This window comes from Pseudomonas sp. MF6747 (genome assembly GCF_963890955.1).
GTDB lineage: Bacteria > Pseudomonadota > Gammaproteobacteria > Pseudomonadales > Pseudomonadaceae > Aquipseudomonas.
This window is the reverse complement of sequence record NZ_CAWPSZ010000052.1, coordinates 229821-319404: the sequence shown is the minus strand read 5'-3', so window position 1 is coordinate 319404 and position 89584 is coordinate 229821. Positions and strand designations below refer to the sequence as shown.

72 protein-coding genes and 1 pseudogene (1 of these 73 running past the window's edge) are annotated in these 89584 nt (G+C 62.5%); 47 read left to right on the top strand and 26 right to left on the bottom strand.

What is annotated here, in order from left to right; translation table 11 throughout:
* Positions 1–45 precede the first annotated feature (45 nt).
* Genes AACW30_RS30020 through AACW30_RS30010 form a run of 3 tightly spaced genes read right to left on the bottom strand, consistent with a single transcriptional unit; the run spans position 46 to position 956 of the window.
* Positions 46–453: a response regulator gene (locus tag AACW30_RS30020; protein ID WP_200624071.1), complete on the bottom strand. Its 408-nt coding sequence runs from the start codon at positions 451–453 to the stop codon at positions 46–48.
* A gap of 59 nt (positions 454–512) precedes the next feature.
* Positions 513–707 (bottom strand): Flp family type IVb pilin, encoded by a 195-nt coding sequence (locus AACW30_RS30015; RefSeq protein ID WP_106577726.1) that lies wholly within the window; start codon positions 705–707, stop codon positions 513–515.
* 54 nt (positions 708–761) lie between these two features.
* Entirely contained in the window at positions 762–956 is a 195-nt protein-coding gene (locus AACW30_RS30010) for a Flp family type IVb pilin (protein ID WP_106577725.1), read from the bottom strand.
* A gap of 332 nt (positions 957–1288) precedes the next feature.
* On the opposite strand from AACW30_RS30010, the gene cpaB reads away from it, so the two are divergent.
* Genes cpaB through AACW30_RS29970 form a run of 8 tightly spaced genes read left to right on the top strand, consistent with a single transcriptional unit; the run spans position 1289 to position 8701 of the window.
* Complete coding sequence (gene cpaB / locus AACW30_RS30005; protein WP_106577724.1) at positions 1289–2215, top strand: Flp pilus assembly protein CpaB; 927 nt, start codon at positions 1289–1291, stop codon at positions 2213–2215.
* Positions 2216–2230: 15 nt separating this feature from the next.
* Positions 2231–3451 (top strand): type II and III secretion system protein family protein, encoded by a 1221-nt coding sequence (locus tag AACW30_RS30000; protein ID WP_106577723.1) that lies wholly within the window; start codon positions 2231–2233, stop codon positions 3449–3451.
* Positions 3448–4641 carry an AAA family ATPase gene (locus AACW30_RS29995; RefSeq protein ID WP_200624070.1) on the top strand — a complete coding sequence of 398 codons (1194 nt, stop codon included), beginning with the start codon at positions 3448–3450 and terminating at the stop codon, positions 4639–4641. The genes AACW30_RS30000 and AACW30_RS29995 overlap by 4 nt, the downstream gene beginning before the upstream one ends.
* A complete protein-coding gene (locus tag AACW30_RS29990; RefSeq protein WP_106577721.1) occupies positions 4638–5906 on the top strand; it encodes a CpaF family protein in 1269 nt (422 codons plus the stop codon). Before AACW30_RS29995 ends, AACW30_RS29990 begins: the two co-directional genes overlap by 4 nt.
* A gap of 13 nt (positions 5907–5919) precedes the next feature.
* Positions 5920–6801, top strand: coding sequence for a type II secretion system F family protein (locus AACW30_RS29985; RefSeq protein ID WP_106577720.1), 882 nt, complete (start codon positions 5920–5922; stop codon positions 6799–6801).
* A gap of 1 nt (position 6802) precedes the next feature.
* Positions 6803–7696 (top strand): type II secretion system F family protein, encoded by an 894-nt coding sequence (locus tag AACW30_RS29980; RefSeq protein WP_106577719.1) that lies wholly within the window; start codon positions 6803–6805, stop codon positions 7694–7696.
* Positions 7697–7706: 10 nt separating this feature from the next.
* On the top strand, positions 7707–8429 hold the full coding sequence (locus AACW30_RS29975; RefSeq protein ID WP_124416332.1) for a tetratricopeptide repeat protein: 723 nt from the start codon (positions 7707–7709) through the stop codon (positions 8427–8429).
* A gap of 2 nt (positions 8430–8431) precedes the next feature.
* Positions 8432–8701, top strand: coding sequence for a DUF3613 domain-containing protein (locus tag AACW30_RS29970; RefSeq protein ID WP_119737773.1), 270 nt, complete (start codon positions 8432–8434; stop codon positions 8699–8701).
* 142 nt (positions 8702–8843) lie between these two features.
* Here AACW30_RS29970 and AACW30_RS29965 read toward each other — a convergent pair whose 3' ends face one another.
* Both AACW30_RS29965 and AACW30_RS29960 read right to left on the bottom strand, forming a co-directional pair.
* Positions 8844–9626, bottom strand: coding sequence for a response regulator transcription factor (locus AACW30_RS29965; protein WP_200624069.1), 783 nt, complete (start codon positions 9624–9626; stop codon positions 8844–8846).
* Between the two features lie 126 nt (positions 9627–9752).
* Positions 9753–10226 carry a prepilin peptidase gene (locus AACW30_RS29960; RefSeq protein WP_119737778.1) on the bottom strand — a complete coding sequence of 158 codons (474 nt, stop codon included), beginning with the start codon at positions 10224–10226 and terminating at the stop codon, positions 9753–9755.
* A 72-nt stretch (positions 10227–10298) separates the two neighbouring features.
* Between AACW30_RS29960 and AACW30_RS29955 the strand changes: the two genes are divergently transcribed.
* Positions 10299–10739 carry a TadE/TadG family type IV pilus assembly protein gene (locus tag AACW30_RS29955; protein ID WP_106577714.1) on the top strand — a complete coding sequence of 147 codons (441 nt, stop codon included), beginning with the start codon at positions 10299–10301 and terminating at the stop codon, positions 10737–10739.
* Complete coding sequence (locus AACW30_RS29950) at positions 10736–13468, top strand: PAS domain-containing sensor histidine kinase (RefSeq protein WP_200624068.1); 2733 nt, start codon at positions 10736–10738, stop codon at positions 13466–13468. Before AACW30_RS29955 ends, AACW30_RS29950 begins: the two co-directional genes overlap by 4 nt.
* On the opposite strand, the gene AACW30_RS29945 is transcribed toward AACW30_RS29950, so the two are convergent.
* From AACW30_RS29945 to pbpC, 6 genes are all read right to left on the bottom strand, one after another.
* Positions 13465–15441, bottom strand: coding sequence for a pilus assembly protein TadG-related protein (locus tag AACW30_RS29945; protein WP_200624067.1), 1977 nt, complete (start codon positions 15439–15441; stop codon positions 13465–13467). The genes AACW30_RS29950 and AACW30_RS29945 overlap by 4 nt on opposite strands.
* 213 nt (positions 15442–15654) lie before the next feature.
* Positions 15655–16212 (bottom strand): DUF4136 domain-containing protein, encoded by a 558-nt coding sequence (locus tag AACW30_RS29940; RefSeq protein WP_119737784.1) that lies wholly within the window; start codon positions 16210–16212, stop codon positions 15655–15657.
* 44 nt (positions 16213–16256) lie between these two features.
* Positions 16257–16859 carry a DUF4136 domain-containing protein gene (locus AACW30_RS29935; RefSeq protein WP_106577710.1) on the bottom strand — a complete coding sequence of 201 codons (603 nt, stop codon included), beginning with the start codon at positions 16857–16859 and terminating at the stop codon, positions 16257–16259.
* Between the two features lie 24 nt (positions 16860–16883).
* The gene (locus tag AACW30_RS29930) at positions 16884–17633 is read right to left on the bottom strand and encodes a methyltransferase (RefSeq protein ID WP_124416327.1); all 750 of its coding nucleotides are present in this window, start codon (positions 17631–17633) and stop codon (positions 16884–16886) included.
* Entirely contained in the window at positions 17626–17934 is a 309-nt protein-coding gene (locus AACW30_RS29925; protein ID WP_119737788.1) for a MazG-like family protein, read from the bottom strand. Before AACW30_RS29925 ends, AACW30_RS29930 begins: the two co-directional genes overlap by 8 nt.
* A gap of 619 nt (positions 17935–18553) precedes the next feature.
* The gene (gene pbpC, locus AACW30_RS29920; RefSeq protein WP_179610140.1) at positions 18554–20845 is read right to left on the bottom strand and encodes a peptidoglycan glycosyltransferase PbpC; all 2292 of its coding nucleotides are present in this window, start codon (positions 20843–20845) and stop codon (positions 18554–18556) included.
* 209 nt (positions 20846–21054) lie between these two features.
* On the opposite strand from pbpC, the gene AACW30_RS29915 reads away from it, so the two are divergent.
* Complete coding sequence (locus AACW30_RS29915; RefSeq protein WP_200624066.1) at positions 21055–21345, top strand: hypothetical protein; 291 nt, start codon at positions 21055–21057, stop codon at positions 21343–21345.
* A 139-nt stretch (positions 21346–21484) separates the two neighbouring features.
* Here the strand turns inward: AACW30_RS29915 and AACW30_RS29910 are convergent, their stop codons facing one another.
* The gene (locus AACW30_RS29910; protein WP_200624065.1) at positions 21485–26386 is read right to left on the bottom strand and encodes an alpha-2-macroglobulin family protein; all 4902 of its coding nucleotides are present in this window, start codon (positions 26384–26386) and stop codon (positions 21485–21487) included.
* A gap of 299 nt (positions 26387–26685) precedes the next feature.
* Here AACW30_RS29910 and AACW30_RS29905 point away from each other — a divergent pair, with 299 nt between their 5' ends.
* Positions 26686–28023, top strand: a complete 1338-nt coding sequence (locus tag AACW30_RS29905; RefSeq protein WP_200624064.1) for an MATE family efflux transporter — start codon at positions 26686–26688, stop codon at positions 28021–28023.
* On the opposite strand, the gene AACW30_RS29900 is transcribed toward AACW30_RS29905, so the two are convergent.
* The 5 genes from AACW30_RS29900 to AACW30_RS29880 form a co-directional block, all read right to left on the bottom strand.
* The gene (locus AACW30_RS29900; RefSeq protein ID WP_200624063.1) at positions 27968–28861 is read right to left on the bottom strand and encodes an alpha/beta hydrolase; all 894 of its coding nucleotides are present in this window, start codon (positions 28859–28861) and stop codon (positions 27968–27970) included. The two genes, AACW30_RS29905 and AACW30_RS29900, sit on opposite strands and share 56 nt — an antisense overlap.
* A 154-nt stretch (positions 28862–29015) precedes the next feature.
* The gene (speA, locus tag AACW30_RS29895; RefSeq protein ID WP_106577702.1) at positions 29016–30929 is read right to left on the bottom strand and encodes an arginine decarboxylase; all 1914 of its coding nucleotides are present in this window, start codon (positions 30927–30929) and stop codon (positions 29016–29018) included.
* A gap of 213 nt (positions 30930–31142) precedes the next feature.
* Positions 31143–31514 (bottom strand): translation initiation factor Sui1, encoded by a 372-nt coding sequence (locus AACW30_RS29890; protein WP_005784408.1) that lies wholly within the window; start codon positions 31512–31514, stop codon positions 31143–31145.
* 182 nt (positions 31515–31696) lie between these two features.
* Entirely contained in the window at positions 31697–32233 is a 537-nt protein-coding gene (locus AACW30_RS29885; protein ID WP_119737800.1) for an NUDIX hydrolase, read from the bottom strand.
* Positions 32234–32235: 2 nt separating this feature from the next.
* A complete protein-coding gene (locus AACW30_RS29880; RefSeq protein WP_106577700.1) occupies positions 32236–33303 on the bottom strand; it encodes a DUF2333 family protein in 1068 nt (355 codons plus the stop codon).
* 298 nt (positions 33304–33601) lie between these two features.
* Between AACW30_RS29880 and AACW30_RS29875 the strand changes: the two genes are divergently transcribed.
* The 13 genes from AACW30_RS29875 to AACW30_RS29815 all read left to right on the top strand — a co-directional run bounded on the left by AACW30_RS29875 (position 33602) and on the right by AACW30_RS29815 (position 50663).
* Positions 33602–35272, top strand: coding sequence for a response regulator (locus AACW30_RS29875; protein WP_200624062.1), 1671 nt, complete (start codon positions 33602–33604; stop codon positions 35270–35272).
* Positions 35273–36738: 1466 nt separating this feature from the next.
* Complete coding sequence (locus tag AACW30_RS31695; protein WP_371924133.1) at positions 36739–37287, top strand: methyl-accepting chemotaxis protein; 549 nt, start codon at positions 36739–36741, stop codon at positions 37285–37287.
* Between the two features lie 296 nt (positions 37288–37583).
* Positions 37584–38039: a type II 3-dehydroquinate dehydratase gene (gene aroQ, locus AACW30_RS29865; RefSeq protein WP_016972516.1), complete on the top strand. Its 456-nt coding sequence runs from the start codon at positions 37584–37586 to the stop codon at positions 38037–38039.
* A gap of 24 nt (positions 38040–38063) precedes the next feature.
* Positions 38064–38525, top strand: a complete 462-nt coding sequence (gene accB, locus AACW30_RS29860; RefSeq protein WP_017738537.1) for an acetyl-CoA carboxylase biotin carboxyl carrier protein — start codon at positions 38064–38066, stop codon at positions 38523–38525.
* Between the two features lie 17 nt (positions 38526–38542).
* Entirely contained in the window at positions 38543–39904 is a 1362-nt protein-coding gene (accC, locus tag AACW30_RS29855; RefSeq protein WP_017136745.1) for an acetyl-CoA carboxylase biotin carboxylase subunit, read from the top strand.
* A 275-nt stretch (positions 39905–40179) separates the two neighbouring features.
* Entirely contained in the window at positions 40180–41058 is an 879-nt protein-coding gene (gene prmA, locus AACW30_RS29850; protein ID WP_106577697.1) for a 50S ribosomal protein L11 methyltransferase, read from the top strand.
* Between the two features lie 30 nt (positions 41059–41088).
* On the top strand, positions 41089–42348 hold the full coding sequence (locus tag AACW30_RS29845) for a DUF3426 domain-containing protein (protein WP_200624060.1): 1260 nt from the start codon (positions 41089–41091) through the stop codon (positions 42346–42348).
* Between the two features lie 185 nt (positions 42349–42533).
* Entirely contained in the window at positions 42534–43547 is a 1014-nt protein-coding gene (gene dusB, locus AACW30_RS29840; protein ID WP_119737806.1) for a tRNA dihydrouridine synthase DusB, read from the top strand.
* On the top strand, positions 43544–43864 hold the full coding sequence (gene fis / locus AACW30_RS29835) for a DNA-binding transcriptional regulator Fis (RefSeq protein WP_002555375.1): 321 nt from the start codon (positions 43544–43546) through the stop codon (positions 43862–43864). Before dusB ends, fis begins: the two co-directional genes overlap by 4 nt.
* 82 nt (positions 43865–43946) lie before the next feature.
* On the top strand, positions 43947–45554 hold the full coding sequence (purH, locus tag AACW30_RS29830; protein ID WP_119737808.1) for a bifunctional phosphoribosylaminoimidazolecarboxamide formyltransferase/IMP cyclohydrolase: 1608 nt from the start codon (positions 43947–43949) through the stop codon (positions 45552–45554).
* A 168-nt stretch (positions 45555–45722) separates the two neighbouring features.
* Positions 45723–47015: a phosphoribosylamine--glycine ligase gene (gene purD / locus AACW30_RS29825; RefSeq protein WP_106577691.1), complete on the top strand. Its 1293-nt coding sequence runs from the start codon at positions 45723–45725 to the stop codon at positions 47013–47015.
* Positions 47016–47131: 116 nt separating this feature from the next.
* Positions 47132–49903, top strand: a complete 2772-nt coding sequence (locus tag AACW30_RS29820) for a hybrid sensor histidine kinase/response regulator (protein ID WP_124416319.1) — start codon at positions 47132–47134, stop codon at positions 49901–49903.
* Positions 49904–50066: 163 nt separating this feature from the next.
* Positions 50067–50663 carry a MarC family protein gene (locus tag AACW30_RS29815; RefSeq protein ID WP_017253590.1) on the top strand — a complete coding sequence of 199 codons (597 nt, stop codon included), beginning with the start codon at positions 50067–50069 and terminating at the stop codon, positions 50661–50663.
* Here the strand turns inward: AACW30_RS29815 and AACW30_RS29810 are convergent.
* The 5 genes from AACW30_RS29810 to cobG all read right to left on the bottom strand — a co-directional run bounded on the left by AACW30_RS29810 (position 50660) and on the right by cobG (position 56011).
* Entirely contained in the window at positions 50660–51466 is an 807-nt protein-coding gene (locus AACW30_RS29810) for a hypothetical protein (RefSeq protein WP_200624075.1), read from the bottom strand. The genes AACW30_RS29815 and AACW30_RS29810 overlap by 4 nt on opposite strands.
* A 211-nt stretch (positions 51467–51677) precedes the next feature.
* The gene (gene cobJ / locus AACW30_RS29805; protein WP_200624059.1) at positions 51678–53315 is read right to left on the bottom strand and encodes a precorrin-3B C(17)-methyltransferase; all 1638 of its coding nucleotides are present in this window, start codon (positions 53313–53315) and stop codon (positions 51678–51680) included.
* A complete protein-coding gene (locus AACW30_RS29800; protein WP_177410092.1) occupies positions 53315–54049 on the bottom strand; it encodes a precorrin-2 C(20)-methyltransferase in 735 nt (244 codons plus the stop codon). Before AACW30_RS29800 ends, cobJ begins: the two co-directional genes overlap by 1 nt.
* On the bottom strand, positions 54046–54672 hold the full coding sequence (locus AACW30_RS29795) for a precorrin-8X methylmutase (protein ID WP_119737817.1): 627 nt from the start codon (positions 54670–54672) through the stop codon (positions 54046–54048). The genes AACW30_RS29800 and AACW30_RS29795 overlap by 4 nt, the downstream gene beginning before the upstream one ends.
* Positions 54665–56011: a precorrin-3B synthase gene (gene cobG / locus AACW30_RS29790; protein ID WP_200624058.1), complete on the bottom strand. Its 1347-nt coding sequence runs from the start codon at positions 56009–56011 to the stop codon at positions 54665–54667. Before cobG ends, AACW30_RS29795 begins: the two co-directional genes overlap by 8 nt.
* Positions 56012–56049: 38 nt before the next feature.
* Here cobG and cbiE point away from each other — a divergent pair, with 38 nt between their 5' ends.
* Positions 56050–57255, top strand: a complete 1206-nt coding sequence (cbiE, locus tag AACW30_RS29785) for a precorrin-6y C5,15-methyltransferase (decarboxylating) subunit CbiE (RefSeq protein WP_200624057.1) — start codon at positions 56050–56052, stop codon at positions 57253–57255.
* Positions 57252–57971 (top strand): cobalt-precorrin-6A reductase, encoded by a 720-nt coding sequence (locus AACW30_RS29780; protein WP_200624056.1) that lies wholly within the window; start codon positions 57252–57254, stop codon positions 57969–57971. Before cbiE ends, AACW30_RS29780 begins: the two co-directional genes overlap by 4 nt.
* A 253-nt stretch (positions 57972–58224) precedes the next feature.
* On the opposite strand, the pseudogene AACW30_RS31690 reads toward AACW30_RS29780, so the two are convergent.
* Positions 58225–58389, bottom strand: a pseudogene (locus AACW30_RS31690) (DUF6124 family protein); the annotation flags it as partial.
* A gap of 287 nt (positions 58390–58676) precedes the next feature.
* Here AACW30_RS31690 and AACW30_RS29770 point away from each other — a divergent pair.
* The 9 genes from AACW30_RS29770 to AACW30_RS29730 all read left to right on the top strand — a co-directional run bounded on the left by AACW30_RS29770 (position 58677) and on the right by AACW30_RS29730 (position 68834).
* Positions 58677–59072 carry a DUF2946 domain-containing protein gene (locus AACW30_RS29770; protein WP_106577683.1) on the top strand — a complete coding sequence of 132 codons (396 nt, stop codon included), beginning with the start codon at positions 58677–58679 and terminating at the stop codon, positions 59070–59072.
* Positions 59073–59118: 46 nt separating this feature from the next.
* Positions 59119–59601 (top strand): copper chaperone PCu(A)C, encoded by a 483-nt coding sequence (locus AACW30_RS29765; RefSeq protein WP_106577682.1) that lies wholly within the window; start codon positions 59119–59121, stop codon positions 59599–59601.
* A gap of 64 nt (positions 59602–59665) precedes the next feature.
* The gene (locus tag AACW30_RS29760; protein ID WP_200624074.1) at positions 59666–60040 is read left to right on the top strand and encodes a DUF2946 domain-containing protein; all 375 of its coding nucleotides are present in this window, start codon (positions 59666–59668) and stop codon (positions 60038–60040) included.
* A gap of 93 nt (positions 60041–60133) precedes the next feature.
* A complete protein-coding gene (locus tag AACW30_RS29755; protein ID WP_200624054.1) occupies positions 60134–62194 on the top strand; it encodes a TonB-dependent copper receptor in 2061 nt (686 codons plus the stop codon).
* Between the two features lie 117 nt (positions 62195–62311).
* Positions 62312–63694 carry a PepSY-associated TM helix domain-containing protein gene (locus AACW30_RS29750; protein WP_200624053.1) on the top strand — a complete coding sequence of 461 codons (1383 nt, stop codon included), beginning with the start codon at positions 62312–62314 and terminating at the stop codon, positions 63692–63694.
* 151 nt (positions 63695–63845) lie between these two features.
* A complete protein-coding gene (locus AACW30_RS29745; protein WP_200624052.1) occupies positions 63846–65954 on the top strand; it encodes a TonB-dependent receptor in 2109 nt (702 codons plus the stop codon).
* A 140-nt stretch (positions 65955–66094) separates the two neighbouring features.
* Positions 66095–66883 carry an ABC transporter ATP-binding protein gene (locus AACW30_RS29740; RefSeq protein ID WP_119737830.1) on the top strand — a complete coding sequence of 263 codons (789 nt, stop codon included), beginning with the start codon at positions 66095–66097 and terminating at the stop codon, positions 66881–66883.
* Positions 66880–67827: an ABC transporter substrate-binding protein gene (locus AACW30_RS29735; protein WP_169368105.1), complete on the top strand. Its 948-nt coding sequence runs from the start codon at positions 66880–66882 to the stop codon at positions 67825–67827. Before AACW30_RS29740 ends, AACW30_RS29735 begins: the two co-directional genes overlap by 4 nt.
* The gene (locus AACW30_RS29730) at positions 67824–68834 is read left to right on the top strand and encodes a FecCD family ABC transporter permease (RefSeq protein ID WP_169368104.1); all 1011 of its coding nucleotides are present in this window, start codon (positions 67824–67826) and stop codon (positions 68832–68834) included. Before AACW30_RS29735 ends, AACW30_RS29730 begins: the two co-directional genes overlap by 4 nt.
* A 7-nt stretch (positions 68835–68841) precedes the next feature.
* Here the strand turns inward: AACW30_RS29730 and AACW30_RS29725 are convergent, their stop codons facing one another.
* Positions 68842–73416 (bottom strand): hypothetical protein, encoded by a 4575-nt coding sequence (locus tag AACW30_RS29725; RefSeq protein ID WP_200624051.1) that lies wholly within the window; start codon positions 73414–73416, stop codon positions 68842–68844.
* Between the two features lie 259 nt (positions 73417–73675).
* On the opposite strand from AACW30_RS29725, the gene urtA reads away from it, so the two are divergent.
* The 11 genes from urtA (at position 73676) to ureC (ending at position 83903) form a co-directional block, all read left to right on the top strand.
* Positions 73676–74941 (top strand): urea ABC transporter substrate-binding protein, encoded by a 1266-nt coding sequence (urtA, locus tag AACW30_RS29720; RefSeq protein WP_106577675.1) that lies wholly within the window; start codon positions 73676–73678, stop codon positions 74939–74941.
* Positions 74942–75083: 142 nt separating this feature from the next.
* Positions 75084–76586, top strand: a complete 1503-nt coding sequence (gene urtB, locus AACW30_RS29715; protein ID WP_200624050.1) for an urea ABC transporter permease subunit UrtB — start codon at positions 75084–75086, stop codon at positions 76584–76586.
* Positions 76586–77665 carry an urea ABC transporter permease subunit UrtC gene (gene urtC / locus AACW30_RS29710; protein WP_106577673.1) on the top strand — a complete coding sequence of 360 codons (1080 nt, stop codon included), beginning with the start codon at positions 76586–76588 and terminating at the stop codon, positions 77663–77665. Before urtB ends, urtC begins: the two co-directional genes overlap by 1 nt.
* Positions 77662–78522 carry an urea ABC transporter ATP-binding protein UrtD gene (urtD, locus tag AACW30_RS29705; RefSeq protein ID WP_106577672.1) on the top strand — a complete coding sequence of 287 codons (861 nt, stop codon included), beginning with the start codon at positions 77662–77664 and terminating at the stop codon, positions 78520–78522. The genes urtC and urtD overlap by 4 nt, the downstream gene beginning before the upstream one ends.
* Positions 78523–78686: 164 nt before the next feature.
* Positions 78687–79385 (top strand): urea ABC transporter ATP-binding subunit UrtE, encoded by a 699-nt coding sequence (gene urtE / locus AACW30_RS29700; RefSeq protein ID WP_106577671.1) that lies wholly within the window; start codon positions 78687–78689, stop codon positions 79383–79385.
* 31 nt (positions 79386–79416) lie between these two features.
* A complete protein-coding gene (locus tag AACW30_RS29695; protein WP_106577670.1) occupies positions 79417–80256 on the top strand; it encodes an urease accessory protein UreD in 840 nt (279 codons plus the stop codon).
* Positions 80257–80417: 161 nt separating this feature from the next.
* On the top strand, positions 80418–80720 hold the full coding sequence (gene ureA, locus AACW30_RS29690) for an urease subunit gamma (RefSeq protein WP_003171437.1): 303 nt from the start codon (positions 80418–80420) through the stop codon (positions 80718–80720).
* Positions 80721–80729: 9 nt separating this feature from the next.
* Positions 80730–81242, top strand: a complete 513-nt coding sequence (locus AACW30_RS29685) for a GNAT family N-acetyltransferase (protein WP_169368100.1) — start codon at positions 80730–80732, stop codon at positions 81240–81242.
* A 5-nt stretch (positions 81243–81247) separates the two neighbouring features.
* Positions 81248–81781, top strand: a complete 534-nt coding sequence (locus tag AACW30_RS29680; protein WP_106577668.1) for a GNAT family N-acetyltransferase — start codon at positions 81248–81250, stop codon at positions 81779–81781.
* On the top strand, positions 81778–82083 hold the full coding sequence (locus AACW30_RS29675) for an urease subunit beta (protein WP_106577667.1): 306 nt from the start codon (positions 81778–81780) through the stop codon (positions 82081–82083). Before AACW30_RS29680 ends, AACW30_RS29675 begins: the two co-directional genes overlap by 4 nt.
* 119 nt (positions 82084–82202) lie before the next feature.
* On the top strand, positions 82203–83903 hold the full coding sequence (ureC, locus tag AACW30_RS29670) for an urease subunit alpha (protein ID WP_106577666.1): 1701 nt from the start codon (positions 82203–82205) through the stop codon (positions 83901–83903).
* Between the two features lie 16 nt (positions 83904–83919).
* Here the strand turns inward: ureC and AACW30_RS29665 are convergent, their stop codons facing one another.
* Positions 83920–89082, bottom strand: a complete 5163-nt coding sequence (locus AACW30_RS29665; RefSeq protein WP_200624049.1) for a dermonecrotic toxin domain-containing protein — start codon at positions 89080–89082, stop codon at positions 83920–83922.
* Between the two features lie 119 nt (positions 89083–89201).
* Positions 89202–89584 carry the end of a DnaJ C-terminal domain-containing protein gene (locus AACW30_RS29660; RefSeq protein WP_200624048.1) on the bottom strand. Its footprint extends 562 nt past the window's final position, so the window shows 383 of its 945 coding nt (coding positions 563–945); its start codon lies off the right edge, out of view; it ends in the stop codon at positions 89202–89204.

Here is an 89584-nt window from a genome sequence, read left to right as displayed (position 1 = left end):
AGCCCGCTCGCCACGGACACGCCTCTCGCCGCAGAAAGCCCGCGCCTACAGTTTGTGTTTGATCAGCGGAAACAGGCTGTTGAGGGTATCGATCAACCGCACCAGATAGATGGGTTTGCGAAACAGGTCCAGCACCTGCAAGCGCAGCATGTCGCTCACGTCATCCATCTCGGCATGACCGGACATCACGATCACCGGCAAGTGTTGGCGATCGGTGTGTTCGCGCAGGCGCTTTATCAAGGAGATGCCACTTTCCTCAGGCATGCGCAGGTCAGTGATGACCAGCGCGATGTCGGGGTTCAGGGTCAGCTCCTGCAGCGCGTAGGTGACGGAGGTGGCGGTAAAACAAACGAAGCCCTCGTTCTCCAGCGACTCCGCCAGTTCTACGAGGGCATCTTCTTCGTCGTCCACCAACAGGATTTGTTGGCGAAAAGGTGCGGATGCAGCATTCATGGGTACTACCTAGCATTGCCAATCAATAACGAGCGTACTCACAGGATGCTGCCTGCAACTTACGTCGTGGTAATGGCGCTCTGAATTTTACCGAAGAAGATCGTGATCTGAGGCCCCAGTGTCGTGCCTGCGGCGAGTACAACCAGCGCCACAATGGCCACGAGGATGAGGTATTCAATCGCCGTCGCTCCCTCTTTATTGTGCAAGAGCAACTGAAGCTGAACATGCAGTTTCATCAACAGATCAAGCACCATCGTACTTCTCCTCTGGCGACTGAACGCCATAGCAAGGGATTGCACAGTCATTGTTTACGTTGTGGTAATCGCGGTCTGGATTTTGCCAAAGAACAACGTGATCTTCGGTCCTAGCGTAGTACCGGCTGCCAGTATCACCAACGCTACAATTGCCACGAGAATAAGGTATTCAATCGCCGTGGCGCCTTCCTTGCGATGAAAAAGCAGCTGGAGTTGAACGTGAAGTTTAATCAACAGATCAAGGATCATTGTACTGCTCCTTTGGCGACCAGGCGCCCTATCACGGTGTCCTGCACAGTAATTGCGATGTGCCACCTGAGCATTGTCAACAAACCCCGCGCTCACAACTGTAAGAACGGATTAATTACAAAGTAGAGGTCGCCTTACTGACGCCTTAAATCCGTGATTTAAAAGGCTACTTATGGCGGGGCGAAGAAATCTTTCTGTCAGTAATGGCATTTCGTCCTAGCTGAACTACCTTCAAATAGCGAAATAGTTAGTCAGCTGTTCATAGCAGCCGGTTGCGTGATTGGCCTGTTCGGATAGACGGGCTGTGGTGCAACAGGAAAAGGAGAGCCGTCGTGAACACACGTCTGAGTATGATACTGGCTGGCGTGCTTTTGGTCGGCGCACTGTTTGCCGGTTATTGGGGATTGGTGCTCAGTCGTGAACCTGCCCCGGCGCCGCCACCGCCGCCCCAGACCGCGCCGGTCGAAAAGGCCGTCGCCGTGGTGGAAGACCAGACCCGCCAGCCGGTGGTCGTGCTGGCCCACGATGTCCCCCCCTTTGTCGCCCTGAATGCCGCCGACCTCAGTGTAGAAAAACTGCGCACGGTGCCAGCTGGCAGCATGACCAGTGTCGACCAGGCCATTGGCCGCACGCCCTGGCGCGCGTTGCAGGCCGGTACCTGGCTCAACGAAGAAAGCTTCACGCCTGGCGGGCCTTTGGCGCGCATGATCCGTCCCGACGAACGCGCCCTGGCGGTGGCCGTGGATGAAGTGATCGGCGCAGCCGGCCAGTTGAGTCCCGGCGACTACGTGGATGTGTTGCTCTATCTGCGCCAGGACACCGCCAACCTTGAACAGTCTGCCCAAGTGGTCGTCCCCGCCATGCGCTTGCTCAGCGTCGGCGACCAAATGGGCCTGACCAACGACGGCACTCCCGCCTCCCCGCCTGCGATGACCGCCGAAGAAAAAGCCCAACGCCGCGCGCCCTCACGCACGGTTGTGCTGGCGGTGCCCGAGCAACTGTTGAGCCGGCTGATGCTCGCCTCCCAGGCCGGCACGTTGCGCCTGGCCGTGCGCAGTGCCGACGAACGCTTGCTAAGCCAGTACTGGGCCGGCGAAAGCGACGCACCGGGCAAGCTGCAAAGCGCCAACCGCGACCTCTATCAGTTCACGCAACTGGCCTTTGCCCAAGCCCCGAAAAAAGTCGCCCAGAGCGCTCCGCACCGCACCGGTGTGGAGGTGATTCGCGGCAACCAAGCAACCCAACAAACGCCTGATTGAACAAGGATGCTGTGCATGAGCCGACGTTTCGCACCGGTGTTCACGCTGAAAATTGCCTGTGCCCTGCTGCTGTCGAACCTGTCGGTGGGCGGGGCCGTGGCCGCCACCGGCAACTGCAGTAGCTTGGGCCAATTACCCGCAGCCCTTTCGGTGGGCGAAGGCCTGCAACAGGAGCTGCAATCACCGGTGGCGATCACGCGCCTGGCCATCGGCGATCCGAAAATCGCCGACGTGCACCTCAACGGCGATCGCGGTTTCCTGCTGACCGGCATCGCCTCCGGCACCACCAGCCTGATGGTCTGGACCGCCTGCTCCAACACGCCGCGCCAGAGCATGGTGTTCGTCAAAGGCAAGGCCACAGCGGCGCTGACCAGCCTGTCACTGGCACCCGCGGATGACCCCTCGCTGCCCAGCCAGGTGCAGACCGACATCCGCTTTGTCGAGGTCAGCCGCACCAAACTCAAGGAAGCCAGCACCAAGATCCTGGGCATGGGCAAGAACTTCTTCCTCGGCAGCCCCAACCTGTTATTTCCCACGCCCAGCACCTTCAAGCTGCCGGTGAGCGCTGACCAGTTCAACATCGGCTTTGGCGGCGGGCGTGTCTCGGCGATGATCAACGCCCTGGAAAGCAGCGGTTTTGCCTACACCCTGGCACGCCCAAGCCTGGTGGCCATGAGCGGGCAAAGCGCGACCTTCCTCGCCGGGGGCGAGATCCCGATCCCGGTGCCCAGCAGTGGCAGTGACACCATCTCGATCGAGTACAAAGAGTTCGGCATTCGCCTGACCCTGACCCCCACCGTCATCGACCGCAACCGGATTTCCCTCAAGGTGGCACCGGAAGTCAGCGAGCTGGACTACACCAACGCCGTGGTCATTCAAAACATCCAGGTACCGGCGCTGACCATCCGCCGCACCGACACCAGCGTGTCCCTGGCCGATGGCGAAAGCTTCGTGATCAGCGGCCTGATCAGCAGCAACAACACCACCAACATCAGCAAGTTTCCGGGCCTGGGTGACATCCCGATCCTGGGCGCGTTCTTTCGCGATTCCTCGGTCAACCGCCAGGACAAAGAGCTGCTGATGATCGTCACGCCGCACCTGGTTCAGCCGCTGGCCGCCAACGCTCAACTGCCGTCGTTGCCTGGCGAGAACCTGCGTAACTACGACCCGAACTGGTACCGCCTGTACTTCCTGGAAAACGGTAATTTCGACCGCAACAATGGGTTGTCACAATGAGCGATAGCCTGAGCCAGACCTTTCTGGCAATCACCCGCAACACCACTGATCTTGAGTGGCTGCAGGGCGCGCTGGCACCGCTTGGCCAAGTGGTCAGTGCCGGCAGCGGTACGCTGGACGAGTTACTGGCGCTGGTCGATGTGACCTTCGCCAACCTGGTGTTTGTCGGCCTCGACCGCGAGCATGTGGTGGCCCAGAGCGCGCTGATCGAAGGCGCGCTGGAAGCCAAGCCGATGCTGGCCATCGTCGCCCTCGGTGACGGCATGGACAACCAGTTGGTGCTCAATGCGATGCGCGCCGGGGCGCGGGATTTTGTCGCCTATGGTTCACGCTCCAGCGAGGTGGCCGGGCTGGTGCGCCGCCTGAGTAAACGCCTGCCGCCCGTGACCACCAACGCCCAACTGGGCGGCCTCACGGTGCTGTACGGCACTCAAAGCAATGCCGACGGCGCCCTGCTCGCAGGTCACTTGGCGCTGGTTGTACAAAAGAGCGGCCAGCAAACCCTGCTGCTGGACCTGGGCCTGCCACGCGGTGACAGCCTGGCGCTGCTGGGGCTGGAAAGCTCGTTCAATTTTGGCGATGCCCTGCGCCACCTGCGGCGGCTGGACGCGACCTTGATCAACAGCGCCTTCACCTCTGCCGAGGACGGCCTGCGCATCCTCGCCTACGCCCCCAACGATGAGCCCCTGGAGCAGACCAGCGCTGCCGAGCTGTACATGCTGCTCAGCGCCCTGCGCCAGCACTTCCAGCACATCGTGGTCAACCTCGCCGGCCAGCAGGACAGTGAAGCGCTGCGCACCTTTGTCAGCCACTGCGACAAGCTGCTGTGGTGCACCGATCAAAGCGTACTCGACTGCCGTCGCAACCTCGCGATACTCAACCAGTGGCGCGAAAAAGGCATGAAACTGGAGCACGCCAAGCTGCTGGTCGATCGCTATATCAAAAGCTGCGCGCCCGATTCCGAGGCGCTGGGAAAGAGCTTCGGGCTGGAGGTAATCGCCGTGTTGCCATTGAGCCCGGAAGTACGCCTGAATGCGAAAAACCAGGGCCAGACCTTATTCGCCCTGGCCCCGCGAGAACCGCTGACCCTTGGCCTGAAAACCCTGGGCGAACGCCTGGCAAAACGCTCCGAAGGCATGAAAAAACAATCTCATAACTGGCTTGACCGCCTGCTGGGCACCGGCAAATGAACGGCGAAAAACTCTTCGGCGCCCCCGCTCGCGGCATCGGTGGCAACACCGACCACGATGGGCTCAAGTTGGTGCTGCATCGGTACATCATCGATGCCATCGAAGAGTCGGGCAAGAATCTGCTGGAAGGCTCACGCCCGCTGCTGGCGCAATTTGTCATCGACAAAGTGGCCGAATACATCAACCGCATGCACCTGGCGATCTCGCGCTATGAAATGGAGCGCCTGGCCGAAGAAATCGTCGATGAACTGACCGGTTTCGGCCCACTGGAAGTGCTGCTGCGCGACCCGTCGGTGACGGAAATCCTGGTCAACGGCCCCCACCGAGTGTTTATCGAGCGTGACGGTTTGCTGCATCAAAGTGACCTGCGCTTTATCGACTCGCACCACGTGGAGCGCGTCATGCAGCGCATCCTCGCGCCTCTGGGCCGGCGTCTGGACGAGTCCTCGCCCATGGTGGATGCGCGCCTGCCCGATGGCAGCCGGGTCAACGCGATCATCCCGCCGATTGCCCTGGACGGGCCGTGCCTGTCGATTCGGAAATTTCGCAAGGACATGCTCAAGAGCAGCGACCTGGTGGCCATGCAGACCATCGACCAGAATATCTTCGACTTCTTCCAGGAAGCGGTGGGCAAGCGCTGCAACATCCTCATCAGCGGCGGCACCGGCACCGGTAAAACCACGCTGCTGAATATTCTCAGTCAGCTGATCAACCCGCATGAGCGGCTCGTCACCATCGAAGATGTGGCCGAACTGCAACTGGGTCACCCTCACGTCGTGCGCCTGGAAACCCGCCCGCCGAACGCCGAGGGCCATGGTGAGGTGAAAGCCAGCGACCTGATCCGCAACGCCCTGCGGATGCGCCCCGACCGCATCATTCTGGGTGAGATTCGCGGCGTGGAAGTGCTTGATGTACTGACCGCCATGAACACCGGCCACGACGGTTCCATGAGTACCGTGCACGCCAACAACGCGGCAGACGCTTTGCTGCGCCTGGAAACCCTGGTGGGCTTGACCGGCCGTGTGGTGGCGGAGAAAACCCTGCGACAAATGATCTGTGCGGCGCTGGACGTGGTGATTCAACTGACCCGCCTGCCGGACGGCCGCCGTTGCGTCAGCGAAGTGGTCGAGGTGGTGGGCATCCGTGAAGACGTGTACGTGACCAACACCCTGTTCCGCCATGACCGGCGCACCGGCTTCGGCTTCCTGCGCGAGGCGGTCAACCCGGCCGGTGAAAAACTGCGCCGCGAACCGTTACTGCCTTGAAGAGGACGCAAGCATGACCGGGGCCATCCTGCTGCTCATCTGCCTGATTCTGATCGGCCTGTCGATTCGCTCCTTCCAGATCGGTTTGCGCCGCGCCCAGACCGAACGCGTGCTCGGCCGCCTCGCCGAAGGCCAGCCGCAGCTCGTCGAAGAGAACAGCCAGTGGAGCGGCGTGGAGCGCATGTTCCTGCGCGCAGGCCTGGGCAAACCCAGTGACAACCTCGGCCTGTGGCTGGCGATCTGGGCGCTGGGCGCAGTCCTGGGCCTGCTGGTTGCCGGCTGGATCGGTCTGTTGGTGATGTTGGTGTTGCCGCTGCTGTTACTGCGCCTGTACATCGCCTGGCGCTATCAACGGCGGATCAAGCGCATGATCGAACAACTGCCGCAATTGCTCGACCACACCGTGCGCAGCCTCAAGGCCGGGCGAACCCTGGCCGACGCGGTGCTGGGCGGCATCGAGATTACCGAAGACCCGCTGCAACAAGCCATGGGCCGTATCCGGCGCAACGTGCAACTGGGCGTGAGCCTGCCGGAATCGGCCCACGACTTTGCCGAATTCTACGAGCGCGATGAGTTTCGCCTGTTCGCGCTGGGTTTGAAGGTCAACCACCGCTATGGCGGCAACGCCAGCGAGCTGTTGGAAAACCTGATCAAGATGATCCGCGAACGTGAGCAAGCTGCCCGCCAGCTGCGCGCGTTGACCGGCGAAACGCGGGTCACGGCCTATGTGCTCACCGCCCTGCCGATCTCGATGATCGGCTACTTCCTGGCGGTAAATCCCGCGTACCTGATGACCATGTGGAACGACGGCACCGGGCGCATTCTGTTGTTCGTGGCGCTGGTGATGCAGTTGTTGGGCTGCTTCACCTTGTGGCGCATGTTGCGGAGCGTATGAGATGGCGATTGCACTGCTGATCAGCGCTGTACTGTTCATCGCCGCCCTCGGGTTGGTGCTGGCCAACCTGATAAAACACCGGCGCGGCCAGCGCCTGGTTGCCCAACGTTTGCAGGGCCAGATGGCGCGCGAACACACGTTCGGCACGCTGATGCGCCAGCTGGGTAGCAGCCCGCTCGCGCAACGCTCGGTGAGCCTGGACAACGAAACCCAGATCCTGCTCAACCGTGTCGGTTGGCGCAAAGCCAACCAGCGCTCGATGTTCGCCGCCTTCCAGGTCGGTACGCCGTTGCTGCTGTTGATCATTACCCTGGTGGTCCAGGAGGTGATGTACCCCGCGACCGGCTCGCCGTGGCTGGCGCCGTTGCTGGCGCTCGGCATCGGTTATCTGTTGCCCAAGCGCATTCTGGCCAGGGCCGCCAAGGCGCGCCAGCAACGCATCTCCCGCGAGGTATCGACCTTCATTCCGCTGCTGCGCATCCTGTTCGAATCCGGCATGGCGGTTGAACAAGCGCTGCGCGTGCTGAGCATTGAAGCGCAACGTCTGTTGCCGGCGCTGACCCATGAGTTGCGCTTGATCCTCACACGGGTCGACTCGGGCCTTGAGCTGAGCGAGGAACTGGGCAAGACCGCTCGGCTGCTGGCCGTGGATGAATTCACCGACACCTGCACCATCCTCCAGCAACTGGTTCAGCAAGGCGGCGGCGCGATGAAATCGCTGCTGTCGCTCAAGCAATTGCTCGACGACCGACGCCTCACGCGGATTCAGGAATTCGTCTCGAAGATGTCGGCAAAAATGTCCGTGGTAATGATGGTGTTTTTGTTTCCCGCCTTGCTGATCGTGCTCGGGGGGCCCGCCTTTATTGGCATCACCCGGGCCTTGAGTAACTTATGAGGAGCGCCCGATGAAAGCCTTGATAGCCGGTTTGAGCCTGTTGCTGCTGAGTGGCTGCGCCACCAATGGCCAAACCCCGTGGGGCGCGTTTACCGGCACCGGCAGTTGCCCCAAGCCCAGTTCCGATCAGGAGCTGTCGCTGAACCTGGCCGATGAAATGGCCGGCGACGGCAAGCTGCACGCCAGCCTCGCCAACCTGCAAAGCTTGCCGGCCAATCTGCCCCAGGTGCGCCTGCGCCAGGCCAAGGCCTATCGCCTGCTCGGGCGCAGCGAAGCCGAGCCGTTGTACCGCAGCCTGATCGGCACCTGCATGGCCGCCGAAGGCGAACACGGCCTGGGGCAGATCGCTTCGGCCAAGGGCGATAACGGGCAAGCAATGGCCCACTTGCAACGCGCCGCCCGGCTGGCGCCTACCGACGAGAAAATCCGCAATGACCTGGGCGTGGTGTACCTCAACCAACTGCGCCTGGAAGACGCACGCTTTGAATTCATGACCGCCATGGAACTCAAGCAAAGCGACCCGCTGGCGGCGGTCAACCTGGTGACGCTGTTGATTTATCAGGACAACTGGAAGCAGGCCGCGCAACTGGTCAGCCAGATGGGCCTGAGCCCCGAGCAAGTCACTGAGGCCCAGGCCCGCGCCGAGAAACTCAAAGGCTCAGGCACGCCCGTCGCCAAAGCCAAGGATCAAGTCGCCGCCGTCAGTGATGCCGCAAGCACCCCGAGGAATTGATGATGAAAACACCTTATCTCGCCAGCCTGGCCATGCTCGTGTTGCCCTTCAGCGCCATGGCCATTGAGCCCGGCCCGTCGTCGCCGCAGCAGGCCTTGACCGAGCAATGGCTGACGCTGCAGGTCACGGGCAGCGCGGCGTCGCAAACGCCTCAGAAGGCCTCTGCGGCCGAACGTGACAAGGCGCACCAGCGTTTACTGGACAGCTACAAGTATCCGATTCCGGAATATTTCGATCAGAAGGTGGGGGGCAAAACTCAAGGGAGTAATTGAGAAAAAACCTGCCAGGTCTCCATCAACAGGTGGGAGCGGGCTTGCCCGCGATGACGGTGTGTCAGCTAATACAGCCGTGACTGATCCACCGCCATCGCGGGCAAGCCCGCTCCCACATTTTGACCGAGTTTAAACGGGCAGATCAGTGCGCCGTCACTCGCTGGCGCAGCGCTGAATTATTTGGCGATAACGCCAATGCCAATTGCGTGCGGTTGTGCATGTGCGTCAGGCGCAGTACTTGGGACACGTACAGCTTCACCGTGTTTTCAGTGATGCCCAATTCGCAGGCAATCTGATAGTTGGTCTGCCCCTTCCCCACCAGCCGTGCGACATCCAATTGGCGTGGCGACAACTGGTTGAAGATCGCCGGGATTTCCACCGGCCCGGCGTCCTCGGCCGACACCTCGTCGCTTTCCCCCCCAGGCCGGCTGCTGCGCACTTTATCGAGGTCCTGATACAGGTCGTTGATGGACTCGGAAAGAAACTGCAGTTTCTGGTTCAAGTTACCCAGCTGCAGGTCCTTTTTGCGCTCTTGCAGCGCGGCTTCCTGGCGCTGCAAGCCTTCGAGCAACTCGTGCAGGTTGATCGGTTTCTGGTAGTAGTCCGCGATGCCTGCGCGCAGGGCCTTGATCACGTCCTGCTTGTCGGCACGACCGGTCAACATAATGGCTTCGAACGCGCGCTGCTTACCGGCGATTTTTTGCAGGGCCTGCACTAACTCGATACCATCCATCTCCGGCATATGCAGGTCGCACAGCACCAGGCCGATGTCGGCATCTTCGCTGAAACGCTTCAGGGCCTGTTGGCTGGATTCACATGGGACGCAGCGGTAACCGCTGCTTTCAAGAAATTCACAGAGCTCTTCCACGATCAGCGGCTGATCATCGACAACGAGCACTTTTACCGCAGAGGTAAGCTTGTTCACGCGCTACTCCATGCATTTCAAGCCAAAAGATTGACCATCCCTTTACGACACATATTCCCGTATATCTACTCATTAAACGTAGACGTACTTTCTGACTATGTACATAGCGTTAATCCCCCCTGACGACTAATGGATCCAAAACCACGCAACACTAAAACCCACCAGTAAAAACGGGGCGAATGGCTGCTTTTTTGACACACCGGGCGCCAGATAGCCCATGTGCTTTTTAAGATGTTGATTCATATGCGGCCAAAGCGTTGGCGCAACGATCAGCCAGACTAAGTTGGCGACTGCCGCCCCTACAAACGACCACAGCAAGTACTTCGCATCCGACACCAACGCCAATGCTGCAAGCAGCTTTACGTCCCCCGCGCCCAGACGACCGACGGCGTAGCCAGGCAAGGTCAGCAGCAGCGCCAGAAAAAACGCCAACAGCCCCTGCCCGGTCGACGCCCCCAGCCACGTGGTGCCCGTCCAGAACAGATAGATCATCGCCAACAAGGCAACGCCCAGCGTCAGACGATTGGCGAGTAACCGCTGCCGAACATCCTGCGCTGCACACAGCACCAACCACACCATCACCACTGCGCCATGGATCACGTAAAAAACATCCCTTTTTGCCGATTGATTCTATGCTGATATCAAGTAGTAGCCGTCAGGGTAGACGCGGTGATGAAAACAAGCCTCCCGGATAAGCAAAAAGGCGCGGCAGCAATCGAATTCATTGCTGTGTTCGTGATTTTTTTTGCCGTGTTCTACGGCATGGTCAGCTATAGCCTGCCGCTGCTGTTGTTGCAGTCGTTCAACCAGGCGACGGCAGAAGCCGTGCGGCTGAGCGTGGCGCTGGACCCCAACATGCAGGGCTACGCCGCCGCCGTGCAAAACACCGCCAAAACCGCAGTCGCCAACCGTTTGCTGTGGATCCCGCCCGCCTACAAATTCGACGCCGCCACGCAAGTTACCACCACCTTCAACAGCGGCTTGTTGTTAGTGAAGATCAACTACCCCACAGCCAACCTGCAGGCGGTAATGCCGTTTATTGTCCTGCCCGGCATCGGCACGGTACCGCAGCTGCCGACGACGCTGCAGGCCACCTCGAGCCTGCAGTTTTGACCTCGGGGGACAAATTCTTCGGGCGCCTGCTCGGCCGAAGCAGCGCGCTGGCCCTGGACACGCCTGCGCCGCATGCCGCCGGGCTGCACCTGTGGTTGGACGCGCACGGCCGCGTGCTCGAAATCAGCGGTGCACTGCGTCCACATCTGGCGCAGTACACGGGTTCACCGCCCCTCCTGGACCTGTTGTGTGCCCACAGCGCGAGGGTGGTAGAAGGCGTTCCTGCCGATTGGCAGCGCCACAGCCTCGACCTGGATTTTCGCGGCGTCGCCGGGCAAGTCCTGCAAACGCGAGGCACGATTGAAGCCCAGGATAACGGCTGGCTGCTGCATGCCGTGGACATCGGCGATTTGCTCAATGGCCGGCACCTGGCAGAGCAGCGCGAACAGAATCAGCAATTGGCCAGCCTTGTGAGTGAACACCTGAGTGTGTGCAGCCTCAGCCGGCTGCCCGACGTGTTCAACGAACAGTTGGCCAGCGTGGCGCAGCGTTGGCGCATCCCGTGCGTGGCCCTCGCGCTGCTCGATCAAGAGGACCAGGACTGGGTGATCTACAGCCAGTATGCCAACCATGATGCGCCGCTGTTCTGGCACGACGGGCAGCGCCTCGGCACCTGCCTGGACAGCCTCAACGGCACTGCCCCGCTGAGTTTGCAGGCACCTTATGGACGCGGAGAACACCCGCGGTTGCACAGCGTATTCGGCAATGCCGACGGGTTTCTGGTGCCGTATCGCGATGGCCAGGGCGTGGCCGCGTGGTTACTGTGCGGCGCGTACAACGGCCAGCCGCACATGCGCGACCGCGATTGGCTGAACCTCGCCGCCGCCCTCGCCGCGCCGTTGCTCGGCCGCCTGCGCGAGCAACGCCACCACCAACAATTGGAGCGCCTGGAAGCCCTGCAAGGCCTGCTGGGCACCGGCTGGTTCGAGTTGCTGCCGGCCAGTTCTGAAATCCAACTCGCGCCGCAATTGATGCGCAACATCGGCTCAGAGCAAGCCCAAACCCGGCAAGCCCTCGACACCTGGCTGGCGTTCATCCACCCCGCCGACCGGGAGGAACTGCACAGCCGCCTGCGCGACCTGCAGACCCTGGGCAAGCCGTTGCTCGCCAGCGTACGCCTCAACCGTGGCGACAGCGCCCAACCGCCCACCTGGTATCGCGTGCAGGGCCAAGTGCTGGGCGTGGGTGAGCAACGCCGCTGGGTCGGGTTCATGCTCGACATCAGCGACATCAAGAACCAGCAGGTGCAAGCCGATGCCGCCCATGCTCGCCTGGATAACCTGATTGCCAGCTCACCGGCGGTGATCTACGTGCAGCGCTACGTGAACGGCGCTCTGCTGCCGGTGTTTTTCAGTGACAGCCTGCTGCCGTTGCTGGGCCGCACCCTGGCCGAGTGCAGCCACGACAGCCTGGTGCAATGGGTGCATCCCGACGACCGCGACCTGTACTTTCAGCGCACGCGCCAACTGCTGCGCGAAGGCAGCGTGCGCAGTCGTTACCGTGTGCAGGACACACACGGCGATTACCACTGGCTGCTCGACGAAGCCAAATTGCTGCGCGACGACCTGGGCCTGCCGGTGGAAGCAATTGGCCTGTGGCTGGACGTCACCGACGCGACCTTGGCCGCGCAACAGGTCAAGGACAGCGAGGAGCGTTACCGAATTCTGGTGGAAGACTCCCCGGCGATGATCTGCCGCTACCGCCCGGACCTGACCCTGACCTTCGGCAACACGCCATTGGCCAACTACCTCGAATGCCGGCCCGCACAGTTGCGCGGGCTGAACCTGGGCAACTGGCTCTCAGCCGAACAGCGCGAGGCGTTTGTGCAGCGTATCGGGCAGTTGACCCCGGAGTTTCCAGTCAGCACCGCCGAAATCAGCCTGCAACTGCCCGGGCGCGAACACGCCTGGTGGGTCTGGTCGGACCGCGGCGTGTTCGATGAGCACGGTGCCCTGGTCGAGGTGCAGGCCGTGGGCCGCGACAACACCGAAGTGCGTCGCTCGCAGCAGCAACTGACGCAAAGCGCAAAAATGGCCACCCTCGGTGAAATGGCCACCGGCCTGGCCCATGAGATCAACCAGCCGCTGAACGTGATGCGCATGGCCGTCGTCAATGTGCTCAAGCGCCTGGGCAATGGCGACGTGCAGGTCGATTACCTCACCGAAAAACTCCAGCGCATCGACGCCCAGGTTCAACGCGCAGCCCGGGTGGTGGACCATATGCGCGTGTTTGGCCGCCGCTCGGAGGTCGAGCAGCAACCGTTCGACCCGGCGCAGGCGGTTGAGGGCACCCTGTCGCTGCTCAGTGAAGGCCTGCGCGGCAAAGGCGTGGAAGTTCGCCTGACCCAGGCGGACGTTCCCGTGCAGGTCAAAGGTTACGTCGACCAGCTTGAACAGGTGCTGATCAACCTGATGGTCAACGCCCGCGATGCCCTGCTGGGCCAGCGCGAAAAAAACCCTGAGCTGCGCCCGTGGATTGCCGTGCACACCGAACACGATAGCCGCCACGTGCGCATCTGGGTCGAGGACAACGGCGGGGGCATTGACCCGCGCTTGCTCGAGCGGATCTTCGAACCGTTCTTCACCACCAAGCCGATTGGCGTGGGCACCGGGTTGGGCCTGTCGGTGAGCTACGGCATCGTTGAAAACATGGGCGGACGCCTCAGCGTCAGCAATGGCGAACACGGCGCGCGGTTTTGTGTGGAACTGCCCAGGGCCACCGACGTTTAGATCACCAGGTAGGCCTCGCCGGTCTGGCCGCAGGTCAGGTTGGCGCCCACGTTCACATTCGTCAGGCTGATGCCCAACATGTTCAACAGGTTGTTGAGGATCGGGTTGAGCAGCGGCCCCAGCAGGCTGTCCACCACCGGGGTGACGATGGCGCTGACGCCGCCGAGCAGCGACACGACGCTTGCCGCCAGCGCGCCCAACGGGTTACTGCCGACCGGCTGGTACGCCGTAATGCCTACGCCATTAAGCGTGGTCGACAGGCTGCTGACCACATTGGTTGCCGGCGCGGCAGCCTGATAGGTCGGGGTGAGGCCCACGTTAGGTGGCGTGGCGAACGGCGCAGTACTGGAGAACACCAGGGTCTGATTGCTCGCCGCAATCGGGCTTAGCACCTTGATCGCGACGCCACCGCCGGCGAACGGTACACGCGTACCGCAAGTGCCGATTCCGAGGATTTCATGGCAGGTCTTGGTGCCGATATCGATCAGCGCCAAAGGCGCCACGGTCATCGGCAAGGTGCTGGAAAACGCATTGGTGATAGCGCCCACATTCAGCGACGCCAGCGAGGTGGTGGTGTAGGCCGTCAGGCTCTTGGTGCCAGCGCTGCCCGTCGGGCAACTGTAGGCGGTGACATAGCTGCTGGCGCCGCCGGCATCCAGCACGATATTGAGCGGCAGGTTGCCCGGCAACGCCAGCAGGTCCAGTTGTTGGCAGCCGGCCCCCAGCAAACACAGCGCCGAGTTGATCGTGCTCACCAGGTTCAGGCTCAACAGGCTGTTGATCACCGGCGTCAGCGGCCCCACCAGGTTATTCACAGCCGTGGTGAGCCCCGACAAACTACTCAGCACCGGCAGGCTGACCGTCACCTCGGTGCGCACCTGGGCAGTGCGCACATAAATCGCATTCGGCCCCTGGGGGTTGGCCGCGGCCAACGCCGGGTCGCCAATCGCCGAGAGTTGCGGCGGCTCGATCACTTTGACCTGCGTGGTGATATTGGCCAGCCCCAGCAGGCTGACGGGTAAGGTCGCGGCAGCCGCACTCTGGCTGTTGGACAGCTGCACCACGCCCTGAATCAGCTGGAACACCTGCAGGTTGGCATTCAGCGCGGCGGCGGTAGTGCCCGTCTGCAACTGCAGGATCTGCCCGAGGGTCAGCGGGGCCTGGTTGATGGCGGCGATTTTCAAGCTGCCCAGGGCCGTCAGTACATCCGCCGTCGCGCCGTTGGCGGTGAGCACCGTGATTGCGGCCTGGATCAACTGCGAGGCGGTGACATTGGTGTTGAGCAGTTGGGTGTAGTTACCTGCGGTCACGCCCAGGTTGATCGCCAGTTGGTCGAGGTAACTGAGCAGGCTGATATTGGTATTGAGCAAGCCATTCCAGCCGGCGAGTGTCAGGTTGAGGTTGCCGCCGAGCAAGCCGCTGAACAAGGGGTTCAACAGGCTTGCGCTGGCGGTGTTGACGCTGGCCAACGTGCTGTTGATGGTCAGTTGGGCCAAGGATGGCGTGGGCTTGGCCGCCACCGCCGTGGCTGACAGGACCGTGTTGAGGCTGACCGGGTTGCCGGAAAACAGCGCCCACACGCCGCCGGCCACGCTGGTCGTGACGGTTTTGCTGGCCACTACCTGAATGGCTGACGACAGCGCGGGGTTTGCGCTGAACGTGCGCTGGCCCGAGGCGCCAGTGGTGACGGAGCCACAGCTGGTCACCAGGGTGTTGCCGTTGCCCACCACGAAATAATTGCGCGCCACGCTTTGCCCGGCGTAGGCCGCCGCACTCAACCCTGCCAGGCAGGTGCCATTGCGGCTGACAGCTTCCAGCGCTGCCGTGTCCGCCACGCCTTGCAACTTGCGCTTTTCCAGGTACAAACGGCCGCTGTCGATCACCAGCAAGGTAAACGCCAACACCACCGCCAATACGCCGGCGGCCATCAAGCCAATGGCGCCGCGCTGCTTGCAATGAAATCGGGGAGACATCGAGCACTCCTGTGCCGGCGAGTCGCCGAGCGCTTACTCTCCTGGGGTGTCTTTGAGTGTAGACAAGGGCTGAGGGATGCGCTGACTCAAGGCTGCAGGAGATCCAATGTGGGAGCGGGCTTGCCCGCGATGGCGGTGGGTCGGTCACAGCATTATTGACTGACACTGCGCTATCGGGGGCAAGCCCCCTCCCACAGGGAATTGGGGAAAGGTTTAGTGCGGCGGGTAGTTGGAGAGGATTTTGCTGACGGTGGTGCGGATGGCGTTGTTGCGGTCCTGTGGATTTGGGCTGCTGGCCATCATCTGCTCGTCACTGCCGCGCCACACCAGCTTGCCGTCCTTGCCGTCCAGCAAGTCGATCTGGATGGTTGCGACTTTGTAGGTGATGTTGCGCGTTTCGTTGTACATCGGCGCGCCCCAATAGCCATTCCATGGACCACCCCACGCGCCGCCGTAGTTGGTGGTGACTTGTTGCTGGCGGTCTTCGACGATCAAGTAAGCCTGCACGTTCAGGTCAGCCTTGGTGCCGGCTGCGGCGGGACGCAGGCCGCGTTGGTCAAGTTGTTCGCCCACGGCCTGGCGGATGCGCTGCTCGGTGAGGTCGCTCTTGATCCGCGGATCATCCGGGCGATATTGCAGCGCCGGGTCTTTCCAGGCCCAGTTGCGGTAGGCGCCGAAGTCGCGGCTGGCGTCAAAGTCGTGGTTGACCTGGTTGGACTGGCAACCGCCCAGCAACACGACAACAGCAAGTGCAGCAATGCGACGAAACATGGTTTATCTCCAAAAGACAATTCAGCCTGAGATGAGAATAGCTGCTAACTGGGTGGATAGGCGCTCATTGCCTTCTGCATCGCTTCGCGCAAGGCATCGGCCCGTTGGCTCAGGCTGCCCTGGCTGGCGGTTTCGGCGCTGGTGCTCCACACCGGCTGGCGTGTGCGGGCATCGAACAGGCTGATGCGCGCCACGGCGACCGTCACTTCATACGTGCGCACCACCGGCACGGTGTTGTACATGCCGTAGCCATTGCCATAGCGGTTATAGCCGCCGTAGCCGTAGCCATAGTCGTCCTGGACCTGGCGCAGCCGTTTTTCCAGACGCACATCGGCGCTCACCAGCAGGTCGGGCGCACGGTTGTCATGCAAGGGTCGCAGGCCTCGCTGGTCGAGCGCGCCACTGACCGCCTCGGCAATCTGCGCCGAGTCGGCCCAGGCTGTGCCCGCCGGCAGTTGGCCGTTGAGCCAGCCCCAGCTGCGGTAGGCGCCATAGTCGCGCACCGGCGCCGGGTAGGCGCTGGCATCAAAGGTGTTGGCCGCCTGGGCCGGTGCCGGGGGCATCGGCGCGGAAGCGGCCACGTAGGGATTGGGGCTGGAGCAGGCGCTCAAGCCCACCGACAACAGGATCAAACAGAGACGACGCATTTCGACCTCCGCAGACTGGGCCGCTTAAACCGGACGGCAAATCCAGTGCAAATAACGCCCAAGTCCGGCAAAGCTTGGGTGACGACGGTGAGCGAGTTCCATCTCCAACAAATCCTGCACATCGGCGCGGGCCTGAAATTCCACCGGCATATAGTCGTGGAACACCCGCACGCCACTTTGGCTTTCGACCTGCCAAAGCCCCTCGAGTTGCGCCGCCAACTCCCGCGGGTCGAGCGGCTGCTGCGGGGTGAGGCTCTGCTTCTCGCCGGCCATGTCGTTCTTGCGCATTTTGCGAAAGTGGCCTTTGAGCAGGTTGCGGTAAATCAGCGCATCGCGGTTGTAGAACGCCAGCGACAGCCAGCCGCCCGGCACGGTGAGCTGGTGCAGCACCGGCAGGATCGCATGGGGTTCGGCCAGCCATTCCAGCACGGCGTGGCACAGCACCAAATCGTAGGGCTGGGTGAGTTGGCCGAGCAGTTCTTGCCAGGGTGCGTGGATAAAGGTTGCGCTTTGGCCGGCGTCGGCGAAGCGTTGGCGCGCGCCTTCGAGCATCGGCTCGGCGGGCTCGGCCAGGGTCACTTGGTGGCCGCGCTCGGCCAGCCACAGCGACATATGCCCCAGGCCTGCGCCGATATCCAACACCCGCAATGGACGGTCCGGCAGCGCTTCGATCAGGTCGGCCTGGAGCACCGCCAGGCGAATTGCGCCTTTGGCACCGCCGTAGATTTTCTCGGCAAAGCGCGTGGCCAACTGGTCGAAATGACGATCACTCATGGGCAAACCGCCGTTCGCTGTCGGCCAGCTTGGCGCGTACCACCTCGTTCATGTCCAGGCCCAACTCGCTGCACAGCAACAGCAGGTACAACACGATATCGCCGACTTCCTGCCCGGCGTGGGCGAGTGTGTCGGCGGGTAGCTGGCGCGATTGGTCTTCGCTCAGCCATTGGAAGATTTCCACCAGCTCAGCCATTTCCACACTGGCGGCCATGGCCAGGTTTTTCGGGCTGTGGAACTGCTTCCAGTCGTTGTTATCGCGGATGCGGTGCAGGCGTTCGGTGAGGTGTTCGAGGTTCATGCGGGGGCTCCTGAAGGTGTATAGCTTCGGGGGGATCAGGGATGAAGGCAAGTGAATCCCGGTGGTGTGTTTGAGGGCGCCATTGCGGGTAAGCCAGCTCCCACAGTTGAATCGGGTGTAGATCAAACTTGGGAGGGGTTGCTGGGGGCGCTATCGCGGATAAGCCAGCTCCTACATTTGAATCGGGTGTAGATCAAACTTGGGGGGTTGCTGAGGGCGCCATCGCGGGCAAGCCCGCTCCCACATTTGAATCGGGTGTAGATCAAACTTGGGAGGGGTTGCTGAGAGCGCTATCGCGGGCAAGCCCGCTCCCACATTTGAATCGGGTGTAGATCAAACTTGGGGGGGGGTGCTGAGGGCGCATCGCAGGCCAGCCAGCTCCTACATTTGAATCGGGTGTAGATCAAACTTGGGAGGGGTTGCTGGGAGCGCTATCGCGGGTGAGGCTGCGCCTGCATTTGATAGGTGTTTGCGGGCTTGTTGTGGCGAGCGGGCTTGCCCCGCGTTGGAGCGCGAAGCGGCCCTGAAATCTGACGACGCGAGACATGAGTCTTCTGGGGCTGCTGCGCAGCCCAACGCGGGGCAAGCCCGCTCGCCACAATGGGGTGGGGTGGGTTGGCTAATCGACGACGCTGAATTCGAGGCGGGCGGTTTGGCCGGCTTCGTCGAGGACGCTGAGCTGGTAGCGGCCCAGCTGTTCGAAGCTGGCGTTGATGCTGTCCTGATTGGCGCTGTCGCCCAGTGGCGCGCCGTTGAGGAACCACCAGCGCCGGCCACTGCCGCCCAGGGCGGAGATTTTCAAGTGCAGGGCCTGCTGGCTGGCGGCGGGCAGGCGCAGTTGGTCGCCTTCGCGTACGCCGACGATGGACAGCGGCGACGAGGCGGCCAGCGCTGGCGGCGGGCAATCGGGGTCGGCAGCCGGGATGCGCGCCTCGCGGCGCTCCCCCCTGGGCAGCCAGGGCTCCAGCGGAGCCGGCCACAAGGCGATATTTTTTGACACTGCGCCAGGGCAATGCGCGTCCACCCGCAAGCCTTTGGCATTGACCCACACGCTTTCCATCAATCCCACGCTCAACGGCTGATCCAAGGCCTGCAAGGTCGGCGGCGTGGTGTTGTCCAGCGTCCAGGCAAAGCGCTGACGGCGGCAATTGGGGTCGCTGCGGCTCATGGGCTGGCCCAGCGGCCAACAGATCGCGGCCACGCCAACATTGGCAGGCACCGGCCTGACGGGCGCGCTGATCCCGCGCTGGCTGTCGCGGTTGGTCAGCACGTCATGCACCTGCAACATCAACGGCGCCGCCGACGCCAGACCGAACTGCCCCGGTACGGGCGTGCCGTCGGGCCGGCCAATCCACACGCCGATCAGGTAGCGCGGCCCCACACCCAGCGCCCAGGCATCGCGAAAGCCATAGCTGGTGCCGGTTTTCCAGGCCAGCACCGGGCGCTGCACCAGCTCGGCACGCGGGTCACGGTCGGGCCGCGCCTGGCCGCTGAGGATGCGCCGCACAATCCAGGCGGACCCTGGCGACAGTAACGGCCGTTCTTTAAGCGTATCGTCCGGCTGTAATCGGATAGCAGCACTCCTGCCGTCGCGGGCAAAGGCGCTATAACCGCTGACCAAGTCCTCCAGACGGCTGCCCGCCCCGCCCAGAATCAGCGCCAGGTTCGGTTCGGCCAACGCCGGCAATGCCAGCGGCACGCCGCCGATGCGCATCTGCGCAGCAAACCGTTTCGGCCCATAGGCCTCCAGCAACTGCACCGCCGGCAAATTCAATGAACTGGACAGCGCCGTACTCGCCGGCACTGCGCCGCTGAAACCCATGGAGAAGTTGCCTGGCCGGTAATCGCCATAACGCCGGGGCACGTCCTGCAGCAGCGACTCGGAGTGGATCAACCCCTCGTCCAGCGCCATGCCATACAGAAAGGGTTTCAAGGTCGAGCCGGGCGAGCGCAGCGCGCTGATCATGTCGACATGGCCAAAGCGCTTGGCATCATTGATATCCACCGAGCCGAGGTAGGCGCGCACGGCCATGGTTTCTTCCTCCACCACCAGGATGGCGGCGGAGGTGTGTTCCGGCAGCCGCGCGCGCCAGCCCAGCAGCAGGTCTTCGAGGCGGCGTTGCAGTGTGGCGTCGAGGGTGGTGCGGATCAGCGGCGGGCTGTCCGGACGGTTGAGGCGGCGGGCCAGCAACGGCGCGAGGCTGGGTTCGAGCCGAGGGGCGAGCAGCAGCGGCTCTTGCAGGGCTTCATCAACGGCCGACTGCGGCCACACCTGGAATTCGGCAAGGCGGCGCAGCACTTTGTCGCGGGCCTGCTGGGCACGTTGCGGGTGGCGATCCGGACGCAGACGGCTCGGCGCCTGGGGCAATACGGCGAGCAACGCGGCTTCGGCATGGGTCAGCTGCGCCGGGGACTTGCCCAAATACGCCCAACTGGCCGCCGCCACGCCCTGCAACGTCCCGCCAAAGGGCGCGCGGTTCAGGTACAGATTGAGGATTTCGTCCTTGGACAAATGCCATTCCAACTGCGCAGTGCGCCACAGCTGACGCAGCTTGCCGTGGAAAGTGCGCGAATGCGGGTCGAGCAACCTCGCCACCTGCATCGACAAGGTGCTGCCGCCCGACACCACGCGCGCGCCGGTCAGGTTCTGCCACGTCGCCCGCAGCAGCGCCAGCGGGTTCACGCCGGGGTGCTCGTAAAACCAGCGATCTTCGTAGGTGAGCAGCGCGTCCAGGTAATACGGCGACACCTCACGGGTCTGCACCGGATACCGCCACACGCCATTGGCATCGGCAAAGCGCCACAACGGCGTGCCATCCTCGGCCAGCACCACGCGCGCCAAATCATCCTTGGGCAAAGGCAGCGGCCACATACGATCCGCCAGCCACAACAGCGCAATCACCAACAACACCAAACCCACGCCCACGCGCAGTAAATGTGGGAGCTGGCCTGCCTGCGATGACGGTCTATCAGTCGCCTCACTCACAACGGCCCCACCCCGCCCACAACAAATCGCAAATTCAACCCCGCAAACCTCTATGCTTCACGGAACTAGCCGCGATCCTTCGACCAAAGGCCCAGTGCTGGCAATTTCGTCCACTTATTCATCGAGACACACCTATGCAAGCAGACTTTTTCGGATGGTTGGGTAACACGATTGGCCTGATCATCCACTACATCGTCGAATTCTTCAGTGGGCTGTTCAATATGCTCACCCATGCCGGTGGCGACTTCGTCGGTGGCATGTCCCGCGCACTGGGCATGGACACCTCGATCATCAGCATCATCACCCTGATCATCGGCCTGCTCTTCCTGTATTCGGCCGTTCGCGCCTTCATGCGCGCTTCGATCATCCTGGGCGTCATCTGGCTAATGCTCGGCCTCTGGCTACTCAGCTGGGTCGTCCACTAACCTCACAACCCCCCACTCCCCTGTAGGGGCTGGATTGCCTGCGATAGCGATCTATCAGCCACCAAAATGTGCCGGCTGACCCGCCGCCATCGCGGATAAGCCAGCTCTCACATTTGAACCGAGTGCCTACCGCCAGGTATCAGCGCCCCTTGATCACCAGATCCGCCGGCGTCTCCCCCACCGCTTGCCAGTTCGGCCGATACATCGACTCCACCTGCGGCGGCGGCACGCGATAAGTCCCCGGCGTCACCGCACGCGCCAGGTACAACAAGTGCGTGGTGGCGCCATAACCCTCCAGGTTCATCGCCGCCACATAGCGGTCATCGCGGAACTCCTGGTGCTTGAGCGACGCGTTCTGCATCGACTCGCGCCACTCCTTCACCTGGCTGCTGGCGTTTTCCAGGCTGGCTGCACTTTGTGCCAGGTTCTGGTTCTCCAGCTCCAGGCCAGCCGGCAACAGGTCAACCACCAACGCGTCCGGTACACGCTGCTTGGCGCTGACCGCCACATGCACCAGCACCAAATCACCGCTGTTGACGTTATGCAGGTTCAACGGCTGGCCATTCATGCCCAGGTATTCGCGGCGGATACTCAGGTTGTCGCCGCCCGGTGCCGGTGGCACTTGGGGGTAACCCGAGATCGTCAGTTGCTGGTAAACCGGCGCCTCGCCCTGATTGCTCAGGGTCAGGTCGCTGGACAGCTGCTTGCCATCCAGCGCCAGCGTCGATTGTTGGTTATTCAACGTTTGCACACCGCCACTGCCGGTCAGCGACACCTGCCAGTTCGACTCCGGCTGGGAAAACCCGAGGCGCCCGGCAAGGAACAGTGAATTACGCTCCTGGGTCGAGAGATATGGGCTGGCGGCCAACTGGTCCGAGAGCGTAAACAAACGCTCCTCGCGTTTGCCCTTGGCCAAGTCGTTTTCTTCAAGCAATGCCAGGATCATCGCCTGATCACGCAGCGGGCTGCCGTAGTCGGCCAGCCACTCGTTGGCATTGCGTTGCGCCGCCAGGCCGGCAAGCAAGGCTTGATCGGCACGTGGCTGGTCGCCCATTTTTTGCAGGGCAATGGACAACTGCACCAACGGCAACCCGGAGCGCGCCTCGCTGCGGCGCTCGAAGATACTGCGCAACGCGCCCAATGGCGCTTGCTGACTGCGCGCCAGCACCATGCCGGCATAGGCCTGCACGGCAAAACGGGTGTGGTCGGCGTTGTCGCTGTAATCCACTTCGATCAGGTTGCGTTCCTGCACGTAGCGCAACAGGCGTTCGCTGGCTTTCTTCAGTGCTTCAGGCGGCACGGCAAAGCCCTGGTCGCGGGCGCGCAGCAGGAAGTCGGTGACATAAGCAGTCAGCCAATACTCCTCTTCGCCGTCGGCGCCCCACAAACCAAAGCTGCCGTTGTAGCGCTGCATGCCCAGCAGGCGCTCGATGCCGAGCTCGATCTTGCGTTTGCGTTCGCTGTCCGACTCGCCCTTGACGCCCAGGCGCTTGAGCAGGGCGGCGTCGGCATACAGCGACGGATACAGGCCGCTGGCGGTCTGCTCGAGGCAGCCATAAGGGTAAGCCTTGAGTGCACTGATCTGCGCGCCGAGGTTCAGCGGCGGCCGGCTCGACAGGCTCAACAGTGCCTCGCGCCCCGAGGCATCGAACAGGTCCAGGCTGCCGACCGGCAAGCTCCACGGCTGATCCTTGAGCACTGCGCGGTAATGCTTGAGCAGCGCCGGGTAGGCCGGGCGCACACCCAGGGTCCACTCGCGGCTGAACGGCGGCAGGTTTTCGCCCGGCAGGTCGAGGCCATTTACGGTGACCTTGACCTTGCCCTGCCCTAAGCCGCCCCAGGCTTTGACCGGGATGCGCAAGGTGGTGCGCTGGCCTTGCTTGAGTTCAACAGACTGCGCGCCGCTGTTGACCAGTTCCAGTTGCCCTTCAGTGCTCAACTGCACATCGAGCTTCTGCGCTGTGCCCGACAGGTTGGACAGGTCCAGCGCTAACGTGGTCTGGTCACCACCGGCGAGAAAGCGCGGCGCCGACAGCTCGGCAATCAGCGGCGCGGCAATCACCGTCTTGCCTTCGGCCATGCCATAACGATCATCGCTCCAGGCTTGGGCCATCAGGCGCAATTGGCCATTGAAGTCGGGGATATTGACGCTGACTTCGCCCTCGCCCTGTTCATTCAACGTCACGGGCGCGCTCTGCAACGCCACAATGGTCACGCTGGTGTCCGGGCGCTTGCCGCCCTTGGCCAGCGCCGCATCACCACCGAAGGCCAGGCTGGCCAAACGGCCCTGGCCGGCCTCGATCAACTGGCCGTAGATATCGAACTGGTCCACGCCATAGGCCTTGCGACCAAACAGGCTGGAGTATGGGTCCGGTGTCGGGTATTCGGTGATATTGAGGATGCCCACGTCCACGGCCGCCAGCAGCACATGCACCTGCTTGGGCACGCTGCCGTCAGCGTTCCTGGCGGCGATCTTCACCGTCAGCGGTTGTTTGGGGCGCATTTTTTCCGGCGCGGTGAGGGTCAGGCCGAGTTTGCGCTGGGTGCGATCCAGTGGCAGGTGCAGCAAACCCACGGCCCGTTTAGGCGTGATATTGGCCTTGCGCTCACCCGGACGAATCACCAGCGCGCTGACGTACAGGTCATGGCGCGACCATTTCGGGTCGAGCTTCACGGCGAAGCTTTTGCCTTCGGCCGGCACATCGATTTCCTGCCACCACAGCGGCCCTTCACTGGATTCCACCAGCAGGTAGCCTTTACCGGCTGCCGGTGGCGTGACGGTGACATTGGCGGTATCGCCATCGCCATACGCCGGTTTATCCAACGCCAATTTGACTTGGTCGGGGCGCACGGCACCGCCTTCGGTGTTGTCCTGGGCCTGGTAACCGGCCCAGAAACGCAGGCTGCTGACCAGCCCGGTTTGCGGGTCTTCGACCTCGACACGGTACGGGCCCCACTCGACCTGGAAGCTGACCTTGGCGGTGTCGCCAGCCTTGATATTCAGGGTCTGCTCGTCGAGGTTGAGGAATTTCTCGTTGAAGTGGTAACTCCAGCCGTCGCTTTCCGAGTAGTTCCAGTAGTAGTCGCGGCGCTCACGCACCAGGCGCACCTTGAGGTTTTGCGCGGCGAGTTTCTGCCCGTCCTGGTTGGCCAGCAGCACTTCGAATTCCGCTGGGCCATCGCCGTTGGTTTCCTTGCCATCAAACAAACCACGCAGGCCCGGCAGTTGCTCGGCCGGCCAGATCGGCTGCACCAGGCGCCGAGTGATCGGGCGCCCACCTGACTCTTGCAGGCTGGCTTGCACGATCAGTTGCAGGGGTGACTTGGCCTCGGCCCATTTGCTTTCCAGCGTCAGGTCTTCCTGGCCCTTGGCGTCGAGCACGCTTTCGTCCAGCTCGAAATCCTGACTCAGTTCTTCTTCGGTGACGGAGCCGAACTGGTAGCCCGGCAGCGATTTGACGGCCTCGCGCAACGGGCGCACATACACTTGCCCGCTGACGCGGTTGCCCGATGCCGGTGCGCCGTAGAGGTAGCGACCATTGACGTGAATCACCGGGTTATCCGCCGGGCTCAAGGCTGTGTCACTGCCCTTGAGTTCCAGCGCCAGGCGCTCGGGCAGGAAGTCTTCGACAAGAAACTCATACAGCTGCGGCTTGCCGTCGCCCAGGTCGAACACCAGTTGCCAGCGCCCGGTCGGCGCTTCACCGGCCAACTGCAATTGATACTGATAGAGGCCCGACGCATCGGCATCCCACACGAACTTGCGGCTGACCTGCTCATCCGGCCGGCGCACCTCCACGCTCACCGGTTGCGGCTTGACGGCATTGCCATCCTTGTCGCGCAACAAAGCGTTGAGCAGCACGGTTTCACCGGGGCGATACAGGTCACGTGGGCCGAACACAAAAAACTGCAGTGGGTGCGCCGGCTGGCCGCCGATATCGAACTCGGCCAGGTCCAGCGCAGCGCTGTCCAGACGCAGCAGGCTGGTCTGTTCGCCAAGCTTGGCCAGCAACACCTGGGCCTTTTTCGGCAGCGGCAACTCGGCATGGCCACCCTTTTCGGTCTTGCCCTGGCCCAGCACACGGCCTTCGGCATCCAGCACTTCGAGGTCCACGCCCTCCAGCGCCTTGCCACCTTCGAGCGCCTGGGTAAACACATCCAGGCGATTGGCATAGCGGTGCACCGACAGGCCGATATCACTCAACGTGAACAGCGTGGCCGGTTGCGAATAGTTGTAGGTGCCCGTGGCGCGCATGACCGCCAGGTACACGCCCGGCTGCTGCAATTGCTTGAGGCCGGCGATCGGCAGCAACAGGGTTTCGCGCGTATTGCGCGCCGGGTTCAGGTCGAAGCGGCCGCCGTAGACCAAGTCGGCCATCGGTAACAGTTCGCGCGACTCATAACTCTGCAGGCTGGTGTTACGCCCCCACTGCGCGAGGAACGAGGGCAGCGATTCGGGCTTGATACGGAAAAACTCGACATCGATCTTGTCAACGTTCAGCGCAATCACCGGCAGGCCTTCGGCCAGGCGCGTCGGCAACAACGTGCCGCGGCTGGCAAAGCCGACCGTGGCTTGCAGGTCACGGGTTTCCAGGCGCGCGGTGTACTCGGCGGCGAGCTTGTTGTCGTTGACCGCCTTGACTCCGGCGTCGACGGTCAGCACCAGTTTGCGCTGCGGCTCGAGGTGGCGCAGGCGCAGCTCCATCAGGTTATCGGACAGCTCCCAGGCGCCATCGACCTTGCCGGACTTGCTGTCCACCAAGTGGACTTTGTCGGCGAATTTCTGCTCGGGGTCCAACGGGATGGAAAAGCTCACCGACAGCGTGCTGGCCCCGTCCAACTGGACTTCGGACACGTCCACCACGCTCAACTCACGGCCGGCATAGCGCTGTTTCAGCGCTGCCACATCCACCGCCGCTTTCGCCGGCTTGGGTGCAACCGTCGCCGCCGCAGGAGCGGTCGGGGCAGCCGGTTTATCGGAGGAATCGCAGGCGCTCAGCAGGGCCAGCGCGCAGGCCAGGAACAGTCCTTTGTTAAGCATGGGGCACTCGTCGTGAGAGGGGTCCGAGGGGTGAACTATATATCAGCCTGCGAGGGGCCGATGAGGTGCTGGTCACATTGACCGACGGAGGGTGCTTTGGTTCTGGCCCCTGATCACTCCAAGCCAAATCCCACAAGCAACACAGCTCAAATTGTGGGAGCGGGCTTGCTCGCGAATGCAGTGGGTCAGTCAACATGCCCTTCACTGATCCACCGCTTTCGCGAGCAAGCCCGCTCCCACATTGGTTCTGCGGTGCAGCGGGGGGCCAGTTACAATGCCGCTCCCCCAAAGGAGCCTCCATGACTACCCTGCTCACCGACTGGCGCCACCGCCCCACCCACCGTCGCGTATGGGCGCTGGCCGCGCCGATGATCCTGTCAAATATTTCGGTGCCGCTGGTGGCCCTGGTCGACAGCATGGTCATTGGCCACCTGCCCCACGCCCACCAGTTGGGCGCCGTGGCCGTCGGTGCCAGCCTGTACACCTTCCTCGCCTGGGCCATGGGCTTTCTGCGCATGGGCTCCACCGGGTTCGCTGCCCAAGCCGCCGGGCGCAATGACGGCGCGGCGCTGCGGCAAATCCTGCTGCAAGGCCTGCTGCTGGCACTGGGGTTGGCGATGTTGCTGGGCACCATCGGCATTCCGCTGAGCCACCTGGCGCTGGAGTGGATGCAACCCTCTCCCGAACTCAATCAGCTGACCCGCGAGTTTTTCCACACGCGCCTGTTCGGCCTGCCCGCCGCCCTGGCCAGCTACGCGTTGGTGGGCTGGTTCCTGGGCACGCAAAACGCCCGCGCGCCGCTGGCGATTCTGTTGACCACCAACCTGGTCAACATCGCCTTGAACCTGTGGTTCGTTCTCGGCCTGGAGTGGGGCGTGGTCGGCTCCGCACGTGCGTCAGTCATCGCCGAATGGACCGGCGCCCTGCTCGGCCTGGCCCTGACGCAAAACGCCCTGCGCGCCTACCCCGGGCAAATCGCCTGGGCCGCGCTCAAAGTTTGGCAAAGCTGGCGCCCGTTGCTGGCGGTGAACCGCGACATTTTCATCCGCAGCCTCGCCCTGCAATCGGTGTTTTTCATGATCACGGTGCAAGGCGCGCGCCTGGGCGACGCCACCGTGGCAGCCAACGCGCTGCTGCTCAATGGCCTGCTGCTGACCGCCCATGCCCTGGACGGCCTGGCCCATGCCGTCGAAGCCCTGTGCGGGCATGCCATCGGCGCCCATGATCGGCAGGCGCTGCGCCGTTCGCTGGTGGTTGCCTGCGGCTGGTCACTGATCGCCAGTGTCGGGTTCGCGCTGCTGTTCACCTTTGCCGGCCATTTGTTTATCGCGATGCAAACCGACATCCCCGACGTGCGCGAAACCGCCGACATTTACCTGCCGTATCTGGCCGTGCTGCCGTTGATTGCGGTGTGGAGCTACTTGCTCGACGGCCTGTTTATCGGCGCCACCCGCGCGCGGGAAATGCGCAACGGCATGCTGCTCACCGTGGCGATGCTGCTGCCCTTCGCCTGGGCGCTGCAGCCGTACGGCAACCACGGCCTGTGGATAACCTTCCTGCTGTTCATGGCCCTGCGCAGCCTTACTTTATGGGCGATTGCCTGGCGCTTGAATCGGCAGAATCAGTGGCTTGGATAAAAGCCGTGACGCGGTCCAATACCGGCGCCAGCCAGCGTAAGGGCCGAGCGATAGACGCCACCAGTGTCGCGTGGCTGGTCTTGGTGAAGTAAAACACTTCAACCGGTACATCCGCTGCGCGCAGTTTTTTCGCCAACCCACCGGTGTTGCGCGTGGGGTTGACCAGCGTGTCGCTCACCGACGCGATCAACAGACTCGGCGGCGCAGCGTGGCTGACATGGTTGATCGGCTGGGAGTCCGGCGGTGAGTCAGGAAAGAAAAACACCGGCTTCACGTCAGGGTTTTCAATCGGCAGAAAGTCGTACGGCCCGGCCAGGCCGATCCAGCCCTTCAGCATCGTGGGCGACAGGTTCACTGCTTTAAGCCAGCGCGGATCCAGCGCCAGCATCGACGCGTTATAGGCGCCAGAGCTGTGCCCCATCAGGTACAGCTGCCTGGGGTCAGCGCCGTAGTCGGCGATGTGTTGATAAGTCCAGGCGACGGCCTGGGCGTTGTCCTGCAGAAACGAGGGGTAGCGCACTTGCGGGTAGAGCCGGTAGTCGGCGATCACCACCACAATGCCGCGTGAGGCCAGAGCCTCGCCGACAAAACCGTAGTCATCCTTGGCGCCGCTGTTCCAGCTGCCGCCGTAGAAAAACACCACGACCGGGGTGTTGGGCAATGCCTTGATCGGACGGTAGACATCGAGTGTTTGGCGCGGGTCATCGCCGTAGGCAATGGAGGCGGTTTTGGTAAAGGTGCTGGAGGGCGTGAGTGCGTTGAGCACTTTGATGGGGGAGCAGGCCGCCAGGAATGCGGCGAATGCCAGGGTGAAGGCTTGCAGCCATTTGCTCGACATCGTTCAGACCCCACATGCAAGGCACTGCCAAATGAAGATCCAAATGTGGGAGCGGGCTTGCTCGCGAAGGCGGTGGGTCAGTTAACACATGTGTGACTGATGTACCGCTTTGGCGAGCAAGCCCGCTCCCACATTAGATTGCTATCAGCTTAGATCACGACGACAGGTACGAAGAACGCGTCAAACCAAGACGCAACGCGTCGAGGAACTGCGTACGCTCCGACGCACTGATCTTCGCGCTCGCGCACTTGTCACGGTAGTGCGTCATCAACTCCTCCGGCGACAAGTGCACATAGCGCAGCATGTCTTCGATGGTGTCGTGGGTCTCGATCCCGGCGCTGTACACCGAACCGTCTTCACGCTGGTAGATGTTCACCGAGTCGGTGTCGCCGAACAGGTTGTGCATGTCGCCCAGGATTTCCTGGTAAGCGCCCACCAGGAAAATGCCCAGCAAGTAGTCTTCACCTTCGTTCAAGGCGTGCACCGGCAAACTGGTTTCGATGCTCTGCTCGTCGACGTATTGCTTGATCTTGCCGTCGGAGTCGCAGGTCAGGTCTTGCAGCACGGCGCGGCGCAGCGGCTCTTCGTCGAGACGGTGCAACGGCAGAATCGGCAGGACCTGGCCGATCGCCCAGGTGTCCGGCAGGCTCTGGAACACCGAGAAGTTGCAGATGTACTTGTCGGCCAGCTTGTCGTTGAGCTCGTCGAGCACTTGGCGGTGCGAACGCTGACGGGCTTTGAGCGAGTCGTGCAGGCGACGGCACACCGCGAAGTAGCACTGCTCGGCCAAGGCTTTTTCCGCCAGGGTGATCTTGCCGTCGGCGTACTGGGTGGCCACGTCGCTCATGTAGTGCGTGGCACGCCAGTAAGTTTCGGTGACCATCTCGATGTCGGTCGGGCCCAGCAGGTCCACCAGCCACTGCACGGTTTCCGGCAGGTTTTCCTTGTTCTCGATCAGCGGGATTTCGTCGTTGTGTTTCTCGACGTCGGTGACTTGCACCACCAGCATGGCGTGGTGGGCGGTCAGGGAACGGCCGCTTTCGGAGAAGATATGCGGGTGCGGCAGGCTCTGCGCGTCGCAGAATTCCTTGAGCATGCCCACGACCACGCCGGCGTAGTCATCCATGTCGTAGTTGATCGAGCTGGCGTTACGCGAGTGCGTACCGTCGTAGTCCACGCCCAGGCCACCGCCGACGTCGATGTGGTCCACCGGCAGGCCGAGGTTGCGCAGTTCACCGTAATAACGAATGGCTTCCTTGAACCCGTGCTGGTAGTCGGCCAGGTTGGCGATCTGCGAACCCATGTGGAAGTGCAGCAGGCGGATGCCCTGGTCCAGGCCGGCAGCGCGGAAGCGCTCGACCACCGACAGCAGTTGCGCCGCCGACAAACCGAACTTGGACTTTTCGCCACCGGTGTCTGCCCACTTGCTCGACGCCAGGGACGACAACCGCACGCGCAGGCCGACCTGTGGCTTGACCTTGAGGTTGGCCGCCTCTTCGATCACCAACGCCACTTCGGATTCTTTCTCGATCACGATGAACACGTTGTGGCCCAGCTTCTGGCCCATCAGCGCGAGGCGGATGAACTCACGGTCTTTGTAACCGTTGCAGACGATGGTGCCGCCTTTCGGTGCCAGGGCCAGCACGGCCAGCAGCTCAGGCTTGGAGCCGGCTTCCAGGCCGATGGAAACGTCCTGGGTGGCGATGATGTTCTCGATCACCGCTTCCTGCTGGTTCACCTTGATCGGGTACAGCGCGGTGTACTTGCTCTGGTATTCCAGGCGCTCGATGTTCGCGTCGAACGCACCGGTCAGCTGGCGCACGCGGTCTTGCAGGATGTCGGGGAAGCGCACCAGCAGCGGCAAGGACAGGCCGCTTTTGCGCAGCTCGTCAACTTGTTCGTACAGATCGACAGGCGTGCTGTTCGGGCCGTTCGGACGGACTTCAACGCGACCGGCTTCATTGATCGCGAAATACCCGGCCCCCCAATGGCGAATCCCGTAAACACTGCGGCTGTCCGCAACTGTCCATTGGCTGCCATCGTCTTTGCGTGTGCGTCGTACGGACATCGAAGTCCCCTATATAAAGTCGAAGATCACCACACCCTTCTTGTAAGGCTGGCGAAGTCTAAAGAATGAAAATGACGATTTGCCTGTAAGGAAGGTAGACCCCACTCGCAGGACAGAGTTTAGACACCGGTCAGGAACAGGCTCTGTGAAAACCATGGAGACGACAGTTCGCGTTCAGCAAACCGGCGATCGGGGTGGGTTTCACAGAGGCTGCTAGCCGCCGGATTTCTTCGCCTTGTAACCCAGCTTGATCAGCTCGGCCAACAGCAACTCGACGTGATCGCCCTGGATCTCGATAACGCCGTCTTTCAACGCGCCACCGGTGCCACAGCGCTTTTTCAGCGTGGTAGCCAGTTCCTTCAGGGCATCTTCGGCCAGCGGCACGCCGGTGATGGTGGTCACCGTCTTGCCGCCACGGCCTTTGCTCTCGCGTCGCACGCGCGCAATACCGTCGCCTTCAGGGATCAGGGTCTGTTTGCAGGTGCACGAATCCACGGGCTGACGACAGTCCGGGCAGTGTCGACCTGCGTCGGTGGAAAATACCAGGCCACCAAGGGCGGCGAAGGATGCGGCTTTTTTGGCCACCGGCAATCCTCTTGGGAGGACAAAGACTGATCGGCGCTCACCAGGAGCATTACCGACCGCGAAGCCCCACTCAGGCAGGGGCAGCGCTACCGAACCGCAAAGGTGGTTCGGGTGAAAAGTCGCGCAGTGTAACGGCAAAAAGCCGGCTTGCTAAGAGCCAAATAGCGCCAATTTATGCAACTTTAGCGACGCAAGGCCAGATAGCGCCGCAAGCCCTCTTGAGCGTCCGGGCAGTAAGGCTTCTGTTCAGCTTCCTGCAGGACAATGTCAATGGGCAAAAACCGCGCTTCCATCACCTCTTCCGGTTGCAGGCGCAACGGGCCATCCCAGACAGCAGAGTAGGATTTGCACCAGAGCCGGCTGTCGCCATCCTCAAAGTAGAAATGGTCATGCTCGACCAGCGCCACGCCCGCAACGCCGAGCTCTTCTTGCAGCTCACGGACCGCCGAATCGGCGTAGCTCTCACCGGCCGCCACCATGCCGCCCGCTGCAGTGTCCCAGAAACCCGGGTACATGGCTTTGCTCAGGGTGCGCCGATGCACACACAACTCACCGGCAGAATTGAACAGGAAGATAAAGGTGCAACGGCCGATCAGGCCACGTCGGCGCAGGTCGGATCGCACCAGGGTACCGAGCAGGTTGTCCTGCTCGTCGACCCAGGCGATCAGTTCAGCGTCGGAGGCCGCGCGATGCGCGGCCTCCTTTTGAGTAGCGTCCATCATCACCCCTGGTTGAGGAGCTGACGCAAGTCGATCACTGCAGCGTTTGCCCGGGAAATATAGTTGGCCATGACCAGCGAGTGGTTGGCGAGGATGCCAAAGCCACTGCCGTTCAGAATCATAGGGCTCCACACCGGCTCCTGCGAGGCCTCCAGCTCACGAATGATCTGGCGCACGCTGACGGTGGCGTTTTTCTTGGCCAGCACGTCGGCAAAGTCGACTTCGATGGCGCGCAGCAGGTGGGACAAGGCCCAGGCCTGGCCACGGGCCTCGTAGAACACGTTGTCGATCTGCATCCATGGGGTTTCCACCACTTCTTCGTCGACCTGCGGCACTTCACCCGGCGCCAGGGCTTCGGTTTTCAGTGCGGTGTTCAGTTTCACCCGGCCAACACTGGCCGACAGGCGTTGCGACAGCGAACCCAAGCGGGTCGCGACATCGCCCAGCCAGTTGTTCAGGTTGTCGGCACGCGCATAGAACAGCGCGCCGCGCTGGTTCGGGTCCGACAAGCGCGCTTCATAGCGGCTCAGGGAGTTGATGCCTTCCTGGTACTCCGACTCGCTGGAAGGCAGCACCCAGCTCTTGTTATCGAAGTTGAAACGCGGCTCGGCCTTGGCCAAGTCAGCGTCTTCGGCCGACTGCGACTGGGAACGGGCGAAGTCTTTACGCAGGGCACGGGTCAGGTCACGCACCTGCACCAGCACGCCGTATTCCCAGCTCGGCATGTTGTCCATCCAAAGGCCCGGCGGGAAACGGTCGTTGGAAATGTAGCCACCGGGCTTGTTCAGCAAGGTGCCGACCACGGTCTTGAGGGTTTCGACAGTGGTGTAGCCCACCACCATCTGTTTGCCTTCCTTCTCTGCGGCAAGCTGGGCATTTTGCTGGACCGGGAACAGCGCCGGCTCTTCGCTCCAGTACCAACCCAGGGCGCCGGTGACCAACAGGTACAAACCCAGCACGCTGAGCAAGGCTTTGCTCATCAGCAGGTTGCGAAAGTAACTACGGTTGGCCGACTTGGGCTCAGGGGCGGGGCCTTTGGCACTGCCTGCGCGGTTTTTCCAGTCCAGCATGGCGATATCCTTTCAATCACTTGAGTTCATGCACGTCATTTGTCCGGGTGCGTTCAAACACTCCGACCACAACCCTACCCCATCGTGCCCATCCGCGCGGGGCTTTTAACCAAAAGTGGCGCACAGGGGATGTTCGACTATAAATGAAGCACGCTTTTTACGCAGCGCGACCATCAGGTCAAAACTGAATGGCCCAGACTGCTACTTAATTGACGTATGACACTCATATGGGAGAAAAGAGGTGCTAGCATAGCGCCATCAGTCGACCTCAGCATGCACCCTAACTAGTAGTCAGGATATGACCGAGCCAGAAGACCCCAGCCGTGAGCGTCTCAAGCACCATTTTGCCCAGCGGGTAATTCATCAGGCACGTCAAATTCTTGAGATCTGGCAACGTCTGCAACGCAGCGAATGGTCGAACACCGATTTGTCCGAACTCAGCGAGGCCAATTTGCGCCTGCTGCGCTTTGCCGAGCGTTTCGAACAGCCCGAGCATGGCCAACTGGCGCGGCACATTGGCGAATCGCTCAAGGTAGTCGATGAAAATCGCGGCCGCCTGAGCAGCCAGGTGATCACCGAACTCAACCGCTTGATGCAGCGCCTGTCCCGCACCGGCCTGCGCCAGGGCGACCAGCTCGAACAAACCTTCCTGCCGCCGATGCGCAAGCCGATCTACGTGATGCTGGCCGATCACGACCGCGCTGAGCGCCTGGCCAAGCAGCTGGAATTCTTTGGCATGAGCGCCCAGCCTCTCGACAGCGTGGCGGCGTTTCGTGCCTCCCTGGCCGAGCGTCTGCCCTCGGCGATCGTGATGGACGTGGATTTCTGCGGCCCCGGCCTGGGCCTCACGCTCGCCGCCGAAGCCCAGGAAGGCCTGGAACAAAAGCTGCCGCTGCTGTTTTTCAGCCTGCATGAAACCGACACGCCGACGCGCCTGGCCGCCGTGCGCGCCGGCGGCCAGGAGTTCCTCACCGGCACGCTGGAAGCCTCCAGCCTGCTGGAAAAAATCGAAGTGCTGACCTGCATCGCCCAATACGAGCCGTATAAGGTGTTGATCATCGACGATTCGCGCGCCCAGGCCCTGCACACCGAACGCCTGCTCAACAGTGCCGGTATCGTCACGCGCACCTTAATCGAGCCGATCCAGGCGATGGCCGAGTTGGCGGATTTCCAACCGGACCTGATCATCCTCGACATGTACATGCCGGCCTGTACCGGTACCGAACTGGCCAAGGTGATTCGCCACAACGACCGTTACGTCAGCGTACCGATCATCTACCTGTCAGCCGAAGACGACTTGGACAAGCAGCTGGACGCCATGAGCGAAGGCGGCGACGACTTCCTCACCAAGCCGATCAAGCCACGCCACCTGATCACCACCGTGCGCAACCGCGCCGCCCGCGCACGCAACCTCAAGGCGCGGATGGTACGCGACAGTCTGACCGGGCTGTACAACCACACCCATATTCTGCAACTGCTGGAAGACTGCAGCTTTCGCGCGCGCCGCGAGAACAAGCCGCTGAGCTTTGCCATGCTCGATATCGACCACTTCAAGCGGGTCAACGACAGCCACGGCCACCCCATGGGCGACCGCGTGATCAAGAGCCTGGCCCTGTTTCTCAAGCAGCGCTTGCGCAAGACCGACTACATCGGCCGCTACGGCGGTGAAGAATTTGCCATCGTGATGCCCGACACCGACCTGGAATCGGCCTGCAAAGTGCTGGACGAAATCCGTGGGCGGTTTGCCGAAATTCACTACCCGGCCCAGCCGCAGGATTTGTGGTGCACCTTCAGCGCCGGGCTGGTGGAGCTGTGCGACGGTTCCGACAGCCTGATGATGGCTGCCCAAGCGGATGAAGCGCTGTACCGCGCCAAGCACGCCGGGCGCAACCGCGTGCAGGCTGCGCGCACATCAAAGCAAAGTGCCATCTTTTCACCGGAATCCACCGATTCCGTCATAACTCTGTAACGGAAACGCAATAACTTCAGGCACTTATCTTTTGCTGTCGGTTGAAACCACGCATGCGCCTGAAGCTGCTGACCAATTTGAATACCCTTCTGCTGGTGGCCGTGTGTCTGGCACTTGGCGCGACGCTATGGTGGTCGCAACGCGCACTGGAACGGCCTTATTTGCTGATGGAGCGCTACCTTGGCCTGTCGCAGGCGTTTCAGAATCAGGCCGCGCGCAATATCGACGACTACCTGGCCAGCGGCGACGCATTGCGTTTGAGCAGTGCCGGTCAGAGCCTGGAAAACCTCCTGCAGCACCTCGATGAACTGCCGGCGGACCTCGCGCAGAACCTGCGCCCCAGCCTGGTCGAGTTGGACACCTTCAGCAAAACCGACCTGCTGGCCGCCGGCAAACTGGCCGGCGACCCACAAGCGCTGCTGCTGCAAGCCGAACGTGAGCTGGGCGCGAACCTGGAACAGTTGAGCCAGTACGCCACGGGCGTCACTTCACCCGACGCTGCACACTACTTGCCGCCGCTGCTGGCCGCGTCCCAGCACTTGGGCAAACTGTCACTGGCCCGCGACAAGCTGGTGAGCAGCGGGCGCGCAGAGCTGGCCGATGAGGTGGAGCGCGAAGTTGCCAGCATCCGCACGCAGGCCGACCTGTTGGCGCAGTTACCGCTGCTGGGCGTAAAGGCCAGCGCCGAGTCCAGCGCGGATGATTTCTCCGCCATGCTGGGCCTGGAAAGCAGCGAAAAAGCCGAAGTGCAGGACACCGGCGTGGACCTCAAACGCGAACTCAACAGCCTGCTGACCCGCTACCCTGCCGAACTCAAGCGCACTCGCGATCAGATCCAGCTGCGCACTGCGCTGGCCGACAGCACCCATGTGAAGATTGCTGCCGTGCAGCAAGCCATCGCCGGCCTGGAACCCGTTGTTCGCGCCCAACACGCTAGAATCCAGGGCGAAGTGCGCTTGATGCAAGGCGTGATGATCGGGTTGATTTTGCTCATCGCACTGCTGATCGACACGCTGCAACGACGGCTGGCAAGGGTACTGACCAACCTCGCACCGGCTTTGTCCACTTGGGCCGAAGGCGACTTCAGCCAGTCGATTGCCTTGGGCAAGACCAACCGTGAACTCCACGACATCGAGGCCTCGCTTAACCGCCTGCGTGCTTACCTGGTGGACTTGGTGGGCACCATCCGCGGCAATGCCGAAGAAGTCGCCGGCAGCAGCCGCGCCCTCGCCGAACTGAGCAGCGGGTTGCACGACGGCGCTGAGCGCCAGGCCGGCGATACGGCGCAGATCCGTGATTCGCTGGGTGAACTGGAAGCGACCATCCAGCAAGTCGCCGGTGATGCCAGCCAGGCGGCTGGCGCCAGCCGCAGTGCAGGCCAGGCCGTGGAACAGGGCCAACGGGTGATCGGCCTGAGCCTGACCGGGCTGCATGCTCTGGTGGGCGAGGTGCAGCAAAACGCGCAGATGATCGAAAAACTCGCCGAAGAGTCTGCCACCATCGGCGGCGTGCTGACGGTGATTCGCGCGATTGCCGACCAGACCAACCTGCTCGCGCTCAATGCTGCCATCGAGGCTGCACGGGCCGGTGAGGCCGGACGCGGATTTGCCGTGGTGGCCGATGAGGTCCGCTCGCTGGCGCAACGCACCGCCGGTGCCACGGCCGAAATCCAGAGCCTGATCGCCGGCCTGCAAACCGCCGCCCACCAGTCAGTTCAAGGCATGCGCACCCAGGTCGAACACGCCGAGGCCACCGCCCAGCAAGCCCAGGCGGCGGATGGCGCGCTGGATGAAATCGTCGGGGCAATCCAGACCATCTCCGACACAGCGGTGCGCATCGCCGATGTGACCGCGCAGCAGAGTGGCGCCGTCAGTGAGATTCGCGACAACAGCGAGCGGATTCACCAACTGGGTGAGGATAATCTGCTGCGCATCGGCCAGGGCCGCCGCCAGGGCGAACACCTGCTGGTGCTGGGTGGGCAGCTGAACACGGCAGTTCAGGCGTTCCGGGTTTGAGCCCATCTCCTGCCATATGGAGAGCAAAAAGTGGGAGGGGGCTTGCCCCCGATGACAGTGTGTCACTCACTGCATGTGTGCCTAATGCAGCGCCTCGGGGGCAAGCCCCCTCCCACATTTGACATCCACAGTATTCAAGACAGTGTTGCCAATGACTGGATACTGCACCCCAGTCACAAATTTTGCGCAATCCTCGCTAATCGTGCTGCCTACTGCATAGAACTGGACAGTCACAAAGGCTTTGCGGCATAGTCGCCGGGTTCTGACGTACCCACATCAATAACAAGGAACAGCCGATGGCGACCTTACTGGTTCTTCACGGACCCAACCTGAACCTGCTCGGCACCCGCGAACCGGGCGTCTACGGGGCAGTCACCCTCGATCAGATCAACCTCGATCTTGAACGACGGGCGCGTGAAGCCGGCCACCATTTGCTCTACCTGCAAAGCAATGCCGAGTACGAATTGATTGATCGCATCCATGCCGCGCGCGGCGAAGGCGTGGACTTTATCCTGATCAATCCCGCCGCTTTTACGCACACGAGTGTTGCATTACGTGACGCGCTGCTGGCGGTGAGCATCCCATTCATCGAAGTGCATTTGTCCAACGTGCACAAACGCGAAGCTTTCCGCCATCACTCCTACTTCTCCGACGTAGCGGTAGGCGTGATCTGCGGCCTTGGCGCCAGCGGTTACCGACTGGCCCTGGAGGCCGCCCTGGAACACATTGAACAACCGGCCAAGCGCCCCTGACCGACCCTTGGGAGTTGATGATTCATGGATATCCGTAAAGTTAAGAAACTGATCGAACTGCTGGAAGAATCCGGTATCGACGAGCTGGAAATCAAGGAAGGCGAAGAGTCCGTACGGATCAGCCGTCACAGCAAGACCCCGGCTCAACAGTTCTACGCACCACAGATGCAAGCACCGGCTCCGGCCGCTGCTGCTCCAGCCGCCGCACCTGCTGCCGCTGCTCCAGCCGCACCTGCCGCGCCTGTACTGAACGGCTTCGTGGTCAAGTCGCCAATGGTCGGTACGTTCTACCGCACCCCGGCACCGACCTCGCCAGCCTTCGTTGAAGTCGGCGCAACCGTGAAAGTGGGCGACACCATCTGCATCGTTGAAGCGATGAAGATGATGAACCACATCACCGCTGAAAAAGCCGGCGTCATCGAATCCATCCTGGTAGAAAACGGTCAGCCGGTTGAGTACGACCAGCCGCTGTTCACCATCGTTTGAACCGCGGAGCGCCTTCGATGTTGAAACCTGCGAAGAAACTGCAAAAAGTCCTGATCGCCAACCGCGGCGAGATCGCGCTGCGTATCCTGCGCGCCTGTAAGGAAGAGGGCATCAAGACCGTCGCTGTTTACTCGACGGCCGATACCGAATTGATGCACGTGAAACTGGCGGACGAGAGCATCTGCATCGGCCCGCCACTGGCGACCAACTCGTACCTGAAGGTCTCCAACATCATCGCGGCCGCTGAAGTGACCGGCGCTGATGGCATCCACCCAGGCTACGGTTTCCTTGCGGAAAACGCCGACTTCGCCGAACAAGTGGAAAAATCCGGGTTTGCCTTCATCGGCCCGAAAGCCGAAACCATTCGCCTGATGGGCGACAAGGTATCGGCCAAGGACGCCATGATCGCTGCCGGCGTGCCAACCGTTCCAGGTTCCGATGGCCCACTGCCTGAAGACGAGGCAACCGCTCTGCGCATTGGTCGCGAAGTCGGTTACCCGGTGATCATCAAGGCCGCCGGTGGCGGTGGTGGTCGCGGCATGCGCGTGGTGCACAAGGAAGAAGACCTAATCGAAGCCGCCAAGCAGACCCGCTCCGAAGCGGCTGCCTGGTTCGGCAACCCGATGGTCTACCTGGAGAAGTACCTGACCAACCCACGTCACGTGGAAGTGCAGGTACTGTCCGACGGCCAGGGCCACGCCATCCACCTGGGCGACCGCGATTGCTCGCTGCAACGTCGTCACCAGAAGGTACTGGAAGAAGCTCCGGCACCGGGCCTGGACGAAACCGCTCGCCAGGAAGTGCTGGCGCGCTGCGTCAAGGCGTGCATCGACATCAACTACCGTGGCGCCGGTACGTTCGAGTTCCTCTACGAGAACGGCCGCTTCTACTTCATCGAGATGAACACTCGTGTGCAGGTAGAGCACCCGGTGTCGGAGATGGTCACCGGTATCGACATCGTCAAGGAGATGCTGAGCATCGCCGCCGGTAACGTGCTGTCCTTCACCCAGGACGACGTGAAGATCCACGGCCACTCGCTGGAGTGCCGGATCAACGCCGAAGACCCGAAAACCTTTATTCCGAGTCCAGGCCTGGTCAAGCATTTCCATGCTCCAGGCGGCAACGGCGTTCGCGTCGATTCGCACCTGTACAGCGGCTACAAGGTTCCGTCCAACTACGACTCGCTGATCGGCAAGCTGATCACCTGGGGCGCCACGCGCGACGAGGCCATGGCCCGCATGCGCAACGCCCTGGACGAAATCGTGGTAGACGGCATCAAGACCAACATCCCGCTGCATCGGGACCTGGTGCGTGATGAAGGCTTCTGCGAAGGTGGTGTGAACATTCACTACCTGGAACACAAGCTGGCCAACCAGTAAGTGCTCCACCCAACAAAGCCGCCTTCGGGCGGCTTTGTTGTTTCTGAGCCCTCTGTTCTGAAGATGTCCCTCGTTCAAATGTGGGAGGGTGCTTGCCCCCGATCAGGTAGCGCCAGTGAATGCATCCGTGTCTTACCCACCGCCATCGGGGGCAAGCCCCTCCCACATTCGGTCCGTGTTCATTCAGCACAGTCGTCTTCTGCTGTTCGCTCGCGTAAACTTGCGCGCTTTCGCGACCCCGCCGTCGCACACTCATTTTTTCAAAGGTGCCCGCCATGCCTTGGCTGCAAGTCCGTCTCGCCATCAGCCCAGAACAAGCCGAAACCTACGAAGACGCTTTTCTTGAAGTCGGCGCCGTCTCGGTGACGTTCATGGACGCCGAAGACCAACCGATCTTCGAACCGGAACTCAACACCACGCCGCTGTGGTCGCACACCCACTTGCTGGCCCTGTTCGAAGACGGCACCGATGCCGCCGCCGTGCTGGCCCATATGGAGTTGCTCACCGGCGGCCCGCTGCCCGAGCACCACAGCGAAGTGATCGAAGACCAGGACTGGGAACGCAGCTGGATGGACAACTTCCAGCCGATGCGCTTTGGCCAGCGCCTGTGGATCGTACCGAGCTGGCACGCCGCACCTGAGCCGGACGCCGTCAACCTGCTGCTCGACCCGGGCCTGGCGTTCGGCACCGGCACCCACCCGACCACCGCACTGTGCCTGGAATGGCTGGACGGCCAGGATCTGACCGACTGCAACGTGCTGGACTTCGGTTGCGGCTCCGGGATTCTGGCGATTGCCGCCCTGCTGCTGGGCGCCAAGGAAGCCGTCGGCACCGACATCGACGTGCAAGCCCTGGAGGCCTCCCGCGATAACGCAGGGCGCAACAACATCCCTGAGGGCAAATTCCCCCTCTACCTGCCGGAGCAATTGCCCCAGGTGCAGGCCGATGTGCTGGTGGCGAATATCCTCGCCGGGCCTTTGGTCTCGCTGGCGCCGCAGTTGTCGAGCCTGGTCAAGCCGGGCGGTCGCCTGGCGCTGTCGGGCATTCTTGCCGAGCAAGGTGAAGACGTGGCTGCAGCCTATGCCGCGGATTTCGATCTGGATCCGATCGCCAACCGTGATGGCTGGGTACGCATCAGCGGTCGTCGGCGCTAGAATGAGCGCTTGCCTGAATCGGATGGCCGCATGACCGACAGTTTCGTCACCCAGTGCCCGCATTGCCAAGCGCGCTTTCGCGTCAGCCACGCTCAACTGAGCGTGGCCCGTGGCGTGGTTCGCTGCGGCTCGTGCCTGCAAGTGTTCAACGCCGCGCGCCAATTGCTGGAGCAGCGCGCCAGCACCTCGGCGCCGGAACCCGAGCAGCCAAGCGTCGCCGAACACGCCGTTGAGCCAGCGCCGCAGGCACCGCGGGCCATCAGCCAGAAACAGTGGACCGCCGAGGAGCTGGACCTGGACAACCTGGACCTGGACGAAGAACTGGCCAAGCTCGAACGCCGCGAGATTCAACACACGCAACCGCTCGGCGCGGAGCGTCGCCAGGCCAGCAGCGAGCGCCGGCAAAAAGAAGATGCCCTCAGCGCCAGCCGCGACACCGTCAAGGCCGAAGAAGAAAAATGGGCCGCCAGCCTGTTCAGCGAGCCACCCGAAGAGCGCACCCAGGCAAGCGAAGACGAACCTGAATCGGCCAAGACGCCTGCGACCAAGCAACGCACCGAGCCGTCGATGTCGTTCAACATCGACGATATCGACGATGAGCCCCCGCTGCGTTCTTCACCTGATGACGACGATGACGACCTCGACCCGCCGTTCACGCCGCTGACGGCGGCAGCGGACGCGCCGGACCCTGAAGACCGCCCGCAACCGCGGCGCAAGCGTGCGCGCACGGAAACCAGCGTTCACGACGATGTACTCCAGGACCTGGAAGACGACCCGCTGCACCTGTATGCGCAGAAACGTCCGACGAGCTGGGGCCGTCGCCTCATCTGGATAGTCCTGGTGCTGCTGGCCGCCGCGGGCCTGGCGGGCCAGTACATCGCCTATCAATTCGACGACCTGGCTCGCCAGGACGCTTATCGCCCGTGGTTCCAGCAACTGTGTCCAACCCTCGGTTGCACCGTGCCATCACGGGTCGATATTGCCCACATCAAGAGCAGCAACCTGGTGGTGCGCAGCAATCCCGAGTTCGCCGGGGCGCTGGTGGTGGATGCAATCATCTATAACCGCGCCACGTTCTCGCAGCCCTTCCCGCTGCTGGAGCTGCGCTTTGCCGATTTGAACGGCGGCCTGATTGCCAGTCGTCGCTTCAAACCGGCCGAATACCTCAGTGGTGAGCTGGCCGGGGTGAGCGAAATGCCTTCGCAGACACCGATCCATATTTCCCTGGATATCCTCGATCCAGGCAATAAAGCCGTGAATTACAGCCTGAGTTTCCACTCACCCGAGTGAGGCGCCGCGCACGCCAAGGTTTGACGGCAGATTATTGACTGGGCACTGCGCAACCAAACCGACCGCGATAAAGAAATAACTGTTCAGATTTTATCCAATTCAGCCTTTATCCAGTCATCGAGAGCGGGTATCATGCCAACCCTTTTTCGAACTCTAATGATCCGGCCCCACAACAGGGAAGTCCTATGTCGGCGGTACGCATCGGCCCATACACATTGCAAAACGGCTTGATCCTCGCCCCGATGGCGGGCGTCACCGACCAGCCCTTTCGTCAGCTGTGCAAGCGTTTGGGCGCGGGTCTAGTAGTCTCTGAAATGGTCACCAGCGACATGAGCTTGTGGAACACCCGCAAATCGCGGATGCGCATGATCCACGAAGGTGATCCCGAGCCCCGCTCGGTACAGATCGCCGGTGGCGATGCACAGATGCTCGCGGACGCGGCCAGGGCCAACGTGGAGTTGGGCGCACAGATCATCGACATCAACATGGGCTGCCCGGCCAAGAAGGTCTGCAACAAGGCCGCCGGTTCCGCCCTGTTGAAAGATGAGCAATTGGTAGCCGAGATCCTGCAGGCCGTTGTCGCCGCCGTGGATGTGCCGGTCACCCTGAAGATTCGTACCGGCTGGGACCGGGACAACAAGAACGGCCTGACGGTGGCGAAGATCGCCGAACAGGCAGGCATTACAGCGCTGGCGGTGCATGGCCGCACCCGCGCCGACCTTTACACCGGTGAAGCCGAGTACGACACCATTGCCGCGATCAAGCAGGCAGTGTCGATCCCGGTCTTTGCCAATGGCGATATCGACTCAGCCGAGAAAGCCCGGCGCGTGCTGCACGCAACCGGTGCCGATGGCTTGTTGATTGGCCGGGCCGCCCAGGGGCGGCCATGGATTTTTCGTGAGATCGAGCATTTTCTGCGTACTGGCGAAGTCATGCCGGCACCGGAGCTGATCGAGGTGGAACGTATTCTGCTAGAGCATCTGGCCGCCCTGCACGCCTTCTATGGAGACGTGATGGGAGTACGCATTGCTCGCAAGCATGTCGGCTGGTATCTCGCAACCTTGCCGGGCGCCAGGGAGTTTCGCGCCCACTTCAATCGTTTGGATGATACGGAAGCACAGTGCGCCAACGTTCGTGAGTTCTTCAGCGAGCGTTACAAGAGCCTGGGGACAGGGGACGGAGAGGGGGTGGCCGCATGACGATGATGACCGAGACTTTAGTGAGTGGAACAACACCCGTGAGCGACAACGTCAATTTGAAACAGCACCTCAACACGCCGAGCGAAGAAGGCCAGACCCTTCGCGGGAGTGTCGAGAAGGCGCTGCACAATTATTTCGCCCACCTAGAGGGCGCTTCCGTCACGGACGTGTACAACCTGGTGCTCTCCGAAGTCGAGGCGCCCTTGCTCGAAAGCGTGATGAACTACGTCAAGGGCAACCAGACCAAAGCCAGTGAGCTGCTGGGCCTCAACCGTGGCACCTTGCGCAAAAAGCTCAAGCAGTACGATTTGCTGTAAGCATTCAATCAAACCAGAAAGGCGCCCGCGTAAAAAACGGACGCCTTTTTTGCTGACTCCTTTGCTTTTGATGGAAATTGAAATGACCGACCAGACTACCCGCCTGCCGATCCGCCGCGCCTTGATCAGTGTTTCCGACAAGACCGGGATCCTCGAATTTGCCCGGGAGCTGGAAGCCCTGGGCGTGGAAATCCTCTCCACGGGCGGGACCTTCAAACTGCTGCAGGACAACGGCGTGGCCGCAGTAGAAGTCGCGGACTACACCGGTTTCGCAGAAATGATGGACGGTCGGGTCAAGACCCTGCACCCGAAAATCCACGGCGGGATCCTCGGTCGTCGCGGTATCGACGACGCCATCATGAGCGAGCACGGCATCAAGCCGATCGACCTGGTGGCCGTTAACCTGTATCCGTTCGAAGCCACCATCAACAAGCCAGGCTGCGACCTGCCGACCGCCATCGAAAACATCGATATCGGCGGCCCGACCATGGTTCGCTCGGCAGCCAAGAACCACAAAGACGTGGCCATCGTGGTGAACGCCAGCGACTACGCCAACGTGTTGGAAAGCCTGAAAGCCGGCGGCCTGACTTACGCCCAGCGTTTCGACCTGATGCTCAAGGCGTTCGAACACACCGCCGCCTACGACGGCATGATCGCCAACTACATGGGCACTGTGAACCAGGCCGCCGAGACCCTGAGCACAGAGGGCCGCAGCCAGTTCCCGCGCACCTTCAACAGCCAGTTCATCAAGGCCCAGGAAATGCGCTACGGCGAGAACCCGCACCAAAGCGCGGCGTTCTACGTTGAGGCCAAACCTGCTGAAGTCGGCATCGCCACCGCGACCCAACTGCAAGGCAAAGAGCTGTCCTACAACAACGTGGCCGACACCGACGCCGCGCTGGAATGCGTGAAGAGCTTCGTCAAGCCGGCCTGCGTGATCGTCAAGCACGCCAACCCGTGCGGCGTGGCCGTGAGCCCGGACGCTGAAGGCGGTATCCGCCAGGCGTACGAACTGGCCTACGCCACCGACACCGAATCGGCCTTCGGCGGCATCATTGCCTTCAACCGAGAGCTGGACGCCGAAACCGCCAAGGCGATCGTCGAACGTCAGTTCGTTGAAGTGATCATTGCCCCAAGCGTGAGTGAAGAAGCCCGCGCCATCGTTGCCGCGAAAGCCAACGTGCGCCTGCTGGCCTGTGGCGAGTGGTCGGCTGACCGTGCGGCTGCCTGGGACTACAAGCGCGTCAATGGCGGCTTGCTGGTACAGAGCCGCGACATCGGCATGATCGGCAGCGAAGACCTCAAGGTCGTGACCAAACGCGCGCCGACCGAGCAGGAAATCAACGACCTGATCTTCGCCTGGAAAGTCGCCAAGTACGTCAAATCCAACGCCATCGTCTACGCCAAGAACCGCCAGACCATCGGTGTCGGCGCCGGCCAGATGAGCCGCGTGAACTCGGCGCGTATCGCCGCGATCAAGGCTGAGCATGCCGGTTTGCAGGTAGCCGGTTCGGTGATGGCTTCCGACGCGTTCTTCCCGTTCCGTGATGGCCTGGACAACGCCGCCAAAGCCGGCGTTACCGCAGTGATCCAACCGGGCGGCTCGATGCGTGACGCCGAAGTGATCGCCGCCGCTGATGAGGCTGGCATTGCCATGGTCTTCACCGGCATGCGTCACTTCCGCCACTGACAGATTGATCCCAAGCGGGCACTGGCCCTCTGTGGGAGCTGGCTTGCCTGCGATGCGGGCGCCTCGGTGTATCAAGTACACCGAGGTGTTGCTATCGCAGGCAAGCCAGCTGCCACAGAAACGCGGCCCACGGTGCTCCCAGAATTTGCGTCATCCGAGGTTTTTGAAATGAATGTTTTGATCATTGGCAGCGGTGGCCGTGAACACGCCCTGGCCTGGAAAGTTGCCCAGGACCCGCGCGTCCAGAAAGTATTCGTCGCACCCGGCAACGCTGGCACCGCCATTGAAGCCAAGTGCGAAAACGTCGCCATCGACGTGTTGGCCCTTGAGCAGTTGGCCGACTTCGCCGAGAAAAACGTGTCCCTGACCATCGTCGGTCCGGAAGTGCCGTTGGTGGCTGGCGTCGTCGACCTGTTCCGCAGCCGTGGCCTGGACTGCTTCGGTCCGACTGCCGGCGCAGCCCAACTGGAAGGCTCGAAAGCCTTCACCAAAGATTTTTTGGCCCGCCACAAGATCCCGACGGCCGACTACCAGAACTTCACCGAGATCGAGCCGGCCCTGGCGTACCTGCGTGAAAAAGGTGCACCGATCGTCATCAAGGCCGACGGCCTGGCCGCCGGTAAAGGCGTGATCGTGGCGATGACCCTGCAAGAAGCCGAAGACGCGGTGCGCGACATGCTTGCCGGCAACGCATTTGGTGATGCCGGTTCGCGCGTGGTCATCGAGGAATTCCTCGACGGCGAAGAAGCCAGCTTCATCGTGATGGTCGATGGCAAGAACGTTCTGCCAATGGCCACCAGCCAGGACCACAAACGCGTCGGCGACGGCGACAGCGGCCCGAACACCGGCGGCATGGGTGCTTACTCCCCTGCCCCGGTGGTCACCGCTGAGGTACACAAGCGCGTCATGGACCTGGTGATCTGGCCGACCGTGCGCGGCATGGCCGACGAAGGCAATGTGTACACCGGCTTCCTATACGCCGGCCTGATGATCGACAAAGCCGGCAACCCGAAAGTCATCGAGTTCAACTGCCGCTTTGGTGATCCGGAAACCCAACCGGTGATGCTGCGCCTGCAATCGAGCCTGGTGCTGCTGGTGGAAGCGGCCCTGGCCCAGGCGCTGGACAAGGTTGAAGCGCAATGGGACCCGCGTCCGAGCGTTGGCATTGTGCTGGCAGCCGGTGGTTACCCTGGCGACTACGCCAAGGGCGATGTGATTGAAGGCCTCGACGCAGCTGCTACGCTGGAAGGCAAGGTGTTCCATGCGGGCACCGCGCTCAAGGATGGCAAGGTTGTAACCGCAGGTGGCCGTGTATTGTGCGCCACCGCAATGGGTGCCAGTGTCGACGCCGCGCAGCAACAGGCGTACAAGCTGGCCGCGAAAATCGACTGGAAAGGTTGCTTCTACCGCACGGACATCGGCTACCGCGCCATTGCCCGTGAACGTGGCGAGAACCAATAAGTAACTGCCCTCCAGTCGCTATCCGTTCGGTTAGGCAAGGGTCTCTGGCCCTTGCCGTACCCATGTCGCCCCGCGCATAGTTAACCCGTGCAATCAACCTACGAAGGGATTTCGCCGTGCGCTGGCTCAGGATCGCCATAGGTTTCACAGTCAGTCTGCTGACCCTGCTCTGCTTGTTCCCGGCCCAGGCCGCCGCGCAAGGCAGTGGATGGGCAGTATTGCTTGATGAACAGGCCGACCTGCAACTGAGCGATATCCGCTCCGCCCGCTACACCAATCAATTTAGCCCCATCGAACTGGACCGGATTACCGCCGCCGAGCCGGACGGTGCGCTGTGGGTACGCTTCAAGTTGCAACCTGGCAAGCACGAGCAAGTGCTGCGGGTATTTGCCCCCGACCTGTCCCACCTGAGCCTCTATGTACTGGACGGCGACACCCTGGTGGAACAACAAAGTACCGGCACCCGCCAGCCGCAGGCGGAACGCCCGCTGCCCAGCAGCGATTTCATGCTGCCGATGCCCCAGAGCCAGAAGCCCCTCGAGGTGTACCTGCGCCTGGTGTCGGAACACGAACTGCGCCCCTACATCACCCTGGAGCCGGCCGTACTGGCCGCCGCCAACCAGAACCAGACGCTGATCTACGGCCTGTTGTTCGGCTGCCTGCTGATGCTGATCCTGCACAACCTCACGCGCTTCGCCTACCATCGCTCGCGCAGCAGCCTGTGGTTGGCGGCCTGCGAGTTGCTCTTGATGTTGAGCCTGGCACTGTTGCTCAACCTGGTGGGGCCGTGGCTGCCGAACTGGCACGCTATCCAGACCCCGGGCGCCTACCTCGCCCTGCTGCTGACCGCGCCGTGCGGGCTGATGTTCGCCTACCGGTTCTTCATGCCGCTGGGCCCGCACCCGCTGAACAAACTGTTGATGGCCGACATCCTGCTGATCGTGCTGTGCGGCCTGCTGCTGTTGTTCGTCAACACCTTGCCGCTGAACATCATCACTTACGCCCTGGTGGCCCTGGCCGGTCTGAGCATGCTGTTTGTCTCGGCCTACCACTGGCAGAAAGGCTACCGGCCGGCACGTTTGTTCGTGGCGGGCATGGTGGTGTTCAACATCGGCACACTGATCATCCTGCCTGCCCTGCTCGGCCTGACGCTGGTGGCGCCGCAAGGCTTGATCGTCACGCTGCTCGGTTTTATCTGCCTCAGCGGCCTGCTGATGAGCCTGGCCCTGGGCGAACGCCAGCGCGCAATTGTCGAAGCGCGCTTCAGCCTCAGCCGCGACCTGGCGGCCAGCAATGCCGAGATCGCCGCCAAAGCCGAGTTCCTGGCGAAGATCAGCCACGAAATCCGCACCCCCATGAACGGCGTGCTGGGCATGACCGAGCTGCTGCTGGGCACGCCGCTGTCGGTCAAGCAGCGTGACTACGTGCAGACCATCCACAGCGCCGGGAACGAACTGCTGACGTTGATCAACGAGATCCTCGACATCTCCAAGCTGGAGTCCGGGCAAATCGAGCTGGACGACGTGCAGTTCGACCTCAACGCATTGATCGAAGACTGCCTGAGTATCTTCCGCGCCAAGGCCGAGCAACAGAACGTCGAACTGATCAGCTTTATCCAGCCCCAGGTGCCCCGCGTGATCAGCGGTGACCCGACGCGTCTGCGCCAAGCGCTGTTAAGCCTGCTGGAAAATGCCCTGCAAAAAACCGACGAAGGTGAAGTGCTGATCGTCGTTGCACTCGATGAACGCAGCACCAAGCCGCGCCTGCGCATTGCCGTGCAAGACAGCGGCCTGCCGATGGAAGCCGCCGAGCGCGACGCGTTGCTGCACAGCGAACTGCACAGCAAGAACTTCCTCTCGGCCACGCGCTTGAGCGGCCACCTGGGCCTGGTGATCGCGCGACAGCTGATCCTGTTGATGAATGGCGAGTTCGGCATCAAGAGCGGCAGCCATCAGGGCAGCACCTTGTGGTTGACCCTGCCGCTGGACCCGGAACGCCTGGAACACCCGACCTCCGACCTCGACGGCCCGCTCAAAGGCGCACGGGTGCTCGTGGTCGACGACAACGACACCTGCCGCAAAGTGCTGGTGCAGCAATGCACGGCCTGGGGCTTGAACGTCAGCGCCGTGCCGTCCGGCAAAGAAGCCCTGGCGTTGCTGCGCACCAAGGCGCACCTGCGCGACTACTTCGACGTGGTCCTGCTGGACCAGAACATGCCCGGCATGACCGGTATGCAACTGGCCGCCAAGATCAAGGAAGACCCGAGCCTGAACCACGACATCCTGTTGATCATGCTCACCGGTATCAGCAACGCGCCGAGCAAGATCATCGCGCGCAACTGCGGGATCAAGCGCATCCTCGCCAAACCGGTGGCCGGCTACACGCTCAAGACCACGCTGGCCGACGAACTGACCCAGCGCAGCAAAGGCGTGGTGCAGCCGCGCGCGGCCATCAGCGCGCCGGCAGCCGTGACCGTGCCGGCCGATTTCCGCATCCTGGTGGCAGAAGACAACAGCATCTCCACCAAAGTGATCCGCGGCATGCTCGGCAAGCTCAACCTCAACCCGGACACCGCCAGCAATGGCGAAGAAGCCCTCGAGGCGATGAAGGCTCAGCGTTACGACCTGGTGCTGATGGACTGTGAAATGCCGATCCTCGATGGTTTTTCCGCCACCCAGCAACTGCGCGCGTGGGAAGTCAGCCACCAACGCATTCGAACGCCGGTGGTCGCACTGACGGCGCATATCCTGTCGGAACATAAAGAGCGCGCGCGCCAGGCCGGGATGGATGGGCACATGGCCAAACCGGTGGAGTTGTCGCAGTTGCGCGAGCTGGTGGAGTTCTGGGTGGCGCAGCGCCAGCAACGACCGGAACACGCGCCTTCCTGACCTGAAATACAATCAAAATGTGGGAGCGGGCTTGCTCGCGAATGCGGTGTGTCAGTCAATGCATCTTTAACTGATCCATCGCATTCGCGAGCAAGCCCGCTCCCACATTTGATCTGCGCCGCCTGTTAGACTCACCCCATCTTTCCGCCCGCGAGCCGCCCTCATGCTCCACGTGTTATTCAGCGTTTACCTGAAGATGCTGGTGCTCTACAGCCCGTTCTTCGTGCTGTCCTGTTTTATCAGCCTGACCCGCGGCTACTCCAGCAAGGAGCGGCGGCGACTGGCCTGGAAAGTAGCGCTGGCAACGCTGGTCTCGAGCGTGTTGCTGTACCTGTTCGGGCGAGTGATTTTCAGCGTGTTCGGCATCACCGTGGACGCTTTTCGCATTGGCGCCGGCAGCGTGCTGTTCATCTCGGCGCTGGGTATGGCCCAAGGCAAGTCGGCAGTGCAGACCGACAACGTGCAGCAGGACGTAACCATCGTGCCGCTGACCATCCCGCTCACCGTCGGCCCGGGCACCATCGGTGCGCTGCTGGTAATGGGTGTGAGCCAGCCGCACTGGGATGACAAGATCATGGCGATCCTCAGCATTGCCCTGGCCAGCCTCACGGTGGGCGTGGTGCTGTACCTGTCCAATCGCATCGAACGCATTCTGGGCGACCAGGGCTTGCAGATTGTCAGCCGGTTGATGGGATTGTTCGTGTGCGCCCTCGCCGCGCAGATCATCTTTACCGGCGTACGCGGTTACCTGGTGCCCTAGATACGGTACTTGGCGATGGCCAGCTGGACCTTGTCACCGGCGCTCTCACGCATCAGCTGGAGCGTCGTTTCGTTGACCACCGCGGTATTGAGCACCAGGCAGGTTTGCCCGCTGAAGGCCTCGAACGAGGCGCTGTCCCATTCCAGAAAGGGCAAGCCCACCTGTTTGCTCACACCGTGGCTGCTGTAGGTCACCAGCACCATCATCACTTCCCCTTCGGTTTCGGCGCAGGAAGCCAGGCCGAAATCACCGCCCTGATGCACCGAGCTATTGCGTTTGAACAGGTCGAACGTCGCGGGTTGCTGCTTCAACGCCTCCAACGCATCCGCCGCCAGCTTGGGCAGTGCGGTGAGCAAAGGTCCGGCCAGTGACATCGAGGCCAGCATCGCCGCAATGATGTTCAGCGCCGCCAATTGCACGGTCAGGCCTTTGCCCGAGCGCGTGACCCGCTCGAAGCGGCTGCGCACCGGCAGCCAGCCCAGGCTGACCATCACCTTGATAAATTCGTCGTACCAGGCTTCGGTGCCGCGTTGGACCTTCAACACATCGCTGACGTAGCTGCTCGCAAGCAAGTAGCTCTTGCGAACGTATTCGCGGTTCAGGGCGGACATCCCCTCGATAAACGAGATCACGCCGTTGTTCACCACCGCTGCATTGCTGTCATCGTCCGCGCTCATCGGCACAGAGGTCTGTGCACCCGGCGCTCCCGGCAACTTGTAGGCGGCAATCAACTTGCGCCTCTTTACGCTGTTGATCCTTCGGTGCTGTCGCTCCGTTTTCAGTTCTCCACAAGCACCCCACATGGGGCGTGTGTTCACACTAGTCCAGCCGCGAGCGCGCTTTCCAGGCCACAAACATCACTTGCCGGCATGCGACAAGTCCCCGCCACCCAACGATTGCTGGGCTGCCCGTGGGCCCTTCCGGATTTCGTCGATAAAAAAAGAAAAAGCCCCGAATAACGGCGGGCGTTCACCCAGCGTTACTCGGAGCTTTCCGGCGTGCGACAGGCCGTTTTCAGGAGGCGGGTTTTTCACCATACCAGCGCGGCGTGTACACCCACTCACCGCCACCGGCGCGCGCAAATACGCACGTGGTGGACGAGCCAATCAGCACCATGGTGCGCATATCGACCTGTTCGGGCGTCAGTTGCCCAAGCGTGGTGACACGCAGTGTCTGGCCTGGACGACCGATATCGCGCCCCAGCACCACCGGCGTTTCAGGCGTGCGGTGCAGCGCGACGATTTCCAGCGCGCGCCCCAATTGCCATGGCCGCGAACGCGAGATCGGGTTGTAGAACGCCAACGCCAAGTCGGCCTGGGACGCGAGGTCCAGGCGCTTTTCGATGATCGACCAGGGCTTGAGGTTGTCCGACAGCGACATCACACAGAAGTCATGCCCCAGCGGCGCACCCGCTTGCGCAGCGGTGGCAAGCGAAGCCGAGACGCCTGGCAGAATCTGCAGGTCAACCTGATGCCAGGCCGGGTCACTCGACTCATGCAAGGCCTCGATCACAGCCGCCGCCATGGCGAATACGCCGGGGTCACCGGACGATACCACCACAACTGAACGCCCTTGCGCAGCCAGCTCGAAGGCATGGCGCGCACGCTGCATTTCTTCGCGGTTATCGGTGCAGTGCTGCACCTGGTCGTCACGAAATGGCCCGGCCATGCGCACATAGGTTTCGTAACCGAGCACATCGGTGCAGCGCGCCAGTTCAGCCTTGACCGCCGGCACCATCAATTCGGCGGCGCCAGGGCCCAGGCCAATCACCGCCAGACGGCCTCGCGGGCGACCAACATGCGCCAGGTCCAGGGGCTGCTCGGCGACGCTGATGACGATGTCCGCCTCCTGCGTGACGCTGGAAAACAGCAGCGGCACACTCAATGCCAGCGCAGCCTCGTGCAGCGAAGGTTCGGCCATCTGTGTATCGCTGGCCAACACGCAGGCCAGGGATTGAACGGCAATACCCGCGTCGTGCAATGCCGCCCGCACACGTTCAGCCAGGTGCGTGCCGGGCTTGCAGGTGACGCACACGTTCTGCGGGTAAATCAGCAACTCGTTGGCGGCGGGCACTCGCTCGGCGCTGCCCACATGAATCGCCAGGCGTGCCTGCTGATCCTGCGGCAGATTGGCCTGAGCCAGCCAGGGCGCTGCGCCTTCGATGCGCACGCTTTCGCCGGCCAGCAGGTCCGAGACAAAACGCTTGCCCAGCTCCAGATCCGCCAGTTGATAACCCGCAGGCGGGTTGAGCAGGCAGGTGCCGAACCGCAACTCGCCACTGGTGGTGATCGCGGCAGACACGCCCAAGGCAGCGCCAATGTCGCGCGCCATCACGTTCACGCCACCGAGGCCGCCGAGCAACGGCACCACGGCGCTGCCGTCTTCCGCCACGGCCAGCACGGCGGGCTCCTCGCCTTTTTCCAGCAGCAGCGGCGCCAGGGTGCGGATCACAATGCCGGCAGCGCACAGCGCAATCAGCGGCGTGCCCTGTTGATACAGCTGGCGCAGGGTCGCGCCGAACTCGCTGTAGGTCTGGTCGGCGCCTTCAACGCGTCCGGCCAAACCGTGGATCAGCGCGCCGGGGTAAACCTGCGCAATTTTGCGCGCCGTGGCCAGGCTGCCCTGGCCCAGAATGACAATCGCCGGGCGCATCAACCTTGCCACCGTTCGCCGGGCACGATGATCAGCGAGAAGTACGGTGAAGACGCCGGGTCGACCTGATCCAGCGGCACGATTTTCTGGTTGGCCATGGTCGCGCGCTCGACATACAGCGCGCGCTCGGCCAGGCCGAGTTCTTCCAGCACCTGACGCACCTTGGGGAAATTACGCCCAAGCTTCATGATCACCGCCGCATCGGCATCCGCCAGGCGACGCTTGAGGTCGTCGTGGGGCAGCACGCCCGAGAGCACCGACAGGCTCTGATTGCGATACACCAGCGGCGCGCCGAGTACCGAGGCGCCGCCGAGCATCGAGCACACGCCGGGAATGACCTGGGCGTCATAGCGCTCGGCCAGGCGGTCGTGCAGGTACATGTAGGACCCGTAGAAGAACGGGTCACCTTCGCAGATCACCGCCACGTCGCGGCCGGCGTCCAGGTGCGCGGCTACGTCGAGGCTTGCCGTGTCGTAGAAGTCGCTGATGACTTGCTCGTAGGACAGCGGCGCCGGCAGCACTTCGGTGGTCACCGGGTACACCAGTGGCATCAGGGTCTGCTGCGCAACCAGGTGGTCTTCGATGATGCCGAACGCATTGCCCTTCTTGCCCTTGGCCACGAAGTACGCCACCACTGGCGATTCGCGCAGCAGGCGCAGGGCCTTGAGGGTGATCAGTTCCGGGTCGCCGGGGCCCACGCCCAGGCCGATCAAACGTCCGCGTGCCGACATTATTCGACCTCCGTGGCCAGGGCGTTGACCGCAGCGGCCGCCATCGCACTGCCGCCCAGACGCCCTTGCATGATCACGAAAGGCACGCCACGGCTGTCGGCCGCCAGCATGGCCTTGGACTCGGCAGCGCCGACAAAGCCGACCGGGAAGCCCAGGATCAATGCAGGTTTTGGCGCGCCGGCATCGAGCATCTCCAGCAGGTAGAACAGCGCGGTCGGCGCGTTGCCGATCACCACCACACTGCCTTCCAGGTGCGGGCGCCACAGCTCCAGGGCAGCAGCGGAACGGGTGTTGCCCAACGCGCGCGCCAGTTCCGGCACGCTGTCGTCGCGCAGGGTGCAGATCACCTGATTGTTGGCCGGCAGGCGCGCACGGGTTACGCCTTCAGAGACCATCCGCGCATCGCACAGGATCGGCGCACCGGCGGCCAGCGCATCGCGCCCGGCCTTGCCTGCGCCTTCGGAGAACTGCAGGCCATCGATGGCCTCGACCATGCCGCAGGCGTGGATCACCCGCACCGCGAGTTTTTCCAAATCAGCCGGGATGCGGTCCAACTTGGCTTCCGCGCGAATAATGGCGAAGGAGTTGCGATAGATCTCCTGACCGTCGCGGATGTAATCAATCATCGGTGTTGCTCCGTGAGCGTGCGCGTAACAGGGCGCCCGCCGCTTCAATGGAAAGAGTGCGCGCGTGCAGCCGGCCGAAACCTGGCTGGGCTGCATCGCGAAAATAGACGTCGTAGTGGCCGGGGCTCACTGCCAGTAACGTGACTGGCGCGGTGTGCGCGGCCGCGCAGGAGCGTGCGCAGCCGGATAAGTGCACCTCAACGCCAGGTTGCAACGCGGCCAATTGCAGGGCGTCGGCCTTGGTATCGGCCAGGCCTTTGCCACAGCCGCTTGAGCCGGTGCAGGCGATCAGGCGCGCCAGGGGCTGGTCGACTGAGCAGAGAAAGCCCAGGTGCTCCAGACGCTCAGTCACTGCGCCGTGGCTTTTAATGTTGGGCAGCAGCACGCCCTGCCATGGCGTGAAACGTAAAGTGCCGTCGCCCAACTCCATGGCCAACTGCGCGGCGCCTTTGAGCATGGTTGAATCCAGGCGACCCAGCGGTGCAACGGCGGCGACGTAGAATTGATCTTTTTGCCGCTGTGGATAACTGCCCAAGTGCAGCAAAGCCCCACTGGCCGGGCGTTTGAAGCCCTCCACCGGCAGCAGCGGCAGGCTCAGACGGGCCAATAAGTTATCCACAGACACATGACGCATGCGGGTTTGCGTCGGTGTCGCCAAGTCGAGAAACAGCTCCAGCACTGCGACGACCAGGGCATGACCCTGCTCCAGGGGCACGGCCGCCACCGGCGCATCCAACCCAGGGCAACCCGCCAGCCCGAAGGCCAATAATGTTTCGCCATCGCGCTCAAACGCCGACAGCCACAGGTCGTGGTGATGCTCGAGCATTGCCAGGGCTTCACCGCCATCGAGCTGCACGGCGAACTTGGCCGACAACTCATGGAAACGTGGATGGTTTTGCAAGGTCGCGAGGATCTGCCCGGCCAACGGTCGGGTGTCGAACAACATTTGAGTGTCGATACCGGCGCTGGGGCTGAGCATCAGGTTGCGCACATCATCGCCAGCAGCGTTGTTCGGGCCCAGGCCTGCGGCCAGCAGCGCGGCGATCAAGGCCTGCTGCTCGGCACCGATCCCGCGAATCTGCAGATTGGCGCGGTTGGTGGCCTCGATCACTCCACCGGCGTAGGCCTGGGCCGCGTCCGCCACGGCCACCGCCTGCGCGGCGCTGATGGACCCACCGGCCAATTTGATCCGGCAAATGCCGCCATCCAACGCCTGGACAATACGCAGCAACCCCGGACAAGCCGAGGGGCGCAAGGTGTTCAGAGCAGGTGTTGGGTTCACGGGGCTACCGGTTGACGGGTAAAGGCGCGGTATTATGCCTGCTTTGTCCGGCGGCATGAAAAGCCTGCCCGTCGGATGTCGTTCAAGGAATTGATATGTCGCCCTGGCTGACGGTAGTAGGCATCGGTGAAGACGGCTTCAAGGGGCTGGGCAGAAACGCCCGGCATGCCCTGTTGCGCGCCTCCCGGATTATAGGCGGCCAGCGTCAGTTGGACCTGTTACCGGTGTGTATTCGTGGTGAGCGGCAGCTGTGGCCGAGCCCGTTTTCCCTGGCGCCCGTGTTGGCGCAACGCGGCGAGCCTGTGTGCGTGCTGGCCAGCGGCGACCCGATGTTCTATGGCGTGGGCGCCAGCCTGGCGCGGCAGGTGGCGGCTGAAGAGTTGCTGGTTTTACCGGCGCCGTCGTCGGTGTCGCTGGCGGCGGCGCGATTGGGCTGGCCGTTGCAGGACCTGGTGACGTTGTCGGTGGTGGCGCGGCCGCTGGCGGCACTGAATGCGCATCTGGCCAGCGGCGTGCGGTTGCTGGTGTTGAGCAACGATGGCCGCAGCCCTGCGGCGATTGCTTCGCTACTGGTTCAGTCCGGGTTTGGCGCCAGCCGTATCAGTGTGTTTGAACACGTGGGCGGCGCGGATGAACAGCGCATTGATGGGCTGGCGGTTGATTGGCCACACGCCTCGGTTGCGGATTTGAATCTCGTCGCCATTGACTGCGTGGCCGACGCCAACACACCGCGCCTGTCGCGCCTCGCCGGCCTGCCGGACTCAGCCTTCCAGCACGACGGCCAACTGACCAAGCGTGACGTGCGCGCCATGACGCTCGCCCGCCTCGCACCGATGCCCGGCGAGTTGCTCTGGGACGTAGGCGCGGGCAGTGGCTCCATTGGCATCGAATGGATGCGTGCCCACCCCAGCTGCCGCGCGCTGGCGATTGAAGCCGACGCAGGCCGCCAAGGCCTGATCGAACATAACCGCGACGCCCTTGGCGTGCCCGGTTTGCAATTGATTCGTGGAAAGGCGCCGGACGTGCTGCACGGTTTGGAAGCACCAGACGCGATCTTCATCGGTGGCGGCGTCACCCGCGACGGCGTGCTCGACACGTGCTGGGAGCACCTGCGCCCGGGCGGCCGTCTGGTCGCGAACGCCGTGACCTTGCAAAGCGAAATGACCTTGATGAACTGGCGCGCGGAGCACGGCGGCGAGCTGACTCGCATTCACGTGGCGCAGGCCCAGCCGCTGGGCGAGTTCGACACCTGGCGCCAGGCGTTGCCGATTACCTTGCTGGAAGTGGTCAAGCCGTTATGAAACGCATCCTGCTGTTGGGCGGCGTGACTGAAGCGCTGGCCATCGCGCGTACGCTGGGGCCTGAACATATCTACAGTCTGGCCGGTGTGGGCCGGGTGCCTACCGACCTCACCTGCCACGTGCGCGTCGGTGGGTATGGCGGGGTTGAAGGGCTGGCACAGTTTGTTCGCGATGAACACATCAGCCTGATCCTCGACGCCACCCATCCGTATGCCGCCCAGATCAGCCGGAACGCCGCGCAGGCGGCGCGGCTGTGCGGCATCCCTTGCTGGGCGCTGCGCCGTCCGGCGTGGCAACCGCAGGCCGGCGATGACTGGCGTGAGGTGAGTGATTGGGCCGAGCTGGTTGAAGCGTTGAGGCCGTTCAAGCGCCCGTTGTTCACACTGGGGCGCGAGCCGTTGCAGCATCTTGATGAGATCCCCGCCGATCAGCTCTGGACGCTGCGCGCGCTGGATGTGTATCCCGGCAATGCACGCTGTGAAGTCATCGGCGCACGTGGGCCGTTTCTGATTGAAGACGAGCGCGCGTTGTTTGAGCGGCGTGGGATTGATGTGTTGATCAGCAAGAACAGCGGCAGCATGGCGACCGAACCGAAACTGGAAGTGGCGCGGGAGCTTGGAATACCGGTGCTTGTCTTGAAGCGTCCAGTGCTGGCTGCGGTAGATCGAGAGTTCACCGACGTGGCTGCGGTGCTACAGGCCGTCAACATTCTCTAAACATCACCTTCCCAATGTGGGAGCGGGCTTGCTCGCGAAGGCGCTGGGTCAGCCAATCAATCACTGGCTGACCCACCGTTATCGCGGGCAAGCCCGGCTCCCACATTTGGTTTGTGACTGGCGCAAAATTTTGCCCAGGCACAAATAAGTGTGGGAGCCGGCTTGCCTGCGATGGCGGTGGGTCAGTGAGCCTGGCCGTTACTGATCCACCGCCTTCGCGAGCAAGTCCGCTCCCACATTTGGAACTGCGTTATCAGGCTGCAGTTTTCGTTTGTCCGACGCCCTTGTGCACTCGATCGGCCAGCAACTGCGCCAGCTCAATCAACTGCGCAACGCCGAGCAATTTCTCTGGTTTCGGGCCATCCAGGTCAAAGGCAAGGTCGCACCTCAGCGCATTGGCCGAGGCGAGTGTTTCGCTGCGTTTTCAGCGGTGTACGGGGACTAGAGTTCCATCTTCCTAGGGACAACCTTAAATCTTTGTCGGACGTTTCTATACGCTTCCATCCACCGCCGAATACAAGCCAGCCCCCACAGGGTTCAGCGTCACGCTGAATGTCGCGATCCATCTGCAAAATTGGCAATCTGTGGTTCCCGGCTATCCTGTAGACAACCACTGCGACACCAAACCACACCGGCCTTTTTTACTTATCCCCACCGATCAGGCTAAATACGCACCTGATCGCTTAACCCTACGGATTGTCCGCCATGGCCCGTCAACGCTTTGCAATTGTGTGGATCGCCTGCTTTGCAGTGCTGTTCAACGCCTTTGCCATGCCGATGGCGAGTGCGATGCAGCAGTCCAGCGACCCTGTTCAGCAATTGCTATGGGGCAGTTTTTGCTCCTCCAATGGCGCCAGTCTGAAGACCATTGCCCTGGGCAAGCTGGACATTCCGGCGCCGCAGCAGGACGACCACTCCACCATGCAGCACTGCTGGTGTTGCTCGGGCTCACCGCCTTTGGTGGCCTTGCCGGGGCATGTGCCGCAGTTGTATCTCACCCGTTTTGCAGCGGCGCAGAGCCTGCCGCCGCCTTCATTGCAAGCCCCTACCCCGCGCCAGCAATGGCCGAGCCTCAACCCGCGCGCGTCTCCAACGGTCTGATTTCTTCGCAAGTGAACTGCGTTTAGAACCGTTCTGGAGAACTGCCATGCTCAAATCTTCCCTGCTTCTGGCTGCGTTGTTGCTGCCGGTGTGTGTTGCTGCGAATGCCGATGACTACAAGGCCGGCGACCTGCTGGTCAGCGATCCCTGGTCACAGGAGCTGCCACCGAATGCGCCGACCGTCGCTGCGTATTTCGTGATTCATAACGCCGGCGAAACGCCGGACCGCCTGCTTGGCGTCGAGACGCCGGTAGCGGACAAAGCCGAGCTGCACGAGCATGTGATGCAAGGCGACTTGATGAAGATGCAACAAGTGCCCAGCGTTGCCGTGCCGGCCAAGGGGGATTTGACCTTCGCGCCAATGGCCTATCACGTGATGCTGCTGGGCCTAAAAGACCGCAGCCTGCTGGCCGACGGCAAGCAATTCCCATTGACCCTGACCTTCGAAAAAGCCGGCAAGGTTGAAGTCGAAGTTTCGGTTCAGAAAACGCCGCCAGCGGCTGGCCACGAGTCTATGCACGCTCAATAGGCCAACCTCGATGGGCGCCCCTCGCGCCAGGTTATCCGCGCAACGCCGCAAGCCCCTGGGTTTGATGCGCGCCAGCTGGATCAGCCTGTTCGCCATGCTGATGATCTTTATCGGTCCGCTGATTTCCCAAGCGATGCCGATGGATCATCACGCCGGTATGTCGATGGAAATGTCGATGGAAATGTCCATGGACATGCCCAGCTGCCATGGCGATGCACCGCAACACAGCAAAGCGCCTGACGAGCACCACGTGCTCTGGGAAAAGTGCGGCTATTGCAGCCTGCTCTTCAGTTGCCCGGCCCTGCCCGGCAGCGTGTCCTATATCACCCTCGGCACCGCGCCACCTGCCAACGCCCTCACCCCCGCCCCACGCCTGGGCCATGCCCGGCAGAGCATTTTCCCCGGCGCCCGCAGCCGCGCGCCCCCCATCACCGCGTAAGCCTTTCACCGCGCTACTTCACACCGGCCGACTTTAGACAGACAGCCGCAGGCTGCTGGCCGTGTTGTTTACGAATGATTGATGGAATTTTTCATGTCCAGGTTTTCTGCTGACACCCGTATGGGATGTACCCCCGTTTTCGCTGTTCTGTGTGGCGCACTGTTGGTGCCACAGGTACACGCCGATGATCATGAGTTAAGCCCCACGGTGATCACCGCGATTGCCCCCAGCTCGCCGCTGACCGTGATCACCAACCCCAAAGACCCGCGCCAACCGGTGCCCGCCAGCGATGGCGGCGACTACCTCAAGACCATCCCTGGCTTCGCCCTGGTGCGCAACGGCGGCACCAATGGCGACCCGGTGCTGCGCGGCATGTTCGGCTCGCGCCTGAATATCCTCACCAATGGCGGCATGATGCTCGGCGCCTGCCCAGGCCGGATGGACGCACCGACCTCCTACATTTCGCCGGAAACCTACGACAAGCTCACCGTGATCAAAGGCCCGCAAACCGTGCTCTGGGGCCCGGGCGCGTCGGCTGGCACCATTCTGTTCGAGCGTGAGCCGGAGCAGTTCGGCGAGCTGGGCACGCGGGTCAACGCCAGCGTGCTGGCCGGCTCCAACGGGCGCTTCGACAAAGTCATCGATGCCGCCGCCGGCGGGCCCCTGGGCTACGTGCGCGTGATCGGCAACCAGGCACACGCCGATGACTACAAGGACGGCAACAACGACACGGTTGCCTCGCGCTACGACAAGTGGAACGGCGATGTCGCCGTCGGTTTTACCCCCGACGCCGACACCCTGCTGGAACTTACCGCCGGCCGTGGCGATGGCGAAGCACGCTACGCCGGGCGCGGCATGGACGGTTCGCAGTTCCTGCGCGAAAGCCTGGGCCTACGCTTCGAAAAATCCAACATCGGCGAGGTGCTGGATAAAGTTGAAGCCCAGGTCTACTACAACTACGCCGACCATGTGATGGACAACTACAGCCTGCGCACGCCGTCCGGCACCGGCATGATGGCCGGGCCCATGGCCTCCAACGTCGACCGCCGCACCCTCGGCGCGCGGATCAAGGCCACCTGGCGCTGGGCCGATGTGCAACTGATCAGCGGCCTGGACGCGCAGACCAACGAACACCGCCAGCGCAGCAGCATGGGCGTCGACACCTACAAGGATCTGCCGCGCAACAAGGACGCCAACTTCCACAACTATGGTGCGTTCGGCGAACTGACCTGGTACGCCGCCGACCGCGATCGCCTGATCACCGGCGCGCGTCTGGACCGCGCCTCGGCCAAGGATTTTCGCCAGACGACCGGTTCAGGGATGATGTTCCGCCCCAACCCGACCGCCGACGACACCCGCGCCGATACGCTGCCGTCGGGCTTTGTGCGCTTTGAGCACGACTTGGCCGACAGCCCCACCACTGTCTACGCCGGGCTGGGCCATTCGGAACGTTTCCCGGATTACTGGGAGCTGTTTTCCCCTAACACCGGCGCGGTCGGTTCAGTGAATGCTTTCGAGGGCGTGAAGCCGGAAAAAACCACTCAACTCGACTTCGGCGCGCAGTACAAAACCGCTGACATGGAAGCCTGGGCCTCGGCTTATGTCGGCCAGGTGCGCGACTTCATCCTGTTCGACTACACGCCCGGCATGATGGGCACCACCTCCCAGGCGCGTAACGTCGATGCCCGCATCATGGGCGGCGAACTGGGTGCGGCCTATAAGCTGACGCGCCACTGGAAGGCCGATGCCAGCCTCGCCTACGCCTGGGGCAAGAACACCAGCGACGGCAAGGCCCTGCCGCAAATGCCGCCGCTGGACGCGCGTTTCGGCCTGACCTACAGCGAAGACGACTGGAGCGCCGGTGCCTTGTGGCGCGTGGTGGCAGCGCAAAACCGCATCGACCCGAACAAGGGCAACGTGGTCGGCAAGGACTTCGACAAAAGCGGCGGTTTTGGCGTGTTCTCGCTGAACGCGGCGTACCGCATCAATAAGCACTTCAAGGTCAGCACCGGCGTCGACAACCTGTTTGGCAAAGCCTATGCCGAGCACTTGAACCTAGCCGGCAACGCCGGGTTCGGCTACCCGGCCAATGACCCGCAAGCCATCAAGGAACCGGGGCGCACGCTCTGGACCAAGGTGGACATGAGCTTCTAAAAGCTTCGCGAGCAAGCCCGCTCCCACACTTGGAATGCATTTCAAATGTGGGAGAGGCTTGCTCGCGAAGGCGGCATAACTGAATAAAAATTTTTAAAGCCTTTGCGGAGCATCCTGATGACCACTCAAAAGATTTCCTTCTACAACCTGGCCTGGCGCTGGCACTTCTACGCCGGGCTTTTCGTCGCGCCTTTCATGGTGCTGCTGGCCCTCACCGGCATCATCTACCTGTTCAAACCCCAGCTCGACCCGCTGATGTACGCCGACCTGCTCACCGTGCAAAGCGCCGAACACGCCTTGAGTGCCGACGAGCAATTACAGCGCGCGCAGGCAGCCTTTCCCCAGGGCAAAATCAGTAAATACCTGCCACCGGCCGACGCCACCAGCAGCGCGCAGTTCGTGATGCATGACAACGGCCGCGAAGTGACCGTATTCGTGGACCCGTACCGCGGCACCGTGCTTGGCGAACAGGATGCCAAATACAACCTGCAAGCCATCGCCCGCGCACTCCACGGTGAGCTGATGATCGGCACCGTCGGCGACCGCCTGGTGGAACTCGCCGCCGGTTGGGGCGTGATGCTGGTGGTGTCCGGCCTGTACCTGTGGTGGCCGCGCGGCAAGTCGTCGGCCGGGGTGTTATGGCCACGGTTCAACGCGCGTGGGCGCGTGTTCTGGCGCGACATGCACGCCGTCGCCGGTTTCTGGGGGGCGGCGTTTTTACTGGTGATGCTGCTCAGCGGCATGACCTGGACCGGCTTCTGGGGCAAGCAATACGCCGCGTTGTGGAATCGCTTTCCGGCGGCGATGTGGAACGCCGTGCCGCAGTCGGATCAGCAGGCGCGCAGCCTCAATACCGCCAGCCAGCAAACCGTGCCGTGGGCGATGGAAAACACGCCGATGCCAATGTCCGGCGACCACGCCGAACACATGAACCACGGCGCCATGCATTCGGGCCCGGCTGCGCCAACCGTGCGTCTGCAGCAGGTGGTCGATCTGGCCAATGCTCGCCAGGTTGAACCCGGCTACAGCATCACCTTTCCCAGCACCGCCGACGGTGTGTTCACCGTCGCGGTGTTCGCCAACGACCCACGCAACGACGCGACCCTGCACGTGGACCAATACACCGGCAAGGTGCTCGCCGATGTGCGCTGGGAACACTACAACACGGTGGCGCGCGCCACCGAAACGGGTGTGATGCTGCACGAAGGCAAGATGTTCGGTTGGGTCAACCAACTGATCGTGCTGCTGATCTGCCTGATGATTTTGCTCAGCGCGGTGAGTGGCGTGGTGATCTGGTGGAAACGCCGGCCTGCCGGTGGCCTGGGTGTGCCGCCGCTGCGCCATGACGTGCCGAAGTGGAAAGCCGCGATGGGGATCATGCTCGCGCTGGCGATCATTTTCCCCTTGGTCGGCGCCTCGTTGATCGGGGTGTGGGCATTGGATCGGCTGGTATTGGCGCGCGTGTTCAACCAACGTGAATCTACCTCAGGTTCTGCATGAGGCAGGCGAGATGCCCACGGCAGAACCCTTCTGTAGCCTTGCGCGACTTTTGTCCCGCAGCCAATAAGTGTTAACTTATAACACTTTCTGCGTTATCGTTGCTCGCCGCGCACTGCGGCGAGTACCCCTCCAAGAAGTGATTGATTGATCGATGAACAAGTACCTAGCGCCCGGCCTGTGCCTGCTCGCCCTGCACACCAGTGCCCAGGCCCTGACTCTGCCCGCCAGCCCCGTCACCGCAACCGCCGTGGATGACGAACGCGTCGACCTCAACACCCCGACCACTGCGGGCTCGCGCCTGAACCTTACGGCCCTGCAAACCCCTGGCAGTGTTGAAAGCCAGACCGGCGAAAAAATCCGCGAACGCGGCGACGCCAGTGTGCAGGACGCTATCTCGCGCGCCACCGGCATCAGCCGCACCGGCACGCCGGGCGACGGCGGCACCTCGTTGCAGGCGCGCGGCTTTACCGGGCAGAGTGCGGTGCTGCAACTGTACGACGGCCAGCGCATGTTCGACGGCGCGGGCACGTCCACCTTCCCGGTAGACACCTGGTCGGTTGAACGCGTGGATGTGTTGCGCGGCCCCGCCTCGGTGATCTACGGCCAGGGCGCCACGGGCGCGGTGGTCAACACCCTGCCGAAAAAGCCTTTTGAAGGCGAGATCGAAAACCACCTCCGCCTGGGCTACGGTTCCTATGACCGCCAGCAGCAAGCCCTGGACAGCGGCGGCTCACTGACCGACACCCTGAGCTACCGCCTGAACATCAACCGCCTGCGCAGCAACGGTTTCATCGCGCGCGGCGACTCTGCCAGCGACTTCGTCAGCGGCGCCCTGCGCTGGCAGCCGGCCGACAACCTGAGCGTCACCCTGGCACACGACTATGGCGACCAGGCCCCGCAGAATTACTACGGCACGCCGCTGATCAATGACCAGTTGCACAAAAGCCTGCGCGACAAAAACTACAACGTCAGCGACGACAAACAGCACTACAACGACCAGTGGACACGCCTGACCAGCGAGTGGCAAATCAACGACAACGTCACGGCCACCAACGAGCTGTCGTACCTGAAAAACCAGCGTCGCTGGCAAAACGCCGAGAGCTACAACTATGTCGAGGGTGGCCTCGTACGCCAGAGCTACCTGGGCATCAAGCACGATCAGGAGCAGGTCGGCGATCGCCAGACCTTCACCTTCAAACACACCCTGTTGGGCCTCGACAGCCAGACCGTGACAGGGGTCGAGTACAACCGTATTCGCTTCCGTCTGGCGAGCAACGCGCCCTTCGACGACCTGCCGGGTGGCGGCCAGCCGGTGGACATCAACCATCCGGCGCCACAACCGTTTGAAAGCGACAGCCCCTTTATTGCGCAGTCGGTCAGCACCACCAGGCAGCTCGCCGCCTTCGCTGAAAACCGCCTGCAACTGACCGATAAACTGTCGCTGATCACCGGCGCGCGCCGTGACTATCTGCACATCGACAGCAACGACCTGACCACAGCGAACCAGGACGCCGACAGAACCCTCACCGGCAACAATTGGAAAGCCGGCCTGGTCTACGCGATCACTCCGGACACTTCGGTCTACGGCCAATACGCCACCAGCACCGACGGCGTCGGCAGCCTGATCAGCTTGAGCCCGAGCCAGCAGCAGTTTGGCTTGTCCACTGCCAAGCAAGCCGAAGTCGGTATCAAGCAGGCATACTGGGACTCGCGCGGCGAGTGGACGCTGGCGGCCTATCACATCGTCAAAAAGAAGCTGTTGACCAACATCCCCGGCACCACGCTGCAACAACAAGTCGGCCAGCAATCCTCGACCGGCCTGGAAGCCAGCCTCGACCTGCAACTGCCGAACGCCTGGCAATTGCAAGCGAACGCCGCCATCGTGCGGGCCAAGTACGACGACTTTTCCGAAGCGGTGAATGGCCAGGCGGTGTCCCGCGCCGGCAACCGCCCGGTGGACGTCCCCAACCGTACTGCCAACCTGTGGCTGAGCAAGGCCGTGACCGATAATGTGCGCGCCGGTGCCGGGGTGCGTTACGTCAGCGCGCGGTATGCCGACACCGCCAACAGCAGCGAGGTGCCGAGCTACACCGTGGCCGACGCGACCGTGTCGTGGAAGGCGATGCGCAACACCACGCTGGGCCTGGAGCTGAACAACCTGTTCAACCGCACTTACGCGGTCAGCCAGTACAACAACGGCCAGCAGTGGATTTTGGGTGAGCCACGTTCGTTCTTCGTGACGGCGGATTACACCTTTTAACGAATACACCATGGAACCCTGTGGGAGCGGGCTTGCTCGCGAATGCGGTGTGTCAGCCAACACGTCTTTCACTGAACCACCGCCTTCACGAGCAAGCCCGCTCCCACGTCGTTTGATCTGCGCTGACCTTGAGAACATGAATGGCCTCACTCTCACTCACCGACCTGACCTGGACCCCACCGGGCCACGACCACTGCAATCACCAGTTCCAACTGCGTGACGCCAGCCTGCAGGTCGGTGCGGGGGAGTTTGTCGGGCTGATCGGTCCCAATGGCAGCGGTAAAACCAGCCTGTTGCGCTGCGCCTATCGCTTCACCAAACCGGAACACGGCGACGTACTGCTCGAACACCAAAACGTCTGGAAGCACAGCGCCAAGTGGTGCGCACAACGCATCGCCGTGGTGCTGCAGGAGTTTCCCGACGCCTTCGGTGTGCGCGTGGATGAAGTGGTCGCCATGGGCCGCACGCCTCATAAAGGCTTGTTCGATGGCGACACGCTTCACGACCGACAATTGATTCAAGCAGCGCTGGCATCAGTCGGCATGCAGGGCTTTGAAGACCATGCGTTCGCCACCCTCTCGGGCGGTGAAAAGCAGCGCGTCATCCTCGCCCGCGCGTTGGCCCAGCAACCGCAATTGCTGATCCTCGACGAACCGACCAATCACCTCGACCCGCGCTATCAGCTTGAGCTACTGCGGCTGATCAAACGCCTGAACATCGGCACCCTGGCGAGCATCCACGACCTGAACCTGGCCGCCGCCTTCTGTGACCGCCTGTACGTGATCAACCACGGGCGCATCGTCGCCAGCGGCACACCTCACCACGTGCTGACCGCCGAGTTGCTGCGTGACGTGTTTGGCGTTGACGCACTGATCGACACTCACCCCTTGTCCGGCTACCCCCGAATCACCTGGATAACCCAACCATGACCCTGCGCGCCCTGTTGTCTCTCGCCCTGATGTTCGGCACTGCCCAAGCGTTCGCCCAAGCGACCCATTACCCGGTGACCGTCAAAAGCTGCAACCGCGACGTGACCTTTCAGCAAGCGCCCAAACATGCGGTCAGCCACGACATCAACATGACCCAGATGATGCTCGCGCTCGGCCTCAAGCCGCAGATGGCCGGCTACAGCGGAGTGACCGGCTGGAAGTCGGTCACTCCGCAAATGGCCAGCAGCCTCGACGGCCTGCCGGAGCTGGCGAGCAAGTACCCGTCGGTGGAAACGCTGCTCAATGCCAACGTCGATTTCTTCTTCGCCGGCTGGGACTACGGCATGCGCGTGGGCGGCGACCTCACGCCGCAAACCCTGCAACCTTTGGGCATCAACGTGTATGAGCTGACCGAGTCGTGCGCCTTTGTGATGAAGCGCCCCGCCGCCACGCTGGAAGACACCTATAACGACCTGCGCAACCTGGGCAGGATCTTCGACGTGCAGGACCGCGCCAACGCCTTGATCGCGCAGATGCAGGCGCACGTTGCCGAGGTGCAAAGAGACCTGCCCGCCGAGAAGCCTCGCGTGTTCCTCTACGACAGCGGCGAAGACCGCGCCATGACCTCCGGCCGCCTGGGCATGCCGCAGGCGCTGATCGAGGCCGCCGGTGGGCGCAATATTCTCGATGACATCGACGCCAGCTGGACCCGCGTCAACTGGGAAACGGTGGTGGAACGCAACCCGCAGGTGATCGTGATCGTCGATTACAGCGAAGTCACAGCCGAGCAAAAGGCGCACTTTCTGCTCAACAACCCGGCCCTGCAATCGGTGGACGCCATCCGTAATCAGCGCTTTATCGTCATCCCCTACGTGCAGGCCACACCGGGCATCGATAACGTGCTGGCGGTGGAAACCCTGGCCAAGGGGTTCCACGGCGAATGATCACGCGGCGCTACGTCCTGCTCTTAAGCGCCCTGGGTGCGTTGCTGTTGGTCTCCTGCGTGATTTCGCTGGGGTTCGGCTCGGCGCGGGTGCCGGTGGACGTGGTGTGGCAGATTTTGCTGAACAAGGCGTTCGGCCTCGGTGAAGTGAATTGGAGCACCGGGCAGGAACACATCGTCTGGCTGATCCGCGTGCCGCGCATGCTGCTCGGTGCACTGGTGGGCGCCGGGCTGGCGCTGATCGGTGCGGTGTTGCAAGCGGTGACGCGCAACCCGCTGGCCGACCCGCACCTGCTGGGCGTGACCTCCGGCGCCACCCTCGGCGCGGTGATCGTGGTGCTGCATGTGGGGGAAATCATCGGCCTGCTCACGCTGCCCATCGCCGCCTTTATCGGCGCGCTGCTGAGCATGCTGGTGGTGCTGGCGGTGGCGAGCCGCAACGGGCGACTGGAGAGCGATCGCCTGCTGCTGTGCGGCGTGGCCGTGTCGTTTGTCATGATGGCGGCAGCCAACCTGTTGCTGTTCATGGGCGACCACCGCGCCGCGTCGGCGGTGATGTTCTGGATGCTTGGCGGGCTCGGTCTCGCACGTTGGGAGCTGCTGACGATTCCGTGTATCACGGTGCTGCTGGGCCTGCTGTTGCTGCTGAGCATGGCGCGCCCGCTCAATGCCTTGATGGCCGGCGAACAGACCGCCGTGACCCTCGGCCTCAACGCACGCACCGTGCGGTTGAAGGTGTTCCTGGTCGCCTCGTTGATGACCGCAGTGCTGGTGTCGATCAGCGGCTCCATCGGTTTTGTGGGGCTGATGGTGCCGCACATTGCCCGGCGCCTGGTCGGCGCCGAGCATCGGCGTTTATTGCCGGTGTGCGTGCTGCTGGGCAGCGTGTTCCTGGTGTGGGTCGACGTGGCCGCACGCACGCTGATCGCCCCCGAGGACTTGCCGATCGGCGTGGCCACGGCGGCGATTGGCGGGCTGTTTTTTATCGGGCTGATGCGCAAGCGCTGATAACACCTCAGAGTTCGTCCTTGTCCCGACCGTACTGGACGTCCAGCGGATCAGGTTCGGCCTGCAGGTTGGCTTGCCACGCCGTGCCCAACACCCCTGCGCGGGTCCAGAAGGCGTCGGTTTCCAGCACCGCAAGCTGGCCGGCCGCCCACAAACCGCTGACCAACGCGCTGGGCAAAACCGACGCACCGGCACTCAGCAATTGCGTCTCGGCCGCCGTAAAACCGGGCACATACTTGAGCAGCGCGCCGCCTCGGCACGTCAGGTAGACACTCTCGGCGACGGGGTGGTTGATCTTGACGATGTCCAAGTACGACCTCAGCTCGGTGCCGGAGACAAAATTGTTCAGCAGCTTCCATTCCTGCGCCTGCAGGTTCGGCACGGCAGCCATGCCTTTGTAGAAGGCCTGGACGGCGTTGACCGCGTAGCCGAACAGCGGGTGGGCGACCGTGACCTCAAGCCCGGCGCGCTCGAACCGGAACAGTTTCACAATCGTGTCCTGCAGCCAGGCGTGGCGGTCCTCTATCGGGTCAAGTGACACAAACCCCGTAATCCCGGGACAGGTCAGCACCGCGCCGAGGTATTCGACGCCCTTGAACGGGCCCACCTGTTTACGAGCCCAGCGCGCCGCATCATCGGCATGACTGAACAACGGCCCACAAAATGACAGCACGTGCGGGTTGTGTTCGAACGGCCAGGGTTCGGCGTTGGGCTGCCACTGCGCCGTCACGGCCTGCTCCTTGCCCCACACGGTGCTGCGCACCCGCACCTCCAGCGCGCCCTTGGCCGCCAGTTCTCTGACAAAGCTTGCGACGGTCGAGCTGCCCTCAAGCATGCGCCGGGCGATGGCGCCCGCTTGGCTGAGCATCGCGTAGGCCAATTGCCGGCCGTTCTTGTTGACCACATAGCTGAGCAGCGCCCCGTCGGCACACAGCAGGTAAAGCGGCAAGCCTCGGCTTTTGGACAAATTGCTGACGAAGCCGACGCCACCGGCCAACGCCTGGGGAGTGAAGAAGCTGGTGGCCATGGCATCGCTGGGCGGCGCAATCGCAGCGGTAGAGGCGCATAAATACAGGCCATCCAAGCCATAGCCCTGGGGCAGCAACCCGTCGGCAAAAACCTGTGCGAGCCGCGTGCAATCCCCGCGCACCAGCGGCAGAGTGGTCATGTAGGCATTTTTATTGACGGCCTTGAGCACGTAACCGAACTGTACCTCTGGCCGGGGCGATGCCAATCGTTGTGCATAACGTACGGCGTCGTCGGCGCGGGCAAAGATCGGGCTGCACGGCGCATCGGCGAATACCTGCTTGATCTCCAGGGCCGGCAGGGTCGCCAGATTCGCCACGAAGGGCGCGCTCACGCGCCGGGCAAACCCCCACAACGCATTGCCCTTGATAACGCGCAGGTCGCCGGCCTTGGCGACCTGGCCGACGAAGTCACCCGGCAGCAGGGTACCGGCCCGCAGTTGGCGTTCAACCTCGGTGTCTACTTGGTTGCCGTTCAGTGGGTTCAGGGGCACCAGACGCGCTTTCAGCGCCGCTTCCTCCACCGAGCCGGTCAACTGGTAACGCAGGATCGTGCCGTGGGGCCCGAACAGGTATTCGCGCTGTATGCGCGGGTCACGGTGCAACAGGTTCGACAGCACGGCGGTGGGCAGCATGCTCTGGTAGATAGCCTTTTGCTCGGCGGCCAACAGCATTTGCGTCTCCTCGCCAAGCACCGAGCGGTAGCGCGCAACGACAGTGCTGCCATGGGGATAAAGCCCGCCAGTGACGGCCACATCGGGGTACACCCAGTTCAGCGCAAAACCCTGGGGCGGCAAGGCCAATGGGTCCGTCGCCACGTACAGGCCATCCGCCTGCCGCAGCAGCACCCCGCCATAGGCGCGGCGGCGTCCCTCGCCGATAATGTCGGCGGCATAACGCGCCGCATCATCCGCGCTGGCGAAGGCCGGGCTCAACCGGCGTCGAGCCAGGTGCTCGTAGCCGGCCCAGGTACGCGATACCACGCCCGGGGTGTCCCAGCACTGGCTGGTGTGGATCACCTTGAGTTCACCTCGGTCGGCCCAGTCGCGGACAAAGGCTTGCGCCGTCTTCTGGCCCGAAATCAACAAGCGTTCGTCTTCCTCAAGGACCCTGTCCACCGGGCCGCCACTTCCCACGTTGAAGGGCAGCGACACGTACCGCAGCAAGGCGCCCTCCTCGGTCGAGAAGTACACCGGCAGGTTTTTGCCATGGTTGTATTTTTCGCCCGCGCGCTTGGTGTCGTAGAGGGCGACGTACAGCACCTTGGGCATCACGAAGTAGCGGGTCAGCCAGGCGGTTGGGGCAGGCAGGTCCGCCGGTTGCCACTGCTGCGAACGAAACAATCCACACAGAACGAACCCGTCAGGAAAACGGAAATCGCCGCCCGCAATCGGGGCAAACACACGGTTGAGCTTGAACAGGGCATTCTGGTCGCCCGCGCCTGCGACCTCGCTCGCCAGGTATTGCTCGGTGTCCTTGTGCTTGAGAATAAAACCGAAATACGCCTGCTCGGCAAGGTTGCGCCCATGAACCCGTGCGTGAAGGTTGCGAGCGGCCGCGTCTGCGCTGGCAAACAGCGCGCCATAGGTCGCGTAGTCCGGCGCGCCGACTCTTGGCGCATAGTCAAAATACGCAGTCCAGTCGTCATAGACCGGCGAGCGCGGGCCCCACAAGGCATTGCCCAGGATCACCCGCAAATCACCGGCTTCGGCCAGCACGATGACCCATTGCGCAGGCTTGACCTGCCCGCTGTCCAGCCGTTGCTGAGCGGCACTGCCACCCGGTTGCGGCGCAGTTTGGCTCAGCAGCCGTTGCTCAGCACTGGAAAAACTCGGCGTGTACGCCAGTAAACAATCCTCGGCGGCCGACAGATAGGCCGGCTGCCTGTGACTGATCACAGCGTGGATTTCATCGGCGGAAAAAACCTGCAGGTTGATCAGCGCGTCTTCACGGCTCCAGCGTCGTTGCGCCACCCACTCGGGGTCGACCATCGACAGCGCAGGGTGCGAGCCGTAACGCGCAAATACCTGATACGGCTCAGGCGGAATCAACGGGCCTTGCCCATCCGCAGGAAAAAACAGCAACTGGGCGAACGGGTTGGCATCACTTGCCTCAGGCGCGGTGATAAAGAAATGTCCTTTAGCGTCTTTGAGCACGTAGCCGCCGTAGGCACGCTCGCGGCGCCGCCCTATCTGCTCGTGCGCATACACCGCTGCATCGTGAGCCGAAATAAAGGCGCGGCTTATCACCGCCCGCGAAACACCGTCCAGCACTGCCGAGCGATTGTCCACCGGGCCGACCGTTCGCCAAAGCAACCCCGCCGCCACTACCGACACCGTCGTTGAGGCAATCACACGGCGCACATAGCCACGCGGGCTCAGCGTGCCGGCCAGCAGCGCGGCCTGGGCGCCGTTGTCGTCAACATCAGCGCCGGCCAGGTCGGTCTCGGCGCCGGGCACTTGCAGTTTGAGCAGCGCGCCATCCGATGCCTGCAGATACAGCTGGAGCCCACGCGCCTTGTCCTGCAGCGCCAGGGTCGCGCGCGACTGGGTGATGGCGGCAGCCACTTCGGCGGGGGTAAAGAAGGTGGAATACAGCCAGGGTTCACGTGCGGGAATGTCCGCGGCCAAGGGCGTGGCGCGGTAGTAGATGGCCTCCAGTCGAAAGTTTGAGGGCAGGCGTAACTGGCCATCGGCGCGCAACGGAAACCGTTCTGCGGGAGAGAACAACGGCGTGCCAAGGGCCTCGGGGTAAGTGGCCACATACGCTTCGCCGCGCGTGTGCTTAAGCACAAAGCCCTGAGCTGAGCCTTCAGGGAACAACGCGCGCGCGGCCATCAGCGCCAGGTCTGCGCGCTCAAAGACCGGCGTGCAGAACGGCTGTTCCTCTGTCACCTGCGTGACGGCGGCGTTGATCCGCCAGCCGTGCTTGACCCGCCCGCGCACGCCGCCCCAATGCGCGTTGGCCACCACCGCGCGCAGATCGCCGGCTTGCGCGGCCTGCCAGATCAACGACTCGAAGTCTGCAGAGGGCGCGAATGGCTCCTCACCGGCAATGCGCTTTCTCAATAGCACCTCGGCCGCCGAGCCACTGCTCACGTATTTGAGCAATGAGCCTTCGGGGCCGAACACATAGTGCGCCACCACTGAACACCGGTGTTCGATGATAAAACGCAGGTCGGCAGGCGAGAAAAAACTGATGAACACCGAGGCCTGCTCATCGCTCATGCCGGGGTTGTGCCGCTTCACCTGCGCCATGTCCGGCGGGTGCGAGTGATAGAGCGCCTCGCAGGTATAGCCCTCGGGGGCGATGAAATTATCCTCGGCGTCGGTGGCCAGCACGATCCGATGATCGAAGGTGACGTGCTGGTCGGCCACAGGCGTTGTGGCAAACCAGTAGTGGCCCTGCTTGAGGATCGCGCCACCCAATTCCTTGTTGGCCGCTGCGTAGTCGCCCTGCCCATAGGCCCAACGCGCGGCATCGTCGGCGCTGATAAACGGCGGGCTCAAGACCGGCAGGGTCGGCTGTGGCGCAGCGACTCTTGGGGTACGTGGCATAAGTTCAGTCCTTGGAAAGTGAGGAGCGGTCACTGTTCCATCAACGCGATTCCAGGCGGCGCTAGATAGTTGTCGACCCCGGCACCACTTCAGCGCACCCCGTGCACGCCCACCCCGCCAGCGCGCCGATCTGGTGCGCGCGCCCGGCCCGGCAGCGTCCGTCTGCTGCGCAAACAAGCGCCCGCGTGCACCTCGGCACAGCCTTTGCAAAAGCCTGTGCAATGCCCTCATAACAACTTGAGTTTCTGGAGATCGCACCATGAAGCGTCGCAGTTTGATCAAGGCTTTCACCCTGTCCGCCTCCATTGCCGCCATGGGTCTGACCTGGACCGTGCAGGCCGCCGAGACCATCAAGGTCGGCATCCTGCACTCGCTGTCCGGGACCATGGCAATCTCCGAGACCTCGCTCAAAGACATGGCGTTGATGACCATTGACGAGATCAACGCCAAAGGCGGCGTGAACGGCAAGATGCTCGAGCCGGTGGTGGTCGACCCTGCATCGAACTGGCCGTTGTTCGCCGAAAAAGGCCGTCAGCTGCTGACCCAGGACAAAGTCGCCGTGGTGTTCGGCTGCTGGACCTCGGTGTCGCGCAAATCCGTGCTGCCGGTGTTCGAAGAACTCAACGGTTTGCTGTTCTACCCCGTGCAATACGAAGGCGAAGAGATGTCGCCGAACGTGTTCTATACCGGTGCGGCGCCCAACCAACAGGCGATCCCGGCGGTGGAATACCTGATGAGCGAAGAAGGCGGCGGCGCCAAGCGCTTCTTCCTGCTCGGCACCGACTACGTGTACCCGCGCACCACCAACAAAATCCTGCGCTCGTTCCTGCACTCCAAAGGCGTAGCCGACAAAGATATCGAAGAGGTCTACACCCCGTTCGGCCACGCCGATTACCAGACCATCGTGGCCAACATCAAGAAGTTCTCGGCCGGTGGCAAGACCGCGGTGATCTCCACCGTCAATGGCGATTCCAACGTGCCGTTCTACAAAGAGCTGGCCAACCAGGGCCTGAAAGCCACCGACGTACCGGTGGTGGCCTTCTCCGTGGGTGAAGAAGAACTGCGCGGCATCGACACCAAGCCGCTGGTGGGCAACCTCGCCGCCTGGAACTACTTCCAGTCGGTGGAGAACCCGGTGAACAAGAAATTCGTCGCCGACTGGAAGGCTTACGCCAAGGCCCACAACCTGCCGGGCGCGGATAAAGCGGTGACCAACGACCCGATGGAGGCCACGTACGTCGGTATCCATATGTGGGCGCAGGCGGTGGAGAAAGCCAAGTCCACCGACGTCGACAAAGTGCGCGAAGCCATGGCCGGGCAGACCTTTGCCGCGCCGTCGGGCTTCACCCTGACCATGGATAAAACCAACCACCATCTGCACAAGCCGGTGATGATCGGCGAGATCCAGTCTGACGGGCAGTTCTCGGTGGTGTGGCAGACCCAGGAGCCGATTCGTGCGCAGCCATGGAGCCCGTACATCCCTGGCAATGACAAGAAGCCGGATTACGCCGTCAAGAGCAACTAAGGCCCCTAGCGCAGATTAAAAATGTGGGAGGGGGCTTGCCCCCCGATTGCGGTGCATCAGGCAACACATGCAGTGCCTGACACCCAGCCATCGGGGGCAAGCCCCCTCCCACACTGTCCGCGCATGATCAGGACATTTTGTTATGCCCACTGCCCTGCACCGTTTCATCCTCACGGCCTTGTTGCTGCTGCCTTTGGCGGTATATGCAGGCGACGCCGAAGACTTCCTTGCCGCCAACCCGATGCAACAAGCCAAGCTGCTGCAGGACTGGGCCGCCCAGCCTGACCCGGCACGCATCGAGCTGGTGGACGCCCTGCAACAAGGCCAGATCACGCTCAACGGCGAAACCAAAACCGTGCGCCTGAACAACCGCCTGCGTGGCTTGATCGACAACGTGCAGGCCAGTCAGCAGTTGCTCGCCGCCGACCCCAAGGTGCGCCTGGCCGCCGCGCAAACCCTGCAAAAAACCGCGCAGCCTGCGCAGCTCAAATTCCTCGACCAGCAAGTGGCCGCCGAAACCAACGAAGACGTGCACACCGCCCTCAGCCTGGCCCTGGCCAACCTGCAATTGGTTGATACCGACCCCGTGGTGCGCCTTGCTGCCGTGCGCTTGCTCGGCAGCACCGGCGACCCGCTGGCGCGCACGCGCCTCGAAGCCCTGCTCGCGCCGGGGGTCGAAACCGACGCCGCCGTGCATACCGCCGCCGAGACCAGCCTGGCGCAGGTCAAACGCAAATTGATGGTCGGCGAGATCCTCGGCCAGGCCTTCAGCGGCATGTCCCTGGGTTCGATTCTGCTGCTTGCGGCCCTGGGCCTGGCGATCACCTTCGGCCTGCTCGGCGTGATCAACATGGCCCACGGCGAGATGCTGATGCTCGGCGCTTATTCGACTTACGTGGTGCAACTGCTGATGCAGCGCTACGTGCCCGCGGCCATCGAGTTCTACCCATTGATCGCGTTGCCGGTGGCGTTTTTTGTCACCGCCGCCATCGGCATGGCCCTGGAACGCACCGTGATTCGTCACCTCTACGGCCGTCCGCTGGAAACCCTGCTCGCCACCTGGGGCATCAGTTTGATGCTGATCCAGTTGGTGCGCCTGGTGTTCGGTGCACAGAACGTCGAAGTCTCCAACCCGCAGTGGCTGTCGGGTGGCATTCAAGTGCTGCCCAACCTGGTGCTGCCGTACAACCGCATCGTGATCATTGCCTTCGCGCTGTGCGTGGTGGTGCTGACCTGGCTGTTGCTGAACAAGACGCGCCTGGGCCTCAACGTGCGTGCCGTCACCCAGAACCGCAACATGGCCGCCTGCTGCGGCGTGCCCACCGGGCGTGTGGACATGCTCGCCTTTGGCCTGGGCTCCGGCATCGCCGGCCTGGGTGGCGTGGCCCTGAGCCAGGTTGGCAACGTCGGTCCGGACCTGGGCCAGAGCTACATCATTGACTCGTTCCTGGTGGTGGTGCTCGGCGGTGTCGGCCAGTTGGCCGGTAGCGTGATGGCCGCCTTCGGGCTGGGCATCGCCAACAAGATTCTCGAACCGCAGATCGGCGCCGTGCTCGGCAAGATCCTGATCCTCGCGCTGATCATTCTGTTTATCCAGAAACGCCCGCAAGGACTCTTCGCACTGAAAGGACGGGTGATCGACTGATGAACCAGCCATTGATGCTTACGGCCACGCAAAAGGCCGGCCCCACGCTGACGATAGCCGTCGGCGCGGTGATCCTGATCCTGCTGCTGGCGTTGCCTTTGTGTTCGCTGCTGGCGCCGGAAAACCCGCTGCACGTGTCGGCCTACACCCTCACGCTGGTGGGCAAGATCCTTTGCTACGCCATCGTTGCCCTGGCCCTGGACCTGGTGTGGGGCTATGCGGGCATGCTGTCCCTCGGCCACGGTTTGTTCTTTGCCCTCGGCGGTTATGCGATGGGCATGTACCTGATGCGCCAGGCGTCCGGCGATGAGCTGCCGGCGTTCATGACCTTTTTGTCGTGGACCGAACTGCCCTGGTATTGGGTTGGCACCGAACACTTCCTCTGGGCGATGTGCCTGGTGGTATTGGCGCCGGGGTTGCTGGCGCTGGTGTTTGGCTTCTTCGCCTTCCGCTCGCGGATCAAGGGCGTGTATTTCTCGATCATGACCCAGGCCCTGACCTTCGCCGGGATGCTGCTGTTTTTTCGCAACGAGACCGGGTTTGGTGGCAATAACGGCTTCACCAATTTCCGCAGCATTCTGGGCTTTGGGATTACCGAACCGGGCACGCGGGCGGTGCTGTTTTTTGCCACGGTCGTGTTGCTGGTCGCCAGCCTCTACACCGGCTGGCGCCTGGCGCAGAGCAAGTTCGGCCGCGTGCTCACCGCCCTGCGCGATGCCGAGAACCGCTTGATGTTCTGCGGCTATGACCCGCGTGGCTTCAAGCTGTTTGTGTGGGTATTGAGCGCGGTGCTGTGTGGCCTGGCGGGCGCGTTGTATGTGCCGCAAGTGGGCATCATCAACCCCAGCGAAATGTCGCCGACCAACTCCATCGAAGCCGCCGTGTGGGTGGCCTTGGGCGGGCGTGGCACGCTGATCGGGCCATTGCTCGGCGCCGGTGTGGTGAACGGCATGAAGAGCTGGTTCACCGTGGCCTTCCCGGAATACTGGCTGTTCTTTCTGGGGGCGCTGTTCATCCTCGTCACCTTGTATTTGCCCAAGGGCGTGATCGGCCTGTTGAAGAAACGGGGTGAACAATGAGAGTCACAGCGACGGCGGAATTTATGCTCGAACCCATTCTTGAGCCAAACAAAGACGCGGGCAGCAGCCGCGATGCGATCGGCCTCGGCCAGGCCGCCGGCAAGGGCCTCAATACCCGCCACGGCACAATCCTGACCCTGGAAGACATCAGCGTCAGCTTCGACGGTTTCAAGGCGCTCAACGACTTGAACCTCTACATCGGCGTCGGCGAATTGCGCTGCATCATCGGCCCCAACGGCGCGGGCAAGACCACGCTGATGGACGTGATCACCGGCAAGACCCGCCCCAGCCACGGCAAGGCCTGGTTCGGCGAAACCCTCGACCTGACAGGCATGAGCGAGGTGCAGATCGCCCAGGCCGGCATCGGCCGCAAGTTCCAGAAACCCACCGTGTTCGAAGCCCTCAGCGTGTTCGAAAACCTGGAGCTGGCGCAGAAAACCGACAAATCCGTGTGGGCCAGCCTGCGCGCACGCTTGAGCGGCGAGCAAAAAGACCGCATCGATGAAGTGCTCGACACCCTGCGCCTGAGCGCCTCGGCGCAGCGCCCGGCGGGCTTGCTGTCACACGGGCAAAAGCAGTTTCTGGAAATCGGCATGCTGCTCGTGCAAGACCCGCAGCTATTGCTGCTGGACGAACCCGTGGCGGGCATGACCGACGCCGAAACCGAATTCACCGCCGAACTGTTCAAGCGCCTGGCGGGCAAACATTCGCTGATGGTGGTGGAGCACGACATGGGCTTTGTCGGCTCGATTGCCGACCACGTGACGGTGTTGCACCAGGGCAGCGTGCTGGCCGAAGGGTCGCTGGAACACGTGCAGGAAAATGAGCGAGTGATCGAGGTTTACCTCGGTCGCTAACCCAAGATGCGGGCTGCTTCGTGGGAACCGATGCAGATGTGGGAGCTGGCTTGCCTGCGATGGCATCACTCGGTCCATCAGGCATACCGAGTTGCCTGCATCGCAGGCACGCCAGCGCCCACAGTTGATCCGGTTCCTACCAGGGATTTGAGGAGAATTTGAACATGCTGCAAGTCGACAAGCTGCATCAGTACTACGGCGGTAGCCATATCCTGCGCGGGCTGTCTTTTGACGTGAAGATCGGCGAGGTCACCTGCCTGCTCGGCCGTAACGGTGTGGGCAAAACCACCCTGCTCAAGTGCCTGATGGGTTTGCTGCCGGCCAAAGAAGGCGCGGTGAATTGGGAAGGCAAAGCCATTACCGGGCTCAAGCCGCATCAGCGCGTGCACGCTGGCATTGCCTACGTGCCACAGGGCCGGGAGATTTTTGCGCGGCTGACGGTGGAAGAGAACCTGTTGATGGGCCTGTCGCGCTTTCCGGGTTCTGAGGCCAAGCAAGTGCCGGCGTTTATCTATGAATTGTTCCCCGTACTGCTGCAAATGAAACACCGGCGCGGCGGTGACTTGTCCGGCGGCCAACAGCAACAGTTGGCGATTGGCCGCGCCCTGGCCAGCCGCCCGCGCCTGTTGATCCTCGATGAGCCCACCGAAGGCATCCAGCCGTCGGTGATCAAGGAAATCGGCATGGTGATCAAGAAGCTCGCCGCACGCGGCGATATGGCGATCCTGCTGGTGGAGCAGTTCTATGACTTCGCTGCCGAGCTGGCGGACCAATACCTGGTGATGTCACGCGGCGAAATCGTCCAGCAAGGCCGCGGTGAAAATATGGAAAGTGAGGGTGTACGCGGGCTGGTTACCATCTAATCTGTAGCGTCCTGACGATAAGCACTCAACCATGAACCTGCCCGTTTCCCCTGCCCTGTTCACCCCCAGCTGGCATGCCGAGCTGGACCTCGGCTACGCGCGTTTCGGCGACACCACGCGCCCGGTGATGCGCCGCCACCTCGGCCCGCTGCGCGTGCAAAAGCACCTGTACGCCGAAGGTCCTCAGGTGTGCCAGCACATCATCGTGCACCCGCCCGGCGGGATTGCCGGCGGTGATCGCCTGGACATCCGCGCCCATGTTGGCGCCGGTGCCTGGGCGCAATTGACCAGCCCCGGCGCAGCCAAGTGGTACCGCGCCAGCGGCCCGGCCTTTCAACAGCTTGAATTGACCGTGGAAGCGGGCGCCACGCTGGAGTGGCTGCCCCAGGAAACCATCGTGTTCAGCGCCGCCCAGGCCGAACTCACCACCCGCATTGACCTGCAAGGCGATGCCCGGCTGTTCTACTGGGACGTGGTCGCTCTCGGCCGGCCAGCCAGCGGCGAGCGTTTTGACCTGGGCCACTTTCAAGCGCACCTGGATATTCGCCGCGACGGCCAGTTGCTCTGGCATGAGCGCCAGCGCATTGTAGGCGCCGACGGGTTGCTCGACTCGCCCATCGGGCTGGACGGGCAACCGGTGTTCGCCACACTGCTGCTCACTGGCGATATCGAGCCTGACTTATTGGAAAGCTGCCGCGCCTTGCCCCATGCGGTGCGCGGCGACCTGACCCAACTGCCCGGGCTGCTGGTGGCCCGCTGTTTGGCCAGTGAAGCGCTGCTGGCGCGGGGCTGGTTGATTGATGTGTGGAAACTGCTGCGTCCGACCGTACTGGGGCGAGAGGCGGTTCCACCAAGAATTTGGAGCACATGACGATCTGAAGTGGAACCTGTCCCCTGTGGGCGCTGGCTTGCCTGCGATGCAGGCAACTCGGTATAGCTGATGTACCGAGGTGATGCCATCGCAGGCAAGCCCGCTCCCACTCTCGGATCTCTGTTGTTTTTAAGAATGCTGTTTATGAAGGACCTTGAACCATGGATTTGACCCCACGGGAAAAAGACAAACTGCTGATCTTCACCGCAGGCCTGGTCGCCGAACGCCGCCTGGCACGAGGCGTGAAGCTCAACTACCCGGAAACCATCGCCTACATTTCCGCTGCCTTGATGGAAGGTGCCCGCGATGGCCGCACCGTCGCCGATTTGATGCACTACGGCACCACCCTGCTCAGCCGCGAGCAAGTGATGGAAGGCATCCCGGAAATGATCCCGGATATCCAGGTGGAAGCCACCTTTCCCGACGGCACCAAGCTGGTCACCGTCCACCAGCCTATCGCGTGAGAGCCGATCATGATTCGTGATGCAACCGAGCAAGACCTGCCGGCCATTCGAGACATCTACAACGACGCGGTGCTCAACACCACGGCGATCTGGAACGAACAACCCGTCGACCTGGCCAACCGTCAGGCCTGGTTCGCGGCGCGTCAGGCCCAGGCGTACCCGATCCTGGTGGCGGTGGAAAACGATGAAGTCACCGGCTACGCCTCGTTCGGCGACTGGCGACCCTTTGAAGGCTTTCGCTACAGCGTCGAGCACTCGGTGTATGTGCGCAATGACCAGCGCGGCAAAGGCCTCGGCCCGCGCCTGATGCAAGCGCTGATCGAGCGCGCCCGCAGCGCCGGCAAACACGTGATGGTCGCAGCCATCGAAAGCGGCAACCAGGCGTCTGTTCGCCTGCATGAGCGCCTGGGTTTCACCACCACCGGGCACATGCCGCAAGTGGGCATCAAGTTCGGCCGCTGGCTGGACCTGACCTTTATGCAACTGACATTGAATCCGGGCGCCGAACCGCCCAAGGAGTGAGATCGATGAACACTGCTCAACTGCGTCGAGTAAATGCTGAAAGTTTTGCCCATTACCGTCTGGGCTTGATCGAGCTGTTGCTGGACGCGGTGAAGCATGGTGCGTCGGTAGGCTTCATGGCGGATTTCGATGAAGCCCAGGCCCGCGACTATCTGAAGGGCGTACAAGCCAGCATCGAAGACGCCAGCCTGCTGCTGTGGGTGGTGGTGCGCGATGAACAGGTGATCGCCAGCGTGCAATTGGCGCTGTGCCAGAAAGCCAATGGCCTCAACCGCGCCGAAGTGCAAAAACTGTTGGTACACAGCAGCGCCCGCCGCCATGGCCTGGGCCAGCAATTGATGAGCGCTCTGGAACTCGCCGCGCGCCAGCACAAGCGCGGCCTGCTGTACCTGGACACCGAAGCCGGCTCCGGTGCCGAAGCCTTTTACCAGTCGCTGCGCTACACCAAAATCGGTGAATTGCCCGACTACTGCCAAAGCCCGGACGGGCGCTACAGCCCGACCGCCATCTACTACAAGACCCTGGGGCAACCTGCATGATTCCTGGTGAATATCAGATCCAGCCTGGCGATATCGAACTGAATGTGGGCCGGCGTACCGTCAGCCTCAGCGTGGCCAACAGCGGCGACCGGCCGATCCAGGTGGGTTCGCATTACCATTTTTTTGAAACCAATGACGCGCTGACGTTTGACCGCGCGGCGAGCCGTGGCATGCGCCTGAATATTCCGGCCGGGACGGCGGTGCGGTTCGAGCCGGGGCAGAGCCGTGAGGTCGAGCTGGTCGATTTGAGCGGCGGGCGGCGGGTGTTCGGATTTGCCGGACGGATCATGGGCGACCTTTAGGGCCTCATCGGGGGCAAGCCCCCTCCCACATTTTGACCGCGTCCACAAACCAAAGGTGGGAGGGGGCTTGCCCCCGATAGCGGACTCACATTCAACATAATTTTTCAGGGTTCACACACATGAAAATCAGCCGCCAAGCCTACGCCGACATGTACGGCCCCACCGTCGGTGACAAGGTCCGCCTGGCGGACACCGAGCTGTTCGTCGAAGTCGAAAAAGACTTCACCGTGTATGGCGAGGAAGTGAAGTTCGGCGGCGGAAAAGTCATCCGCGACGGCCAAGGCCAAAGCCAGTTGCTCGCCCATGAGGTCGTGGACACGCTGATCACCAACGCGCTGATCATTGACCACTGGGGCATCGTCAAGGCCGACGTCGGCCTGAAGAATGGCCGCATTCACGCGATCGGCAAAGCCGGCAACCCGGATATCCAGCCGGGCGTAACCATGGCCATCGGCGCCAGCACCGAAGTGATCGCCGGAGAAGGCATGATCCTCACTGCCGGCGGCATCGACTCCCACGTGCATTTCATCTGCCCGCAGCAGATCGAAGAAGCGCTGACCAGCGGCGTCACCACCATGATTGGCGGCGGCACCGGCCCGGCCACCGGCACCAACGCCACCACCTGTACGTCAGGCCCGTGGCACCTGGCGCGCATGCTTCAGGCCAGCGATTCGTTCCCGATGAACATTGGCTTCACCGGCAAGGGCAACGCCAGTTTGCCGCAGCCCTTGATCGAGCAGGTCAAGGCCGGCGCCATCGGTTTGAAGCTGCACGAAGACTGGGGCACCACGCCTGCGAGCATTGATAACTGCCTGAGCGTCGCCGATGAATATGACGTGCAGGTCGCCATCCACAGCGACACGCTGAATGAATCGGGCTTCGTCGAAACCACGCTCGCCGCGCTCAAGGGCCGCACCATTCACACCTACCACACCGAAGGCGCCGGAGGCGGCCACGCGCCAGACATCATCAAGGCCTGCGGCTTCCCGAACGTGCTGCCCAGCTCCACCAACCCGACCCGGCCGTTCACTCGAAATACCATCGACGAGCACCTGGACATGTTGATGGTCTGCCATCACCTGGACCCCAGCATTGCCGAAGACGTGGCCTTCGCCGAAAGCCGCATCCGCCGCGAGACCATCGCCGCCGAAGACATCCTGCACGACCTCGGCGCGTTCTCGATGATCAGCTCGGACAGCCAGGCCATGGGCCGCGTCGGTGAAGTCATCACGCGCACCTGGCAGACGGCCGACAAAATGAAAAAACAGCGCGGTCCGTTGCCGGGTGACGGCGAAGGCAACGACAACTTCCGCGCCAAGCGCTACATCGCCAAGTACACCATCAACCCGGCGATCACCCACGGCATCAGCCATATCGTCGGCTCTATCGAAGTCGGCAAGTGGGCCGACCTGGTGCTGTGGCGCCCCGCATTTTTTGGTATCAAACCGACCCTGATTCTCAAAGGCGGCGCGATTGCCTCAAGCCTGATGGGCGACGCCAATGCGTCGATTCCCACACCGCAGCCGGTGCACTACCGCCCCATGTTCGCCAGCTTCGGCAGTTCGTTGCATGCCACCAGCCTGACCTTTATCAGCCAGGCGGCGCAGGCAGCCGGATTGCCCGAAGCCCTGGGCCTGAAAAAGCAGATTGCGGTGGTCAAGGGGTGTCGCGACGTGCAGAAAACCGACCTGATCCACAACGACTACCTGCCGGCTATCGAAGTGGACCCACAGACCTACCAGGTCAAGGCCGACGGCGTACTGCTGTGGTGCGAACCGGCCGACGTGCTGCCGATGGCGCAGCGTTACTTCCTGTTCTGACGCCTCGGCAACCAGGTCATGGGGTTCTGCCCAAGGCCTGGTCGCTGAGTTGGCGCAGCAGGTTTTTGCGCGCCACGCCCATTGCGCTCAACTGCGCGAAGTACACCTCATCCGATATCACCTGCCCCGGGCTCAGCTCGCTGGCAGGCAACCCCAGGCGCCGTCCGGCTTCTTCGATGGTCTTGCGCAGCGCGAGTTTGTGCGGCGCGGCCAGACCGCCGTCGGCAGCCCACGCTTGCTGCGCCACCAGCAAGTCGTCCAGGGCATCGGCCTTGGCTTTCAACTCATCGAACTGCGCACGGTTGGCACCTTCCAGGTAAGTGCACCAGAAGTCCTGTTCCAGCAGGTTTTCCCTGAGCAGGTCACCTTGCTCCAGGCGCGTGACACGCTCAAACGCGGCATCCAGCATCGCCGCCGTGACGTCCGGCTCGCGGAACATCATGCTGCGCGACTGCCAGGGCAGGTCCAAGCGTTGCGCGAGCCCCGTGACGTACGCCAGGTGGATCTCGACTTCGTCAATCGGGCGCAACACCCTGCCCTGCGCATCGCGGTGAACAATCGGGTCGCCATTGCCGTTGTACTGGGCAAAGCGCCGGCCGCTCTTGAGCAATTCGCCTACGCGGGCATGGGCAATCCGGCCAAGCTCGTCCAGGCGTGATTTGCCCTTGGCGAGGTCCAGCAGTTCAAGCCCGACCAACTGCTCATTGGGCACCGAATAAGCTTCGCTCAGGAGCACTTCAACCCCCATGGCGTTGAACAGTTGCGCACCGGCATCGACACAGGTGGTGGGCGCACTGGCCATCTGGAAAAGCTTGTCGCGCAGAGAGGCATCGGCGTACGCGGCCTCCAGCATGCGCCAGACTTTAGCCGCCAATTCATGCTTGTAGGCCGGGGAGGCCGCGTCGGACGACTCGGAGAGCTTTCTGATTTCGTCAAAAAAACCCTCGGCGCCCGGCGACGCCTCCAGTGCATCCCACAGCGGTTGCTTGGCTTCCCACTGCGTCGGCGTCAGCTCGCCCTTCCAGTGGATACTGTCTTGCGCGCCCCGTGGCGGAAACCGGCGTTCGGGGTCCAGACCAATCGATTCGATATACAGCTTGAGCCTGGCGAGAACGTCGGGGCTCAACAGGTTGCGGTCTACCACCGTGCGGGCAATCAGCGCCGCGCGGTCAGAGCCGGGTGCCACATCGGGTATACGGCTCAACCGATTGGCAGTCATGTTCAGATAGAACCCACGCGGCCTGACCCGCCCGAACAGGCCGGTGGGCCAACGGTCCAGCCCGGTATTGCTCAGCAACAGCATCTGCAGGTTGGGCATTTGGCTGACATCCGGCGCCAGCCCCAGCGGGTTGCCTTCGAGTTCGAGCATCCACAGGCTTCGCAGTGCACGTAACTGCGCCACGCCGTGCGCGTCCAGCACGATGTGGTTTTCCGAGAGGCTCAATACCCCCAGGCGCGGCATCCGCGACAGCGGCGCGGGCAGGCGGGTCAACCGGCAATTCTCCAGATTGAGGCTGGACACGCCGGTGAAGTACGTGAGGAAGCGGTGGTTATCATCGCCAAAATCGCTTTCGGACAGGTTCAATTCACTGACGTGACCAAAGCGGGCCGTCAGCGCCGGCAAACTGTCGAGCTGGCGGCGAATGCGCACGCCACTCAAGTCGATCTGCTGGCCCAGGTAGTTGCCCAAGTGATCGATATGCCGGGGCCCGATGCCACGCCAGGCGTCCTTGAGCGCGCGCACAATTTTGCTGCGCACCTGCAGTTGCCGCCGGTAAGCGGCACTGCCGAATTCACCGACACCTTCGATAGGCGCGCTCAGCCAGGTTTGCAAGGTGTGATCCAGGGTCTTGTATTCACCTTCCAGGCTCTTGAGCCACTGGTCATTGAAGGGGTCGTTGTCTGCGCGCAATTGCGTCAGTTCTTCGGTGCTGATGTCCGGGAACAATGCACGCACACGCTCTTCAATAATCTGCCCCCAGGTGCCTTGCCCTCTGCCGCTCAGCGGATACCCGCGGCGGCCGTCCGGCAGTCGCCGCGCCGGGACAAAAAATGGCCGGCTGTCGGGCTGCATCCCCAGTACCTTGAGCAATTGCTGACGGGGCAGCGCATACCGTTGAATCAACGCTTTCAGCGCCAGCCCTTGCCCAACATGAGGCAGGCCCAACGACGTCCGGTGCGCGTCAGTCAGCGCGTGCTGCAACGAGTCGTAGAAACTGTTGATGCCATGCAAGGCGTTGGCCTCCTCGTCGAAGGCCTGGTACTGCCCGTCCGCTACCTGCACGATCACTTTGCGGTGGGAAGCATTGACGGGCCCATAGCTGGCCCGCAACGCACCATTGAACCCCTCGGCACGTACCTCCAGGCGCAAGTCGTCTTGCCAGCCCGGCAGGGTTTCCAGGGTGTTGAGCACCAGCGCCTCGGTGTCCGGGTTGGCCAGGGCATCCAGGTAAAGGCCTGCATAGGCGCGAACCAAACGCATCTGGCGTTGCAGTTGATGCGCCTGCGTGGCCAACGCCAAAGGCATTTTGCCGCGGGTTTCAAGCGCGCTCACCTGACTGGGCCGCGCCCGCGCCAGCAGCTCGCGGGCCATGATCGCGGGCACCCCTTTGAAGTCGCGCTGCAACAGCTGCACAGCTTTTTCGGTGGGCGGTTGCTGGTCGGCATAGAAGCTTTGGAACAGCGTGGATCGATACTGCCGGGCGTGCTGCGCCAGCCGGTTCTGCAGCAACGTCGCACGCTGCAACGGGTCGTGGGGCGCGTGTTGCCCGAGCAGCTCGCGGGCATGCTCATCACTGAGCGCACGCGCCACCCGCTCGGGGAGCTTGCCCGCCATCAGGTCCGGAAGGCTGATCCGGATCACCTTCTGAACCGGGGTAATCCCATCGCCGTAAAGCACCGCGTCGCCACCCTCGCTCCTGAACCCCTCAATCGCCCAGGCACGCGGCCAACCTGGCAGGTGCACCATCAGCGCCGCCGCATAGCTGGCCAAACGGCTCGATAAACGCCCACGGTCGATCTGCTCACTCACACTCACCGCATCGGCGTAGGCACGAAACTGCCGCGCGGTGTCGATCAACACCGCAGGCACCGGTTCACTTTCGACATGCAAGCGGCGCAACACGCTTTCGTCAACGTCACTGACCCGCCGAATCTGCTCAAGCTGGGCGTCGCTCAAGCCATCCAGAAACGGCCCGAGGCGCCGCATCAGGCGCGGCTGCTCCCAGCCCAGCGGATACTCCGCCTCATGCACCCAGCCACCGACACCGTTATGGCGCACCTCAGGCTGATAAGCCTCCAGCCGGCCAGGATGCTGGAGGCGACTTTTACCGGGATACGGCTCGCGCTTGAGCACAAACGTCCTGCCTTCCAGGTTCAGCACATGCTGATTGGCACGTCGATGTACGCCCTCCTCAGAGGCGACAGACTCAGGCGCCAAGGCAATGTCCGCCACATAGGGCTGGATGTCGGGCTTCCATAAACGGGTTTTCCCGCCGGGCAGCCGCACGCTTTTAAGCTGTTCGATAAACGGCGACACCGTGAAGTGAAACGCCACGCCACCGGCGGCCAGCATCGCCAGGTTTTCCACGACATCGTTGAGGTGTGACCAGCCAGCTTCACGGTCCCCTTGCGCCATGTCGACAACACCTTCGAAGGTCTCGTACAGCAACTGCCCGGCCGTCACCGCGAGCATGGCGTAACCCAGCGGCGGTACTGCCATCGAGACCACATTGACCACCAACAGCCCCAGGTTCAGGTAGTGCGACAGGCGCCTGGAGCGGTCGCGCGCATCCGCTTCGGCCGTCGGGATGGCCTGTGTTTTAGCATCGTCGAACAGGCGCACCAGCATGCCTTCATACAGCTCGTCCCACAGCTCGACCTCTTCCCAGATCTGTTTGAACGCTACGCCATTGATATGCAGGTTCGGCCCGCTGACTGGCACGCGCGAGGTGTGCGCCGGGTCGCCCAGGCTTGAGCTCGCCCAGCGCGTCTCAGGCGCCAGCACACCCGACCAGAAGCGCCCTTGCTCGGAGCGCAGCCACTGGGCAGCCTGCGACTGCAGCGGCGCGTCGACGACCAGTTCGGTCAGCCGATGAAAATAATAAGGTCGATCTTTTTGCGCCACGAAGCGGCTGAAAAACAGTTGGAAGTCGGTGGGCGACCATGGCTGCGAACGGTCGGCCCGGGGCGCCCCCTGAGTCAATCGGTCGGTCATGGCCTGCACAAACGCCGAAGACGTTTCGTAGCGTTTGATCGGGTGCTGCGGGTCGTTGGGGAACCAGGCGATAAACCAGGTGCTGTAGCGGTATTTGACGCACGGCTCGATCAATACGCAGCCCTGCAAACGCAGGTTCATCACGGTTGGCGTGCGATACCAGAGCTGTTTGTCGCCGACCCGGATGTTTTTCTCGCCGCTGGCCACGCGCATCAACAAGGCGAAATCGCCGTCGCCAATGTCGCCCTTGAGCAGCGCCAGATGGGCTGCGGCGCTGAACGCATCTTTTTGGGCGGTGAGATAGCGCTGGCGCAAGACGGCCTGGGACACCACGTCATCAGAACGCAAATGCGACTGCAGGTAGGCCTGGTACTGGCCGCCCAGATCGAGGTCGCGACACAGTCGGGCAAACGCCTCAAGCGTCATGCGCGTGGGGTGCCGCTCGAAATGGCCGCGCTCATCGGGTTGAGTGATAAAGCCGGACGCGCTGTTGAAATGACCGATTGCTGTTTCAGGCGCCTCGAAATTGTTCAGGGCCGCCTGCAGCAGGGAGAAGGTCTTGGGCACGAAACCCCCGGTCGCTCTGCCGAACGTATCCTGAGCCGGGCTATAGAGGCGCACAAAGGTCTGCTCTACGTCCAGTTCATGCCCCGCGTGTTTCAACGCGGTTTCCAGCAACGGCCGGGCAAACGCAACGAGCGTCTGGACCTTGCCCTGGAGCTTTTCCCAGGCGTTGGTTGACTGCCAGGTGGCGTCCAGCACGGTTTTGAGGGTGTCTTTTTGCGCCGGTGTCGCTTGCGCATACCAGGGCGCTACAAGGGGTTTGACGCCGCGCAAGCCAGAACGGTTTTGCGTAGACGCCTGCACCAGATACGGCGGGATGACAGAGGACAGAAACGCGTAATGCTGCCCTTGGTCCCCCGGCAGCGCGAGCGCCGGGGGAAGGGTGATGTGAAGGTCCATGGCGGGTTCCCTTGGGAGGTGATAAAGCGCTGGAGCTTATTCACCACCCACCATTGGCTGGGCCTATCTATGCAGTGCTGCCCTGCAGTGCTCGGTGCCTGGACGCGAGCGTCCTGGCGTCAGCTGTTCCAGTTTTCTCGCGGATCGAACGCGGCTTTTTTTGCCAGCTCCTGCCACAACGCCTTGACCTCATCGTCGCTGGTCTTCGGCATCACGGCCTTGAGCTGCACGAACAGGTAACCGCGCTGCCCGGCCTTGTTCAGCAGGCCATGACCTTTGGCGCGCATGCGTTGGCCGTTCTGGCTGCCGGCCGGCACCTTGAGGTTGATCTTGCCGGTGAGGGTCGGCACGGCCACTTCTGCGCCCAAGGCCAATTCCCATGGCGCCAGGGGCAGGTTGATGATCAGGTTTTCGCCGTCCACTTCAAACCGTGGGTGCGGCGCAAACTTGATGATCAGGTACAGATCGCCATTGGCGCCACCGCCAATACCCGGCGCACCCT

What these genes read in the sequence shown, in the direction of transcription:
- AACW30_RS30020 (WP_200624071.1), bottom strand. Translation starts at nt 453, where the DNA reads ATGAATGCTGCATCCGCACCTTTTCGCCAACAAATCCTGTTGGTGGAC.
- AACW30_RS30015 (WP_106577726.1), bottom strand. Translation starts at nt 707, where the DNA reads ATGGTGCTTGATCTGTTGATGAAACTGCATGTTCAGCTTCAGTTGCTC.
- AACW30_RS30010 (WP_106577725.1), bottom strand. Translation starts at nt 956, where the DNA reads ATGATCCTTGATCTGTTGATTAAACTTCACGTTCAACTCCAGCTGCTT.
- AACW30_RS30000 (WP_106577723.1), top strand. Translation starts at nt 2,231, where the DNA reads ATGAGCCGACGTTTCGCACCGGTGTTCACGCTGAAAATTGCCTGTGCC.
- AACW30_RS29995 (WP_200624070.1), top strand. Translation starts at nt 3,448, where the DNA reads ATGAGCGATAGCCTGAGCCAGACCTTTCTGGCAATCACCCGCAACACC.
- AACW30_RS29990 (WP_106577721.1), top strand. Translation starts at nt 4,638, where the DNA reads ATGAACGGCGAAAAACTCTTCGGCGCCCCCGCTCGCGGCATCGGTGGC.
- AACW30_RS29985 (WP_106577720.1), top strand. Translation starts at nt 5,920, where the DNA reads ATGACCGGGGCCATCCTGCTGCTCATCTGCCTGATTCTGATCGGCCTG.
- AACW30_RS29980 (WP_106577719.1), top strand. Translation starts at nt 6,803, where the DNA reads ATGGCGATTGCACTGCTGATCAGCGCTGTACTGTTCATCGCCGCCCTC.
- AACW30_RS29975 (WP_124416332.1), top strand. Translation starts at nt 7,707, where the DNA reads ATGAAAGCCTTGATAGCCGGTTTGAGCCTGTTGCTGCTGAGTGGCTGC.
- AACW30_RS29970 (WP_119737773.1), top strand. Translation starts at nt 8,432, where the DNA reads ATGAAAACACCTTATCTCGCCAGCCTGGCCATGCTCGTGTTGCCCTTC.
- AACW30_RS29955 (WP_106577714.1), top strand. Translation starts at nt 10,299, where the DNA reads ATGAAAACAAGCCTCCCGGATAAGCAAAAAGGCGCGGCAGCAATCGAA.
- AACW30_RS29945 (WP_200624067.1), bottom strand. Translation starts at nt 15,441, where the DNA reads ATGTCTCCCCGATTTCATTGCAAGCAGCGCGGCGCCATTGGCTTGATG.
- AACW30_RS29940 (WP_119737784.1), bottom strand. Translation starts at nt 16,212, where the DNA reads ATGTTTCGTCGCATTGCTGCACTTGCTGTTGTCGTGTTGCTGGGCGGT.
- AACW30_RS29935 (WP_106577710.1), bottom strand. Translation starts at nt 16,859, where the DNA reads ATGCGTCGTCTCTGTTTGATCCTGTTGTCGGTGGGCTTGAGCGCCTGC.
- AACW30_RS29930 (WP_124416327.1), bottom strand. Translation starts at nt 17,633, where the DNA reads ATGAGTGATCGTCATTTCGACCAGTTGGCCACGCGCTTTGCCGAGAAA.
- AACW30_RS29925 (WP_119737788.1), bottom strand. Translation starts at nt 17,934, where the DNA reads ATGAACCTCGAACACCTCACCGAACGCCTGCACCGCATCCGCGATAAC.
- AACW30_RS29915 (WP_200624066.1), top strand. Translation starts at nt 21,055, where the DNA reads ATGCAAGCAGACTTTTTCGGATGGTTGGGTAACACGATTGGCCTGATC.
- AACW30_RS29910 (WP_200624065.1), bottom strand. Translation starts at nt 26,386, where the DNA reads ATGCTTAACAAAGGACTGTTCCTGGCCTGCGCGCTGGCCCTGCTGAGC.
- AACW30_RS29905 (WP_200624064.1), top strand. Translation starts at nt 26,686, where the DNA reads ATGACTACCCTGCTCACCGACTGGCGCCACCGCCCCACCCACCGTCGC.
- AACW30_RS29900 (WP_200624063.1), bottom strand. Translation starts at nt 28,861, where the DNA reads ATGTCGAGCAAATGGCTGCAAGCCTTCACCCTGGCATTCGCCGCATTC.
- speA (WP_106577702.1), bottom strand. Translation starts at nt 30,929, where the DNA reads ATGTCCGTACGACGCACACGCAAAGACGATGGCAGCCAATGGACAGTT.
- AACW30_RS29885 (WP_119737800.1), bottom strand. Translation starts at nt 32,233, where the DNA reads ATGGACGCTACTCAAAAGGAGGCCGCGCATCGCGCGGCCTCCGACGCT.
- AACW30_RS29880 (WP_106577700.1), bottom strand. Translation starts at nt 33,303, where the DNA reads ATGCTGGACTGGAAAAACCGCGCAGGCAGTGCCAAAGGCCCCGCCCCT.
- AACW30_RS29875 (WP_200624062.1), top strand. Translation starts at nt 33,602, where the DNA reads ATGACCGAGCCAGAAGACCCCAGCCGTGAGCGTCTCAAGCACCATTTT.
- AACW30_RS31695 (WP_371924133.1), top strand. Translation starts at nt 36,739, where the DNA reads ATGATCGAAAAACTCGCCGAAGAGTCTGCCACCATCGGCGGCGTGCTG.
- aroQ (WP_016972516.1), top strand. Translation starts at nt 37,584, where the DNA reads ATGGCGACCTTACTGGTTCTTCACGGACCCAACCTGAACCTGCTCGGC.
- accB (WP_017738537.1), top strand. Translation starts at nt 38,064, where the DNA reads ATGGATATCCGTAAAGTTAAGAAACTGATCGAACTGCTGGAAGAATCC.
- accC (WP_017136745.1), top strand. Translation starts at nt 38,543, where the DNA reads ATGTTGAAACCTGCGAAGAAACTGCAAAAAGTCCTGATCGCCAACCGC.
- prmA (WP_106577697.1), top strand. Translation starts at nt 40,180, where the DNA reads ATGCCTTGGCTGCAAGTCCGTCTCGCCATCAGCCCAGAACAAGCCGAA.
- AACW30_RS29845 (WP_200624060.1), top strand. Translation starts at nt 41,089, where the DNA reads ATGACCGACAGTTTCGTCACCCAGTGCCCGCATTGCCAAGCGCGCTTT.
- dusB (WP_119737806.1), top strand. Translation starts at nt 42,534, where the DNA reads ATGTCGGCGGTACGCATCGGCCCATACACATTGCAAAACGGCTTGATC.
- fis (WP_002555375.1), top strand. Translation starts at nt 43,544, where the DNA reads ATGACGATGATGACCGAGACTTTAGTGAGTGGAACAACACCCGTGAGC.
- purH (WP_119737808.1), top strand. Translation starts at nt 43,947, where the DNA reads ATGACCGACCAGACTACCCGCCTGCCGATCCGCCGCGCCTTGATCAGT.
- purD (WP_106577691.1), top strand. Translation starts at nt 45,723, where the DNA reads ATGAATGTTTTGATCATTGGCAGCGGTGGCCGTGAACACGCCCTGGCC.
- AACW30_RS29815 (WP_017253590.1), top strand. Translation starts at nt 50,067, where the DNA reads ATGCTCCACGTGTTATTCAGCGTTTACCTGAAGATGCTGGTGCTCTAC.
- AACW30_RS29810 (WP_200624075.1), bottom strand. Translation starts at nt 51,466, where the DNA reads ATGTGGGGTGCTTGTGGAGAACTGAAAACGGAGCGACAGCACCGAAGG.
- cobJ (WP_200624059.1), bottom strand. Translation starts at nt 53,315, where the DNA reads ATGCGCCCGGCGATTGTCATTCTGGGCCAGGGCAGCCTGGCCACGGCG.
- AACW30_RS29795 (WP_119737817.1), bottom strand. Translation starts at nt 54,672, where the DNA reads ATGATTGATTACATCCGCGACGGTCAGGAGATCTATCGCAACTCCTTC.
- cobG (WP_200624058.1), bottom strand. Translation starts at nt 56,011, where the DNA reads ATGCCGCCGGACAAAGCAGGCATAATACCGCGCCTTTACCCGTCAACC.
- cbiE (WP_200624057.1), top strand. Translation starts at nt 56,050, where the DNA reads ATGTCGCCCTGGCTGACGGTAGTAGGCATCGGTGAAGACGGCTTCAAG.
- AACW30_RS29780 (WP_200624056.1), top strand. Translation starts at nt 57,252, where the DNA reads ATGAAACGCATCCTGCTGTTGGGCGGCGTGACTGAAGCGCTGGCCATC.
- AACW30_RS29770 (WP_106577683.1), top strand. Translation starts at nt 58,677, where the DNA reads ATGGCCCGTCAACGCTTTGCAATTGTGTGGATCGCCTGCTTTGCAGTG.
- AACW30_RS29765 (WP_106577682.1), top strand. Translation starts at nt 59,119, where the DNA reads ATGCTCAAATCTTCCCTGCTTCTGGCTGCGTTGTTGCTGCCGGTGTGT.
- AACW30_RS29760 (WP_200624074.1), top strand. Translation starts at nt 59,666, where the DNA reads ATGCGCGCCAGCTGGATCAGCCTGTTCGCCATGCTGATGATCTTTATC.
- AACW30_RS29755 (WP_200624054.1), top strand. Translation starts at nt 60,134, where the DNA reads ATGTCCAGGTTTTCTGCTGACACCCGTATGGGATGTACCCCCGTTTTC.
- AACW30_RS29750 (WP_200624053.1), top strand. Translation starts at nt 62,312, where the DNA reads ATGACCACTCAAAAGATTTCCTTCTACAACCTGGCCTGGCGCTGGCAC.
- AACW30_RS29745 (WP_200624052.1), top strand. Translation starts at nt 63,846, where the DNA reads ATGAACAAGTACCTAGCGCCCGGCCTGTGCCTGCTCGCCCTGCACACC.
- AACW30_RS29740 (WP_119737830.1), top strand. Translation starts at nt 66,095, where the DNA reads ATGGCCTCACTCTCACTCACCGACCTGACCTGGACCCCACCGGGCCAC.
- AACW30_RS29735 (WP_169368105.1), top strand. Translation starts at nt 66,880, where the DNA reads ATGACCCTGCGCGCCCTGTTGTCTCTCGCCCTGATGTTCGGCACTGCC.
- AACW30_RS29730 (WP_169368104.1), top strand. Translation starts at nt 67,824, where the DNA reads ATGATCACGCGGCGCTACGTCCTGCTCTTAAGCGCCCTGGGTGCGTTG.
- AACW30_RS29725 (WP_200624051.1), bottom strand. Translation starts at nt 73,416, where the DNA reads ATGCCACGTACCCCAAGAGTCGCTGCGCCACAGCCGACCCTGCCGGTC.
- urtA (WP_106577675.1), top strand. Translation starts at nt 73,676, where the DNA reads ATGAAGCGTCGCAGTTTGATCAAGGCTTTCACCCTGTCCGCCTCCATT.
- urtB (WP_200624050.1), top strand. Translation starts at nt 75,084, where the DNA reads ATGCCCACTGCCCTGCACCGTTTCATCCTCACGGCCTTGTTGCTGCTG.
- urtC (WP_106577673.1), top strand. Translation starts at nt 76,586, where the DNA reads ATGAACCAGCCATTGATGCTTACGGCCACGCAAAAGGCCGGCCCCACG.
- urtD (WP_106577672.1), top strand. Translation starts at nt 77,662, where the DNA reads ATGAGAGTCACAGCGACGGCGGAATTTATGCTCGAACCCATTCTTGAG.
- urtE (WP_106577671.1), top strand. Translation starts at nt 78,687, where the DNA reads ATGCTGCAAGTCGACAAGCTGCATCAGTACTACGGCGGTAGCCATATC.
- AACW30_RS29695 (WP_106577670.1), top strand. Translation starts at nt 79,417, where the DNA reads ATGAACCTGCCCGTTTCCCCTGCCCTGTTCACCCCCAGCTGGCATGCC.
- ureA (WP_003171437.1), top strand. Translation starts at nt 80,418, where the DNA reads ATGGATTTGACCCCACGGGAAAAAGACAAACTGCTGATCTTCACCGCA.
- AACW30_RS29685 (WP_169368100.1), top strand. Translation starts at nt 80,730, where the DNA reads ATGATTCGTGATGCAACCGAGCAAGACCTGCCGGCCATTCGAGACATC.
- AACW30_RS29680 (WP_106577668.1), top strand. Translation starts at nt 81,248, where the DNA reads ATGAACACTGCTCAACTGCGTCGAGTAAATGCTGAAAGTTTTGCCCAT.
- AACW30_RS29675 (WP_106577667.1), top strand. Translation starts at nt 81,778, where the DNA reads ATGATTCCTGGTGAATATCAGATCCAGCCTGGCGATATCGAACTGAAT.
- ureC (WP_106577666.1), top strand. Translation starts at nt 82,203, where the DNA reads ATGAAAATCAGCCGCCAAGCCTACGCCGACATGTACGGCCCCACCGTC.
- AACW30_RS29665 (WP_200624049.1), bottom strand. Translation starts at nt 89,082, where the DNA reads ATGGACCTTCACATCACCCTTCCCCCGGCGCTCGCGCTGCCGGGGGAC.